We start from the raw sequence: 115,343 nt of genomic DNA, 5'->3' as shown, positions 1-115,343 counted from the left end.
CTGCGGGTTGCCCGACGATGGCGAGTGTCCCACTCCATTGCTCGCGATCGGCGGACAGCAGGTGAGCGGCCCCGGCCAGACAGGCGAGGTGCAGGTCATGCCCGCAGGCATGCATCACCGGCACCTCGCGGCCGGTGGGATCGGTGGCCACCACCCCACTCGCGTACGGCAGCCGGGTCTCCTCCCTGACCGGCAGCGCGTCGAGTTCGGCGCGGAGAAGGACCGTCGGGCCGACGCCGTTACGCAGGAGGCCCACCACACCGTGGCCTCCGACCCCGGTGGACACGTGATAGCCGTCACGGCGTAGCCACTCGGCGAGCCTGCCTGCCGTCCGTGCTTCCGCGCCCGACAGCTCGGGATGGGCATGCAGGTCGACGTAGAAGCCGGCCGCCTCCCGTAGGGCCGTGCTAGGGCCAGACAGGGGCTCAGGGGCAGATTTCATCCAGAAGTCCTTTTGGTACCGGCGGTTCCCGGGAACGTCGCCGAAAGAAGGTGACCACTTCCGGACCCGTCCGGAAGAAATTTCCCCAGACGAGTCCCGCCATCGGCGGATGAGTGAAATTGCAGTGGTCGATCGGATCTTGCATCGCCGCACGGCGACTGATAACTTTCGGGCATTTCAATATGCTGAGCTGTCGGGGTGGTGAGGTGACCCGGTGAAGGCTGAGGACCACCGACAGGGAAACCGGCCAGAGGGCGCAATCACTGTTGAAGCGGCCAATCTCTACCAATGGATTCTGCATCGCGGCCAGGTATCCAGCGGAGAGCTGGAGGACGCGGCGGTCACCCTTGGGCAGTCCCCGGAGGAGTTGGCCGAGGCATTGGCTTCGCTGCTGGCCCTGCGGCTGCTGCGGCACGCGCCCGAAGAGCCCGACGTACTGACGGCGAACAGCCCGGATGCGGCCGTCGCGGAGCTGGTGGCCCCCCTGGAGTTCGAGGTACGCCAGCGCCAGCGTCGGATGGAGGCGCTGGAGGCGACCCTGCTGGCCTTCAACCCGATCTACTTCAACACCCGTCAGGTCCGCAACCGGCGTGAGGCCATCGACATCATCGACGAGGTCGACCGGGTGCGCGCCACGCTCGCCGGGATCGCCCGACGGTGCTCGGTCGAGGTCTTCAGCGCCCATCCCGGGGTGCTGTCGGACGGCGCGATCGAGGAGTCCCTGCCGAAGGACCTCGAAATGCTGGCACGCGGGATTCGAATAAGAACGGTCCACCAACATCCGGTGCGTGTCCATCCGCGCATGCGCCCTTTCCTCAAAGAGCTCGTCGACGCGGGTTGCGACGTGCGCACCCGAGAAGAGATCACCGACCGGATAATCATCTTCGACCGTGAGATTGCGGTCATTCCGAACATGCTCGCCAGCGGTGCGGTCGTCCTACGGGAGCCGTCCGTGGTGGATTACCTGTACCGCTCGCTGGAGCAGGTCTGGGCCTCGGCCCTGCCGTTCGACGACGAGACCACGCCGAACGGCGGCTACGGGGTGGCCGGCGACGACCTCAAACGGGCGCTGCTGCACCTGCTGGCGGCCGGGCGGAAAGACGAGTTCATCGCTCGCAAGTTGAGCATCTCGGTGCGCACCTGCCGGCGGCACATCGCGGAGATCATGCATGACCTGGGTGCGGAGAGCCGGTTCCAGGCCGGGGTGCTCGCGCGGCAGCGCGGGCTCTTGGACGATCTCACCGAGGAGGGGTGAGGACGGCCGCGCCAGTCAGTCCCAACCCGTGGAGTTCCCGCCGCTGAGGATCCGCATCTCGCTCCCCCTTCCGGTGGCGATCACTGCCGGCCGTGTCACCGGCGTACCCAAATTCTGCAGGGGCCGGGCGGCGGCGAACAGCCGCAGGAAGCTGCGTGACATGTTGTTCCGCCTCCGGTTGCCGCCGGCCAGCCGGTGACCGCCGTAGGTCAGAGGTAGTTGACGCCGGTCAGGTCCGCGGCTGCCGCCCACAGCCGCGTACCGACGGCCGGGTCGGCGGCCTCCGGGCTGAGTCGGGCCTCGGTGACTCTGCCTCGCGTCTCCCAGAGCCCGGACGGGCCGAAGAACTGGCCACCCCGCACACCGGGCTCGGTCGCAGCGCGCAATTGCGGCAGCGCGCCCTGCGCCACCGGTTGGGTTGCCAGCAGGCCGGCCGACGCGATCAGCCGCCCGAGTCGGCCACGGTGTTCCCAGGCACGCGGAGTCAGGTTGGTGCGGGTGAGACCGGGGTGGGCCAGGGCGCTGACGATCGGCGTTCCGGCGGCGCGCAGGCGGCGGTCCAGTTCGACGCCGAAGATCGTGGTGGCGAGCTTGGACCGGCCGTAGGCGGTGGCTGCCCGATAGTCGTGTTCGAACATCAGGTCATTGAAGTCCAGGTGCGCGTTCTTGTGGGTGATCGAGCTGAGACTGACCACGCGGGCCTCCGGCGCCGCGGCCAGGTTGCCGAGCAGCAGGCCGGTCAGTGCGAAGTGGCCCAACATGTTGGTGGCGAGCTGCAGTTCGAATCCGTCGGCGGAGGTGCGACGTGGGCCAAGCAGCACCACGCCGGCGTTGTTGACCAGCAGGTCGATCGCCGGGTGGTCGCGAGCCAGCTTCGCCGCGAAGGTCCGCACGGAGGAGAGGGAGGCCAGGTCCAGTTCGCGTACCTCGACGTCGCCACCGATTCGGCGGGCGGCCTCCTCGCCGGCGGGAGTGTGGCGAACGGCGAGCACGACGTGGGCGCCGTGGCTGGCCAGTTCGGTGGCGGTGACCAGGCCGAGGCCCGAGTTCGCGCCGGTCACGACGGCAACCCGACCGTGCTGGTCGGGGATGTGGTCGGTGGTCCATCCGGTCATCTGCTGCTCCTGGAGGTGTCGGTGCGCTGGCCCCTCGACGTTAGGAGCGATCCCGATGGGTTCAGTCGTACTCGGTTGCCTAGGTCTGAGGGACCTACCTTCGGCGGTCCGGGCCGGTGCACACTTGCGGCATGGACCGCCTTCATCCGTACGCTCGTGAGCTCGGCGACTTCCTCCGCGCTCGGCGTGCTCGGCTGCGTCCGCACGACGTCGGTCTGGCGCCGGGCGGCCGGCGCAAGGTCACCGGGCTACGGCGCGAGGAGCTGGCCCTGCTGGCCGGGCTGAGCACTGACTACTACCAGCGAATCGAACAGGGCCGGGAGGTACGCCCGTCCGACGACGTCCTGGACGCGCTCGCCGGCGCGCTCGGCCTCGACCACAAGGAACGCCGGCACCTGTTCACCCTGGCCCACGCCGCCCGCCGGTCGATGCCCGCCCGGGTGAACCGCGATCCGGAGCGGGTGCCGGAGGGCACACGGCGCCTGCTGCGGGTGATGGACACCCCTGCGGTCATACTCGGCCGGCATCTCGACCTGCTCGACTGGAACCCGATGGCGCAGGCGCTGCTCGGCGACCCGGACGCCTACCCTGCCGACCGGCTCAACATGCTCCTACTGCTGTTCGACGACACGCTGACCGGCGAGCGTAGCTGCCCGGACTGGGAGCGGCAGGCCCTGGACTACATCGGCATGATGCGCGCCGCCGTCGCCACCGACCCCACCCACCCACGTGCCGCCGCGATCGTTGGTGAGCTGAGCATTCGCAGCGCCCAGTTTCGGCGGTTGTGGGCCCAACACGACGTACGTGAGTCGGTCAGCGGTACCAAGACCTTCCGGACTCCCGGAGTAGGCGACATCACCCTGGACTGGGACACCTACCCCCTACCGGGAAACCCCGGCTCCGTCATGCTCGTCTTCACCGCCGAGCCAGGCAGCGCCGACGCGGACCGGCTGCAGCTCCTGGCATCGTTGCACGCGACCCCCTCAGCGCTCACCAACAAGCACCCCTCCCAGACGGCCTGGACCACCGCCGGCCCCACCCCGAGCGGGACTTCATGATCGGGTGCACGCTCATGCCGCTGACGGGGCCCCACGCCCCCTGACGAGGCGTGTTCGGTTGAATGCGGAGCGTGCCGAGGGGAGTGCTCAGGTGCGATGGCGAAGGCGCAGATCCGTGACACGTTGTGCGGTCGGCTCCATGTGCGTACAGCGCCCCACCAGCCTGGGCCGTGGCCGCTGCGGACGCTGACCGAGGGGGAAAGCAAGCGGCACTCCATGCCGCTGACTCGGGTATGCGGCACGGCGGTGCCGCGACCGGCAAGAATCTGGCGGGCTCCAGAGTCGGGGCGGACGTACTGCACGTCCCAGAGCGCGGTGTCTGGAAGGTCAAGCGGCAGGGCGGGCGGCTGCGGCTCAGGGCGTCGACGAACCTACCGCAGGACCGAGTCGGCCCACGTACCGTGGCGACCCGCTGCCAGGATGGACATCGCAGGCCGACCGCGAGTTCAGGGAGGCGCAGGTGGTTCTGGAGGCACTGGCCGCAGGTGTGCAGTTGGCGACCTCGTCGATCGAGATCGTCGACCGTATGCGGTTGTTCAGACCGACGGACGTGAGGCTCGGTCGGCTCGGGCCCACTGCTGGCTCTTGGGATGGCACACACGCCGCATTCAAACTTCGGCTCGACACCAGCGTGCCCTACGACCGGACTCGCATGCCAAGCGTGCTCGTCATCATGCGTGGTGGTCCGCGAGGTCTCGTTGACGATCCACCGACGTGGTCCACGCGGGTCCGACTCGGTGGTCGGTACCTATTCCACGTTCCACCGGGATCGTATGCGGTCGCCGCCTTCTACATCGCGGCGCACGTTCACTCGCACACGGTGCCGGATCTGTTGGCAGTCGGCGACGTCCCCCTAACGGAGTTGGTCATAGGCGACCTTCCCACTATCCCGGTACGGGGGCGTAAGCCGAACCATGATCACGTGGCCGCACTGCGTAGGGCACCAGAAACGCAGAAGGTGTTCCGTGTCCGACCATCCATCGCCCCCGCACCGGCCAGTAAGCAGCCCACTGCAGGGATCAGCCAGTCTGGTTCCCTCCTCCAGTGCCGGGCGAGGGTTACTGGAGCAGCGAACAACCGCTGCGTCGAGACCAGCCGAGGTCAGGCGGTGTGTGTCTGGCATCAAGGAGCGAACCCGATCGACTTCGAGACCGGCAACCCGCTCGCCTGAGCTCCCACTCCTGATCAGTCGGATCACCAGGCACAACACACCAATGGTCGACCGTCATCGTGCGTGACGATCTGTCAGATGCGTTCCGGCAGGGCCGCGGTAGCTCGGCCCGCGGCTGACTCGTACCCAGGTTGGCGAGGGCGGGTCCAACTGGGCGCCGGACCCACCCTCCACGCGTTCAGGCGACGCGGTTGGCGGTCCAGCGGTGGCTGGGTTGCGTGGTCGAGCAGGTCGCCAGGACCAGCACAGTGTCGGACGTGGTGCCGTTGTTCTGCGAGCCGATACAGGTGCCGGCGGCCGTGCGGATCTGGTACGTCATACCGCTGAGCACGGTGAAGGTCCACCGTTGGGCCGCCGTGCCGTTGCAGGTGACCTGCACGATCGGCGTGCCGGCCGTGGTCGCGCCGCCGAGAGGGCTGAGGCACTTGTCGGTGACCGCGCTGGTCACCGTGTAGGTGCCGCCCGTCGCCGTGGTGAGCTTCCAGCGCTGGTTCAGCGAGGAATTGTAGAACCACTGCTTGATCGGGGCGTTGTCGTTGGGGTCGAAGGCGAAGAGGTCCATCGCCAGGTTGCGGCCGTCCGAGTGCACCAGGTCATTGTTGAACACCATGGTGGCGCCCGTTTCGACCACGCCGGCTGTCGCCGAGGTGCTGTTGGTGGTCACCGACATGGCGACCGAGTTCGCCGAGGTGCGGGTCACTCCGTTGTAGGTGAGGCGGCTGCGGACCGCGTAGGACGCGGTGCTGTTCGTTGCCAGGCCGGTGACCCGGCCGCTGGTCTTCCAGCCGGGCACGGTGGTCACCACGGTTCCGTTGCGCAGGATCTGGTACTCCAGCGACCAGTTGCTGCCGATCGGGTTGACCGTGGGGGTCCAGGAGAAGGCGATCGACGTGCCCTCGACGTCGACGGCACGCAGCAGTTGGGGTTGCAGCGCGGGGATCGTGGTCTGCGTCGTCGTCGCGGAGCCGGCGGCCAGATAGAGGCTGTCGTAGGCCACGTTCCAGTGGGTCGGCAGCCAGCTGCCCTGCGGGTGGATGCCGAAGTAGTCGTCCCGGTTGCAGTCGAGCAGGCGTTCGGCCATCGGATCGGGGCATGCCCAGCTGGTTCCGTTCTCGCCGCAGAGGGTCTCGAACCCGTCGCTGCAGTGCCAGTCGCCGTCCCAGTTCGGCATTCCCTGCCGCATGCCGCGGACCGAGTGGGCGAACTCGTGCGTGACGGTGTGTCCGCCGTAGCAACCGGGCGAGATGGAGGTCCACATCGCGTAGTTGTTGTTGAGGTTGGACGGGCCGGGGCTCATGTCGTGCGGCACGTCGACGACGTCGGTGTACGCGCAGCTGGTCAGGTTCTCGGCGAAGACAACGTAGTTGCGGTTGTTCGCGGTCAGCCCGAAGCTCTGGAGCGTGGCGCGCCAGAGACGGAAGTCCGCGTTGGTGCTGCCGGCGGGCACCTGGATGGTGATGATGTTGACCTGGCAGCCGGTGGCGCCAGTGACGAACTTCAGCCACCGCTGCGCGCCTTCGCGCCGGGCGCTGTCGTTGACGTTCTGCTGGGCCACCCAGGCGGCGAGCCGAATGTGCGGCTCGCGCTCGGCGAACCTGTTGGGAGTGCCCGCCTCGTAGGCGTAGACCATCTGGAGCCGGTTGCCGTCGGTGCCCGTACCGACGCACTGCACCGGCGGCGCGGCGGCGACCGGGCCCGGGTCGGCGGCGGCCGGAGCGGCAGGAACCACTGCGATCGCGCCGGCCGCCAGTGCTGCGACCGCGAGGCCGCGCAGCCATCTTTTCCTGGTCGTGTCTACGGATGTCATCCCTGCGATCCTTCCCCGCGACTCACCCGGGCGCACACGCACGCCACGTCGCCGGATCGGCGACGGCGTCCGCTGATGACGTTGGATAGTTGCGCCCGTGCGGCAGTCGCTTGTGGACTACCAACGGCAAGAGATCCCCCGTTGGATCGAGGGGCGTAACTGTATCAGTTGCTCACCGAGGCGGAGTACCGCTTGCTGGCCGCGCTGCTGACGGATCATCCGGCGGCTTCGCGACGTAGGTCGGTGCACAGCGAAGACTCGACCAGGTGTAGCTGGCGGACTAGGGCCTGTGTCAAAGCCCTCGGTCGAGCCGAGGCGGAGTCCAGGCGGCGATCCGGCAAGGCGGAGATTGGCCCGGATACCGGTGTTGTATCCGGGCCAATCTCCAACGCGGCCGGTCGTCGTCTGGGCCCGCCGCAGGCCGGCCAGGGGCTTTGACACAGGCCCTAGGAGTCCTCTATCCGCAGGCAACCTGCGCGGCCGTCGGCAGAGAGAAACGCGAGCGCCACCGGAGCGGCGCCGAGGTTGAGATGGAACGGCGTCCAGTTCGTCGCCAGACGCAGAAGGGGCCGCCACGGTCCACCCGCAGGCCAGTCGTCCGGGTCGAGCGGCAGGGCCGTACCGCCGATCTTGTCGTAGTCGATCGCCTGGATGTAGCGGTCCCGATCTTCGGACGACAGCGCCAGGTAGGCGTCGGACAACAGGGGTTCGGGATCCTCGTCGCGGGCCAGGTCGACAGTGTATTCCGCAGGTGACCCGTCGTCGTGGTAGAGCGTCGGGCCGCTGGCCAGCGGGACGGTTGGCCCGGCGAAGGTACCGGGCTGGACGACCACGGCGTTCTCACCCCCGTCAGCGAAGATGACGTCCGGGTCGAACTCGTCGGCGTCGCGTCCGTGACCCCCGTGAGTGACGAAGACGTAGGCGAGCCGTCCCGGGTCGTCGCCGACGAGTTCGGGTTCGAGCACTATCTGGCAGAGGAAGCGCATCGGCGTGCCCCAGGCCGCGCTGACTGGCCACTGCGGTGGCCCGAGCCAGGTGGGCTGGCCGCCGAACTTGGTGATCGGCTCGGTCACGGGTGTCTCGGCGCGCCGGTAGTCCACGATTCGCCATGCGGCAACCATGGCGCGGACCGTAGCAGGGGTCCGGCCTGGGTGGCGGGCCCAGGTCAGAAGAGGACGGTCTAGTTGTGGCGTCGGTGTCCGTCGCGGACCACCGCCAACCCGCCGACCCGGGTCGTGATGCCCGCCGGCCCGCTTCGGGCCGAAGCGAGCACGCTGGCCGGTCGGCCGAGGGTGTCACCCTGTTCCACCTCGATGACGATGGTCTGTCCCCCTGTCGTGTCGAGCAGGTGGGCGGCCAGACAGCCGGTGCTGTTGGCGTTGGCGACGTCCTCGTCGACGCCGATCGCCGGCGCGAACATCCGCGCCGCACCCGGTTGGTCGCCCACCGGCGGTACGTACACGAAACAGCCCAGGAGCCCGTACCGCCGGCACGCCGCTGTCAGTCTCCCGAGGTGTGGGCGGACTCGGAACAGCGCCGTCCGGTCGTGGACCGGTACCAGCATGCGTGGTGCGCCGGGGGCGGCGATCCGTGGCGCGTCGGTCGGATGCGGGTCGTCCGCGCCAAGCCCGATCGCGGCGACGATCGCGGCGCGCTCGTCCGGTGCCGGGTGACGCAGCGCGACCAAACCCTGATCGAACCACACCTCGATGCCGGCGGGGCGGCGGATCGCGACGGTGTCGAACGTGCGACCGCCGGTGTGTTGGCGGTCGTTCAACTCGCCCAGCGGGGTGCGGGTCAACCGGACGGCCTGCGCGGCAACGGTGCCGTGGCCGCAGCCGGACAGTTCGGCGGTGGCGGTGAAGAAGCGGACCGGCCAGCCACCATCCGACGTGCGCCCCGGGCCGAGGAACGCCGCGTGCGAGGTGCCGGCCGCAGCAGCGACCGCACGCCGGTCCGCGTCCGTCGCCGCCGGGTCGTCGTCGGTGACCGCGGTGGGGCTGCCGCCCCGGCCGTCGCGCCGCACGCACGCATCAACCACCGTGACATCCGGCCAGGACCTGGGCCCGACCACCGCGTTCACCTCCACGGCGGGTGGAGACGGGCAGGCCAGCGGTAGTCCGTCCGGGTGATCACCGTTCATCCGCCGCGGCCGGTGCGATCTGGTCGAGGTGTGCGCCGACGGTGGCCCTTGCGGTTGCGTTCGAGGTTCGGCCGGGGCGTAGGAGGGCGTGCAGGATCACGCCGTCGACGAGGGCGTAGAGACGCTCTGCCTCGACCTTCTGATCCAGCCCGGGCCGGAGCGCACCGGCGTCGGCCAGTCGCCGGATCATGGTGGTGAAGGCGTCGGTGAGGCGTTTGTCGATGTCCTTGCGCAGGCCGGCCAGGGTCGGTTCCACGACGGCGCGTGCCGTGAACGCGAGCCACACCTCGCACTCGCCGCGCCGTGGCCGGTCCAGCGGCAGCATCTCGTCGATCATCGACCGGACCACCGTACGCGGGTCGCCCGTGGTGTCCACGGCCTGGATTCGCTCCTCGATCCGTTCCCCCACCAACCGCAGGGCGAATCCGAGGAGTTCGGACTGGGTGGTGAAGAAGTGGCGCAACGAACCCATGGAGAGGCCGGCCTCGCGCGCCACGTTTCGCACCGATGCCTGCTCCAGCCCGTCGCGCAGCACGACTCGCCAGACCGCTTCGGCGAGCTCGGTCCGTCGGGCCTGCGCATCCACCAGCTTCGGCATTCCCCTTTATAACACAGTCGTGCTAGCTTCTTGTTGCTAACACAACTGTGCTAGATAAGCGGGGGTATCTGTGTCACGTCGAGAAAACGCCTGGCTCACGGCAGCGGTGGTCGGCTGGATCGCACTCAACGGCGCGGTACTGCTCCTCGCGCCCGGCGACGCCCCCTTCGACTGGCCGGCGCAGCACGACCCGCCATCCGGGCCCGGCCAGGTGATCGCCGCTCAGGCCGCCCTCGTCGAGGTGGCACTGCTCGCCGCCATCGGATACGCGCTCACCCGTGGTCGACCCGCACCGATGATCGCCGAGCGCGCACCGACGCTTTCCACCGCTCGCCGGGAAACAGGGCTCGTCCTGGCGTACGGCGTCCTCGCCCAACTCGGTGGTCTGCTCATCGGCCAGGGGCTCGGCTGGCGCCCGATCGGCTTCCACCTGGCCGGCACGCTCGTCGGTGCCGCCGATCCGGTGGGGCCCGCCGAGGCGGTCGGCTGGGCCACGTACAACGTCGTGGTCTATGCGCTGTTGCCACTCCTGTGGTTCCGGCGGCGTTACACCGCCCACCAGATGTGTCTGCGCTCGACGGATCGGCGCGGCGACGCCATCCTCATCCTCGCCGTGCTGGTCCTCGAAACGCTCGCGCAGTGGGCGGTGCTCGGCCACGCGTTCGCCGGCCTGGCCCCGGGTCAGCTCGCCGTCGGAGTGCCACTGACATTCCTGCTGTACCTGGCTGGCACGGTGCTGCCCACAGTCATCTTCGTGCAGAGCGTCCTCGTCCCCCGATACGCCCGTCTGACCGGCTCCACCACCGCGACAGTCGTGCTCGGCGGCCTGACGTACGCGGCACTGCACGTGTTCGAGGGCTGGGGCAGGTTCGGGTCGCCGCGTGAGGCCACGCTGACCATCCTGTTCGTGCTTCTCATCTACACGCTGCCCGGCGCGTTCAAGACCTGGCTCACCGTCCGGACCGGCAACGCCTGGGTGCACGCGTGGGCGTACCACGCCTTCGCGCCGCACACGATGCACGACACCGGGTTGATAGTTCGGATCTTCCGCCTCTGACATGTGCGGCTCCGCCACCGGCCCGCCGCGATATCGCCGAACCGTGCGACACATCCTTCCTGCGCGCCTGAGCGTGGTCGCCGGCGGTGGTGGCGCTGCTCGCAACGTAGGTAGCGGGCCGGCACAGTATGGGCAGCGGCTACCGATGTCACCGCGGGCGTCGGGGGCCAGGGTGGGCGTATGGCCTTTTCGCCGTCGTTCGCCCTCACCCGGGCCGAGGACCAACTCGTGTTGCAGGTGTCGGTCAGCAACCTGCAGCCGCAGCTGCGCCCCGGCCCACCGACCGGATACGACCTGACGCTGGTTGCCGGCGCCGCACAGGGGCACCTGTGGGTGCGGTTCCCCCCGCAGCAACTCCTGGAGAACGCCGCCCGGGGCGCCAGCCCGCGACTGGTGCAGACCAAGCCGATCTTCACACCTCCCAGCGACGTGGTGCTCGTGGTGCGCCCGTCGGACGGCCCGATCGACCTGTCCGTCGCCGGTGTCCTGGCCGCGATCTCCCGGCTGGAGATCGTCCCCGGTGAACAGGGCGGCGCGGTCGACCCGCTCGACGCCCGGCCACCCCGCCCGGCCACCTCGGCGTACCACCTGGTCGCGGCCGCGATGGCCGCGCAGGTCGGCCGGCCCGTGGACCCGGCCGCGGCGGAGGACCGGCGCCAGGACCGCGTGGCGCGCCGGGCCGCCGTCAGCCCACCACGATCCGGCGGTACGTCCAGCGCCCGCGCCGCCGACGCCGCGCTGGTGCCCGCCCCGCCGCCGGGCTTTCCGCAGGCGTCCCAGTTCCGCCTGCCCTACCTGCTCAACCTTCAGTCTCCCGGTGGCCACGTCCGGCTGCGGCACGCCGCCGCAGCCCGGGTGAACGCCGGCCGCACCGCCCTGTGGAGCACCCGGCTGGAAGTCACCTCGGCGGACTTCTCGGCCAGCGCCGAAGTGCCACTGGCGGCGCGCTTCACCCACACCCCGCAGAGCGGTGCGCCGCAGCCGGGGTGGGCCGACGACGTCGACGACGCGCGGCTCAAGAACACCCTCCGGGCCGACCTGTGCGTCGAGATCTCCGAGCAGTCACGCACCGTCGCGCCGGCCACCGTGCGGCGGCTCGCACTGAGCAGCCTCGGCGGCTGGCTCAGCGTGCGGGGTGACTGGCCCGACCCGCCGCCGGGCTCCACGCCCGAGCAGATCGCCGCCACCGTGGCGCAGTGGCGCCACGACACGTCGATGGGCCGCGACCAGGCGCAACGGATCGTCGTGGTGGGCCGGCTCTACCCGTTCGGCCACCGGGCGATCTTCACCGAGGAGACGGTTCGGCGCTTCGAGAGCGGCAACACCCGGGTGGCCGCGCTGCGCACCGCGGCGACCATCCTGGTCACCGATCCGCAGATGCCGTTCGTGTCGCCCGCCACGTCGGTTGGCGACGTCGGCGGCGACGCTCATCGGCGCTGGCCGTTCACCCGCGTCGACGTCGTCACCACGGTGACCCCGCCGCTGGAGGCCGTCCAGCCGCCCGGTGGGATGACCGGCTCACGGGTGCTGCGGCTGGACGCCGCCACACCATTCGCCTACCAGCTGATCGGCTACGACCACGAGGGCAACCCGGTGCCGTTCGCGCTGCCGCTGCTCTTCGTGCCCAACACCGCCTCCGATGCGCAGGCCCGCGCCTTGTGGGACACCCTCGGCGGCGGAGTACAGGTGCCCGACAACGTCTTCCGGACCATCCAGGCCGGTGGGCAGCCGCTGGCGGTCGCCCCGATGCCGGAGCCCGGATCAGCAGCGACCCGGTCGGCGACCGACCTGGAGGTGCCCACCCCGGAGCAGGCCACGACGGTGCTCGCCCGCAAGGTCGACCTGGTGCTGGACGCCGCCACCGGGCTGCCGGTCGCCCAACAGATCATCGGGCGCGTCGCCGCGCTGGACCGCTACGCGCCCGGGGCGAAAGAGGCGGTGTTGCAGTACGCCGCGCCGTACACCCAGGCGCTCTTCGACGGGGCGAACGCCCAGGGACAGGTCTTCCTGAAGCTGGTCGGCGAATCGCCGGCGGTCGGCCTGGCGCAGCAGGCCACCGGCGGGCTGGCCGCCCTCGGCCTGAGCACCTCGGCGATCTCCCGGCAGTTCGGGGCGCTGGCGGGTGCGGACCTGACCACCCTGGCCGCCGGGGCGGTGGACCTGTCGTTCCTCAAGGACGCCGACAAGCTGCTGGGTCTGGCCAGGATCAAGGATCTGCTGCCCACCGACGAGGGCATCGTCCGGGAGCTGGGCAAGGCCTACAAGATGGTCAGCGACCTGGTCGACGGCGTCGCCTCGCAGGTGTTGACCTGGGACACCAAGCTCTTCGGCGACAAGCCGCAGGCCCGCTTCCACCAGGGCTTCGTGGTGTTGCGGCCACTGCGGGTAAACCCCGGTGACGCCAACCAGGCCAACCTGCGGATCACCCAGACCACCGAGGTGGACACCGCCCGGCTGGAGACCCGGTCCACAAGCGAGTGCCTGGTCGAGCAGGTGGAGTTGCAGATCCACTCCACCACCACGCCCGCCTTCGACACCGTGCCGCTGCTCAGCGTGCCGATCAGGAGCATCCGGTTCACCAGCAGGGACGCCGGCAAGCCCGACGTCGACATCAAGCTGGGTGCGCTGCGCTACGGCCAGGTGCTCGCCTTCATCGCCACCCTGGCCGAGTTGGTCGACCAGGAGGGCTTCTCCGACCCGCCGGCGCTGACCGTGACCCCGACCGGGGTGCGGTCCGGCTTCAGCTTCCCGGTGCCGTCGCTGGCGATCGGCGTCTTCGCGCTGGAGAACATCGCCATCACCGCCGGCGCGGAACTGAACTTCACAGGCGACCCGTACCCGCTCTCCTTCGATCTTGGCTTCTCCACCCCGGACAACCCGTTCCGGCTGACGATCGCCGCGCTCGGCGGGGGTGGGCACCTCGCCATCGGCGTGGCCACCACCGGTTTGATCAAGCTGGTCGGTGCCCTGGAGTTCGGCGCCTCGCTCTCGGTCGACCTGTTCGTGGCGCGCGGGTCGGTGGAGGCGATGGGCGGTGTGCTCTTCGACATCGACGCCAGCTTGGACATCGCCCGAATCGGCGGCTACTTCCGCATCCGCGGGGAGGTCGAGGTCCTGAGCATCATCAGCGTCTCGATCACCCTGACGCTCACCCTCGACTACGACCTCGACTCCAACGAGCTGTTCGGCTACGCCGAGATCGCCGTGGAGATCAAGGTGTTGTTCTTCAGCGAGTCGGTGGTGGTGCCCATGGAGCGCCGTTTCGCCGGCCCCAGCGCCGATCCGACCTTCGCCCAGCTGATGGCGCCGACCGGGCGGCCCGGTCCGCGCCCGTGGGACACCTACTGCGCCGCGTTCGCACAGGAGTAGACGATGACGTACAGCGTGCTCTGGACTGTTCTGCCGGCCGGCTTCGCCGACGGCAGGGCGCAGCTCAGCCTGGTCGCCGCCCCGCGCGGCCAGGGCATCACCACGATCGGCGGTACGCCGCTGGCGAACTGGCCGGCGGTGGTCAACGCCCTCGGGCCGCTCTTCCTGGCCGACACCGGTGGCGGTGAGCCGCAGCCGCTGACCCGGCGCGGCGGCCCGGCGTCGTCGCCGCTGTGGACTGCGCTCTTCGGCCCGGCCACCCGGGTACTCACCAAGGCCGGCGGGCGCCGTGCGTTGGGAGCCGCCCGACCGGGGCCCGCCTTCGCCGCCACCGCGACGGCTCTGGAGCAGATGTACGGCAGCGTCAACGACACCAACCCCACCGGCTCGCTGGGCGCCGACCATGTCGTGCGACGGGCGATCGCCGCACTCGCCACGGTGGACAGCGACCCCCGGGTGGCTCGGGCGATGGGCCGGGAGGCCGGCGCCGCCCTGCTCGCCCCGGCGGCGACGTCGAGCGCGGCGCTGGCCACCGCGGTGCGGCGGCTGCGCGAGGAGGGCCACGAGGATCTGGCGATGGCGCTGCCGATCGCCGCCTACGCCCGGTGGCTACGCCGCGCGGGCGGCCCCCGCCGGGCACCCGGCCCGGACGGGCGGGCCGCCGGTGGGCCGCTGACCGGGGTCAACTCGGTCGCCCAGGCCGACTTCCACCAGGTCTGCACCCTGCTGATGGCGCACCCCGCACTCTCCGTACCCCTGGGTCTCCGCGTTGATCTTGAGATGGCGCCGTTCGACGGCGCGCGCACCGTCCGGGTGGTGGACGCGGCCGGTCAGCCGCTGAACGGCCCGGTGCCCCGCTCCCAGCCGTTCAGCGCGATGGTCAGCGACCTGTCCGCGCGCCGGTTCACCATGGCCACCGAGCCGGACGCCCGCGCCGAAATCGTCGGCGGGGTGCTCAACCTGCGCAACCCAGCCACCACCTACGTGTTGACAAGTGTGGATGTGGCCAGCCTGAGCGGTCAGTTGGCGGCGGCGTCGACCGCGTCGGCGCGCTCCGGCGAGCCGCTGCCGGTCCGGCTGCCGGTGCGTCGCGACGTCGGTCTGACCCTCGGCCAGCAGGCCCGCGCCGAGGCGGTGGTCAGTCACGCCACCAGTCGCACCGACGCGATCGCCTCGGCTGGCGCGCAGGCCCCGGCGGTGCTGTTCGCCGACGACGTGACCACCGGCTACCGGCTGGACGTGGCCACCGACGGCGGGCCGTTCCGGTCGCTCATGCGTCGCCGGGTGCGCTACACGGTGGGGGAGTCGACAGTCGACGCCGACGACGAGGGCCGCACCGAAGCGGTGGTCGCCGCACAGCAGGATGACGAGTTCGGCGTCACCCGGCTCGTCGTCGGCGAGGAGATCGCCGGGTGGGACGGCTGGGGCCTGTCGGTCGGCAAACCGGGGCCGAAGGTGGGCGGCGACGGCCGTAACAGCCCGGAGGTGGAGGAGATCGACAGCGTCCTCGCGCCCGGCTATCCGCTGCGCGCGGAGATCACCACCGCGCCGGGCACGCTACCGAGGCTGCGCTACGGACGCAGCTACCAGCTCCGGGCCCGGGCGGTGGACATCGCCGGCACCGCGATCGACCCGGACGTCTGCGACCCCACCCAGGTGCTGCCCGCGGTGCGCTACCTCCGCCACGAGGCGGCCGGCTCGCCCACCCTGGTGCCGACCAGGCGCTTCACCGAGGGCGAGTCGCTGCTGCGGCTGGTGGTGCGCAGCGACGGCCAGGGCACCCTGCTGGGCACCTGCGAGCGGCACGTCGCCGCACCGGACAGCCCGCAGATGCTGGCCGAGCGGCACGGCATGTTCGACGCGGCCTTCGGGCCGCAGGCCACCCCGGCGGTCCGTGAGCGGATGTTCGCCGTCGCCCGCCGGGAGGAGGGCTCGTTCCTCGACCCGATGGTGCCCGGCCCGAACGGTGCGATGGTGCCCCAACCGGGCCTGCAGCTGGTCACCAGCGACCCGACCAGGCCGGTCAAGGGCACTCTGCCGGTGCCGCGTGGTCGGGCGCTGCCCAACGGCGCCTACGTGGTGATCGACGCGCCGGCCGCCCTGCTGCCCTACCTGCCGGACCCGGCCGTCGCGGGCGTGGCCATCGGCGGTGTGCCGGGTGCGTCGCCGGTGGTGAGCATGGAGTACGGGGGCAGCTGGCCGGATCTGCCGCCGGCGAAGCTGGTGGTCCGCCCCATGTCGGCCGGCTCCAGCATGGTGCAGGTCTCGGTGAAGCAGTCCGATGGCCGATCCGTGCTGATCATCGAGGTTCCTCCCGGCGTGGAGCAGACCTTCGAGCTGTCCAGCACGCTGCACCCCGACCGGCTGGACCACCTCGCCACCGGTGCCGCCGACCCGCAGGACGTCCTCGACGGTCAGGTGCTGGGCCTGTCCTCCCGGCAACCGGTCACCGTGGTGCACGCGGTGCAGAAGCCACTTGTGGCGCCGGCCCTGACCGGGCCGCCCACGGTCACCGCGGCCGGCCTGACCGGGCAGGTCACCGTCACCGCACAGGTGCAGGCGCACCGCCCGACCACCGGCCGGGTGCACCTGGCGGCGTCCTGGCTCGAAGCGGTGGACGCCGGCACCGGCAGCGTCGACCCGCAGCCGCGCACCGCCACACTCGCCCCGGTCGACCTGGAACGCACCGGTGGACCGGCGACGCTGACCGCGTCGCAGTTCTTCGGTGACACCCGGCACCGGGCGGTCACCTACCGACCGGTCGGGTCCACCCGGTTCCGGGAGTACTTCCCTCCCGTGCCGGACGGTGACCAGAGCCAACTGCGCGAGGGCACCGAGATGCTGGTGCACGTGCCCAACCGGGCCGTGCCGCCACCACCGGACGTGCACTCGGTGGTGCCGTCGTTCCGCTTCAGCAGGGGCATGGAGTTCGGCGAGTGGACCAGCACCCGGGAGACGATGGGTGTGCGGGTGTGGCTCAACCGCCGCTGGAACCGCACCGGCGAGGGCGAACTGCTCGGCGTGGTGCTCTTCGCCAACCCGGCCGACGGTGACGCCGAGGAGGGCCGGGCGCTGTCCGGCCTGGTCACCCGCTGGGGCAGCGACCCGATCGAGGAGATCGGCCTCGGCGACCAGGAGCACCTCGTCGCCGGCGACTTCGACACCCCGGGTCAGGTCACGAGCACCGTCACGCTGCTGGACCCGGCCGCGGGCGGCCGGCAGGTCACCGTCATCGGGCACCCGGTGCACTTCGACGCCGAGCGGGACCTGTGGTTCGCCGACATCGACGTGGACGTCGACCTCGCGGTGTGGCCGTTCCTGCGGCTGGGGCTGGTGCGCTTCCAGCCGCACTCACTGCCCGGCCGCGCGGTGTCCCGGGTGGTCACCACCGACCTGGTCCAGCTACCCCCGCACCGACAGATCAAGGTGAAGAAGTTCGGGACCACCGGAGTGCGGGTCAACGTCTTCGGCAAACCCGCCACCGCCAGCGAGTTCACGATGCGGCACGAGCGCCGGATGCCCGACCCCTTCCTGGCCAGCTCCGACATCGGCTCCGACATCGGCGTCCGGGCACAGGAGGGCGCCACCGGCACGCCCGGTGACGGCTGGCGGGTCACCGCCCTGCCCGCACCGGCCGGTGGCATCGCCGCGATGCGCCTGGAGTGGTTGGCCGCCGAGGCGCCACCGGATCAGCTCATGCGCGAGCTGCGCGCCGGCCGGGTCGTGGTGCAGGAGCGCCAGCGCGGCTGGGCGGTCACCGGTCCGGGCGAGGCCCTCCGGACGGTCTACACCGAGGTCTTCGACCGCGCGGTGATCGACCCCAACCCGCCGGCCACCACCGCCGCGACCGAGGAGAGCTGAGCACCGTGGACGTTTTCCGACTGCACATCCGTGACGAGGTTCGCATCGATCAGGCGCTCGTCGACGGTCTGCCGCAATCGACCATCGTCGGTGGTCGGCCACTGACCTTCATCGGCCGCCGGGTGGTGCTGCTCGGCGCGGTGATCCGCGGCTCTCGCGATGTCGTCATCGTCGGTGACGAGGTGGTCGGCGGCGGCCCGGCCGGTACGCCCTCCCTGGCTCTGGAGGTGCCCGGCACCCCGGCGCAGGGCGAGGAGGGCCTCGCCGGCCGCCAACTGGTGATCCACGCCCGCAGGTTGACGGACGTCTCCGCCACCAGCACCGGGCAGCGGGGCGGCAAGGGTGCGACAGGCGACCCCGGCCCACCGGTCAACGACCCGAACATCTCGCGGACCACGGCGCTGCCGCCGCTGCCGCCACCGCCCCCGCCGCCGACCGGCGGAAATCCCGGTCTGCGCGGTCACCCGGGCGGCCCCGGCGGGGCCGGAGGCCCGGTGCACGTCTACTTCGTCGAGGCCTCCGGCACCAACACCTTCACCGGCGTCGGCGGCCAGGGTGGCACGGGCGGTGATGGTGGACCAGGCGGGCCAGGCATTCCGAACGAACCGGAGAACCAGGGCCCGCAGGGGCCGCCGGGGGAGCCGGGGGTGCCGGGCCCCGCCCGCGCCGCCGAGGTGCTGGCCCGCACCCCCGAGCAGTACGACGAGGAGCTACGCCCGCTGCTCTCCGGCCGCGGTGGCGACCGCTGGGCCGAACAGCGCGGCAAGCAGGCGTGGTACGAGTTCCGCTCCGGCAACCTGGTGGAGGCCGAACGGGAGTACGCCGCCGTCGAGTGGCTTCGCCCGGGCACCATGGCAGCACAGTTGCGCGCCCTCATGGCCGATCACCGCACCGAGATCGGCGTGGAGCGCGACCTGGAGCTGGACCTGGTGCCGGCTGTCGACTTCTACGCCGGGCAGTGGCGCACGGCGGCGGACACCCTCCGGGCCGCGCTGTTCGCGCCCGAAGACGGCCCGCTGCTGCTCGCCGGCGACCACCAACGGCTGCTGCGGGCCCGGGAGGCGATCCGCACCCAGTTGACCGCGCTGCTGGGCGAGCAGGGGCCGCTGGAGGAGACCATCGGGGAGAGCGCCCGGCGCCGACGGGCAGCCGCCGAGCAGGCCCAGCAGGCCTCCGGGCAGCTGATCGGCCACAGTGTGCAGCGCATCCAGGAACGGCTCGGCGACCTGACCGCCGCCGAGGCGCTGATCTCGTACGGCTCCGGCGCTATCTCCGGGTCCGACCTGGTCACGACGATCGCCCAGGTGCTCGGCGCGCCCGACCCCACCCAGCCACCGGGCGCTGCGGGGCTGCTGTTACCGGCGGACACCAACCTGCTTGTCGACGCCGGCACCGCGGCCGGCGGCCCCTACCTCGCCGGGCGGCCCGCCACCACCGAGCTGGCCGCGGCCGGTGTGGGCCTGGCCGCGCACGGTCAGTGGGCCCAGCTCGGCACCCCCGGCTCCGGGCGGGTCGTGCACCTGCGCCGGGTCGCCGCCGACCTGCGCGCAGCCCAGGGTGACGGGCCCCTGCGGGACCTGCTGATCGAGCTGACCGAGGCCTGCCACAGCTGGCGGTTGGCGACGCTGCGGCTGCGGCAGATCGCCGGCACGACGGCGGCCATCGACGACCTGAAACGGCGCGCCCGGGAGGCGATCCGGGACCTGGACTCGGTGGACACCGACGACCGGCCGGCCAAGTCGCCGGTGTCCCGACTGCTGCGCGGCCTGCTCTGCCTCTTCGACGCACTGGACCACTGGAGCCAGCGGGCCCAGCGGGCGTTGAAGCTCTACATCCTGGACCGGGGCAACCCGGGCAGCATCTCGGGACAGACCGCGGCACTGGCCTACCCGGACCTGGATCTGGACCTGGACGAGAAGCTCACGCCCGAATTCCCGGTGGGCACCTACGACCTGATGATGAACGCCATCTTCACCCGGGACCCGGTGGCCGAGCGCGACCGGCACCGGGCCAAGGGGCGGTCACTGGTGGTCCAGGATGGCACCCAGGTCATCCACAACGCGTTCTCCGTCGGCGTGCACACCGCCGCGATCAACCGGTTCGTCAACGCCAAGTCGCTGTGGTTCGACCTGCCGCTGGCCGAACTGCCGCCCGGGCTGGCCGAGATGAAGGTGGTCGGGGTCACCGTCAACCTGCGGGGGATGGCCGGCAACGACAACAGCCTGCCGATGACGATCACGCATGCCGGCTTCTCCCAACAGCGCGACCTTGCTCTCGGCGTGCACGACCTGACCGGTCCACCGGCCACCCAGGAGCTGGTGTTGCGCTTCGACCCGGCCACCCAGGTGTGGACCGGCGACACGGCCGCCGTCGCCGGTCAGGAGCACCTGTTCAGCCTGTACGGGCGTGGCCTCACCGGTGGCTGGACGCTGGCCTACGACTCGGTGACCGTCCCGTTCACCGGTCTGCACCAGGTCGACGTCAACATCCAGTACGAGGCGCTGGAGTCCCTCGACTCGGTGTCGCTCAGGCGGGTGGAGCACGCCCGTACCGGGCTCTTCGTCGGGTCCCGGGCAACCGGCCGGGTGCTGCTCACCGGCCCGGCACCGGCCGGCGGCAAGCGGGTCACCCTGCACAGCGACCGCCCCGATCTGGTCCGCGTCCCCAGTGGAGTGGACGTCGTCGCGGGAGCGTCCACGGCCGACTTCGCGATCGACGTGCTGGCGCCCACCGGTCCGCTGCCGATCGACATCTCGGCCAGCATGGCCGGCGTCCGGCGTGCGGCGATCGTGTACGTACCGCCACCGGTGCCGGCGGCGCCACTGGTGACGACGGTGCCCCTGGGTGGACCGGGCGCCGTCGCGGCGGTGGCGGTGGCCCGCGACGGTGCCGGCGGCCGGGTCTTCGCCACCCACTCACCTTCCGACCGGCCCGACGACGACGGCACCCTGACCAGCTGGGACCTGGCACTGACCCAGGCACGGACGGCCGCCGTGGGTCACGGGCCGCGCGCGCTCACCATCCAGCCGCAGGGCACCCACGGATTCGTGGTCAACGGCGGCCACCACGACTTCGCCGTGCAGCGCTTCGAGGTGACCGACGGCCTGCCACAACCCGGGATCAGTAAGCAGCTCGGGCTGGGCGTGGTCGACGTGGCGCTCGACGCGGCCGCCCAGCGGCTCTACGTGGTGCACCAGGGCGGTGCGCCGCCGGTGGGGGTCGACATGCACGTGCGGGTGCTCGCCCCGACCGACCTCAGTGAACTCGACGTGGTGGGTGACGAGGACGGCTTCGCCGGGATCATCGCCGCCGCGGTGGACAGCACCGCGGCACGCGTCTACGTCGCCCGGACCTACCGTGCCGGCGTACCGCAGACGGCGGCCATCTCGGTGATCACCCGGCGCGCGGACGGCCGGCACGCGATCACCGGCACGATCGACCTGGAGGATGTGCTGCTACAGCCGGTCGACGTGGCGGTCGACGTACCGGCCGGGTTGGTCTTCGTGTCCTGTCTCGGCGGCAGCACCACCCACCCCGCGGTCGTGGTGCTCGACCAGGGCGACTTTCCCACCGACGGCGGCACCCGACCGGTGCCGGCCGGCGCGGTGCTGCCGGTGCCCGGCGGTGGTCGGGCGGTGGCCACCCGACCGGGGACCGGCATCGGCTACGTCGCGACCTCGGCCGGTCTGCTGATGGTGGACGGCCGCTCCCGGGCCCTGCGGGTGGCGGTCAAGCTGGGCAACGCGCCGTGCTCGGTGGCGGTCGACCCGGTCACCGGCGTGGCCTACGTCGGTGACTTCGTCGCCGGCACCCTGAGCCGGGTGCTCACGCCGGCCGACGTGGCGCCTCGGGCGTGGCGCTAGCCGGGCCGATGCCCCGGGCGCGGGCGGCAGCCGCGGCCTCCTGCCGGGTGCGCACCCCCAGCTTGTCGAAGATCGCCGCGACGTGATGGTCCACGGTGCGCACCGACAGCACCAGGTCGGCAGCGATCTCGGCGTTGGTCCTCCCGGCGCTGAGCTGGCCGAGCACCAGCAGTTGCCGCTCGGTGAGGTGGGCCGGGTTGGCCCGGGTGCCGCGGCGCGCGCCCCGCGGGACCCGGGCACCCCGACCGCGCAGCCGGCCCCGGACCAGGTCGGCCGCCGCCACCGCGCCGAGCCCGTCGAGCATCCGCAGACCCTCGGCCACCGTGGCGGCGTCCGGGGATTCGGCCAGCTCCAGAGCCTGCTCGTACGGGTCGCCGTGGGTCGCCCACCGCGCCGCCGCGGTGGCCCAGTCACCACGGGCACCTGCCGCGTACGCCTGGGTCACCACCAGATCGGACGCCTGCGTGCCCACCAGATCGGACGCCTGCGTGCCCGCCGCATCGGTCACCGGGCTGCCGACCGGGTCGACAGTGACGCCCAGGCGGACCAGGTAGCGCACCGCCTCGGCCCGGAACGGCGCGGCACCCGGGTGCGCGAGGCGGGGCAGCAACTCGGCGGCGACCTCCTCCGCGCGCTGACGGTCGTCGGTGAGCCAGGCCCACTCCAGGTAGGCGAGGCCGGCGTACGCCGTGCCCAGCAACAGTCGGCCGCGACGGGCCCGATCCCACGCCTGCGCCAGCAGCGGCGCGGCGGCCGGGTCACCCCGGCGGGCGCGTAGCCGGGCGTACCAGGGGACGCTGTAGACGTACAGCATGTCCGGGTGGTTCTGGCGCTGCGCCAGCGCGCGCAGCCCCGGCTCGGCCTGGTCCCAGCCGCCGCGGCGCAGCTCGACGAGCAGGTCGTGCACCCGCATGTTGTAGGCGTGCGACCAGAAGCCGTGCTCCTCGGCGAAGGCCAGCCCGGCGCGCACGCACCCGGCCGCCTCGGCCAGGGCGCCCATCCGGAAGAGCATCTCGCCGAGGTTGGTGTAGCCGCGCGCGACATACTCCAGCAGGCCGTCCTCGCGGGCCGTGTCCACGCTCTGGCGCAGCATGGCCAGCCCACCGGCGTCACCCACCTCGATCCGCGCGATGCCGAGATAGTTGAGGCACAGGGTGTCCAGGTCGCTGCGGCCGGCCTGACCGGCCCGCTTGCGGGCCGACTCCAGGGCGGTGACCGCCCGCGTGAAGTCGTCGGTCAACGCCAGGATGGCGCCCTGATAGAGCAGCGCGTGTGCCGCCGCCGCGTCGTCGGCCCGGTTGTCGAGGATCCGCACGGCCTCGCCCGCGGTCCGCTCGGCGGCGTCGGTCTCGCCGGCCATGAACTGGTGTCGGGAGACGCGGATCAGGCAGCGCCCCCGGGCCGGCTCGTCGCCGAGCGCGGCGTACTCCCGGGCGGCCTGCTCGCCGACCCGCACCGCCTCGTGGAACCGGTGCGCGTTGTAGAGCTCCCAGCCGTACTCGTCCAACAGCGCGGCGCTCTCCGCGCCGCCCAACCGGTCGCGGTAGGGCAGCACCGACTCGAGGAGCACCAGTGCCTGCCGGTGCGAACCCGCCGCCGCCGCGGCTCGCGCCGCGCTCGGGCCGACCGCGACCACTGTCGCCGGATCGTCCCCGGCGACCGCGTGGTGCACCAGGCGTCCCCGGTCCGGCGACGACTCAGCCCGCAGCGCCGCCAGCACCCGGCGGTGCAGCAGGCGCCGACGCAGCTCAGGCAGGTCGGCCTCGATCGCCCGTCGGGCCAGCTCGTGTCGGAAGGCCAGACCGTCCGGCCGTACCTCGATCACCCCGTTCTGCTCCGCCTCGGCCAGCGCGGCCAGCGCCTGCGGCCCGAGCAGGACGGCGGCCAGGTCCACCCCGACCGCCCGCGGGACCACGCTGAGCTGCGCCAACGCCTCCTGACAAGCGGGTGCGAGGCGGCGGCACCGGGCGCGGACCGCGTCGCGCACCGCCCCCGAGGCGGCCGAGCCGTCGGACGCCAGCGACTCACTGACGAAGAACGGGTTGCCGCCGGTCAGGGCGTGCAGCGCGACGCCGTCGTGGCCGGTGCCGGCCGCCATCCGGGCCACCGCGGTCGCCGACAGTGGAGCCAGCGGGACGCGGACCACCGGCACCGTGGTCAACGATCCCAGCAGGCGGTGGACGGGGTGCGCATCGTCCACGTCGTCCCGCATGGTCAGCAGCAGAACCGCCGGCAGCGGCCCGATCCGCCGGGCGGTGTAGATCAACACGTCGATTGTCGCCTCATCCGCCCAGTGGATGTCCTCCACCACCAGGAGCGTCGCGGGGGCGCCGCGCAGCTCGGCCAGAATCGCGGGCAGCACCGCCACCAACGGGTACGTGGCCGCGCCGCTCGGCGCGGCCGGTAGGTGCGGCGCGGCCAGGGCGGCCGCCAGCGGTCCCCCGTGATTCGCCACCGCCTCGCGCAACGGCGCCAGGGGAGCGGGGGCGATCAGATCGTCGCAGCCGCCGGAGAGTGCCCGCACCGCCGGATCGACCTCGGCGAGCAGTTGGCGCACGACGCTGGTCTTGCCGATCCCCGCCTCACCGGTGAGCAGGGCCACCGAGCCGGCGCCGCCCAGCGCGGCGTCGACGGCGGCCCGCAGTGTGGTCAGCGCGGACCGGCGCTCGAGGAGCTTGGCGGGCATTCCTCGATGGTGCCACCCGCACCGGGGGCGAGTCCGGTTGAGACGGCTTGCTGACCGTGCTGTCCGACGCCGGTGCCCTCGAGCCGGACGCGCCGACGCCGACGCAATCAGGTCGTCGAACCTGCAGCCGAAGCGTGAGCAATTTCGCCCGAGCAAGTGGTAGCCGCAAACAGCTGGGTGAAATGCCGGTAAGACGCGGGAAGCGCCAGATCTGGACCTGGTGGATCGAGATGACACACACCTGGGTATGAAGTGGAGGTTTACGATTCGACTGTGTCCGAAGACACCAGACAGAGCTTCACCGTGGAGCCGGCGCGGCGGCGGTTTGTCGTCTGTGGGGGCGGTGCGGTGGCTCGCCGTCTGGTCCTCGAACTGGCAGACCGCTACGGTGTCGCGGTCACCGTGGTCCTACCGTCGTCGAGCGACCACCACGTACCCGACCTTGCCGACCTCGCCTCGGAATTCAGCGTGGCGGAGGGGCAGCCGGAGATCATCATCGCCCGCCGTCTGACCGGGGAGGTGCTCGATCAGGCTGGCGTCCGGGAGGCCGCGGCCGTGGCGTTCGTCGGTGTCGACGACGTGACGAATGTGGATGCTGCCATGATCACCAGGGAGTTGGCTCCCGACGTTCGGATCGTGGTCAGACTGTTCAACCCGGTGCTCGGCGAGGGCGTTGCCACGATGCTCGGGGACTGCGCCGTGCTCTCGGGATCCGAGATCGCCGCACCGGCGTTCGTCGCCGCCACGCTCGGGGACGCGACGCCGACGTACCTGCGGCTGCCCGACGGTGAGCTCCTGCGTAGCGCGATGCGCGGTGCCGTCGACCTGGCCGGTGCGGATGTGGTTTGCGGCCTGGCCGACACGACCGGCACCGAGCCGGTCGTCCTTCCAGCGGACCAGGACTCGGCGGACCTGGTGCTCGTCCGCGCCTACGGACAGCCCCGCATGGACCCGCCGCGTCGAAGACCGCGCCTGCTTCGGGCCCTCGGCCTGGTGTTCAGCCGCAATCTGCGACTGGCGTTGGCCGGCACGGCCGCGATACTCGCCGTGGCCAGCGTCCTGCTGGCGTACACCCGTGGTGTGAACCTCGGGGAGGCCTCCTACCTGACACTGCTGACGGCGATGGGAGTCGCCGAGGTCGACTCCGCCGCACCGCTCGCCGAGAAGGTGGCCGCGGTGGTGCTGGTGGCCACCGGGGCGGCGCTGCTCCCCACCGTCACGGCCCTGGTGGTGGACTCACTGGTGCGAGCCCGGCTGGCGGTCGCTGCCGGCGGCATGACCGAGCCGATCGACGACCATGTCGTCCTGGTGGGGCTCGGCAACATCGGCACCAGGGTCCTGGAAGAACTGCACTCCGTCGGCATCTCCGTCGTCGCGGTCGACCGCACGGAGTCGGCACGAGGCATCGGTGTCGCCCGTGAACTGGGTCTGCCGGTGATCGTGGGTGACGCGACCCGCCCCGAGACACTGCGAGCCGCGTCCGTACACACCTGCCGGGCGCTTGTGGTGTTGACCGACGACGACGTCACCAACCTGGAGACCGCCCTGTCCGGGCGGTCCTCGCACGAGGCGCACCGAGCGCGGTCGCCAACGGTGAGGCCCCCGTTGCGGGTGGTGTTACGGCTGTTCGACGACGGCTTCGCGGAGCGTACGCAGCGCATCCTCAGCATTGACGAGTCACGGAGCGTCTCATCCTTGGCGGCGCCGGCGTTCGCTGCCGCCATGATGGGCCAGCAGGTCATCGACACCATCTCGGTCGGCCGCCGGGTGTTGCTGGTGGCCGAGTTGCCCGTTGGCGCCGGGTCCGCACTCGAGGGACGGTACTGCCACGACGTCAACCAGCCGGGCGCGGTGTGGGTGATCGCGGTGCGGACCGGTCGGACGGGACAGACCATCTGGTCGTTGCCGCAACGTCGTCCACTGGTCCGCACCGACCGGTTGATCGTGCTGGCCACCCGAGCCGGTCTCGCCGCGCTGTTGCCGCGCACCGTACCCAGCCCCGACGCCGAACCACTGGCCGACGTCGCGCCCTTGCGGCTGCTCGCGCCGCGCGATGGTGGGTGAACGCTCCGAGTGGCCCGATCGTCCGCGGTACGAGGCGTCCCGCAGTGTTCGCCTGACCGACGACTCGGCGTGACGTCTCAGCCAGCTCCGTCTATCCCTATATATCCATGACTGGACATCACCCACACCACTGCCAGCACGACCACGGACCCGACGACGAGGTGCCGTACGGCCAGGTCGAGGTCCCCGCGGGCTTCGGCCGACGGGCGCTCCTGGCCGGTGCCGGCGGCACGCTGATGTTGGCCGCGCTGCCGGGTGCGGCCCGGGCGGCCAACACGAGGATGGCCGGTGCCCCGACCGCGGCGGTTGGCGCCGGCCGGTCGTCCCTGATCACCCAGGGCACGACGTTGGTCCATGCGGACATGCACAACCACACGGTCATGTCGGATGGTGACGGCAGCGCCGAGGCCGCGTTCGCCTCGATGCGCGAGGCCGGACTGGACGTCGCCGCGCTGACCGATCATGCGACGCTCTTCTCCATCGACGGGCTCAGCTCGTCCGAGTGGCGGGCCACCGGTGACCTGGCCAACGCGGCCAACGACCCGGGTCGGTTCACCGCGATCCGCGGGTTCGAGTGGTCGCATCCGCTGCAGGGGCACATCAACGTCTGGAACACCTCCGACTTTGCCGACCTGTTGCGGGCCGGCAGCCCCGGCAGCCTGTACAACTGGCTCGCCGGCCGGCCCGGGGGTCTGGCGAGCTTCAACCACCCCGGTCGGGAGGCGGGCCGGTTCGACAACTTCTCCTTCAACGCCTCGGCCCGCGACCAGCTCGTGGGGTTGGAGATGTTCAACCGCACCGACGACTTCCTCTTCGAGGGCTGGTCGTCGGGTGCGACGTCACCGCTTGTGGCTTGCCTGAACGCCGGTTGGCGGCCGGCGCTGACCGGCGTCACCGACGAGCACGGCACCACCTGGGGCTTCCACGAGGGTAAGGGCCGCAGCGGCCTGTGGGTCGCCGAGAACACCCGCGCCGCGGTGTTCGAGGCGATGGCGGCCCGCCGATCCTTCGCCACGCGCGTCTCGGGGCTGCGGGTGGACGCCACGGCCAATGGCGTACGCATGGGTGGGGTACTGAACGTGACCTCCGGCGACGTTCGGTTCCTCCTCGATCTGGACCGCGGCTCAGCCTGGGACGGCAAGCCCCTGCGGATCCAGGTCCTCCGTCCCGGCACCTCGGCGCCGACAGTCGTCGACGTCATCGACACCGTCAACGGTCAGGTCACCGACTTCACCGTGCCGCTCAACGTCGGCGACGGCGACTGGGTGGTGCTGCGGATCTCCGACCCGTCCCTGGCCAACGGCACTCCCGGCCCCGCCGGTCACCCCTGTAACGACTTCGCGGTCGCCTACACCAGCCCCTGGTGGCTTCGGCCCTGACCGTCGAGGTGCCGGTCCCGGCACGGCGGGCCAGCCGCGGGTGGCTGCGTCGGTCGTCCGGGACCGGCATTCGGTGTCGGGAGGCGACGGTTTCGTGTCCATCGCCTCCTGTCTCTGCTCAGGCCGTGTTGTCGCTACGGATGTGAACGGTCCCACCGCCGCTGCGCAGTTCCTCCGTGACCTGCTTCTCGGTCAGGGCGACCAGGTGCGAGTCGATGCTCGCTTCGTCCTTGAGGCGCTGGTGCGTCCCGTGGACGAGGGCGGAGATCTCGCTCTCGTCAGCGTCCGGGAAACGTTGTTTCAGCGTCTCGACCTGGCGTTGCAGGGCGATCTCCGGGTCAACGAGACCGCCACTGGCTGCGGGTTCGGTCATCACACACCTCGCACGTCGTCTCCAGTGTCTGCACGAGTGGTGCCCCGAACATCCACTCGACACTCATTCGTTCGCGCAAAGTTCACCTGCGGACGCCGGCTTTCCCGCTCGGTCGGTGCGACGTTCAAGGAGGCGAGTCCCTTTGACGTTTGGTCAGCCCATGATCATCATCGTGGTCCTCACGCTAACGCTGTTCGGCGCGACGACGTGGACGGCGCTGCAGCAACCGCTCGCCAGTAGCCCGGAGTTCCACCACCGCCTTACCGGAGCGCTGCTGGCGCTGAGTCTGGCGGTGGCCGCCGCGCTGATCATGACCGTGCTCGTGGCCGATCCGTAACCTGACGACATTCTCACCACCGCTCGACCGCCCGCCTCATCGTCGTAACCCTGATGGCTCGGGAGACATCAGGCGACGGAACGCGGCGGAATGATCGGCGCCACGGTGCAAGTCGTCGAGACGACGAGGGATCGTCATCGCTACCTGCGGTAACTGCGGACGCGCCATTGCTTGGGGTGCGGACCTCCGGGTGGATGTCGGAGCGCTGGTTCCGGACCGCGGCGACCAGCACCACCGGGGCGGCGAGCGTCGCTCAGGAGTTTTGCTGACACGAGGGTGCCCCGACGATGCGCATCGTCGGGGCACCCGTTCAAGGGGCAACTACTTTATCGACCCGACCTCCGCAACCTCTGAACAAGCATCCAAAGGCCATCAAAGACATAAATGCCGATAAGTAGTTGCGCTACATAGAATGGCAACTTCCACAAGCCGGGTGCCCAATGGTCAGGGCGCCACTCTTCCAGTACATAGAAGATGCTGATCGCGCCGATGGCTCGCAGCAGCTCAGGTGCTCTTGGGGGAGAGTCTTTCTTGGGCTCCGACATGCTCCGCTACCACCCTCGCTCTAGGCGATACCTGTTGCCCATTCCGACCACGCAGCCACCCACAGCCCACCAGCCGAATGCCCGGAAGTTGAATTTACGCCACTCCTTCTTGGCTCCCGTGTCGAAGAACTTGCCTAGCTGCGCCAACCCGGACCCTCCCAGACACGACCGTGTGTACCTGTGGTTCCAGAATTTGCGTGCCGGGCGCGATATGTAGCGCTGCTTCCAGCGGTTGGCCTTATCTCCGATCCGGTGAGCAGTGCAGTCCCAGCAATATTTCGAACGCCCCTTTCCGGTGCTGTATCCCCAACACCACTTGAAGACGCACCTGCGCTTGCCATCAAGGTCGGTGCTGTTGGCCGGGTCTGCGCACGTGTACTCGTATCGGTTGCAGCTGCCGCCGGGGACGGGGTCGGTCTGGAGGAAACGGCCGGTGATCGTGTTGTAGAGACGAACGCCCATGAGAATGATGCCTGATGGCGTGTCAGCTGCTCGCTGCTTAGCGCCGAGCCAGCCGTAGCGCTGCGTTCCGACGTCGTCCGGGTTACGGGGGGTGCCGTACTCGTTGGCTTCGCTGGTGCGAGACAGGCCCTCGTCGTCGGCGTGGATCGTCGCGACCAAGTCGCCGTGCAGGTTGGTGATATGCCAGTCGACCTGTGCGCTTTCGCTGTCGAAGATGCCAGCCATCGCCGACAAGCCCGACACCGGTCGGGTGAACTGATCAGCGGTCTCCTGCGTCCACGACGGGCTGTCCTCGTCCCCGTCGTAGTGGTGCACCGACTGGATGGCGATCCCGCTGGCGTTGTCGGTCCAAGAACGGACTCGCTCACCGGTCACGTCCAGGACGTAATCCGTCGTCCGTCCGCCCTGGGTGATCGTGTCCACCAGGTCCGTCGAGTGGTACGTGAGGGTCGCGTTCCCCCCCGACGTGACGGCGGTGTCGATCGCGGGCACCGTCGTCGTGCGGCCCAACGTGTCGTAAAGGTAACCGGCGGTGTTGACCCGGTCTGCCGTGTCGTACGTCCAGGTTCGCGACGATGCCAGCGTCGACGTCTGGCACACACCGTCGGTGCCCGAGCTGTACGCGCTCGCCGAGGTGCGGTTCGACGAGGTGCTGAACCCGTGCGCGCGGGTGGTGCACTGCCCACCGATGGTGTCGCGGAGGGTCGTCAGCCGGCCGGTCTGGTCGTAGGTGTAGCTCTGGTTGGACAGCGTCGAGGCGTGATCGCGCCACTGCCCATGCGTCGATTCCACGACAGACTCCGTGTAGAGGGTGCAGTCGCTCGCCGAACAACCGGGCTTGACGTAGGTCATACCAACCTGGGTGCCCGTCTCGTCGGTATCCATGGTGACCTGCACGCCGTTTGGCCAAGTCTCGGATTTCATCTTGCCATCGGCGTCGTAGCTGCCGGAAAAGGTGCCGGCCTGCGTGTCGTTTACCGAGGTGAGCAGGCCACGTCGCTCGGCGCCGCCGTCATAGGTGTAGGTCCGGGTGGCCTTGCCGTCGTTGCTGCTCGCCACTCGCCCGAGTAGGTCGTGGGTGGTGGTCGAGAGGACTCCGTCGGTATCGATGTAGGAGGTCTGCCGGCCCAGGCCGTCGTAGCCCTTCTCTACCTGCGCCGTGGCCAGCCCGCCGACCACCGACTGCACGCGCTGCAACCGCCCGGTCGCCGCCTCATACACGTTACGGCTGATCGGCACCGCCGTGCCGATCCCAGAGGCGGCCACGCTTGTCTCGTACGCGCGGCCCGCGTTGTCGTAGGTCGTGGTGGTGGTCCGCAACGTGCCGGCGCTGGTCTTCTCGCTGACGACCCTTGGCTGGTTGAGCATGTCGTAGGTGGTGGTCTTGGCTGGCAGTTCTGGCCCGCTGGCGGCCTGGCCGCCGGGCTGTACCCGGCAGGGCAGGTTGGACCACTCGGGCTTCAGGTCACACTCGGTGTAGCCGGAACCGGAGGTCGCCCGGTAGTAGATGGTTGCCTGGGTGGCGGGCGTGTTGGTGGTGGCGCCGCCTGCCGGAGCCGTGGTCGAGGTGGTCAGGGCGGTGATCGGGTCGTAGGTCGTGCGGGTGCTGTGGGCCAACCCGGCCGGGTCGACCGTCACCACGGTCGGCTGGCGCAGGGCCCAGTCGTACGCGGTGGTGGTGGTTCTCTGGTCGGTGTCGCTCTCCACGCCGTTGGCGTCCCAGATCCGGGCGGCGACGACCTGGGTGGTTACCAGGTTGTATGGGCCACCGGTGGTCGGCGCGCCCTGGTCGTAGGTGTTCATGGTGTGCTTGCGCCCACGCACCGTGGTGCCGTTTGGCAGCATCACGTCGTGCTCGGGCTCCTGCGTGCTGGTCAGCCGCTGTCCGTCGGAGGAGTAGAGGTTGAGGGTGGAGTAGCGGCGGGCGAGCATGCTTTCCGCTGCCGCGTCGTCTGACGAACCGGTGTTGAGGGCGCGTGCCCGGTTGCCGGCGCTCAGCGTGCGGACGGTGTTGCCCCACTGGTCGTACCAGGTGGCACCGATGTGCCCTCCCGGTGTGGCGGTGTTCACCTCCCGGGCGTTGGCGTCGAGGTAGGTCACCGTCGCCCGTTCGTACGACGACGGCAGGGTGCCTGCCGCCGGGTTACCGTTCGGAACCTGGTTGGCCGGGAAGACCGCCGCGGCGTCGGTCGGCGCTTCGGTCTGGGCCCACCGGGTGGTCTGTCCCGGTGAGAGGTCGTAGGGTGCGCCGGTGCCGGAGACCGGGACCTTGTAGACCACCGTCTGTGTGGCGGTTCCGGCGGTGAGCGCCGAGCGGGTCACCTTGTGCAGCCGGCCCAGCCCGGGGTCACCCGGGATGGTGGTGTAGCTGAGTTGCCACGGCTCTTGGGCGACCGGCTTGACGACGCTGAGGATTCCCTGCGCCGTGTAGTCGTAGGTGTCCCAGAGGTGGCGGGTGGTTCCGGCGTCGTTCCAGTCCAGGCGCGGGTCCCAGCTGGCCCGGAGCTTCCCGGCGTTGTCGTAGGCGTACCGGGCCATCGGCACGGTGCGCATCGCGGGAGTGGCCAGGTCCGGGTCCCAGGCGGTGAAGGAGATTTCCTTCACGCGGCCCACGTGGTCGCCCCAGGATGCCTCCACCGTGCCGGTCGCGGTGGTGGCCGTCGCGTAGGTGAAGGTGAGGGCGCGGCAGCCGCGGGTCAGGGTGGCGCAGTTGACCCCGTCTGGCACCGGTGCCAGCATGCGGGTGGGTCGAACGACCTCCTTGCTGTTGATCGTCACCTTCTCCCAGCCCAGGGTGCTGGTCTGGTTGCTGCCCGGCGCGGTGACCGAGGTCGGGAAGTACTTTCCGGCCGCGGTGCCGGTGACCCGGGTAAACAGCACGGTGTTGCCATCGTTGTCGGTGAGGGTGTACTTGTCGCCGGTACCGTCGTAGGTCAGTTTCAGTGACTCCATCCCGACCTCAGGGTCGAAGGCGGCGGCGGTGCGTTTGGTGAATCCGATTGTGTCGCCTTCGGGCAGCCCGACCTGGATGAGTGAGCCGTAGACGGTCAGCGCCGTGTAGGGCGCGTTGGTTTCTTCGATCACGGTGCCGGAGACCCAGCCGGGGCCGAACATGTTCGCCTCGTCGGTGTCGTTCGCCCGGCGGGTGTTGTAGGAGCGGGTGACCGTCAGGTCACTGCCGTACGAGTCCACGGACACATCGCTGTCGGACAGGCTGTAGTTACCCGTGATCAGGTTGACTGAGCCAGGCCCGATCTCCTCGGACGCGGCGGACGCCTGGGTCCGATCGAAGGTGATCTTCACCGGGCTGGACGTGCCGCCGGTGCCGCCGGTGAAGCTGCCCCGCAGTTGCAGCGGACCATCCCGGGGGATCGACTCCGCGTCTGCGGCGGTGAGCGTCGCTTCCACGTCCCAGTTCAGCTTCGGGAAGGCTCCGCCGCCGCTGGTGGCCAGCGGCCAGGTGACCGCCGCGCCGCCCGCGGCCACGCTCACGTGAGCGGCCGGGATGTCCACCCATGCGTCGGCGTCACCACGTCGCCATTGGTAGCTGACACCGGTGGCCGAGGACTGCCCGACACCCGTGATCGCGGTTTTCGCCGCAGTGATGTCACCCTCCTTAGGGGAGGTGATCGCCCCGGACCCCACGTTGAAGGTGTACGTCGTAATCGCCGACTGGTTGCCGGCCCGGTCGCGGGTCCGGACGTAGAGGGTCTGCGGACCGTCGGCGGTCGGGGTGATCGACGCGCTGGCGTTCACGCCCAGGCTCGGCGCGTTCACCGTCTGGTTCGGCGGGTTGGTGTTCAACCCGTACTCGTACGCGACCACGTCGGTGACCCCGGAAGCGGCGAAGGTGAAGCTACCGGCCGTACCGGCCGCTCCTGCCCACTGACCGGCTGGGTAGGCGGTCGAAGAGACAGTTGGCGCCGCCGAGGGAGCCGTGGAGTCGATGATGAGCGCGCAGGCGCCGCTCCACGGGCCGTTGGCGACGCCGTCATGACCGCGAACCCGCCAGGAGTAGCTGCCCCCCTCGGCGAACGCGCCCGCCGGGGCGGACGCCGCCAGCCAGGAGCCGGACGCACCGGGCCCGACCGTGGTGCCGCCGATCCGGGTGCCGCCGCTGGTCAACCACTCGAATTCGGCCTGGACCTGCGAGCCCTCGGCGTCATTAATCTGCGCGCGCAGTTGCGGCGTCTTGGTGTTGATGTAAGGAGTGGCCGAACCGGTCGCGCATGGCGTGGAGGGCACGGTGGCGCGCGCGTTGACGGTCGGCGGCGACTGGTACGTCAGCGTGACGTACGGGTCGTTTGCCCCCTCCATCGAGTGGAACCGCTTCCACCCCAGGTTGTCGGTCTCCGAGGTCGCCCGCAGCCCGATGTTCGCGGTGGACCACCCGTTTCCTGCGGTCACCGAGAACACGCCCGTGACCGGGACATTCACCCAGCCGCCGGTGCAGGTGGAGTTGTAGCCCTTGGTCGTCGAGGTGTAGCCCACCCGCTCGCGCCAGACCGGCTGGTTGTTCCATCGGGTGATCGTGCCGACCGCGTCGACCCGCCACGCCTCCCACTGCCGCGCCACGCACGACCACGAATAGTGGTTGTACAGGTAGAGCTTGGCGTCCTGCACCTGCTTGCCGGCCAACCAGGTCATGCCGCTGAAGTTGAGGAACGAGCGCGCCACCCGGACGGTGCCTCCATCGGAGGTGCCCAGCTTCAGCTCAGTGGCCGCCGACTGATCCGAGACGTAGTCGGTCTGCACGAACGCGTCGTAGTTCGGCTTCAGCGTCACCGCCGGATCAATGGTGACCGGGAAAACCGTCTTCGGGTCACTCAGCCACTGCTCATCCGGCGTCAGAGTCAACGCAAGCCGACCGGCCTTCGCCGCACCGACCTTCTTACCGACCTTCGCCTTACGCAACCGCTCACCCGACTCAGGCTGCACCTGCGCATCCCACATGACCGGCTCCGGTGACACGCCCACCGTCTCGCCCGAGGCGTGCTTGATCTCGAAGCCGCCGCGCGTGTCATCAACGAGAGTCAACCCCTTGCCGGTCAGCGGCAACGCCAAGCTCCGCACCTGAGCCACCGCGGCCCGATTTTTCACGATCAGGAACTGCTCGAACCCCGTCCGAGTCGACTCCACCACCAGGTCAACGCCCGGACGCACCTCCACGTACGTCGCCCGATTGCCCTCCACGGACGGAGTGGGCAGAGCACCTGTCCAGCCGAGCGAGACGCTCTCGCCCTCGCGGCCCACGGTCACCAGATCGTGCTCACCGGAGCCAGCCGCTCCCGACAACCGTAAACCTGCCGGGTGCGCCACCGCCGCGACCGAACCATCGAGTTGCGTAGCAAGCGAAAAATCAACCCGCTTCCACGCGCCACTCTGGTCCCGCATCCGCACCGGACCGGCGTGAACCTCCGCTTCCACCCGACCATCCGGCAACGCCCAAAACTCCGACGTCTCCGACGTCATCCCGGCAATCCGGACCTTCTTCTTCGTCAGCCGCGCGGTGACGAGGGCCGCCGCCTCGTCCGGCCGCTCCCACACCTGAGGTGCCACTGGCGTCGGTTGCGCCGAGGGCTTCGGCGCCGCCGTGGCCGGTGACGCGGTAACCCAGTCCGCCATCGTCGCCGCCAACACCACCGACAGACCGACGGCAAGCACCCGCCCACCCCGACTGTGTGCCATGCGTCTGGCCCGGGAAACCGGACCCCGCACGCTTCTTCGACCTGACACGGATCCTCCAAAAGCTCTCACAGGGAGCGATCAGAGAACTACTGCCAAGGCAAGCTAAGCATCAATCTTTCAGTTCGGCTGAGCGAACGTTCAGGTATTGCCAACTGCAATTTATTCCGATATGCAGTTCGTTGCGCCGCAGGCCAGAGGCGTGCGCCGCTGTGAACGACGATCCACAAGTTCTCTGCTGTGATCAAAAGCACAAAAGGTAGTCGATATTTGTTCACCGCTTATGCAGGCGTCAGACGACTCTCGGATGCCTCTTGGCAATGGATTGTTCACCAGCCATCGAGGAGCTGGATAAATTGTGGGTTCCCGAGTCGGTCAATCATGTTTCAATCGGTGGAGTTGTCCATTCCATTGACGCTGTAGGTGCTTCCCGTCGTCGGTCTGCCCGTGCATCGACCGCTGGCGCGCCGGTTGTTCGCCGGGTGCGGCTGCGGCTGCGGCGCGTCGTCGGCCCTGCGGTGGCGGCGCCGCGATGGGTGCGCAACCGGGACAGGCGCCCATCTGTCGGCTAGCTCGGCGCGAGTTGGTGGCTCGCCCGCTGGAGGAGGTCCCCCGTCGACGTTCAGGTCCATACCGACCCTGTCGGCCAGCGAAGTGACCAACGGTTCCGCCGGGTCAAGCAACCCCAACAGCAGATGCGGTACGTCGAGCCGGGTCACCCCGGCCGGCCGCGCCGACCGGTCGGCCCGAGTGAGTGCCGCGCGGACCCGGTCGGACCACGGCGGCGAACCTCCCTGTGCGGCCTCGGGGTTGGCCCGAAGCACCCATCAGCGAACCTCTCGTAGCGTTGGGGCGTACCCGCTGCCCAAGACCAGCCCGGCTGCTTTAGTGACATCCGATGTCTCCTGGCGTGGCATCGTCGCCTGGGCCTCGGCGACCTACGGGCCCAGAACGGCGCGGGTCCGGTCGTCGTTGCGTGCCGCCGCCACCAGCAGGTGACCAGGCTCCACCACTCGATGGCCGTCGACAGGCATGTAGTAGTAGGCAGGCCGAAGGACGTCGGCGACCTGTTCACCGACTTCGACCAGCCGGGTCAGCGTCCCTTGTCATCATGAGAATTTGCCCTTTGGCATGCAGCGCCACTCTGTCACCGCGCCAAGGACGAACTCGGCCACAAACGCCACCGTCCTGCCCGTATAGCTGCCAATCCGAGCGTTGCTTACGAGACTTAAAAGGCGTGGCCGCGCTTGACCCGCTCGTTGGAGTCGGACACCTTGGCCTTACCCACCGTCTACCAGAACGCGCGCTCGTACGAACATGGAAGAGTGCCGGCGGCGACTGCCGTTCGGTACTTGGGTGGGCGAGAAATGCCGTGGCTTCGGTGGGCGTCTCCGGTTGACCCAGCGCACCCGGCGGCGCCAACCTCCACAACATCGTCCTCGCCGGCTGAACACCGACCGGCGCGGGGCAACGACTTGCCCCAATTCGGAAACATCCCGACGCATAGATCACCGACCGCGACCAGCAGTCGGGCGATGGCGAGGTCCAGACCGACCCCTGCCGGTCAGCGCGGCAACCAGCGGTTCGAGCAGGTCCAGTAGCAGGGGAGGACCTTCTTGGGTTCTGGCAGCCCCTCAGCCACCCCGATCAATCAAGACACCCGAGGGCTTGCGGACACTGAATTCGCAAGCCCCCGAGTTCAGTTAATTACCGTTCCGTCCGCTGGTAGGGCTGGTAGTAGGACCGCCGTTCGGTGCCCGACCGGCGAACTGCGGCGGAGTCACCTACAACCGTGCCGTCATCGAGTTCGATCGCTGCGCCGCGCCGCCGGCCCGCATCAACCACCGTCACCCGCCCGTCGATACATGCGGCGATCACCTTTTCGATGAGGGGCAGTCCTCGTCGCCCGGCCCGAATTCTAGACGAGAGCCGAGCGCGAAACCGACAACGACCTCATGTGCACTCCAGGCCACGTTGAATGGGCAGGGTCCAGTGTTTATCGGCTTTACAAATAGCGTCGAAACCCCATCTCGATCGATGTTCCACCTCATGGTGGCCGAGTCATTAATGTCGTCGATCACGTCTTTCAAGAACTTTTCCATGATGGACCTCAAAGATCGGCGTAGTCGCTGTCTGTCCATCCGGACGACCGTCACGGATGGTCGCCAGTTGCCGCTCGACGCGACGAGCCGGAGCAAATCCGCCCCGCGTACGCGGCGGTGGGCCCGCAGCCCCGTTTGGCGACCATCGAGCCTGCCTGCCAGCCTGAGAAGAGATCCGCTCAGGGCCGCCCTCAGTTGGGTGGCAGTGGTGCGGCTGGGCGTACCGCCGTGAAGTCGGCGTGCCCGTACCGGGTGGCGGAGAGCAGGAGCAGCCACTCGTCACAGCCCTGCCAGGGGAACAGGTCGGCGGCGCCGCCGCGCACGGTCCGGGGACCGTCGCCGATCCGTGGTCGCGCGTCTGACGGTGCGCCGTCGAACCCGGGGATCCACACGTCGGCGCAGATTTCGTTCGCCGACCCCATGGCCGCCAAGCCGAACGCGTTCTCGCTGGCGGCGGTCCGCATCTCGTCGCCGAAGTCGTCGAGCAGTTGGTCCTCGTCGGGCTTCCCGTCGCCGCGGGAGGTCAGCGTGGTGGTGCCGGCTCGCGCCGCGTATTCCCACTGCGCCTCGCTGGGTAGCTGGAACGGCAACAGCTTGAGCAGGTCGTGCAGGTCGCCTTCGAGCCTAGCCGTGCCGGTGTCCGCATCGGCGTAGTCGTCTTCGTACTCGGGCAGCCAGTGCTGGACCTGCGCCACGGTCAGCGGGTGCCGGGCGAGCAGGAACGGCTCGACCCGCACGTCGCGTACCGGTTGGGCGTCCCGGGCACTGGCGAGGAACGGCTCGATGGTGTCCTCGACACCGCCGCTGCGCTCGATGGCGCGTACCGCGTCCAACTCCGCCTCGGACAGTCCCATCCGGAACGTGCCGCCCGGAACCTCCCGGAACACGACTCCCGACGGGACATGCCGCCAGGCCGGGCGCCCGGCCACGAATTCCTCGGTCCACATGGCGGCGAACGCTAGCAGTCGAGCCGCCCGGCGGTCGCTCCCGATGCCCCGCAACCTGCGCACGGATCAACTGCTCGGTGCAGGCTCCTTACCCAGCCGGCTCGGGCCGGCCGCCGGCCGCCGGCCATCGATTCGATGACCGGCTCACTGAGACGACCGCGCTGCGCGCCGATGGTGAGACCAAGCGGTCGGGCCCAGCAGCGCGGTCGCACTCGCAGCGGCAGGGTCATGCGGAATTGCGCCACTTTCGGCCGTTCCGGCCGATGAGCCGATCGGCGTCGGTCGGACCCCAGGAGGCGGCCTCGTAGGTGGGGATCGGCGAGTTGTCCTTCTCCCAGTTGTCGATGATCGGGTCGACGATCCGCCAGCACTGCTGCACCTCGTCACTGCGGATGAACAGCGACGCGTCACCGATCAGCGCGTCCAGGAGCAGACGCTCGTACGCCTCCGGGGACTCCTCGACGAACGTCTGGTCGTAGGAGAACTCCATCGTGGCGGTGCGGACCCGGAAGGAGTGGCCCGGTACCTTGGCACCGAAGCGCAGCGAGATGCCCTCGTTCGGCTGGATCCGCAGGATCAGCGCGTCGGCATCGAGGCCGGTGAGCTGGTCGGTCGGGATCGGCAGGTGCGGCGGCCGCTGGAACTGCAGTGCCACCTCGGTGAGCCGGGCCGGCAGGCGCTTGCCGGTGCGGACGTAGAACGGCACCCCGGCCCAGCGCCAGTTGTCCACGTTGAGCCGCATGGCGGCATAGGTCTCGGTCCGGGACAGGGGGTCGACGCCGGTCTCCTCGCGGTAGCCGGCCATCAGCTCCTCACGGGTGCCACCCCGGGTGTACTGGCCGCGGACCGCGGCCTCGGCGATGTCCCGGTCGGTGGGGAGCCGGATCGCCTGCAGCAGCTTCACCTTCTCGTTGCGCAGGCCCTCAGACTCGAATGAGGCCGGTGGCTCCATCAGTGCCAGCGCGAGGACCTGGAGCACGTGGTTCTGCACGATGTCCCGCATCGCGCCGGCGTCCTCGTAGAAGCCGCCGCGGCTGCCGACGCCGAGGGTCTCGGCGACGGTGATCTGCACGTGGTCGACCCAGGAACGATCCCAGATGGGCTGGAAGATCGAGTTCGCGAAGCGCAGCGCCAGCACGTTCTGGACGGTGTCCTTGCCCAGATAGTGATCGATACGAAAGACCTGGTGCTCGTCGAACGCGCTGTGCACGACGCCGTCGAGATCGCGGGCCGTGACCAGGTCGCGCCCGTACGGCTTCTCGATGACCAGGCGGGAGAAGGAACCCTCGCGTGGCTGGTTGAGCCCGACGCCGGCCAGTCCCTTGATCACCGGCTCGAAGGCCCCGGCCGGGGTGGACAGGTAGAAGAGCCGGTTGCCGGACGTGCCCCGCTGTGCGTCCAACTCGTCGAGGGTCTTCACGAGCCGCTCGTAGGTCTCCGGGTCGTCGTAGCCGCCGGCGACGTACCGCACGCCGCCCTGGACCTGACGCTTGCTGGCGAGCGTGCGTTCGCCGAGGGCGCTCTCGGCGAACTGCTCGTCGGTCATCGGCGTGCGCGCGACACCAACCAGCGCGAACTGGTCCGGGAGCCGCTCGTGCCGAGCCAGGCTCTCGACTGCGGGCAGCAGCTTACGCCGGGTCAGGTCGCCGGAGGCACCGAAGATCACCAGCGTGGCCGGCGGGGCACTCCGCTCCTGGATGAGCTGAGATGCGTGGTCCATGGTCTGCGTTCCTCCAGGGCACAATGGGTGGGGATGCTGTCCTGCCGGGAATTGCGCGGCTATCACGGTAGTGGCCGGGGGCCACGCGGCGTGGCCCGTTGGTCGCGGACCTTGAGCGTCGCATGCCGAGCCGGCGGGTGGGCGACTCGGTGGCGGTTCGGTGCGGACTGTCGGCGTAACGAGGTGGTGGTACGTGTGATCGTGCCCAGGCAGACTGCGAAGAGGACATCACCTGTCGAGCGCGTCGGCCAGGCGCCGCGCCTCGGTGACGAGCCGGCTCGACCCCCCGCGCGCGGCGACGTCGGCCAGCCCGGGCACGTCGGCCCGGGTGCCGGTCGAGCCCGCTGCCTCCGCCGCCAGGGTCAACAGGTCCGGGGTGCCGCGCGGGGCCTTCGGCGCCGCGAGCAGCGCGGGCAACGCGGCGGCGAGCAGACGCCAGGTGCTGAGCGGGGCACCGGCGGCGGACGCGTCACGCAGCGGCTGCAGGGTACGGGTCAGCGTGAGGTCACCGACGGCGGCGAGGGCGCCGAGGTGGGCCCCGACCTGGGGCGCGTCCAGGTCGCCGGTGGCGGCCAGCATCAGCAGCGCGTCCACGGCGGCGACCCGGTCAGACTCGTGCCGGGCACCCAGGCCGTACGCGAGCGCGATGTCGACGGCCGGACCACCGTCGCCACCGCACTCGGCGAGCAGCGGCAGGATCGCGGCACCGCCGGACACGTCCGGCACCACTGGCGATGTCCGGCAGCGCGTACGCCGCGACGAGCCCCCGGTAGCCGGGCAGCACGGCCGGCCAGAGCAGGGCCGCGTCGCCGACGTAGCTGTCCACGGATCCGGCCGGCACGGTGAGCAGACCGAACGGGTCGTCCACGCCCTCCGACGGGCTGATCCGCACGTGCGTCCGCTGCTGCGGCAGCTCGTCGTACCCCCAGTCGTGTCCCTGTCGGCGCTCCCGGCGGCGCAGCGTGACCACCTGCTGGTCCGGGGTCGGCAGGCCGCCGGCACGCAGCCAGCCGGCCAGGCGGTCACCGGCAGGCGTGCCGAGCGCCGCCGCCTTGGCCGCGAGGGGTTCGTCGACCCGCGCGGGCAGCCGCAGCAGGGCCTGCGTCAGGTCCACCTCCCACGCGCCGCGCTCACCGAGCCGGGTCAGGCGGTCGTACAGCGTCTCCGGGTCGACGGCACCGTTTGCCATGGTCGGAGCCGCGAGCAGACCGGGGTGCTGGGGCGGGCCGACGCGGTCACCGATCTCGGCCAGCCGCGCCCGCAGCAGCCGGTGCGGCGGGGGGACCCGTGGATCGAGGGACGGCCCGCCCGGCGTGCGGCGTCGCAGCGCCGCCCGCATCGCGGCCCACCGTCCCCGCCGGACGCTGCCCTCTGCCGGGTCGGCCGCCGCGTGCAGCACCCCGCCGAGGAGACCGCACAGGCAGCACGGATCCCACGGGTGTTCCTCGGCGTTGGCGCGGTGCCGCCGCAGCACCGGCACCAGGGCGTCCTTCAGTCGGGCGCGGTCGCCACCGGCGAGCCGGACCACCGCGTCGAGAACCCGTTCCAGACCAGACGCCCTCGTGGGGCCGCCGAGCAGGGAAGCGACCTCCTCCGCCAGCTCGTCCGGGTCGGTGATGGCCGGGGGTGCGGGCAGCGGGCCGGCCGGTGGCGGCAGGTCGTCGCCCACCGTGGCGACGACGACCCGCGGGGAGACCACGCACCCATGTCGGGCGGCCAGCGTGCCGGCCCGGTCGCGGATGTCCGCCGCCGGGTGGTCGACAGCTGTCGCGATGACCTCGGCGATATCCGCCGCCCGGTCGGTGTGCTGGCGGGCGAGCTGGTCCAGCCAGCCGAGCTGCGCGCGAACCAGCGCCTTGTCGGGCCGGACGAGCACAGCCCGCGAAGCGTCGAGCAGCCCCGCGACCTCCAGGCCGTCGAGAGCCCGCAGCGTCCTCTGCGCCATCGACGCCACGGACCCGGGAGCGTCGGCGAGCAGGCGCAGGTAGTCTCCGCGATGCCTGTCGACCTCACCGGCGGTGGGCTCAAGCAGGGCGTGCAGGGTGACGAACGCCCGCAACGCGGCCGGCCGGTCGCCGCGCAACAGCCGGCTCAGGCAACCGTCGAGCAGCGTCCTGCGGTCCAGACTGCCTTCGCCGGCCAGCCGCGTCAGCGCGCGCGGCAGCGCGAACGTCTCGTCGGTCATGAACTCGTCGAAGGACATCCGCGTGCCGACGCCGTCCACCTCGAACAGGCGCGGCACCAGGGCGGCGAGGAACACGTCCGCCCGGAGCCGGTCCACCAGCGGGATCGGTCGCTGCGACTCCGGCGGCCACGCCAGCTGGGCGAGCCACCCGTCCACGAACTGGTCACCGGTGGGTGTCGCCGCCTTCTCGGCGGTGACCAGCTCGGCGACGAATTCCCAGCCGTCCGTCGGGTCGTCCCGGCGGAGCCGGTCGGCCAGCCGGTGTGCCAGCTCGCCCAGCCAGGGCACCCCGCGCGCCCGTCCGACCTGGACCACCAGCCCGGTGTCGACGCCCCGCAGCGACACGTTGCGCCGGCCGAGCAGCTCGGCCGCCGCGGCGGCGGTGGGCAGGCATCCGATCGCGGCCACCGCCAGGGCCGTCGCCTCCTTGTTCCACCACCAGTTGTCGCGCCGGCGGCGCACGTGGGCCACCAGCCCGTCGGCGAACGACCGCCGCCCCTGCTCGTCGAGGCCGGTGACCGCGTCGACGGCCGCGCCGACGTCACCCCGGACCAGGAAATCGAACGGATCGGTCACGCCCCGACCTCCACCGCAGCGCCCACCATCGTCGTGGCGAGCGCGTGCTTGCAGGGGCCGCGCTGGCCGCGGTGCCGCGCCCACCAGGGGCAGGAGCAGGTGTACGACCCGTCCGTCCGGCGGCGGACCCGGTAGACCTCGTCGCCGTGGCGTACGGTCGCCGCCTCGCCGTCGCGCGTGACCGCGCCCGCCTCGACAAGCGCCCGCGCCCCGACCAGCCGGGGATTGTCCCGCTCGGCCCGGCCGGCGTCGTACGGCAGCACCCGGTGGAAGTAGCCCGCCTCGGCGACGTCGAAGCCGACCCGGCCGGCGGTGCCCAACTGGGCCAGCGCGGCCCGGACCCGGTCCGCCGAGATCCCCGCCGAGGCGGCCAACGCGTGGATGTCGATCGTCGGGTCCCAGGACAGCAGCGCGGCGACCAGCGCGGCGTCGTCGGCGACGTCGTCCGTGGCGAGCGCGCTCAGCGCGGCACCCTCACCGGAGAAACCCCGGTAGGGCTCCGGCGACAGGGTCAGCGACAGCCGCAGCGCGCCGGAGTCGAGCTCCCACACGCTCGGCAGCGGCGGCGACCCGGCCGACGTCGGTGGCCCGTACACCCGCAGGGTCTTCGCGAACCGGAGTAGCCCACGCAGCGTGGCGAGCCGTCCCGCGCCGGCCAGGCACACCGCGCCGGGCACCGGGCGTGAGGTCAGCCGCAGCGAGCGCCCGGCCGGCACCACCCAGAGCACCGAACGGTCGTTGCCCGCCGGCAGTCGGCGCAGGAAGGCGACCGCCTCCGTCGCCGGGATCTCCGCCCGCGGTTCCATGGCCGCGGCGAGCAGGTGGACCTCGGCGAACCCCCGTAGCCAACGCCCGGGCAACGGCACCTTCTTCTCCACCACCGGACCATCGAGCGTGGACACGGTCAGGTCGTCCGGCCCCACCGACAGGTGCAGGGGGTCGATGCCGCCCACGCGGGCCAGCGCCTCCCGCAGCGGCGCGTTCACGTCGACGTTCGTGGTGCCGTGCTCGACGACGTCGCCGTCGAACCCGGCGGGCACGACGTCCAGCCGGGCGTACACGCCACAGCAGCCGGAGAACGACTCGAAGCGCAGCCGGTCCCGGCTGCCGGTGACCACGGGATCGAGGCTCGCCGGGCTGACCGGCTGGTGATACCGGGTCCGGGCGACCTCGGCGACCGCCAGCAGCCCGGCGGCCGCCGCCTGTGGAGTCGTCAGAAAGCCGACGAAGAACCGCGGGTTTCTCGCAGGCCCGCCACTGGTCTGCAGCGCCAAATCACCCCGGTGCAGTGTGGAGGGTCGAAGGTAGCGGTACGTCTGAAGGGCGCTCACGGCCGCAGAACCTACGACCAACCCCCGACAGCGCGCCGCGACGTGCCTGGGATCTCAGCGGCGGTGATCGACTCGGTTTTGGTGAAACCGGGGTGTCCGAGCCGCTGGGACACCGCGAGTTCGCCAAACCCGAGTCGATCTTGGGTACGCGCGCTCCTGCCGGGTGCGGCGCGGGACGCCGCTCACTCCCGGAGCAGGACGGCGGTCTTGCCGCGGGCGTGGCCGGTGTCGATCCGGCGGTGCGCGTCGGCGATCCGGTCCAGGGGAAACGTCTCCGAGACGGTCACTGTCAGCCGGCCGGCGCGGTACAGGTCGGTGATCGCCTGGAGCCGCTGGGCTGAGCGCTGGCTGCGCAGGGGGCGTACGCCGAGCTTGTCCGCCCGGGCGAAGTCCACGAGGGTGCCGATCCGGTCCCGGTCGGCGACCAGTTCGAGGCAGGCGTCCAGGGCCGCGCCGCCCGCGGCGTCCAGGGCGACGTCGACACCGCCCGGCGCCAAGGCTCGCACGCGGTCGGTCAGCCCGTCGCCGTAGCTGGTCGGTGTGGCGCCCAGCGAGCGCAGGTAGGCATGGTTCGCCGGGCTGGCCGTGCCGATCACTGTCGCACCCGCGGCCAGGGCCAGCTGCACCGCGACGGTGCCGACGCCGCCGGAGGCGCCCTGGATCAGCAGGGTGTCGCCGGCGCCGACCGTCAGCTCCTCCAACGCGGTGTGCGCGGTCTGCGCCGACGCCGACAGGGCGCCCGCCTGCGGCCAGGACATCCCGGCCGGCTTGGCCACGACCTGCCCGGCGGGGACGACGACGTACTCGGCGCAGCTGGCGAGCACGGCCCAGCCGAGCACCTCGTCGCCTGTCCGAAAGTCAGTGACGCCGGTGCCGGTCTGGTCGACGACACCGGCGAAGTCGTTGCCGACGATCTGCGGGAACCGCACAGTCTGGCCCGGCGGTGTCCAGCCGGACCGGACCGCCGAGTCGTAGGCCTGCACACCCGCGGCCTCCACTCGGACCCGAACCTCTCCCGGCCCGGCCACCGGCGTGGCCACCTCGACAACCCGCAGCACCTCCGGACCACCGAAGGTATGGAACGCCGCTGCCCTCATGGATCTCCTCTCGGGTGGCACTTCACCGCCGGCCCAGCAGGCCGGGGAACGTCAGGGCCCAGCCTGCAAGTTCAAGTGCGCTTGAGGTCAAGCTCCCCACGGGGCGACCGGTGCACGGCTGGTCGTCGTGCTCGACGCGCCGTCCTCGCGGTCCAGCACGCGATCATCCAGAACCTGAAGGGGAGACCCCGGTTGGCTCCGTCGACCCCAGCATCAGCCCCAGAGAGGCGCCGCCGACCCCAGATTCACCCCCTGCCTCGGCGGCGGGCTCTGCCCGCGCCGATCGCGCGTTCCTACCCTGACCTGAGACCTGACTCTCGCCGTCGAGGAGGATCTGGTGACCACGCTTTCCGCACCGGGAACCGTCATGCCGGGCCCGCGGCCCGCAGCCGTGGCCACTGCTGCTCGGTCCAGGCCCGCAACAGCCACTCCATCGGCCCGTACCGGAACCGGGCCATCCACGCCGCGCTGAGGGCGACCTGAACCCCATAGATCGCGACCGCGATGAGGACGACGACCGGGGGTGCGACGGTACCGGCGAGACCCAGCCCGACGCCGGTGAAGACCAGCACGCAGAGCACCGACTGACCCAGGTAGTTCGACAGGGACATCCGACCCGCCGGCGCGAGCACGGCGACGACCCGGCGCCCCCGGTCGGTCTGGAAGAACTGGAGCAGGGTGGCGGCGTACGCGGCCGCGAGCAGCGGCGCGGTGAGCACGCCCGCCGTCACGCCGGTCAGGTTGGCGGTGCCGCCGCCCGATGCGAAGATCACCCCACCGGCCAGGCCGACCGGGTAGCCCACCCGCTGTACCCGACGCAGGAGCTGCCGGTTCCCGGCGACGTTGGTGAGGAGCCGCCGCCGTCCGGCCGCGTAACCGAAGAGGAAGGCCGAGAGGGCGAGCGGCCCCTGCACGAGGAGTGCGCCGAACATCGCCGGCAGCTGACGTACGTGCTCGGCGATCACGGAGCCCAGCCCGCCCTGTAGCGCCTCGGTGGACCGCTGCCCCGCCGCGAGTGCGGTCGCCGGATCGGTCACCAACTGGGTCCCGGCCGTGGCGGCGAGTGCGAGGACGAAACCGATCCCACAGGTCACCAGCACGGCGGTGCGCAGTGCGGTCCCGACGCTGACTCGCCGCATGGCGAGCAGGACCAGGCCGAGCAACGCGTACGTGGTCAGGATGTCGCCCTGGAACAGCAGCACCGCGTGCAGGATGCCGAGCACGAAGAGCCCGGCCAGCCGTCGCCGGAACCGTGGGGCGAAGTCGACGCCGCGCCGCGCGGCGGAGTCGAGCTGGAGCGTGAAGCTGTAGCCGAACAGAAAGGAGAAGAGCAGGTACGCCTTCATCGCGAGGAACATCTCGACCAGCCACCGGACCGAGTGGTCGCTCCACGAGTCGTGTGCGGGATCCGGAATGAGCTGGAAGGAATAGCCGGAGGCGAAGTAGGCGATGTTGACGATCAGGATGAATAGCAGCGCCACCGCGCGCAGGGCGTCGACGTCGACGATCCGGGAGAGCGTCCCGGGGCCTCGAATCTCGACGGTCGGCTCTTCGATGGAAGGACTCACGGGACTACCTCCGGAACGGGCAGGAGTAGCGTTCGACAACTCTCCTGTGACCCTAGGAAGCGGCCTGTCCGGATGACATCCAGTGAGCGGGAAGGTCGCCGGTGGGGTAGGCCCTACCCCGGCTTTCGCGAGGTGGCTGTCCGCTCGTCCCAGCGATACTGGACCTCGGTCAGTCGATGCCTTCGACGATGCGGAAGTCGCGCTCGACGCCGTCGGAGAGGGCGACCAGCGCCTCCTGGTAGGCCGCACTCTCGTATGTCGCGACGGCCTGTTCGAAGCTGTCGAACTCGACCAGGACGGTACGCTCGGCGATCCCGGCGTCGTATGCCGCGACCCGACCGCCACGGACGAGGGTCCGCCCGCCCCCGGCCCTGGCGGCCGGACCGGCCAGCCTGTTGTAGGCGGCCAGCTTCTCCGGGTCGGAAATGGTGCGGTAGACGCTGACCCAGTAGCCCTTGGGCATGGAACCTCCAGTGTGGGGATGAGTGTATGTGACTCACGGTTCTCGGGCTCCGATTGTATTGGCGCGGCGAGAATGGATGGTCGTTCGGTTAGGCGTGCGTGACGTGACGCAGATCGGCGTCTGTTCGTGAAGGATTGTCGGTGACACGTATCCGTTGTCCGTGGAGCGCCGGCCGTCAGGTCGATCCCCCGGGGAGGTCACCCACCGCTAACCTCTGGGCATGAGCGGGCCGGCGTGGCTGGAGTTCGCCGATCACCTCGGCTCCATCGTCGGGGCCGCGGCAGGCGTACTCAGCGTGGTCCTCGTCCTTCTGCGCGCCCGGACGGCGTCGCCCAGGCGCAGCTCGGTCGCCGCACCGTCGCGCTGGCTGTGGGTCAGCGTTGTCTCCGGGCTGCTCGCGCTCCTCGTCGCCGCGCTCCACTTCCTCGGGGGCAGGACGTTCGGGCTCGTGGTGCCGATGTCCGTGGCGGCGCTGGCCCTCGGCGCCGCTTCCACGGCGATGTATCTCGCCGACCGCCGCCGGCCACTGCTCGCCGATCAGCATCCGCTGCGTGCGCTCCTGACCGCGCAGTGGGAGGACGCGGCAACGCACAGGTACCAGTTCTTCTCCGGCCACGCACCGGCCCTGCCGAAGATCTACGTCGAGCAGCGGGCAATGACGCCGGCCGACCTCACCGGCGAGGCGCAGCCCGTGGTGCTGACCGTTCCGCAGCTGCTCGACCGCTTCGACAACGCCCTGGTGGTGGCCGAGCCGGGCATGGGTAAGTCCACGATGGTGGCTCTGATTCAGCACCTGCAGTCGCGGTGGTGGCTCGACGCCAAGCGCGGTACCCGGCTCAGCCGCGCGCCGTTCGGGCCGGTAGTGCCGATCGCGGTGCCGGCCACCGCTCTGGTCGACCGACGCCTTCCCGACGCCCTGGCGAAGGCCCACCGGCAGGGGAGCCGACTCGACGTCGACGCCGTGAACTTCACGTTGCCCCCGCTGCCCGGCACCCGGTGGTTGATCCTCATCGACGGGGTCGACGAGGTGCTGAGCGGCAACGACCGTTCGGACGTGGTCATTCGAATCGCGGGCTGGTTGCACCAGTCAGATCCGGCACAACGGTTCCTGGTGGCCACCCGTCCGCTGCTCTTCGGCGAGTTGGCCGAGGTCAAGGGCCGGTCCGTGGCGGAGTTCGCGCTGCGCCGCTTCGATTCCACCGACCTGGCGACGTTTGCCGGGAGATGGTTCGCGGCGCGGACCGGGAGCGGTGACGGCGCTGCGGTCGCGCAACAGTATCTCCGCGCGATCGCGGCGGCCCGGCTCGGCGCCGTCGTCGAGGTGCCGCTCCTGGCCACCATCGCGGCGCTGGTCTTCGAGCATGACCAGCAACGACCGCTGCCGAGCAACCGCACCGAGCTGTACGCGGAGTTCGTCAGGCATCTGCTCGCCGGCAGGCCGGCGGCCGTCGAACAGCGCGACCGGATCCGCTCCGAATTCGAGCGCTACGGCGATCCCGGCCGGCAGTTCTGGGCCTGGCTCGACAGGAATCTGAAGAACCTGGTCGAGAACCTCGCCGACGCGCAGGTGACCAACGACGCGCTGTCGCTCGTCGAACAGGCCCGTACCTGGGTGCGTGACCACGCGCCGCCGGACACGCTCGACGCGGTTCCCGACTGGGACCGGCACGTCCGCGCGATGTTGACCAGCACGTCCGTGCTCGTCGAGCGCGGCGCGGGTCTCGCCTTCACCCACCGCAGCCTGGCGGAGTTCCTCGCTGCCGGTGAACGGGCGAGACACTTCGACGAAGCCGCGTGGCTGGCTGACGTGCGGGCCCCCAACCGGCGTAATCTGGCGTTGTTCGTGCTCGGTCGTCGGCAGTACGTGCCGGCGGACCCGCTCGTCGAGACGCTCCTGAACAGTCAGGACACCGACGTCGCCATCGCCGGCGAGATCCTCGTCGAGGGCATCGACGTCGCCGGGCCACTGCGTCGCAGGGTCATCGATGCCCTGCTCGCCCAGCTCGCGGCCGAGGACCCGACCGCACCCGAGGCGCTGCGGGTACTGATCGCGCTGTGCCGTGACGACGATGTCGTCGCCGCGCTGCGCGCGATCGTCGCGGACACCGCCGCGCGGCCCTGGGTGCGGTTGCTGATCGCGGACGCACTCGACGAGGCAGCCGTGACCTCGGGCGGCGTCCAGTTGCTCGTCGCGGACCCGTCGTTGCCCGGCAGCGTCCGCCACTGGGCGCAGCGGGCCACGCCGGAGCGAGCCGGCTCGCGTTCCACGGACGCCGAGGCGACCTCGGCGCCGAGCCACCTCCAGGCGTTCGCGTACCGCCGGGCCCTCAACGAAGGCCACAGCGAGCCGGGATACCGGCTGGCGGTCGCACTCGAACTCGCCGATGCGGGCGACCCGTCGGGAATCACGGCGCTCCGCGGCTGCTGCGTCGACAGTGCCCTGCGGGTCGACCTGCGGTTGCAGGCGGCCCGTGCCCTGCTTCGGGTCGCCGCCGCCGAGCACCTCGATTGGTTACGCGGGCTGTCCGCCGACGAAGACCGTGAACTCGACTCGCGGGCGGCGGCGGTGACGGCGCTGCTCGAACTCGACGACAACGACGCCGAGCCGCTGGTCCGTCAGCTGTTCGCGATGGACGACACGCTCGCCAGCCGGCTGCCGGCAATGCGCATCGCGCTCGACCCGGCGGCCAGGCCCGGCCGGAGCGGTCGCGACCGTATCGACGAGGTGTCGTTCGTCGTCGCGGGAAGAAGCCTTCTGCACGGCGACGCCCGCCGGGGTGAGGAGACGACGGGATCCGGCCAGATCATCACCTTCTACTCGTACAAGGGTGGCACCGGGCGGACGATGGCACTGGCGAACGTCGCCTGGATCCTCGCGAGCAACGGCTACCGCGTCGCCGTGCTCGACTGGGATCTGGAGGCGCCCAGCCTGCACCGGTACTACCGACCGCTCCTGCCCGATCGGGAGTTGAGGACGTCGCCCGGCCTGATCGACATGCTTCGAACGTTCGCCGCGACAAGGATGGAGACGGATGACGACCTCGCCGAGGTGGCGGAGGCGTCAGCCGACGTCAGTGCCTACGCCCTCCGGCTCGGCTGGGCCTTTCCGGGCAACGGCCTGATCGACCTCATCCCACCCGGGCAGCAGGACAAGTCGTATTCGAGATCGGTGGCCGCGTTCGACTGGAGCTCCTTCTACGAACGGCTCAACGGGTACGCCCTCTTCGACGCGCTCCGGGCGAACCTGCGCCGCAACTACGACTTCGTGCTGCTGGACAGCCGGACGGGTCTGAGCGACGTTGCCGGTGTCGCCACCATCCAGCTCCCCGACGCGGTGGTCAACTGCTTCACGATCAGTGAGACGAGCATTGATGGCGCTGTCGCCGTCGCCCGGTCGATCAGCCAGCAACGGCCAGGCAATCCGGTGCGGATGTTCCCGGTGGCGATGCGCGTGGACGACGGCGAGCACGCGAAGGTCCAGGCTGGCCGTGCGTACGCCCGAGCGCGATTCGAACCGATGCTCACGTCGTCGGGCCGCGCCGACCTTGGCCGATACTGGGCAGCGGTGGAGATTCCCTACCGGCCGTTCTACGCCTACGAGGAGATCCTGGCGGTCTTCGGCGACCGGCCCGGGGTGGAAAGCTCGCTGCTCGCGGCGTACGAGCGGCTCACCAGCGAGATAACCGGCATCCGCCTGAAGCTTCCGCCGATGGATGACCGGGATCGCGTCCGCTGGCTGACCGAATTCACCCGCGACCCGATGCGATCCGCATCGACCTCGCTGACGATCAGCTACGCGGCGCCCGACCGGATGTGGGCCGAGTGGATAGGCGCCGAGTTGGAGTCGGCGGGCCAGCCCAACACACTGTTCGAGGTCCGCGACTGGATGGCGGCGATGAATGGCGCCGACCGGATGGTCGTGGTGTTGACACGCGACTACCTGGAGACGGCGGAAGCTGCCGACGTCGGGCGCGTCGGAGGCGAGCGACCGCCGCACGGCCCCGCCCCGTTCCTGCTGCCCATCCGGGTCGGCGAGATCCGATTACCTCGCGCCTTCGCCGCCGTTCCCTCCATTGACCTGGTCGGCATGTCCGAAGGCCCGGCACGTGAGGCGCTGTTCGCCGCGCTGCAGCCGCCGTACCCGGTTCGTCGAGTCCCGGGAGCCTTGCCCCGGATGCCCGCCGTTGCGCCGGAGGTGTGGCAGGTACCGCCGCGCAACCTCGAATTCGTCGGCCGAGGCACCGTTCTGGAGGCGCTGTACGAACGATTGGCCGAGCACGGCACCACGGTGGTCCAGGGCATGGCCGGCACCGGCAAGACCGAACTGGCGAAGGAGTACGTCCATCGCTTCGCCTCCGCGTACCGGCTCGTCTGGTGGGTGTCGACCGACGATTCCCGATCCATCCCGGCTCAGCTCGCGCAGCTCGAAGCGGCGCTCGGCCTCACGGGCAACCTTCTGGATCACCTCGGGCGGACTGACCACTGGCTCGTCGTATTCGACAACGTGGACGACCCGGAGACCCTGCGACAGTTCCTGCCCCGTGGCCCCGGCAGCGTGCTGATCACCTCGCGCAGCGCGGCCTGGCGGGACGAAGCCGACGTCCTGGACCTCGCCGGATTCGACCGGGTCGAGTCCGTCACACTGATCACGCGCCAAATGCCTGGCCTCGCGCCGAGCGACGCCGCGACGATCGCCGAACGCCTCGGCGACCATCCGCTTGCGGTGAGCCTTGCCGGGTCGTTGCTCGCCACCACGGCCACGCCGGTGCCGGAGTTTCTGGAGCGCCTCGACAGCATGCCGACCCTCCACGGGGCCTCGTCCACGTTGGGGCTGACGGCCCAGCGCCTTCGTGCGCAGCGGCCGGCCGCCTACCGACTGTTGGAACTCATCGCCTGCTTCGAGCAGGAGACGATTCCCATTCGCGCGCTGTCGTCGCCGGTGTTCCTGGACGAACTCGACAGGTACGAACCCGACCTCGAAGGCTCCACCGCGGCGTTGATTCGCGACATCGCCCGGCTCGGCCTGGTGCGGATCGACACCGACGCCGCCACGGTCAGCACACATCAACTCGTGCGGCGTGTCATCCAGGAGATGATGCCCGACGAGCAGCTTGCCGCCACCCGAGCCATCGTCGGACGGCTGTCCGCCGAAGGCGCGCGGCTGTCCGCCGAAGGCGCGCCGGAGGACCGCCCCGACCTGTCGGGCGACTTCCAGCGCGCCGTGCAGGTGGCGCGCGACACGTGGGAGGAACGCCTGTCGACCGGCGGGGCCAACGATCCGCAGACCCTTGCGGCCAGCCACGACCTGGCGGTAGCTCTGCTGCTCCTCGGCGAGCACACCGAGGCCACCGAGAGGGACTGGGACACCTACGGCCGCAGACTGCGTAGCCTCGGTCCGCGCCACGCGGCGACACTGCTGAGCGAGGACAGCTACGGTCGCGACCTGCGCGAGCTCGGCGACTACGACGGTTCACGCAGCCAACTCTCCCGGACCCTGGAGATCGCGAGCAGCGAGTTCGGCGCCGACCATCCGCTGAGCCTGCGCGTCGCCAGGAACCTCGCGCTGAGCCTGCGGCGTCTGGGAGACCTCGAACAGGCCCACTCCCTGGTCACACACGCGCACGACCGCTGGGCGGCGACACTGGGTCGGCAACACCCCGAGACGGCCGCCTGCGAGGCGGAACTGGCCTGCATCTGCTCTGCCCTGGGCGACAGCCACCAGGCGAAGCGCCATGCCACTGCCGCGGTCGCGGCGTACCGCAACACGTACGGAAAGGACCATCCGCTCACGCAGGTGGTCGTGAACACGCTGGGTGTCGTCCTGATCGGTTCCGGGGACCGCACGGGTGCCCGCGGGGTGTTGGAGGAATGCGTAGGGCGCCTCCGCGAACGGCTCGACGAGCGCCATCCGTACGTGTTGGCCGCGGAACTGAACTACGCCACCACCCTGGGTGACAGTGGCCAGGCGAGACGCCTCGACCAACAGGCCCACGCCCTGCTGGCCGCCCGCTACGGCCCGCACCACCCGCTGACCGCGGCGGCCGCGACCAACGTCGCAGGTGGAGCGGCTGACGGGGCGAGGCTCACTGTCGACCTCGAACCACTTGTCATCGGCATGGCAGCGGGTCCCGGGACCGATGGGGACGGTCGTCGTCGCGGATGAGCTACCTGCCGTTCCGGATGGATACCCGTGCTGAACGCCCCGGGTGGCGACCGGGCCGATGACGGCTCCGGCGTCGCGGCAATGCTGGTACCGGGTCTGGGCGAACCCGCCGGCCGGCCGCGCCACAGTCTTGACAGCGCCGTGGGAGCGCCAAATAATTCAGCCGCTGAACAAATATGGCCGGTGATCGACACCCCCGGGGAGGAACGGTGCCACTCGTCGCCGGGGTCGACTCGTCGACCCAGTCGTGCAAGGTCGTCATCCGCGACGCCGAGACGGGGGAGTTGGTGCGCGAGGGCCGCGCACCGCACCCGCACGGCACCGCTGTGCCGCCGGCCGCGTGGGAGGCCGCGCTGTCCGATGCGGTCGCACAGGCTGGGGGCCTGGACGACGTGGCGGCCGTCTCGGTAGCCGGGCAGCAGCAAGGCATGGTGTGCCTGGACGCCGAAGGCGCCGTGGTCCGGGACGCGTTGCTGTGGAACGACACCCGCTCGGCCGGCGCCGCCACCGACCTGATCTCGGATCTCGGCGGCGGCGAGGCCGGGCGGCGAGCCTGGGCGGAGGCGGTCGGCCTGGTGCCGGTGGCCAGCTTCACCGTCAGCAAACTGCGCTGGCTGGCCTCGGTCGAGCCCGAGAACGCCGCCCGTACGGCAGCGGTGTGTCTGCCGCACGACTGGCTGACCTGGCGTCTGGCCGGCGCGCCGGGGCTGGATGCTCTGTGCACCGACCGCAGCGACGCCAGCGGGACCGGGTACTGGTCGGCCGCGGCCGGTGCGTACCGGTCGGACCTGATCCGGTTGGCGTTCGGTAGGGATGGCCTGCTGCTGCCGCGGGTGCTCGGGCCGACCGGCCGGGCCGGGCACCTGCGCACCGGCGCGCCGCTGGGTCCCGGCGCGGGCGACTGCGCCGCGGCGGCGCTGGGTGTCGGTGCCGAGTCGGGCGACATCATCGTGTCGATTGGCACCTCCGGCATCGTGTCCACCGTTTCTGATGTGCCAGCCGCCGACGCGAGCGGGATCGTGGCCGGGTTCGCCGACACCACCGGCCGTTTCCTTCCGGTGGTGTGCACGCTCAACGCCGCCCGGGTGCTGGACGCGGCCGCCACCATGCTGCGGGTGGACCACGCGGAGCTGTCCGCGCTGGCGCTGTCCGCCCAGCCGGGCGCTGACGGGCTGGTCCTGGTGCCCTACCTGGAGGGCGAGCGCACACCAAACCGTCCGCACGCCACCGGAGCCGTACACGGCCTGACCCTGCGGACCTCGACCCCCGCGCACCTGGCACGTGCGGCGGTGGAGGGAATTCTGTGCGCACTCGCCGACGGGCTGGATGCGATGATCGCGCAGGGCACGTCGGTCAACCGGGTCATCCTGGTCGGCGGCGGCGCCCGCTCGGAGGCGGTCCGCCGGATCGCGCCCACGGTCTTCGGCTGCCCCGTGCTCGTCCCCCCACCGCTGGGGGAGTACGTCGCGGACGGCGCCGCCCGCCAGGCGGCCTGGGTACTGTCGGGCGACCAGCGGCCGCCGGCGTGGACGATCGGGCAGGTCGAGGTGTACGACGCGGACGCCGTGCCGGCAGTCCGTGAACGGTACGCCGCCGCCCGCGCGAACGTCTCCGACCACGCTGACTGACGGCTGCGACACCCGGGGCCCGCATCGACGTGAGCCGGGGACGGCCGCGCCGATGCGGCCGTCCCCGGGGTATCACGGACGTGCAGGGGCCGCCGGAGGCTCAGCCGTTTGCCGTCGCGCCGCCGGAGGCTGGCTGGACCCGCTCGAACCGCACCCGACTCAGCCACCCCGGGAGGTCACTGAGCACGTACAACTCGCCGCGCACGTCGGTGGCGATCGCGGTCGGCTGGATGGGGAAGTTGCCGATCGTGGCGGACTCGTAGCCGCCCGTGGACTTGGGGCGTACGGCGAAGGCGAGCGTCGAGCAGTAGTCGCTCGCGACGTAGGTCCCCCACGCCTCCGGGGTTTCGGACCCTCGGTACACCACGCCGCCGGTCACCGAGCAGTTTTCCGTGAGGTAGTGCTCGTACTCGAAGACCGGGTCGGTCAGCCGCACGCCCGGGCGGCACTGCGTCTGATCGAAGACGGGGGTGCCCTCCCGGCAGGACCAGCCGAGGTTCGCCCCACGCTGCGACGGGCGGATGTGGTTGATCTCCTCGACCAGACCCTGGCCGACATCACCGATCCACAGTGAGCCGTCGACCGGGTCGACGGAGAACCGCCACGGGTTGCGCAGCCCGTAGACCCAGATCTCCGGCCGCGCGCCCGGCGTGCGGACGAACGGGTTGTCGGAGGGTACGCAGTAGCGCTTCCCCCCGCAGCTGCGGTTGACGTCGATCCGCAGGATCTTGCCGAGCAGGGTGCCGAGGTTCTGACCGCTCTTGAACGGGTCGTTCGCGTGGCCGCCGTCGCCGAGGGACCAGTACAGGTAACCGTCGCGGCCGAACGCTACCTGTCCGCCGTTGTGGTTGCCGTACTCCGCGTGCTCCTGGGTGAGCAGGACCTGCAACCGCTCGGGAGCGCCGATGGGCACCCGCGCCAGGGTCAACGCGCCGGCCGGCAGGCTCGTGTAGGCCACGTAGAGGATCCCGTTCCGCGCGAAGCTCGGCGAGGGCGTGATGCCGAGAAGCCCACGCTCGTTGTCCGACGTGTCGATCCGGGCGCTCAGGTCGAGCACCGGCTCGGCCGCCAGGCCGGTGTCGGGGTGGTAGGCGCGGACGGTGCCGTTCTTCTCCGCGATCAGCATCCGGCCGTCGGGCAGCCCGGTGAGCGCGATGGGACGCTGCAGACCGTAGGCCACCTGTTCGGATGTCACGGTCAGTTCGGTGAGTGGCGCAGCGCGGGTATGGGATGGCCCGGCCGAGGCGGTGCCGGCCGCCGGCGACGGTGGCAGGAGAGACACGGACAGGGCCAGAGCGAGCAGCCCGGCCAGAACGGTGGCCGGGCGATAGCGCCGTCGCGACATGGGTGGGCTCCTCAAGCAGGTGGAATGGTGGTGGCAATCTGGGAGCGTTCCCAAGATACATCGACTCCCGCGAATGGCAAACCTGCCGTGCCGCTGCCTTCCGGTCCACCGGGGACCTGCTCGTCCCCGTGGTCGTGCTGCTTGCGGCACCGACAGCGCGGTCACCGACGGTCCGCCCCGGGCCGTCTCGCGGCCGGCCATGCTCGGTCGATGATCAATTGGTGGGGTGCGCGGTCCCGCTTGGTGGAGTTACCCCTGCTGGTGTCGAGAACGGCCCACGCTGACGCTCGTCGATGTTGCCAGAACGGATCCAAACGTGTTGGAATGGCTCACATCGCCGCAGCGCGGGGGCAACCGCGCTGAGAACGGCCAGCACGGGAGCATCGCAGTGTCGGCAGCGCGCCGCTTCGGCAGGCGCTCGCCTTGCCGCATCGCCGGGCCATCTCCATGGCCACGGGCATGTCCCGGGGAGGCGGCCCTGGTCGCCGTGCGTAGCCCTCGGCCGGCGGCCCACGCGCTCGACGTCTGACCTGCCGGGGACGTCCGATCCGGTCTGCCAGCCACCAGTACCGGCGACGAGGTGAGAAGTAGTCATGATTTCCCGAGAGAGTTTCGCGGGTTGGTACCGGAACCGCTTCGTGTGGGTGGCGGTGATCCTGCTCGTGGTGTCGGTCGGAGCTGTCGTCCTGCTCAACCGGGCCGACCCGGCGGCGGAGCCGGCGGATCTGCAGGGGCAGATCACGGCCCGGATGCGTACCACGCTCGAACAGGCGGACCCCGGGCAGCACAACCACGCCGGGCACAGCGCCCAGCAGGCGGCCGCCGCGGAGGTGAAGCCGCAGGTGATCTGCGGGGTCCGCGTCTACGGCTACGAGCCGGCCGAGGTGACCGCGCTCGCCGACGTGCGGACGGTGTACGGCTTCCACCTCTGCGGGGTCGCCGAGCAGAAGCGGCCCTGGGACGTGGCGGTCAAGCTGGCCGGCCCGGTGATCATGGACATGTCCACCGACCCTCCGGGCATCCAGGTGGTCGAGGCGACCGCCGAGGTCAGGTTCGTCGACCGGCTGCGGGAGATGTTCCCGGACAAGTACGAGGAGCTGGCGCTCAAGGAGGCGTTGACCGAGTCGGAGATGGCCGACCAGCGCCGCCGGTACGACGCCGCAGCTGGGATGTGACCGCGCCGGACGGTCGGGCCTGGCGGTCGTGCCCGGCGAGGCCAGAGGCTGGACAGCCCGCGCGCCGGCCCCGCCGGTAGGTGTGGACCGCCCGCGTGCCGCGGTGGGCGCCGTTGCGGGCGATCCGGTCACCTCGATCCACATCAGACCATAAATAGATCAGTATTGATATCTAGGCCCATAGATGTAACAGTTGCTTTGGGAGCGTTCCCATTGTGATCTCTAGTACCGAAGAGCGGAGGATGAACAGTGCGTTCACACACGTCCGATCTATCCGGCGGGCGAACCCGGTCAACCGTCCGCCGGCCCCTCCAGGTGGTAGTCCTGCTGGTCGCCATGGTGGTCGGCACGCTGCCCTTCACCGGGGCGGCCCAGGCCCACGGCACCATCATCAACCCGGCGAGTCGTGCCTATCAGTGTTGGAAGACCTGGGGCAGTCAGCACATGAACCCGGCCATGCAGCAGCAGGACCCCATGTGCTGGCAGGCGTTCCAGGCCAACCCCGACACCATGTGGAACTGGATGAGCCAACTGCGGGACGGCCTCGCCGGCCAGTACCAGGCTCGCACCCCGGACGGGCAACTGTGCAGCAACGGCCTGACCAGGAACAACAGCGTGAACCAGCCCGGTGCGTGGAAGAGGACGAACGTCAGCCGCAACCTCACGGTCCAGCTGTACGACCAGGCCAGCCACGGCGCTGACTACTTCCAGGTCTACGTCACCAAGCAGGGGTTCAACCCCGCCACCCAGCAACTCGGGTGGGGCAACCTCGACCTGCTCACGACGACCGGGCGCTACGCGCCGGCGCAGAACATCTCGTTCAACGTCTCGCTCCCGTCACGCAGTGGGAACCACATCCTCTTCGTGATCTGGAGGGCGTCGCACCTGGACCAGACCTACATGTGGTGCAGCGACATCAACGTCACCTGATCGGCAAGACCGAGAGCCGCGACACCCGGTCCGGCCCAGGGCGTTGGCGTCCTGGGCCGGACCGCGGCCGTCCTCCGCACGGAGACAAGCTCTGCCGGGGCACCACTAACGGCTGAGGGCGGTTACCGTCGCGGAGACCGCCGCTTCGAACACCGCCTCGTCCGGCGGCTCCGCGATGGCGGTCAGTTGCACCACCACGAGGTTGTGACCGAGCCGGACCAGGCCATACAGGGTGGTACCGGTGATCTTGCTCGAGCCACTGCCGCTCGCGAGGTCGTACCGGATTCGCCAGGACTCCTCTCCCACCTGAGGCGCCGGCTGGGCGCTCACGGTGAACCGCACCGGTGAGCCACCGGGGGCGGTGGCGGTGAACCGGGTGCACGCGGCGCGGGCGGCCTCGGCCTCGCCGAGGAGAGTGTCGGGCACGGGGTGGGCGTACGAGGTGACGATCACGAGAATTGTCGATCCGCTGATGCTGTTCGGTGACTTCCTGGTGGCGAAGCCGCGAATCTCGTCGACCCGTTGGTCCGGCTTGATCCGGCGCAGAAAGTCGTCCCTGGCCAACTGCCGGCAGGCCGCCGGCTCGACAACGCTCCGGGACTCACCGGTGTCCTTCTGCTGCGGCTCCGGCTTCCAGAACGCCGGCAGTCTCGCCCGGACCGCGCCGGCGGCGGCGCCAGCCTCCGCGACGGTGAGCACCCGGCCAGGATCCGCACCGGCCGGCGAGGCGTTGGCGCTCGGAGCGACGGTGGTCGGTGACGGCACCCCCACGGCCGCCGGGGCAGTGGTCGCCGGTGTCGCGGTGGGCAGCGGCACCGGCCCACCGGGCAGGCCGACAAGGGCCGCGGCCCCGACCAGGAGCGCTGCCGTGACCGGAGCGAGCACCTGCCACACCCGTGCTCGCGGGCCATCCCGGCGGGCCGGCTGTCCGATCCGGCCGGGTCGTTGGCCGAGCCGTCCGGCGAGAGCGGAGAGCCCGATCAGGATGGGCGTCGTGAGCACCGCGAGGTAGAACCACCAGATCACCGGCACACCGACATAGAGCCGGAGCAGTGTCGCGTCCACGGTACGAACGGAGAGCACCTGGTGCACGAACTGCGAGGTACCGGTCAGTGCCGCGACGCCCGCCCCGGCGACGAGGGCCCTCCCCACGCCGGGGTCACCGCGCCCGGCGGCGAGCACCACGAGTGCCGCCCACCCGGCCAGGGCGCAGATCCATCCTCGCTGCTGGAGGAGGGCGACCGCGGCGTCCAATGTGGCCGGTGGATGCGTGAGCGCCTGCGCCGATGCGAGGCTCGCACCGATCAGCCCGGTCACCGCCACGACGGAGAGGACGGCGCGGGTGGCGAGGCGACGCCAGCCGATCAGGGCCACGACCGCCGTCGGCAGGGCCAGGCCCAGCCACGGCCACGGCGCGTCGGGCAGCGCGTAGACCAGCCAGGTGCGTATCGGCGCCGGCCATTCCAGGCCGGCGGCGAGTCTCGGCAACGGCCAGCAGATCGCCGTGACGGTCGCGGCGGCCGCCAGGTAGGTGAGCCCCCGCCGGAGGCGGGTGAACCGGTCCGGGCCCCGGCGGGCCGCCAGCCCGGCCAGCACGGTGCAGGCGGTGCCGGCGACCATGCCGGCGAGTGCGGCCAGGATCGCGCCCCACAGGCTGACGCCCAGGCTGGCGGTGCCGGTGGGGAACGACGTACTGGCGCCGGCCGGTCCGGTGGGGAAGACGAATCCGCCCACGGCGAGGCCGGCGGCGGCTGCGACGATCGGGAGCCAACGCCGTGACGGCGCACCGGTGAGTGCCCGGCGGTGCAGCGCGGGGGTCAGCCCGAACCCGAGCAGCACACCGACCAGCGCGGCCGACAGTACGGAGAGGTCGCGGTCGAAGGCCAACGTGAGCGCCGCATGGGCCGCCGCTCCCGCGACGATCGCCGTCACCGCCCCGGTCACCGCGGCCTGCATCGGGCCATCCACCGACACCTGCTGCCCGGCACGCAGCGCGGCGGCCCGCCGTTGGGGCGTCGGGTGCCGGGCGAACAGTCGGCGCAGCCGCCCGGGGTGCTGCGGTCGGGTCGCGGCGGCGGCCTCCAGCAGCCGGATCAGTGCGGTGGCGTCACCGGTCCGGCTGACCTGCTGATCCGCCTCGTGTTCGCGCAGTCGCAGCACCAGCGCCCGCAGGAGGGCGCTCACCAGCACCAGCACCAGCGCCCGGCCAGCCGTGACGAGCGGGAACGCAGGCAGCCCTACCGCGCGGATCTCGGAGACACTGGCCACTGCCACCGCCGGTACGACAAGCCACAGCAGACCACGTACGGCGGAGACCCACCGGACGTCCCGACCCCGCACGTGCGCCAGCTCGTGCTGGACGACCGGGTCGAAGCGCGCCGGATCCCGGTAGGCCACCGCCACCGCGGCCGGCAGCACCACGAGTGGTCGGCCGCCGGGCCGGACGGTGGTGAACGCCTGCCGCACCGATGGTCCCGCCACGAACAGTTCGGGCCGGTGCCGGCCGTGCAGCCCCTGCCGGTCACAGAGCTCGGCAAACCGCTGCTCGGCACCGGCGACGGGGCTCGCGAGTCGGGGGGGGGGGGGGGGGCCCCCCCCCCCCCCCCCCGGGGGGGCGGGGGGGGGGGCGGGGCCCCCGGCCCCCCCCCCCCCCCCCCCCGGCCGCCCCCCCCCTCTCATCGAGCGCGCCCCCCCCGGGGTGGGGGGCCGGGGGGGGGGGCGGGGGGGGGGGGGGGGGGGGGGGGGGGGCCCCCCCCCCCCCCCCCCTCGACCACCGGGGTCAGTGCGACGATCAGGGCGAGCCCGGCTACCAGCAGGACGCCACCGGTGAGCATCACCAACCCGAGTACCCGGGCCGGGTCGTACATGCAGGTCAAGTACTGCATCGTCTGGGTGGCATCGAACTCGGCGGGTTTGCTCAGGTCGACGTCATAGGCCCTGGTGCAGCGGAGCGCCGCCTCCCGGTAGGGCTGCGCCAGGGGACGGTTGCCGTAGAAGAACACGGTGCCCACCACGACACCGACGCCACCCACCAATCCGACGACCTGCAGATAGAGCCAGAGCAGGGGAGTGGGCGGCCCGGCGGGCCCCCGGGTCACCGGAGCAGCCGGCGGCTGCCCGTCGGTGCGGGTCACCTCGGCGCGGAAACGCGGTCGTGCGGGCGGCGCCCGCCGCGCCACCAACCGGCACCGGCCGCGCTCGCCTCGGCCGGAAGAACGTCGCCCGGACCCGACCTGACGGCCTGCGGCGCGAGCCGGGTCACCCCGGCACGAGCGGCGGCCTCGACGAGCTCGGGCATCCGCGTGTACGTGTCGACCATGCCACCCCTCCCGAGAGTAGGCATCAGGATACGCAACGTCCGCCAACCCGTCGGTGACGAGAGTGGACTGTCGGCTCGGCCGCCTACAGGCCGAAGTTGCTGCGGGCCTCCAGCTCGGCGAGGGTGGAGTCCAACATGGTGGGGAGGTCCCTGCGTGGATCGTCGGTCACGGTCAGATAGGAGCTGGTGACCAGACCCATGACCGCGCCCACCAGGGTCCGCACGGTGATGTCGTCCCTGTCGCGTCCGACGCGCTCCGCGAGGACCTCGGTGATCGCGCCGAATGCCTCCGCGAAGTCGTCGAGGATCCGTGCCCGAAGCTCGGGAACGGAGAGGATCAACGCGTGCCGCTCTCGTGCCAGCACCATCATTCCCGACCGGTCCTGCTGGTACGCCTCGTCCTGGTCGTCCTCGTACAGAGTCCGGATCGCCGCGCGAAGCGCGCTGATCGAGTTCACGTCCTCCGGCTGACTGCGCAGGGCGTCGATGAACAGCGGCGCCAGATCGTCGTGCAGGACGACGTCTTCCTTTGTGGGGAAATATCTGAAGAAGGTGGTGTGTGAGATCTCCGCGGCCTCGGAGATCTGACCGACGGTCGTTGCGTGATAGCCCTGCTCCAGGAACAGGCGGATCGCGTGCTCCCGGATCGTGGCGCGGGTCTTCGCCTTCTTCCGCTCGCGCAAACCCGGTGTGGACGGGGTCCCCTGTGAAGTCACGACGGACGATCCCTTTCTCGGCACCGTATCGGGGGCGATGTCCGTGGGGTGGGGTTCGGGCACGCCACGTGGACCGTCGTGGTGCTGGTCCGACAGCGTAGGTCGACCCGCTTGGGCTGGCCGGGCTGATCTGGTCAGGTCACGTTACCCCGCTGGCGCTGTGTCAATTCGAGCCGGTTGCCTCGTCTTGCGAGGGCGTGCGGCAACCAGGGTGGGCGGGGTGGAGACCAAAAACGTTATCGACTATCAATTGATAGTAGCTAACTAAAGTTAGTAGACTCTCCCCTGGGTGAGCCACGCAGGTCTGATCGGAGGGTCGTCATGGGAGCACTGCTCTACCGGTTGGGCCGCCTGTCGTTCCGGCGGCGAGGGCTCGTGCTGTCACTGTGGCTCGCCCTGCTTGTCGCGTCCGGCGCAGCCGCCGCCGCACTGTCGCAGGAGTCCACCGCGGTGGGTTCCTCCATCCTTCCCGGCACCGAGTCGCAGCAGGCGCTCGACCTGCTCAAGGAGCGCTTTCCCGAGCAACCCGTCGACGGCGCCAGCGCTCGGGTCGTCTTCGTCGCTCCCGACGGCGGGACGCTGCGGGACCCGGGGCCCGCCGCCACGCTCCAGAAGGTGATCGAGGCGCTGCGGGCGGCGCTGCAGGTGGCGCACGTCGTCGAGCCGATCGAGTCCGGCGTCCTGTCGCAGGATCGTCGAGTGGCCTACTCCGAAGTCACCTACCGCGTGTCCGGTGACAAGGTGACCGACGAGGCACGGACCGCGCTGACCGAGGCGGCCGACCTGGGCCGCGAGGGCGGGCTGCGAGTCGAGGTCGGCGGCGACGCCCTGGAGCCACAGCCCGAGACCGGCCTCCTTGAGGTCGTCGGTGTCGCCTTCGCCGGGCTCGTGCTGATCGTCGCGCTGGGCTCGCTGGTCGCGGCGACGCTGCCGCTGCTGACGGCCTTCGTGGGGGTCGGGATCAGCCTGCTGACCATCACCGCCGTGGGCGGCGTCATCAGCCTGAACCGCGACGCGGCCGTCCTGGCCCTCATGCTCGGCCTGGCGGTCTCCATCGACTACGCGCTCTTCATCGTCATGCGTTACCGCAACGAGCTGGTCGCCGGCCGTGAGCCGGAGGACGCCGCAGGGCGCGCGACGAGCACGGCCGGGTCGGCGGTGGTCTTCGCCGGCCTGACAGTGATCATCGCCCTGGCCGGGCTGGCGGTGCTCGGCATTCCGCTGCTGACGGAGGACGGTCTCGCCGCGGCGGGCGCCATCGCGGTCGTGGTGCTCGTGGCGCTGACGCTGATGCCCGCGATCCTCGGCTTCGCCGGCCGGCGAGTTCAGGGACGTGGGGGCCGGTTCCTCGGGATCTTCCGCGGACCCGATGCCGGCAGCGGATCCGCCCGGACGCTCGGCCAGCGATGGGCTGAGTTGGTGACCCGTCGACCGGTGGCGATGGTGCTGATCGCCGTGGCCGCGCTCGTGGTGATCGCGGTGCCCGCCACGGATCTCCGGCTGGGCATCCCCGACGACAGCACGGCCGCCGAGCACAGCACCCAGCGCAAGGCGTACGACCTGATCGCCGACAACTTCGGCGCCGGTGTCAACGGCCCGCTCATCGCGGTCGTCGACGCGGCCGGAGGCGGCGGCGCGCAGAGTGCCGCCGATCAGGCCAGGGCGGTGATCCTGGACCTGCCCGACGTCGCCGACGTCGCGCCGGCGGCGGTCAACGGTCGCGGGGACACGGCACTGCTGCAGATCGTGCCCAACAGCGGCCCGGCCAGCGAGGCCACCGAGAACCTGGTCGCGGACATCCGTGCGCAGACCGACCAGGTGGAGGCGAAGACCGGCGTCAACCTCTACGTCACGGGCCAGACGGCCATGAACATCGACTCCTCCGACCGGATGGGGCAGGCCCTGCTGCCGTACCTGACGATCATCGTCGGGCTCGCGTTGGTGCTGCTGCTGCTCGCGTTCCGATCGGTGCTCGTCCCCATCAAGGCCGCGATCGGCTACCTCCTGACGGTCGCCGCGACCTCTGGTGCGGTCGTCGCGATCTTCCAGTGGGGCTGGCTGTCCGACATCACGGGCATCGAGGACACGGCGCCGATCTACAGCCTGATGCCCATCCTGCTCGTCGGCATGTCCTTCGGGCTGGCCATGGACTACCAGGTCTTCCTCGTCAGCCGGATGCGGGAGGAGTACGCGCACGGGGCGGAGCCCACGGCCGCGATCGTCGCCGGCTTCCGGTACAGCGCGCGGGTGGTGACCGCCGCGGCGATCATCATGATCAGCGTCTTCCTGGGGTTCTTCCTCTCCGAGGACCTCTCGCTCAGGCTCTTCGGGTTCACACTGGCCGCTGCCGTCCTGTTCGACGCCTTCCTGGTGCGGATGACGCTCATGCCGGCAGCCATGGCACTCCTCGGCCGGAGGGTGTGGTGGCTGCCGCGCTGGCTGGACCGCGTGCTGCCGAACGCGAACCTCGAGGGCGGAGACGAACGGTCCGAGACGACGACGCCGCGGGCCGCCGCGGCGGTCAGCTCAACGTGAAGGACACGTCGTCCACGTCGAAGGCCGTGACGCCGTTGCCGGCCGTCTCGCTGGCGAGGAAGCTGGCCGTCGCGGTGCGCTCGGTCGTCGCCGTCCCGGTCGACATCCCATATTGCCGCCACTGCGCCCCGCCGTCGAAGGCCAGCGAGAACCTCGTCTTCGGCGGTACCCCGGTGACCGCCAGCCCGACGTTCAGGTAGTCACCGCGGCGGGTCTCCGTGGTGATGGTCCGGACCCAGAAGCGGACCGTCAGGTCGCAACCGGCCGGCACCGTGACGCTGGTGCGCAGCAGGTCGCCACGCGTCACGTCCAGCCCCGCGAAGGCGGCGTACGCCTGACCGGTGTGTGCGGGCCGGGTCGCGTCGCCGAACACGACGAGGCGAGGGCCGGCGGTCCAGCCGGTGGTGCCGAGCTCGAACCCTGGGTTGGCGTGGATCTGTCCGGTGCAGGGCGTGTCGGCCGCCTGCCGGTCGGAGGATCCACCGCCCGACGGCACGAGCAGCAGGACCGCGGCCGAGACAGCGGAGACGAAGGCTTTCATCAACCCTCCCCAAGGTCAATGCATTCAAGGCAGTCGATTCAAGTTGACAATGCGTGATGGACGTCGGTGCGTCAAGCACGTCCCAACGTTCGCTCGGTGCGGGCGGCTGACCGGACTGCCCCCGCGCTACCGGCGGCGCCGGGCGTCGGCCTCGGTGTCGAGCAGGTCGTTGAGCGTCAGCGCCGAGTTGATCAACGAGAGGTGGCTGAATGCCTGGGGGTAGTTGCCGATCTGCTCCCCGGTCGCGGCGATCTCCTCGGCGTAGAGGCCGAGGTGGTTGCTGAAGGTGAACATCTTCTCGAACGTGAGACGGGCGTCGTCGAGGCGTCCGGAACGGGCCAGCGCCTCGACGTACCAGAAGGTGCACATGTTGAAGGTGCCCTCGTGGCCGGGGAGACCGTCGGGGGAGTGGACCGGGTCGTACCGGTGGACCAGGCTGTCGGACACCAGTTCGCGCTCGATCGCCGTCAGTGTGGACTGCCACAGCGGGTCGCTCGGCGTGACGAAGCCGACCGCCGGCATGGCGAGCAGCGCCGCGTCCAGCACGGTCTCGCCGTACGCCTGCACGAAGGTGCCGCGGCCCCGGTCGTAACCGCGGTCCATGACCTGGTCGTAGATGCGGTTGCGTTGCTCGGTCCAGCGGGTCATGTCCCCGGGGCGACCGGTGCGGGTGGCCAGCCGGATGGCCCGGTCCAGCGCGACCCAGGACATCACCCGGCCGAAGGTGTAGTTGCGGGGGTGGTGGCGGCTCTCCCAGATGCCGGCGTCGGGCTGGTCCCAGTGCTGGCAGAGCCAGTCGACGAGCCGCACGGTGCTCTTCCACACCTGGTGCGAGACGCGGATGCCCTGCTCGTCGGCGAGGTGCATGGCGTAGAGCGCCTCGCCGTGGATGTCGAGCTGGAGTTGGTCGGCGGCGCCGTTGCCGATCCGCACCGGTCGTGAGCCGCGGTAGCCCTCCAGGTGATCGAGAACCTCCTCGTGCAGGTCGGACGAGCCGTCCACCCGGTACATGATCTTCAGTGGATCCTGGAGGTCGCCGGCCTCACGGATCCGCTCGTCCAGCCAGTCCATGTACCGGCTGACCTCTTCGGTGAAGCCCAGGCCGAGCAGCGCGTGCACCGAGAACGACGTGTCCCGTACCCAGGTGTAGCGGTAGTCCCAGTTGCGGGTGCCGCCCACCAGCTCGGGCAGCGCGGCGGTGGGCGCGGCGATCATCGCACCGGTCGGTGCGTACGTCATGAGTTTCAGCGTGATGGCGGAGCGCTCGACCATCTCCCGCCAGCGGCCGGTGTAGCGCGAGCGTTCGACCCAGCGCCGCCAGTAGTCCCGGGTCCACTCGAACATGCCCTGGATCTCTTCGGCCGCGATGATGCGCGGCTCGGTGCCGCCGGTCTCCAGGACCACCCCGCCGGTGTCGCCCTCGTTGAGGGTGCCGTACGCGACGAGGTCGTCACCCTCGAAACGGATGTCGCCGTGATCGGAGATCAACCGCCGCGTGGGGTCGACCGGGTTGAACGTCAGCGACGCCGACCGGCCGCGGAAGACGTAGCCGTTGGGGTGGCGCTCCAGTTGGTGCCCCTCGCGGGCGTAGTCGAACCGTGGCCGGCACTCCACCTGGAAGCGCATGCTGCCGCGGACCATGGTGACGATGCGGACCAGGCGGTGCGCGTCGGTGGCCCGCTCACCGGTGACCGGCATGAAGTCCATCACCTCGGCCACGCCGTCGGCGCTGATGAACCGGGTGATCAGGATGGGGGTGCCGGGGAGGTAGAGCTGTTTGGTCACGTACCGCACGTCGTGTGGCGCGATACGGAAGTAGCCGCCCTTCTCCTTGTCCAGGAGCGCGGCGAAGATGCTCGGCGAGTCGAAGCGCGGCGCGCAGAACCAGTCGACGGTCCCGTCGCACGTCACGAGCGCGGCGGTCTGCAGGTCGCCGATAAGTCCGTGATCTTCGATCGCCGGATAGCTGTCCACGTCTCTCCCCGGTTCGGCGGCGTCCTGCGCATCGAACCTAAGGGGTGAATTGTCGAGTTAGGCGAGATTCACGTTTCAGCCACCCTGTTGCGTGCCCCAAGGTGCCCCGACCTGGTCGGCGGAGCCCGCCGGTCGCCTGACCCGTGCTGGCCAGCCGGCTGGAGGTCGGGCATGGTGGGCGGATGCGACAGGTCACGGCGACCACGGTGGGCCACGGCTGCCGGGCCGCGGTGGCCGCCGCGCAGCTGGAGTTCGCCGGTGCGGTGCTGGCGGCCGAGGAGGGCCTCACCGTCATCCTCGGGGCGGCAGGTCGCTGACCGCCCCCTCGGCGCGGTGTGCACGAGCGCCCGTCATCGATATTGCTGGATCGGCCGCGGGTGTGCTGGAATGGCTCACATCGCCGCGGCACGGGGGCAACCGTGCCGGCAACGGGCAGCACGGGAGCATCGCAGTGCCGGCAGCGCGCCACTTCGGCGGACGCGCGCCGCATCGCCGGGCCATCTCCACGACGACGGGCCGGTGCCCGCCGTACGTGCCCCGACTCCGCATTTCCACGACACCGAGACGATCGCCCTCGCGCTGCGAAGGCGTCCACATCGTGATGTCCGGGAAAATACTCAAGGCCCCGCCCCCGCGGTGGGCGCCCCACGTCATGGAGGATGACCATGCGCCGTTCCCTCGCGGTGATCACCGCCGCCCTGCTGCTCGGCACCACGGCCGGCAGCGTCCCGGCCGCCGCGTCGGGTGCCCCCCACCGCTCGTGCACCCGTGGCCTGCTGTTCTGTGAGGACTTCGAGCGGCTGCCACCGGGCGGTGCCAGCACGTTGGACTGGGGCGTCGACACCCGCAACGGCACGCTCACCGTCGAGCGCGCCCGGCACGGCAACCAGGTGCTGCACGTCCACACGGTGGACAACGGGCGTGCCTTCCTGCGCGTCGACGACTTCGCCGCACCGGGCAACCGCTTCTACGGCCGGATGCGACTGCGTGTCGATGCCTTCCCCACCGCCCCCGACTGGGCGCACTTCACGTTGGTGGAGGCGACCGGCACCGGGAGCCCGGAGGTCGTCCGTCCGGTCGGCGGCCAGTACGCGCCCACCGTCCCCGGGACCTTCTGGGGTGTGGGCGCCGACGGTGGCCCGACCGGCGACTGGACCAACTGGCGGGAGTCCGCCCCGGTCACCGAGGACACCTGGCAGTGCTTCGAGTGGAAACTCGACCCCGCGGACAACCGCGTCACCGTGTGGATCGACGGCGTGGCCAACCCGGAACTGACCGCTTCCACGACCGAGCACGGCGGCAACGACGTGCCCTTCATCCTGCCGGCGGTGAACACCGTGAAGGTCGGCTGGCAGCTCTACCAGGGTGGCACCACGCCGGGCGAGTTCGACCTCTGGATCGACGACATCGCTCTCTCCACCAAGAGACTCGGCTGCTGACGGATCGCACACCCGACCGCCCGGCCCGCGCTGGGGGCGTGTTGCGCAAGCGTTTGTCGAGCCGACACCTGCGCGACACGCCCCATCAGTGCCGCGGACCGAGCTGGCTGATCTCGTACCCGTCGGGGTAGCTCCTGGCGGTGATCCCGTCGGCGAACATCGCCGTCGTCCGTGGCGCCCCGAACCAGCGTTGCAGCCGCGAGCGCGTCCGCAACGCCAGGTGCAGGCCAGCCCGGACCGGCCACGCCGGCTCGTCGACCTGCGTGGCGCGCCGCAGCGGGGCGTCGTACATGGCGCTGACCAGCGCGTTTCCCAGCGGTGCGAGCACCCGCGGGATCCGGGTGAGCATCAGCATCCGGGTGGCCCGCTCGATCGCCGCCGCGTCGTCGTTGGGCCGCAGGTGAGCCGCGTCGTGCGCGGTGAACCAGGTCTCGAACTCGTCGTACGACCCGGGAATGTCCGTGATGCCCATCCGCCGGCCGAGCTCCCGGTAGAACAGGTACGTGGCCTGCCGCTCGTGGCAGCAGGGCGGGCGCCACCCGTACTCCTGCAACCAGCGCGTCGGGATCACGACCAGGCAGCCGAGGACGTAGAGGAAGTCGTCGTTGCCGATGTCGTACGGGCGGTGGATCTGGTTGACACGCCGCAACGCGTCCCGGCCACGAGGATTCTCGAACCCGTTGAGCACCATCTCGTACATCAGCAGGCCGGTGTCGTCGATCCGCTTCTGGGTGCGCTCGGTCAGCTCGCCGGTGGCCGTGTGCACGGCGGCGATGGCGGGGATGGAGAAGGACCTGTTGAATGCCAGGTTGAGCCCGAGCTTCATGTCCCACGGAAACTCGTAACGCAGCATGGTCTGGTAGATGTCCAGGTAGTCGCGCTCCGGCAGCAGAGCACGGGTCCGGGTCAGGTTCGCGTAGCGGCCTCTCATCGGCGGGTGTCTCCAGCAGTGGGATGCGGGGCGCTCTCGGCGGTGTGCTCGCCGCTGGCGGCGAGTGTCTGCGCCACCACCGGTGAGCGGGCGTAGGCGTCGGTGACGAGCGTCAGCCACGCGACCTCGCCAGCGTAGCCACCGTCCGGGCGGTGCAGCTCGTCCGCGGGCTGCGGGACCGCGGCCACGAGACCTGCGCCATGCCGACGCAGCGCGCAGGCCAGGTGGGCGGCCTCGACAGCCGCCTGCCGCTCCTCCGTGGTCAGCGCGGCCCGCTCGGCGAACTGCTCGGCCAGCGCCGTCACGCCGACGTCGGTGTAGGGGCGGAGCGCCAGGCGGCCGTCGCGGATCTCGGCCACCCGGCGGGTCAACGCGTAGTCGATGTCGCCCAGCGCCGCGAGAGTGCGGCGCAGGGCGGGATCGAGTTCGAGTTCGGGAAGGGCCGCGATCAGGTCGCTCCAGAGCGGTTCGAGTCTTCGGTAGGAGTGGAAGTCCTCCCATCGCCGGCTGATCTTGAGGGTGGGCCCCCACGCCGGCATGGTGAGCCCGGTGGTGATCAGCAACGCGCCGATGGTCACCAGGACCGCGGCGATCTGCCGCTCGCCGGTCGGTTGGTGGCCGGCCCAGTAGGCGATGAGATACACGATCTTGTTCGTGCTGTAGAGCAGCGCGAAGGCCGCGCCAACGGCGGTGATGCGAAGGCCGCGGCGCAGCCAGGGCCGCCCGCAGATCTTCGCGAAGCTCCAGCACAGCCGGGTGATGTCGAAGCAGTAGGCGAAGAAGCCGAGCAACAGGAAGATCAGCAGGTAGGCGGTCACGACGGGGTCGGTCGCGTACTCGACAGTCAGCAGCACCGGGTCGTCGTAGGTCAGGGTGTACGCGAAGAGACCGGCCATGACGAGGAAGGCGAACCCGGTGACCCACACCCACACGCGGGCGCGAGCGGCGGCCTTCGCCGGAGGAAGCGCGAAGTGCAGGAGCATGATCTCGGCGTTCGCCGAGATGGTCAGTGCGCAGCCGTGGGAGATGACCTTGGCCAGGTTGGGTAGGCCGGACGCCTGGTCGATCGCGGCCGCGATCGGCGGGATGGCGGCGGTGATCCCGGCGGCGAACGCGCCAAGGCCCAGACAGATCGCACGGCGGGCCTGGCTCGGGTGCCGGCGTTGAAGGCGCACCATGTACGCGACGGCGATCCAGCCGGCGACGGCACAGACGGTGTACAGGACGGTGTCCATCGCCGCGCTACCAGTGGGGGCGTTCGAGTGAGTGCCGCAGCCGGCCGTACACCTCGGCGTCCTGGCCGTCCAACGGTTCGTCGTCTCCGTCGCCGAGCCCGCCGCGGAGCCGCCGGAGGAGGAGCGAGCCGATCATCTCGGCCTCGCGTTCCTCGGCCGCGGCGTAGTTGCTGCGGCCGAGGCTGCGCCGGACCAGCTGCGGGTCGAGATCCGGCAGCAACAGCCGGGAGGCGTCCGCGTCCAGCACCTCGGTCGCCTGGTGGCCGGCGAGCAGGTGACCCAGCTCGTGGCCGATGATCAGCTGTTGGTGCAGCGGCGAGGTGTCCTGCTCGAAGAAGATGGCGTCGAAGTCGCCGGTGGGCACGCACATACCGCACACGGTCTGCGCCGGCAGCTTGATCGGCACCAGGTGGATGGGCCGCCCGCGGCGTTCACCGAGGGTGCCGCACAGCGTCTGGATGTCGAACGGTGTCGGCACCTCAAGCTCGGCGACGATCCGCTCGCAGCGCTTGCGTAATCGGTACAACCTCACGTCAGCGTTCCCCTGCTCGTCGACGTACTCCCACCGGAGGATGTGCACGGCTATTTGCGTTCGTCAGGCGTGGAACTGGTCGCACCAGCCTCGGCCACGGCCCGCAGGCGGACCACCATCTGCTCGATGAGCTGGGTGTCGGTCGCGGAGAGGCCGTTGTCGGCGAGCACCTGGCGCAGCGCCACCTGCTTGACGTCCATCCGACGCAGCTCGCTGAGCAGCGTGATCTGGTCCTGTATCCGCCGTGCCGCCGCGTCGTCGACGAAGTAGCCCGAGTTGACCCCGAAGGCGGTGGCCAGGGCGCGGACGTGTGAGGTGCGGGGGTCACTTGCCACACCACGGCGTAACTCTCCGATGTAGGCCGCGCTGATCGTGACGCCTGTCTCGGCCGCCGCATGGTTGATCTTGTCGGCGATTTCCCTGTTGGTGTACTTGCGCCCAGGCTCGTCGGAGTCGCCGAGCTCGTCTGGGGTGGGTCGGATTTCGTCGAACAAATATTCGAGCCTTGCCGCCAGCGTGTCGAGGGGTGGTAACTCCTGCTCCGTGTGCCGATCCACCATGATCCTTCACCCTCCAGCGACCGAAACGACAGTGTCGCAGATGCGTGCCGCAGTGAAACAGACGTTGACACGTGAACCGAACGTGAGCGTATGCTCGCTCCTGTTTGGAGCAACGGGCGTTGAGCCGGAAGCCAATCTGCTCAACACCTGTTGTGCGGCGGATGGGGTCGAGGTCCGACCACCCAAACCGAAGGTGCCGTGGGAGGGGTCAGCTCCGCAAGGAGCACCAACGGGGGGACTCCTCCTGCAGCACTGGTCGACGTACTGGCGGTCTTCCAGTCGCCGTCGCCGTACAGGGCGGTGCCGACCATGGCACCCAACGCGGCGGACAGATCACCGCGGTCGAGCGCGGCGTCTACCTTGGTCGGTGTCGACGGCGGCGGATTCTGGAAGACGTGATGCTCATGGCGCACCGGGACATCCTCCCGCACCGGGCGGGGCCGAGGTGGCGCCCGGCGGGTGGGTCGTGGACAGGTGGCCCGTGACAGCGCAGCTCGCCGCCATCGTGCAGCCCTGGGTTGATGAGCCCATCGATGTCGAGTCGGACTCCTGGTTCGTCAGCTCTGCGCACGTCACTGCTCGACGCGAGTCGTTGGGTCATCGGAGCCAGATGACGGCGGCGATGAGGGCGAGGTTGGACCGGTGGGCGGATGCGCGTTTGGCGTATCGGGTGGCCAGGTCGCACCACTGCTTGAGGCACGTCGAGATGTCTGGAGAACCGTCCCGTTCTGCATGACGACGCAGTCCGGGCTGCTGGCCGGACTGCGTCGTAACGCCACGAGGTCTGCCGCTGGTCAGCGTCTGCGTAGTCGGGGGCCGCCGGCCGCCCACAGTAGTGTGGCAATGACGATGGTGAGCAGCGCGCCCAGCACGAGGATGGCCCGCACCCAGGTGTCGGTGATCGCGGCGAAGACGAAGAACCTGCCGACGAGCTGGACGCCGAGCAGCACGGTCAACAACACCCGGTGCCAGCGTCGGCCAGTGTGTAGCCGGAGCGCCAACCAGGCGTACGCGATCCCGAAGCTGAGGTGAAACGCGTGCGGAATCCCGAGTTCATAGGGCGGGGTCACCAGCGCGTACACGTGCTCGACCACCAGTGTCCAGGTCAGCGCGATCGCCGTCCGTAACCGGGCCGAGCGCCCCTCGCGCCCGGGTGAACGCCGCGCGTCTGGGCCGGCTGTCCGGTCGATCGCAGTAGCCCCACTCGTCGCATCTGGCACCACAGCTCCTCCGATAGGATCGATCGAGAAATTCTCGATCGAGCCTAACTGGTGACGGCCCTATGATCCAGACATGAGTGCTGCACGATCCCCGGCCGACGCCTCGCGGCTCACCTTCCTGCCGGCCGACGTCATCACGGCCATGCAGATCAGCACCATTCACCGGCGCAGTCAGAAGATCTTCAATGAGGCGCTGCGGCCACTGGGATTCGAGGAACGCCACTTCGCGGTCTTGGCCGTCCTCGACGGCCGTGGCCCGCTCACCCAACGCCAGCTTGCCCACCTGCTTGATCTCGACAAGTCGGCACTGGGCCGGATCGTCGACGATCTTGAGCGGCAGCGGTTGGCCGAACGCCGAGCGGTGCCGACCGACCGTCGTGCCCACACCATCCATCTCACCGACCTTGGCCGCCAGCGCATCGACGAGGCGCAGCGGATCGCCGGCAACGTGGGCCGGCAACTCTTTGCGCACCTTCCCCCGAGTACTCGGCGGGCGTTCGACCAAGCCCTGCGACAACTGCTGGACGGCGCCGAGGCCGACCCCTCCAGCCCAACCAAGGAGGGCCAGCCGTAAGCGGCCCGCCGCCGGGCGCGGATACGGCGCTGGCGCCACGGCCGGCGGCTCGGACAGTCTCGGCGTAGTGCGTGGACTTGGGCACCTTCGACGAGCTGTTGCGTCGCAGGGCTGGCGGAGTCGACGCCTGGTCTTCTTTGTAACCAAGGCAGCGAGGACCGCCTAACTGCCGAGGAACGGAAATGCCCGCCGCACCTCCGTCAGGAACTCGGCCCGCCGAGCGGCGTAGGTGGTGACCGCTGCCCAGAGCGCTTCCAGCGCCGCCTGCAACGGATCGGGCTCGCCAGCGGCAGTGAGCGCCGGCACCGCCATCGCGACCGCATTCACCGGGGCGTCGAGAAGCGCACCGAGCGGATCGGCCGGGGCCCAACCCGCGGCGCGCAGCGAGACCGTGGCGAACGTGACGGCCGGCTCACCCCGGATCCGTGCCCACAGCGCCATCGGGTCGGCGAATTCGGCGGGTAGCGGCTCGCCCCGATCCAGCGCCGTCCACGCCGGCCTCATCCAGTCGAGGTCCGCGACGCCGGCGACGGTGAACGCCTGCCGCGCCGCCCAGACCGCGATCTGCCGCTGACTGACGGCATCGGCATCGGCCACCCTGTCGACCAGGTCTCGGTCGAGCTGCACGATCGCCTGGATGTTGCCGCTGACGCGCCGGAGCCGCTCACTCGGCAGGCGTCCGCCCCAGCGCCGTCGCTCCTCCCGCATGCGGTACGCCTGGTCGCGGCGTTCCCGTTCCAACCGCGTGAGCATCTCGGCCTCGACCTGCTCCCACAGGGTGGGCGGGGGTGGCAGTGCGCGGGCCCACGCGTGCCAGTAGGCGGCGGCGCCGCTGGTCTGGCGCAGGATCGCGTCGGAGCGCGTCCCACCGGCACTCGGGTCGCCGGCCGTACCACCGGCACTCGGGTCGCCGCCCGTTTCGGCTTCCGGCCACAGGCACAGCAGGTAGCGGTCCGGCCGCCGATCCAGGTAGGTGTCGTCATCCTCGTCAAGCTCGTCCGGGTCGAGCCCGCCGAACGGGTCGCTTCCCTCGGCCATGCCCGTGGCGCAGTACCGGACGCGGTAGACCGGCAGCCGCCCGGTGTCCTGCCCCTCGGGGATCAGCGGCAGCCGGGCGAGTGCCCCGTCCCCCCACGGAACCAGGTCGACGACCCCGGCCCTCAGCAGGAACGGCGCCTCCACCACCTCCTCCCACATCTCCGCCGCGGCTGGCGGCTCATCGTCGTGCACCTCGATCGTGAAACGGACCCGCCCGGTGTGGGTGCCGGTCATGAGGAACAACGTGCCCGGCTGACCGGCCCCGCAGAGGCCGTTCACCTGCCCGGCGAACGCCCTGTCCATGTTCGGCAGCTCACTACTCGTCACGTAGATCTGCCCGTAGGCGACAGGTGCCTCGCCGTCGAAGAGAACGCGCATCGGCCGATCCTGTCATCGACAGGCGGCCGCCCGCCGCCCGCTGTCCGTACGTCGTGCGGGCGGCCGTCTCCAATGGACCGCCGTCGGGCCCCGGTTCGCCGTGTGCGGCGCAGGCGGGGTCAGGCGCTGACGGGCAGGTGGTGGGGTCAGGAACGGCGGCGGGCTCTGACGACCACGTCGTGGACCGAGGCTTCCTGGCCGCGGTGCCCCGTCACGACCCGGTGCGACTCCCGAGCGGTCACGACCTCCCAGACGTGCGGGTCGAGGCGTGCGGTGATGTCGGCGGCTGTCACCGAGGCCGAGGCGGGCGGTTCGGTCGCGCCGTGCCCGTGTCCGGTGCTGGCGGCGTGGTCCTCGTGGTGGAGGTGGCCGACGATGAGCAGGGTGCCCGCCGGGGCGACCCAGGACGCGATGCGGTCGTAGAAGTCCAACTGCGGCATCGCGGGATGCGCGTAGTGGGTGGTGACCAGGTCGTACCGCGCGTCCGGCTGCCACGTGGACAGGTCCGCCCGCACCCACCGCACCCGTGCGGCGACGCCGCTGGCGGCGGCGCGCTCGGCCGCGCGGGCGAGCGCGGCGGGGGCGATGTCCGCCGCGGTGACCTGCCAGCCACCGGTGGCGAGCCAGACGGCCTCGGCTCCGGCGCCGCAGCCGGCGTCGAGGGCCGTCGCGGGCGTCAGGTCACCGACCTCCCGCATCAGGTGCGGGTTGGGTTCGGTGGCGGCCATGGCTCCGGCACGATCGCCGTCCCAGATCTGGTCCCAGTAGTCCCTGTCGAACGAGTGCGTCATCGTGCGTCTCCGTTGGTGGTGGGGGCGGGGCCAACGCGGCCACGGCGGCTCAACGGTGACCAGTAGCGGACGGATCCGCAAAACTTTTTGCCAAATGGCAAACTGGGGGTCATGGACGATCCGACCGACCGCACCCTCGACGCCGTCGGGCCGCGGCTCAAGCAGCTGCGGCAGCGCCGCGACATCACCCTCACCGACCTCGCCACGGAGACCGGCATCTCCACCAGCACCCTCTCCCGGCTCGAGGCCGGCCTCCGGCGTCCCACCCTGGAACAGTTGTTACCCCTGGCCCGCTTCTACGGCGTCACGCTGGACGAGCTCGTCGACGCGCCGCCGACCGGCGACCCCCGCATCAACATGCGCCCGCTGCCCACCAGCGACGGCTCCACGGTCCTGCCCCTGACCCGCCGGCCCGGAGGCATCCAGGCCTACAAGTTCGTCCTCCCGACCGGGCGCGACGACGCCCGACCCGACCTTCGCACCCATGAGGGCTACGACTGGGCCTTCGTCCTCAACGGCCGACTCCGTCTCGTGCTCGGCGAGCACGACCTCATCCTCGAACCGGGCGAGGTCGCCGAGTTCGACACCCGCACCCCGCACTGGTTCGGTGCGACCAGCTCGGGGCCCGTGGAGTTCCTCAGCCTCGTCGGCAAGCAGGGTGAACGCGCGCACATCCGCGCCAGCCCCCAGCAGCACGAATCGAGTTAGGGGCGTGTCCGCAGGCGGGCAACGGCCTGGCGGAGCGTGCAGACTGCCGTTGGCGATCTCCACGGTGGTGCCGGTGGGTTGGTCGATGCCCGTGCCCGCCGGCCAGCAGGGGTCGGCTGAGCCTCCACCGTCCGGACCGCCGCACACGCACCGCATGCCGTTTCGGGCGGCGTCGTGGACGTTCCGCGCGGCAAACCCCGGTGTCACGCGTCGCGGCGCCGGAACGCCACAGCGGCGAGCGTGAGGGCGCAGAGTGTCCACGCGACCGATGCGGCGGCGCCGTGCGACGGGTCGAGGGCGGCGGTGTCCGGCAGGTACGCGGCGCTGGCGCTGGACCGGGCCCGCAGCAGCGGGCCGGCGACGAAGTACAGACCGAGCAGCAGGATCGCGGCGGGCACCGCGCGGCGGACGACGCTGGCGACCGCTGCCGCCAGCAGTGTGGTGAGCGTCAGGTACGCGGTCGCGGCGGGTGTCCAGGTCGCCCCGTCGGCCGGCAGGGTGCTGGTGGCCGCCGTCGCGGCGGCCACCGGGAGCGTCAGCGCGGCGAGCGCGAGGGCCTTCGCGCCCAGCAGGGGCAGGCGTCGGGGCATCGCGAGCAGGGTGGCTCGGATCTGGTCGCCCTCCTCGTACTCGGACGTGGCCGCCAGCACGCCGAGCACCAGGAATCCCGCCTGGGCGTAGCCGAGCGGGGCCAGGGCGGGGTTGTCGCTGAGCGGCTCACCGCGGGACTCGGCGGACGCGTACGCGTACGTCAGCAGGAGGTTGGCGGCCCAGGTCAGCAGCACGGTCCGGCGCAGCGACGGCAGGGTCAGCAGCTTGCGCAGTTCGGCGCGGGCCGTGTTCACGCGTCGCGCCGCTGGAACAGGACGGCGCCGACCGCGAGCAACCCGACGATCCAGGCCGTCATCACCAGCCCGGCGGTCACCGGGGCGATCTCGACGGGGAAGTCCCCGCCGCGGATGAACATCTGCGCTCCGACGATGTCCGGCAGGTAGGAGGCGAGGTCGGTGACCTTTGTCAGCAGGTACGACACGGACACCACGGTGCTGTTGATGATCAGCAGGGTCAGCGGCACGATGCCGTTGCGGGTGATCAGCGTGATCGCGTACGCGAGGAGTGCGGTCAGCGTCCAGTAGAGGATCGCGGCGGCGACTCGCGCCGGGGCGGGTGCCGGCGCGTGGTCGCCGTGCAGCACCCGGGTGAGGGTGAGCGTGGCGGCGGTGGTGACCGTTGCCTGTGCCGCGACGACAAGCACCAGCGCGGTGGTCTTCGCCGCGAGCAGACGCAGCCGGTTGGGCACCGCGGCGAGCGTGGCGGTGAGCTGGCGGGCGCCGGGAGCGTCCCGGCCGGTGGACGTGTACTCGCTGCTCACCACGATGACGCCGAGGACCATCGGACCGATCAGGCCGACACCCAGGTCGCGCAGGCCCAGGTCGGACGTGTCGGTGAGGGTGCCGGCGGCGATCGCACGCCGGGTGTTCGGCGCGTTGAGCAGCACGATCACCGGTGCCACCAACGTGCCCAGCACCAGGCCGACCCAGGCGGTGGGCAGGCCGAGCAGCTTACGGAGTTCGGCGCGGACGGCGTTCACCACGCGCCACCCGCCTCGGTGGTGGTCAGCGCGAAGAAGGCGTCCTCCAGGGTGGGGTGACCACCGGTGACGTCGGCGAGTCCGCCCTGGATCACGATCCGGCCCCGGTCGATGATGACGACGTCGTCGGCGATCTCGGCCAGTTCGCCCATCAGGTGGCTGGACAGCAGGACCGTGCGGCCCTGTGTGGCGCTGTCGCGCAGGAATCCGCGCATCCAGCGGATGCCGGCCGGGTCGAGGCCGTTGACCGGCTCGTCCAGGACCAGCACCTCGGGGTCGCCGAGCAGTGCGGTGGCGAGCCCGAGCCGGCGGCTCATGCCGAGGGAGAACCGCCCGGCGCGCTTGCGCGCGTCGGCGGTCAGGCCGACGAGGTCGAGGACCTCGTCGGCGCGGGAGTCCGGCAGGCCGTTGCTGGCGGCCACCCACCGCAGGTGGGCGCGGGCCGTGCGGGCCCGGTGCGCGCCGCTGCCGTCGAGGAGCGCGCCGACGGTCGTCAGCGGGCGGGCCAGGTTCCGGTACGGGCGCCCGCAGACCAGTGCGGTCCCGCTCTGCGGGCTGTCCAGGCCGAGCAGGATCCGTAGCGTGGACGTCTTGCCGGCTCCGTTCGGCCCGAGGAAGCCGGTGACGCGGCCGGGTCGGGCCTCGAAGGTGACGTCGGACAGGATCCGCGTCCCGCTCCTGATCTTACTGACGTGATCGATCGTGATCATGAGTCGAGTCAACAGGTGCTTCGGCGCGCACACATCGGACCGTTCTCGCAACCGGGCGGCCGGGTCGGTCCACGGACCGTCAGACCCTGGTCTGAGAACTACAGTCGGGGTGGTGAACGCCCATCCGCGCCCCTCCGGACGGTCCAGGGTCGTGCCGGTGGTCGCCGTGGTGATCAGCGTGCTGGTGATGGCCATGTGCACGGTCGGCACGCAGGGCCCGCTCGCGGTCGTACTGCCGCCGTTGCTGGTCGGCGGCGCGGTCACGACGGCGCTGTGGGCGGTGCGGCGGTCCCGCGCCGACCGCGCCGCCTACGAATCGAGGCTGACGGCGTGGGCCGCGTCCGAGGCGGTGCTCGCCGAACGGTTGCACATCGCCCGCGACCTGCACGACATCGTCTCGCACGGCCTGGGTCTGATCACGGTCCGCGCGGCGGCCACCCGGCACCTGCCCAAGCCGGCCGAGGTGGCGGTGGCGCTCACCGACATCGAGGACGCGAGCCGGCATGCGACAGCCGAGCTGCGCCGCATGCTCACCGTCCTGCGTGAGCCGTCGGCCGAGAGCAGCCGTGCGCCGATGGACAACCTCGACGACCTCCCCGACATCGTGCACGGCGCGTCGCTGGCCGGGATCCGAGCTGGGCTGACGGTCGAGCCGCTGGGCCCGGTGTCGCAGGGGGCACAGGTCGCCGTCTGCAAGACCGTGCGGGAGGCGCTCAGCAACGCGGCGCGGCACGCCGGCCCGACGGACGTGCGGGTGCGGGTGTACCGGGACGGGACGTACGTGGTGGTCACGGTCGCCGACACCGGCCCGTCGGTCGACGGATGGCGAGCGTCGCCGGGCGCCGGACACGGGCTGGCCGGGCTGCGGGAGCGGGTCGGCAGTCTCGGCGGCACCCTGTCGGCCGAGCGCGTCGACGCGGGCTTCCGCCTCACCGCGCGGATCCGGGACGAGGCGGCGTGAGCGACATCCGCGTGCTGCTGGTGGACGACCAGGCGCTGCTCCGACACAGCCTCGCCATGATCATCGACAACGAGCCGGACCTGACCGTCGTCGGCGAGGCCGGCGACGGTGCCCGGGCCGTGGCGTGCGCCCGTGCCGCCCGGCCCGACGTCGTCCTGATGGACGTCCGGATGCCGCATCTGGACGGCCTGCAGGCCACCCGGCGCATCTGCGCCGACCCGGCCCTGTCCACCGCCCGCGTCCTGGTCCTGAGCATGTTCGAGCTGGACGAGTACGTCTACGAGGCGTTGCAGGCGGGAGCGTCCGGTTTCCTGCTCAAGGACGCCCGCCCCGAGGAGCTGATCGACGCGATCCGCCGTACCCACCACGGTGAGTCGCTGTTCGCGCCGTCGATCCTCACCCGGCTCGTCGCGCACTACGTCACGGCGCCCCGACCGGAACGGCCGACTCCGGCGCTGCGGCGGCTGACCTCCCGTGAGGTGCAGGTGCTGACGCTGATCGGCGGCGGCCTGTCGAACGACGAGATCGCCACCGCCCTGGTGATCTCGGTGAAGACGGTGAAGACGCACATCACGCACCTGATGGCGAAGCTCGCCGTGCGAGATCGGGCGCAGCTCGTGATCGCGGCGTTCGACGCGGGCCTGGTGCGGCCACGCCGCTGAACCCGACGGGTGCTGCGTCAGTCACGCCGGCGGTGTGAGGATCAGCTGTCCGAGTTCCTGGGTGCATCGGGTGAGCGCGACGTAGAGGCCGTTCCAGCCGCGCGGTTCGGCGGCGATGCCCTGCGGGTCGACGAGGAGCGTCGCGTCCCATTCCAAACCCTTGGCCTGGGCCGCGGTGAGCACCGGCACGTCGCTCAGCACGGCCAGGAGTCCGGCGGCACGGTCGGCGGGGGCGATGACGCCGACCGTGCCGCCACGCCACCGTCGCCGAAGCTGTCGCACCGCCTGGGCGGCGGCCCCGGCAAGCTCGGCGGGTGTGGTGGTGAGTTCCCAGGGAGCGATGCCGGAGGAGCGCACCGCCCGTGGTGGCGCGTTGTGGCTGCCGGCTCTCCTCAACACCGGCCCGGTGAGATCCATGACCTCACGCGGGGTCCGGTAGCAGATGGTCAGCTCCGCTGCGGTCCAACGGTCTCCGAAAACAGCCCGCACCGCGTCTGCCCAACTGCGGTGCCGGTGCGCCGCCTCCGCCTGGTCGATGTCACCGACCGCCGTGATGGAGCGACTGGGACAGCGCCGTACGACCATCTGCCACTGCATCTCGGACAGCTCCTGCGCCTCGTCGATCACGACGTGGCCGTACACCCAGCCGCGCTGCCGGCGGGCGCGGTCGGCGACGAACTCGCCCTGCGGCTGCGGGGCTTCGACCTCACCCAGCAGGTCGGCGAGGGCGTCGAGCAGGGCGATGTCGCTCGATGCCCACGGGGCGGGCTCGGCCGCGACGGCGGCGATTTCTTCCGGGGACAGCTCCGGGGCGAACCGGGCCAGCAGGGTGCGGTCGGTCAGGAGAGCACCCAGCAGGGTCTCGGCGTCCAGGGTGGGCCACCACGCCTCGACGAACCGGGCGATGCTGGCGCTTCCGGCGATCCGAGAACGAAGATCCTCCACCTCCTCCTCGGAGAGCACGCCGTCGACGTCACTGCCGGTGGCGGCCCTGCCGAGGTGGTGCTCGCGCGTCAGGTCCCGGTCGATGCGGGCGAGGATGTCCTCGAAGCCCTCCTCCATCTCCTTCATCAGCGTCTCGCGCTGTTCGACGACGGCGTCGGCGAGGAGGTGGTGCAGCTGCTCGGCGAAGACCGCGCGGGCGCGATGGTACGGCCGGCCCTGCACCGCCGAGGCGAGCGCCTGCGCCACCGTCGCGGCGGCGATGGCGTAGAACTCGCCCTCCCAGCGCAGCCTCAACTCCCGGGGCCGGGGGTACAGCGACGTGACGTAGTTTTCCAGCGCGGGTTGCCAGAGGGCGCGGCCCTTGATTTCGGCGAGCTGCCGGCTCTCGTCGCGGCCCACCCGGATCCCCGGCAGCAGGGTGTCGCAGGTCGCCGAGACGACGGCGGTCTCGCCGAGCGCGGGCAGTACCTGGGCGATGTACTGGAGGAACCGTGGCGAGGGGCCGAGGACCAGGACCGCCTGGTCGGCAATCGCCCGGCGGGCGAACAGCAGGTACGCGACGCGGTGCAGGGCGACCACGGTCTTGCCGGTGCCGGGGCCACCCTGAACGATGAGCGGGCCGGTCGCCTCGGCCCGGATGATGTCGTCCTGCTCGCGTTGCAACGTGGCGATCGCCGTTGACATGTGGCCGGTGCGTCGCTGGTCGAGGGCTGCCAGGAGAGCGCCCTCACCGACGAGTTCCGCCGACAGGGTCCCGTCCAGTGGCTCGTCGTCGACGCCGACGACTGTCGATCCGGTCGTACGGATGTGCCGGCGCCGTGCCTGGCCCTGCGGGTCGACAGCCGTCGCGGTGTAGAACGGCCGGGCCGCGGCGGCACGCCAGTCCACCAGCAGGGGCTCACTGTCCTCGCGGTCGTCGCGCAGACCGATGCGGCCGACGTGTCGCACGGTGCCGTCGAGGCCGTCGAGGCGGCCGAAGACCAGCCCGTCCTGTGCCCGCCGTAGCTCTTCGTACTGCTGGCGGAGCATGCGTTGCCGAGCCTGTTCCACCGGGTCCAGGGCGTCTGTGGAAAGCTCCACCCGGAGGTGGTCGGCCAACCTGTCGCGCCGGGCCGTGGCCAGGTCGAGAAATGCCTGTTCCTCGGCGACCGCGGATCGGCGTGCGACGTCCTCCGCGGCGGCGGTCGGCGGCGCGCCGGCGGGTGTCCCCTCGCTGACGCCAGCGGTGCCGTTGTGCAGAGCAGAGTCCTGGCGCATTCGCAATCCCCGTGCTGGTGGTCCCCCGGGCCGCGGATGAGCCGCAGCCTATTCCGGGGCGAGCATAGAGCTCTTTCTCCTCGTCGCCCAGGAATTCTGTCGCCAGAGACAGGAATCTCAACTTCTTGCGAATCCGGTCCGCCGGTGGCCTCATTCAATCCGTATTCGCTCATTGACAACTCGTCCATTACCTGATCTGAACGCGGACACTCCTCTTGGCCGGTCGGCCCCGCGCTGACCGGGGGCACCTGCCGGTCGATCGATACGACTAGCATCCCCGGAGTGATCGAGGAGCTGATCGAGAAGGCGGCCGTCGAGGACGAGGAGGCCATCGAGGAGTTGTCCGCGATCGCCAACGCGGACCCGGGGCGGCTGACTCCGTACCTCGGAAACCTGCTCGATCGGGACGTGCTGTGGCCGGCGAAACTGTACCGAGCTGCGGAGGTCGACCTGGTCCGCCGGATCATCGAGCGGATCGACGACGGCCGGACACCGGACGACCTCAATGGGCTCCTCGTCATCCTGGCGCACACCGCTCACCCGCTGGCCGAGAGCGCCCTGCGTCGCTGGACGACGCAACCGCCGCCGGGCGCCGAGGAGTTGCACGTCAGTGCGCTGCGCTACGCCGAAGAGGGCGGTTGGACGATCGGCCCGGACGGCAGCCGCCGGGATCTGTGCGGCGGCATCGCGTACCGGTGGATCATGCGCGAGACACCGCGGCGCGCGGACGCCGCCTCCTGTCCGTGGTGCGCGTCGCCGCTGTGGACCGCCGCGGACCTCGACACCGCGGACCCGGCCGTCCGCGCCGCGCTGGCCCACACGGGCTGGTCCGGCCGGCTGATCATCGAAACCTGCCATTTCTGCTCCTGCTACGCGACGCTGTACAGCCAGGTCACGCCGGCCGGCACCACCACGTGGTGGCCCGGCAACACCCGCCCGAGCTACCTCGGGTCCACCGAACCCGAGGACCCGCCGACGCTGGCGCCGGTCCTGGGCCCGGCCCGGCAGAGCCCCTACCAGGCCAGCGCATGGGATCGGGGCGGTTCGACGCTGGGCGGCCGGCCCGACTGGATCCAGGACGCCGAGCACGCCGACTGCCCCGGTTGCGGCCAGCCGATGGACTACGTGGGCCTGGTCGGCGGCGCGGACCTGGACGAATACGGCGAGGGTGCCTACTACCTGCACCTGCACCAACCGTGCGGGTTCGCTGCCGTGAACTACCAGCAGAGCTGACACCGTGCGCTGACCGACGCGAACGGGTGACCGTCGCCCGGGCGGGCCCGGCGTTGCGATAGTCTCCAGGCGCCCACACCGGGGTCGAGCAATCCGCGCCCGTCGGCTGTCGATGTCGAGAGGGCGCCCCAGATCCAGGGAGAAACCGATGCCGGAGCCTGAGCCCGTTCACGACGACCACGAGGCGGATGCCGAGACCACGGCCGAGGCCGAGGCTGACCAGCCCGCCGCGCCCGCGAACCGGGCTGCCCGACGCGCGAAGGGCAAGGTCGCCTCACCCCAGCCGCATGGGAAGGGTCAGCACTTCGGCGGCCGGGGTGGCTCCGTCCAGGGCCCACGGCAGTGGGGTAACCGGCGAAGCGGCTGATCCGCTGGTGACCCAACAGTTGCCAGCTGGGCGGATCATCGTCGATCACATCAGATGCCGAAGACGTAGCAGCCGCGCAGGATGCTGACGTCGTCGTCCGACTCGGGCCAGGCGATCAACGGCTGACCCTGGACGTGCAGGTCGGTGGGCCATCCGGTCCACACCGGGTCGATGCTCAGCTCGGCCGCGACCTGCGGCGCCCCGCATTCGGCGACGAAGTCCCACAATTCGTCGGTGTCGAGGCGTTCCGGTGCCCCGCTGAGACCGAGGCGGGCCAGGGCGCGCTGTTCGACAGGCAGGGGCTCACCCGTCGACGTCTCCGGCTTGTTGCTGCTGTAGCGGCGGACGATCCGCCCGCGTGAGCCGACCAGCCAGGCGTCGCCGTCGCCCTGGCTGCCGTAGAAGTAGGCCTGCGCGTCGCCGTGGCGGGAACTCAGCTCTCGGACCCACCCCTCAACCTGAGGTTCGTCTTCGGGATCGCAACTCGGGCCGTAGACCACTGTCCACCCGTTGAGCAGCGGTGAGATGAGGACGTGCCGCCACGTACGCGAATCGTCGGGCCCGCCGTGGCCGAGGTGGGCGACGAGCGTCTCGCCCAGTTCGTACGTGGTGGGCGCGGACCTGCTCAACCCGAGCACCCGCATGATGTCCTGCTGGTCACCGCCGCGGACGGCCAGCCACGCGTTGAAGCAGCCATCAATCGAGAACGGTCGATCAGCGGGGCGCTTGATCTCGATGAGCCGCCGCAGCACGGCCAGGTCGGCGGGGTCGAGCGCCTGCTCGCCGCCGAGGTGCAGCAGGGCGAGCAGCGCGGCCCGCCGAGCCCGTGCGGGGCCGTCGCGGCGGATCGCGCGCAGCTCCGGCAGCAGGGAGGCGTCCAGGCCGCCGAAGCCCTTGTCCGCCGCGTCGATCACCAGGTCCGCGAGATTCACGTCGGCAACGTTAACCCCGGGGTGTGACGGGCCGTCTGGTCCGTCGCTGTCGAACGCGCAAACCGTGTTGCCCGGCCGATCTCCTCGTCACGGGCCCGCTGCTCGCGGGCGTGGAGTTGCCGGTAGCGGTCGAGGAGGTGGGGCTGCCCGCTGTGCTCGGCGGCGGCGATGGCGGCGTCAAGCACGCCGTCCATCCAGGTCTCGTCGGGGAGTCCGCAACAGGCGGGCTCGGTCATCCGGCACCGGCCCAGTCTCTCGCTCCCGGTCCCACCGGGACCAGCGGGGGAGCCCGGTCGTCGGCAAGCAGCAGATGTCAACGATCGAACGCACGGTATCGTCTCGATCGCTGATCGTGTCACCATCTGTGGACAGGCGTGGAGCGCTGACCCCTGGGAGGTTCGATTGGCAGACACCCGGCGGATCGACGAGTTGCAGAACAACGCCCGTTCCCTGCTCCTCTTCCGGGCCATCGCGGTGGCGCACAGTTACACGCAACGCGCCCAGACGGTCAGTCTGCTCGTGTCCCTTGTCGTCGCGAGCCTCGGCGTCATGGCCAAGGTGGCGCAACCCGCGCTGCAGCCCGCCGCCTCGATCATCGGTGCGCTGTGGGCCGGCGTCTACGCCGTCATCCTGGCCCCCCAGATCGGTCGTCACCTGCACACCAGCGCGACGTTGCAGGAGATGCTGGACACTGATCTGTTCGGTTTGCCGTGGAACGCGGTCCTGGTCGGTGAGCGACCGTCCGAGGACGAGCTGAGCCGCCTCAGCCGACGCTTCCGCGGCGACGACGCGCGGCTGCGGGACTACTACCTGGTCGCGACAGTCGCCGCCCCGTACGACGTGCTCTTCTGTCTGGAGCAGAACCTGGCGTGGGGTTCGCGGGTCCGGCGACGCTTCGCCGCCGGCCTGCTCGGTGTCGTCGCGGTCTGGTGCGCGGTGGGCGTCGCCGTGGGCCTACTGACCGAGAGTACGGTCGCGAGCCTGGTCAGCGCGTGGTTCGTACCATCGTTGGGTCTGCTGTTGGCCTGCTCCGACATGGCCCGCGCGCAGATCCTGACCACTCAGGACCGCACCCGGGTGCTCGGCCTGGTACGCGCGCAGATGGAGGAGTCGTCTCGCGCGACCGCCGACGACCAGGCGTTCGCGGTGTTCGCCCGGCAGGTGCAGGATGTGCTGTTCGTCGCCCGCCGGCAGCAGCCGCGGATGCCACAGTGGTTCTTCCGCCTCTTCCACGACGATGATCTGGCCGACTTCCGCTACAAGATGCAGGCGCTTGAGCAGCGGGTGGGCGTCACCTCCTAGCGTGCGTCGGCGCTCGCGGGCCGTTGCGCCTGTCGATAGGGTGACCAGGGTGCCCGCCGATGGAAAGGTCCTCCTCGCGACAGTTGTCGGCACCGAGGCCGCCGACGTCATGGAGACCGGTCACGCCATCTCGACTCGGTCGGCGGTCTCGGTGCGCTAGCCCGCCCACCTCGGTCAGTAGGGGTAACCGGGGACGTTGAGCCGCACACTGTAGAGGCTGGAGTCGCCCCGTGGGCCCGAGGTGATGTAGAGGGTCTGCCGGTCGGCGCCACCGAAGGCCACGTTCGTCGTGCCGGTGTTGCCCGGCCGGATCGTGCCGAGCTGGGCGCCGGTGGGGGAGTAGACGTGGACCAGGGAGTCGAAGCCCGACGTCCAGTACACGTTGCCGGCGCAGTCGATCGTCCCGCCGTCCGGACCGCCGATGTAGTTCACGAAGACACTGCGGGAGCCGATGCTGCCGTCGGGCTGGACGGCGTACTTGTAGATCTTGTTCTCGCCGTAGGCGCCCACGTACAGGGCGCTCCCGTCGGGTGCGAGCGAGATGCCGTTGGGCTGGCGCAGTCGGTCGTCCACAAGTGACACCTGACCGCCGGAGACGCGGAAGACGCTGGTACGGCCGTTCATCTGGTCCGGGCGGTTGCCGCGCTGGAAGTTGGGGTCGGTGAAGTAGACGACGCCGTCGGAGCGGACCGCGACGTCGTTGGGCGAGTTGAACGCGCGACCCTGGTAGTTCGCCGCGACGGTGCTGCGGGCCCGGTCGCCCAGTCGGTACGCGGAGACGCTGCGCTGGTCGTGGGTGGCCGCGACGATCTGCTGGCCGTCGGCGCTGAGGGCCAGGCCGTTGCTGCCGGCGTTGGCGATGAACGTGTCGAAGGTCGCCGGTGGGGTGAACCGGCGGATCGTGGACGGCTGGACGTTGTACGGGCCGCTGCCGGGGGCCATGTCGGACATCAGCAGGTAGCCGCCGTCGGCGACCCAGACCGGCCCTTCGAGGAACGAGAACCCGCCCTGGATCCTCGTGGCCGACAGGGAGCTGGCTGGCAGCGGTGGGCCGTACCCGACCCCCTCCGGGCAGACTCCGGGTGGCGCACCGGGCGGACCGGCGAGCGCGGAGTGAGCGCTGACATGAGCGGTGTCGACGGCTGTCGAGGGTGCCGCGGCGGCACCGGTGGCGAACGGTGCGGCGGTGGCCGCGAGGCACAGCCCGGCCAGTGCGGCAATGGTTGGACGCCAGGTCATCGAATACTCCAATCGACGTCGGCCGTTGCGAGGCCGGCGGTAGGAGGTCGCGGCGGCCGGCACGGAGCGGGTGCGGTCCGTCGATGTGTCACCAGGCAGCCTAGGTGACGAACGAGAGAGTCGCATCGGTTTCGTGCCGGTTGATTCGTCCAAGATTACAAAGACGCTGGTCAATGGGTAAAGCTTTCGTAAAATGTTCTCCCGGTCCTACCGCGGTCCAGATCGTTTGAACCGCCCCGGACCGTGGGTACGCTCCCACCCGCTGATCCCTCGATCGACGGAGAGCTATCGTGATCATGGCTTTGCTGCTCGACCTCGCCAACATCGTCGGCGGCTTCCTGCTCGCCGTCGCGGTGCTGCGGCTGCTGCCCCGGGTCGGCGACGACCTGGGTCGCCTCGCCGGTCGGGCCGCCCCGATCGCGTGGGTGGTCGGCCTCGTGGCGCTGGTGACCGGCGGCTACTACCTCATCGTGCACCTGGTGTCCGGACCGCGGGTGTTCCACTTCGAGGTGGTGGGCATCGGCGTCGGGGTCGCCCTGTTGTGGGACCGGCTGACCGGGCGGCCGGCGCCCCGCGACGAGCAGGCGACCGGAGCGACCGGGGTCCGCCTGTTGCTCGCGATCTTCGGTCTCATCGCGATCGTCGTCGGCATCCAGGGGCTCTTCACCCCGGACGGCTGACCGCGCCGCCGCTACCGGTGCCACCGCGCCGGCCTCGACGATCGTGGTCTGCGTCCGGGCTGGCGTCGGTGGGATCAGCCCGCGTCGTCGTCGGTCGTGGCCTCTCCGGTGGCCGGCCGCTGGGAGGGCCGGCGGAACGCCTCCTCCCGGCCCGGTGCCGCCTGCTGGCCCCGATCGGCCGACCGCGCCGCGGGCTGCGACGGCATCCGGGGCGACTCGCCGGTCTCGGTGACCAGGCGCTCGGTCTCCTGCACCAGATAGTGCGGTCGGCGCTTGGTCTCGTAGTAGATCCGGCCGATGTACTCGCCGATCACACCCAGGATGGTCATCTGGATGCCACCGAGCCCGATCACGCTGACGATGATGGTGGTGTAACCGGGGACGTCGATGCCCTTCTCGATGGCGTCCGCGACCACCCAGGCCATGTAGACAAGTGCGATGAGGGTGAGGAACATGCCGCCGTAGATCGCCAGCCGCAGGGGTCGGTTGTTGAACGACAGCAGGCCGTCGAACGCGTAGTTGAACAGCTTGCCGAACGTCCACCTGCTCCGCCCCGTCTGCCGGGCCTCGTTGCGGTGGGCCACCACCACGGTGCGGAAGCCGATCCAGGAGAACAGCCCCTTGGAGAACCTGTTGTATTCCGGCATCGACAGGATGGCGTCCACCGCGAGGCGGGACAGCAGTCGGAAGTCACCTGCCCCGTCCTGCAGGCGTACGTCGATCCACCAGTTGATCATCCGGTAGAAGGACCGCGAGGCGACCATGCGCACGAACCGGTCACCGCGCCGGTCCCGGCGGGCGATCACCTGGTCGAAGCCCTGCCGGTACAGCGCCACCATCTCGGGCAGCAGCCGTGGCGGGTGTTGCAGGTCGGCGTCCATGATGACGACCGCGTCGCCGGTGGCCCGTTGCAGGCCGGCGAGCATCGCCGCCTCCTTGCCGAAGTTGCGGCTCAGCGACGTGTAGCAGACCGCCGGGTCGGCGGCGGCGAGCCGGCGCAGCGCCTCGAGGGTGCCGTCCTCGCTGCCGTCGTCGACGTACACCACCTCGACATCCAGGTCCGACAGGTCGGCGAGCGTGGCCGTGACGGTCTCGTGCAACCGCTCCACAGACGATTCCTCGTTGAAGCAGGGCACCACGATGGACAACCGCATCCTGCTCACCCCGCCCGACCCGGACCCGGGCGGCCACCGTCGGCGCCCGCGTCGCGTGCCCGCTCAGAGGCGGTAGAGCAGCGTGCCATCGAGATCCTCCCGGGTGATGCCCAGCCCGTCGATGGGCCGGGCCGCGATGCCATCCCACGGCGTGCCCGCGGTCCGGTCCGGCAGGGCGACCACCGACCGCACGCCGATCCCCCGCAGGTACGCCACGCTGCCCTGGTCGGGGAACGATGCCACCGCCGCCCGGGTCTGTGCCTGGCTGACCGGCTCGAACCCGGCCAGCCCGTTGGTCACCCGGGGGAACCCGTCGGTCGTCCACAACATGTACGTCAGGTCGCCCACACCGCCGGCGGGCAGCACCAGGATCGGGTCCTGCGCGGCCCCCATCGCGGCCGGTGGCGGGGTCACGGTCGGATGGGGTGTGCGGTTGACGCCCTCCAGGGTCACCAGGGCCAGCGGCACCAGCAGGACCAGCGGCATGACGACACGCGTCAAGCGGCGGGCCGAGGCCTGGCCCGCCGACTCGGCCAGCGCCGTCACCGCTCCGGCGGCCAGCAGCGCCAGCAGCAGGCTGGTCCAGTGCATCATCCGGCCCGGCGTGCGCAGCGCGTCCCAGCCCGGCAGGAGCGTGGACAGCGTCAGATAGCCCGGTTCGCCGTCGCCACCGAGGGTCGAGCCCAGGCCCAGCAGCACCGTGCCGAGCACGCCGATGCCCAGCGCGACCCGGTGCCGGCCCGCGTACACCGAGACGAACAGGCCCGCCGCGGCCAGAGCGATCACCGTCAGCCCCGGCAGCAGCGCCATCTCCGGTGGCCAGGACAACTGCTCGCGTGCGGCGGCGTGCCGCTCACCCCACAACCACGAGTCCGCTGGTGCGGTCACGAACCCGATCAGCGGAGGGGAGAACATCCTGGTCCACTCCAGCCCCCGCTCGGCCTGGGGATTGATGTCGACGACGCGCAGGTAGACCAGGCCCAGCAGCAACGTCACCGCACCGAACGCGGCCCCACCGGCCAGATCGGTGAGCAGCAACCGCCGACCGAACGGCGGGCGCTCCCGCTTGCGCCACCAGGACCACCCGTAGCAGCCCGCCGCCACCAGCACCGCGGCCAGCAGGAAGTACACGAGTGGCAGCCCGATGCCGAAACCCAGCGTGACCTGCCAGGCGGCGACGAGCCACCCGGCCAACGCCCAGCCGGGCCGCCGTCGCTCCGGCCGGTAACCGTGGCGCAGCGACCAGCCATGACCACGGGCCAGCATCGCCAGGGACAGCGCGATCCCCCCGCTGGACAGGATGTTGAGATGACCGGCGTGGGCCAACCGCCAGGGGGCGAACGCCCAGGCGATCCCGGCGACCGCGCCACCCCACCGGTTCGCGCCGAGTTGCCGCGCCAGCACGTACGCCCCGAAGGCCGCCAGCGCGTGCAGCAGCACGTACAGCACGTTGTAGCGGATCAGGGCGGCCTCGAAGCCGGAACCGATCATCCCGACCGGGGCGTACCCGAGCAGGGTGTCGCTGTAGGCGTAGGTGTACTTCTCGGGGAAGAACGTGTTCGAGTCCCAGAGGCCGGCCGGATCGCTCAGGAGAGCATGCCCGGACCAGGCGACCTGCCACGCCTGCAACGTCGGGTCACCGATGTCGTTGGGGATCGTGCTGGCCGGATGCCGCATCGTCGGCCAGGTCAGCAGCACCGACAGCAGGAGGCTGCCCAGTGCGGCCAGGATCCATTCGGGGCGGGCCCAGCGCCACCGATCCCATCCGGTCGGCGTCCGGTCGTCGGACGTCTGGTCGGGGATCGCGTTCTCGGCGGTTGGTGCGGCGCCGGTGGACCGGGTATTCACGGGACAGATCCTCTCCGAGGACCTGGGCATTGTCCATCAGTTGTCCGAAGCGTGGTTCCGCGTGGCGACGTGGCCCGCCCATCGTTACCAACGCAATCGGGGCGGCGCACGACGTGCTCGGGCCGGCCGGGCGTTGCCTGCCGGTCGACGCTGGTGCGGTCTGCACGGTGGTCGGCCCATTCAACACGACATCCGGCAATGGCTGGCGGGCAGCCCGCACATGGCCTAATCTACTAGCCATCTAGTAGATTGAGGTGGCGAGGTGATCGAGTTTCACCTGGACCTGCGATCCGGAGTCGCGCCGTACATGCAGCTCATCCGGCAGGTACGGCACGCGCTCCGGCTCGGTGTCCTGAACGAAGGCGACAAGCTGCCCACCATCAAGGAGGTGGTGGCCCAGGTTGCGATCAACCCGAACACGGTGTCCAAGGCGTACCGCGAGTTGGAGTACGAGGGCCTGGTCCAGGCCCGGCCAGGGCTGGGCACGTTCGTCACCCGCACGCTGGGCAGCGACTCGCTGAGCAAGCACGAACCGCTGCGGCAGGACCTGACGCGCTGGCTGACCGAGGCTCGGGAGGCGGGCCTGGACGACGAGAGCATCGAGGCGCTCTTCCTGAGCAGTTTTCGTGCGTTTTCGGAGGCCCGAGCATGACTAGCGCGCTGATCACGGGCGGTCTGACCAAGCGGTACGGACGGCGTACCGCACTCAAGGACTGCACCCTGGACATCCCGGCTGGCCACGTCGTGGGCCTGGTCGGGCCGAACGGCGCCGGTAAGTCCACGCTGCTGCAGTTGGCCTGCGGGCTGCTCGATCCGACCGCGGGGCGGATCGAGGTGCTCGGTGCGCGGCCGGTCAGCGGGTCGCCGCGGGTCGGGTTCGTCGCGCAGGACACCCCGATCTATCCCAGTCTGACCGTCGCGGACCACCTGCTGATGGGCGCGCACCTCAACCCGTCCTGGGACAGTGCGCTCGCCGGGCAACGAATCGCCCAGGTCGGCCTGGACCCGGCGCAGAAGGCCGGCAAACTCTCCGGCGGCCAGCGCGCCCAACTGGCCCTGACCGTCGCCGCGGCGAAGCGGCCCGATCTCCTGTTGCTCGACGAGCCGGTGGCGGCGCTCGACCCGCTCGCCCGGCGCAACTTCCTGCAGGGGCTGATGGAGCTGACCGCCGAGCAGAGCATGAGCGTCGTCATGTCCTCGCACCTGGTCGCCGACCTGGAGCGGGTCTGCGACTACCTGATCGTGCTGGTCGAATCTCGGGTACGGGTGGCCGGCGACGTGGACGACCTGCTCGCCACCCACCACCGCCTGGTCGGCCAGCGGCGCGACACCACCGACCTGGGCGCCGGGCGAGCCCTGGTGGAGCAGAGCCACACCGACGTGCAGTCGACCCTGGTGGTACGCAGTACCGCGCCGATCGACGATCCGTCCTGGCAGGTCGACCGACTCGACCTGGAGGACATCGTGCTGGCGTACATGAGCGGAGCCGCCGGCAACGGGCCGGACCGGGTGCTGGAGGGACAGCGATGATCTGGATGACCTGGCGACAGTTCCGGACCCCGGCGCTGGCCACCGGCGCCCTGTTGGTGGTGGTCCTGGGCGGCCTGGCGCTGACCTGGTCGGAGGTGACGGAACTAGCCTCGCGGACCGGATACACCGGCTGTCAGGGCGATGCCTGCCGCGCCGCAGGCGAAGCCTTCCTCCAGGCGCTGCAACCGGGGTGGGCGAGCGAGTTCCACATCGCAGCCATCGCAGCCCTGTATCTGCTGCCCGCCCTCGTGGGCATTTTCTGGGGGGCGCCGCTGGTGGCCCGGGAGTTGGAGTCCGGCACGTACCGAATGGTCTTCAGCCAGTCCGTCAGCCGTGGCCGCTGGCTGCTGGTCAAGCTGGCGGTGGGCGGCGGGGCCGCCGCGCTCGGCGCGGGCCTGCTCAGCCTGATGCTGAGCAGGTGGGCGCAGCCGATCGACGGAGCCACGGCCGACCGGATGAACCCGTTGGTGTTCGCGGCCCGAGGAATCGTGCCGGTCGGCTACGCGGCGCTGGCGTTCACAGTGGGTGTCACGATCGGGCTGCTGCTGCGGCGGACCCTCGCCGCGATGGCGGTGACCCTACTGGTCATCGTCAGCCTCCAGATCGCCGCGCCGTTCGTGGTGCGCCCCTGGCTGGCGCAGCCGAGCACCATCGTCACCCCGCTGCAGGTGGACGGGGAATACGGATTGTCGATGAGCCCCGACACCGGGGAGATGACAGTCCATCTCGAGCCCGACCGCAGAGGCGACTGGGTCCTGTCGAGCACCACGATCACCGCGACCGGAGCGGAGTTCCGGGGTCCGGCGGACATGACCCAGTGCGGCCCGTTGGCCCCCCGGGACCGCGAGACGTGCCCGAGGTGGCTGGAGAAGCAGAACCTCAGACAGGAGGTGGTCTACGTGCCCGGCTCGAAGTTCTGGATCCTGCAATGGCGCGAGTTCGGCGTGCTGTTCGCGCTGACCGCCGCACTGTCGCTGTTCTCCCTCTGGTGGATCAGGCGCCGGCTCGTCTGACGGGTTTGTGGAACCGCCGGCGGCTCACCGGGGCAGCACGAATCCGCTTACGTCACGTGAGCCCAGGGCGCGGTGCGGCGGTCACTCCTGAAAGACGAGGACCCAATCGGCGACACAGGCAGGTTTGGTCGCGCCCTCGATCTCCACCCGCATCTGCACGACGACGCGGCCCCCGGCAGCCATGCGGCGGGCCTCCAGGAGGGTCGCGACGCCGCGTACCCGTGAGCCGACCGGAACCGGAGCGCGCAGGCGCACCTTGTTGAGCCCGGCGTTGATGACCAGGCCGACGCCGTCGACCTCGACCAGTTCGGACAGGAAGGTGGCGCAGAGTGAGAGCGTGAGCATGCCGTGCGCAATCGTGGTCTGGAACGGGCTCTCCGCCGCCGCCCGCTCCTCGTCGACGTGTATCCACTGGTGATCGCCTGTGGCATCGGCGAACGCGTTGATCCGGGCCTGGTCGACGAGGTGCCATTCGGTTGTGCCGAGCAACTGGCCGACGCGCTCGAACAGGGCGTCGATGCTGTCGTATCGGCTCACTGCGTCCATCTCCCGCACCCTCCGCCAGCGCTGACCTTCATCGGTGAACGGGGCATCGCCGCTCAGGCGGTGGTGCTGCCCAGCTCGGCCGACGAGTAACGAACCTACCCCTGCCAGGATGTGGTTACGGCTGGGCGAGGTAGCAATACTTCGAGTCATGAACGCGAGAGGACAGCTCGGCGACTTTCTCCAGGCCCGACGCTCCCAGCTGAGGCCGGAGGACGCGGGCGTGGTGACGTACGGCGACCGGCGTCGCGTGCGGGGGTTGCGCCGGGAGGAACTGGCCCTGCTGGCCGGAGTGAGCGCTTCGTATTATTCCCGGTTGGAGCAGGGTCAGGCCGTCAACGCGTCACCCGAGGTCCTGGAGGCCCTCGCCCGGGCACTACAGCTCGACGAGGCCGAACGTCGCCACCTGAACGAGCTGGCCGCCGGGACCCGCCGTCGGCCCTCGGTCCGGCGTCCGCCGCCGGAGCGGGTGAGCCCGGCGGTACGCCAGCTCGTCGCGACACTCGGTGACGTACCCGTGGTGGTGCTCGGTCGTCGTGCCGACGTACTGGCCTGGAACGTCGGGGGTCATGCCCTGTTCGCCGGCCACCTGGACGACACGCTCCCCGAGCGGCCCGACCAGGGCCCGAACATGGCCCGGCTGGTGTTCCTGGACTCGCACACCCGCGACCTGTACGTGGACTGGCCCGCCAAGGCGCGCGCGGTGGTGGCGACGCTGCGGATGGTCTCCGGGCAGCATCCGAACGACCCGTCGCTGGCCGCGCTGGTGGGGGAGCTGACGGTACGGAGCCCGGAGTTCGGTGCCATGTGGGCCGACCACCGGGTCAAGGCCGGCGGCGGCAGCGTCTACGAGATGCGCCACCCGCTGGTCGGCACGATGGCCGTGACCCAGCAGGCCCTGCAGACCGAGGACGGTCAGACGGTCGTCGTCGCCACCACCGAACCCGGTTCGGCGTCGCACGCCGCGATGACACTGCTCCTGCACGGCGCCGTCACCTCCCGCGCCGACATTCGGCAGTCGCCGGCCATGCGCGAATAGCGTCCTTTTCCCATCGGCTCGAAACGAGGTGCTCCGCAAGGAGCGCCGGACCCTTCGCGCCCGCATCAGCCGAATTCCATCGGTTTTCAGAAAGGAACAGAAATGCGCAGGAGAATGATGACTCTCGCCGTGGCTCTCGCGGCGGTCGGGGTCGGCGTCGTGACGGTCGGACCGTTGGGCGTCGCCCAGGCCGGGATCGCACGGGCCACCGCCGTCGGACCGGCCGGGTCGTCGGCCGCGCCGCTGCCCTCGCGGATCGCGGTTCACTTCGATCTGGCGAACGGGCAGATGCCGGAGAACATCGCGCTGGCCCCGGACGGCACCGCGTACGTCACCTTCGCGGCCGCCCGTCAGGTTGCCGCCGTCACCCCGTCCGGTGCCACGCGGATCCTGGCGACCATGCCCGCACCGGCCGACGGCGGCGTCAACACGCCGGTGCTGAAGTTCGCGCTGACCACCGGCATCGTCCGGATGACCGACGGCACCCTCTACTTCCTCTACGCCAGCGGCGACGCCGCCACCACCGGCCTGTACCGGCTGCGCCCCGGCAAGGCCCCGCAGCGCATCGCCGCCCTGCCGGCCGCCGGACTGCCCAACGGCCTGGCGTTCGACGCGGTGGCGAGCCGGTTCTACCTCACCGACTCGGTGCTCGGCACGATCTCGACGGTCCCCCTGGGAGGCGGCCGCGCCGAGGTCTGGTCCTCGGCACCCGAACTCGCCTCGACCGGCTTCCTCGGCGCCAACGGCATCAAGGTGCGCACCGACGCGATCTGGGCGAGCAACCTCGACCAGGGAACGTTGCTGCGCGTCCGCTGCGGCACGGCCGTCCCGGAGGTGTCCGGGTGGTGGCGACCGGCCTCGTCGGTATCGACGACTTCACCTTCGTCGGCACCGGCGACCACCAGGTCGTCGCCGCCCTCAACGGGCCGAACACGGTGGTGGGCATCGACGCCGCCGGCCGTTCGCGAACGCTGCTGGGCGCCGCCGACGGGCTGCAGAACCCGACCTCGGTGGCCGTGCGTGGCCGCACCCTCTACGTGCTCAGTGCCGCGTACAGCACCGGCGCCGACCCCAACCTGGCGCTGGCCACCCTGCCGCGCCGCTGACCCGTCACCCTCCAGGAGATCCCCTTGCTCGAGATCAAGATCGGTGACGTCAGTGTCACCCGCGTCGAGGAGACGCACGGCCCGATCATGCCGACCGGTGCCTTCTTTCCCACCATCCCGACCGATGCCTGGCGTACGGACCGGGACCTGTTGACCCCGGACCACCTCGGCGTGGACGACGACCTCGTGCACGTCGCCATGCAGAGCTGGCTGCTGCGCAGTGCGGGCCGCACCATCCTCGTCGACACCGGCGTCGGCAACGACAAGAACCGGCCCGCCGTCGAGCCCTGGCACCAGCAGCGGGTGGACTACCTGGCTCGGCTCGCCGAGGCGGGAGTCCGGCCCGAGGACGTCGACCTGGTGGTCAACACCCACCTGCACGTCGACCACGTCGGCTGGAACACCCGGCTCGTCGACGGCCAGTGGCTGCCGACGTTCCCGAACGCCACCTACCTGATGCCGGCGGTCGACTTCCACCACTGGAACCCCGCGAACAACCCCGGCATCGCCGGCAGCGTCAACGAGTACGCGTACGACGACAGCATCGCCCCCGTCCACGCCAACGGTCAGGTCCACCTGTGGGAGGACGCGTACCTGATCGACGAGAACCTGCGGCTGGAAGCCGCGCCGGGGCACACACCCGGCCACGCCGTGATCACGTTGCGGTCGGCCGGCGAGCGGGCGCTGTTCGCCGGCGACATCCTGCACACTCCGCTGCAGTTGCACCAGCACGACCACAGCAGCTGCTTCTGCGAGGACCCGACGCAGGCCGCGTTGACCCGACGACGCCTGCTCGACTGGGCGGCCGACACCAACGCACTGGTGTTGCCGGCGCACTTCAGCGGTCACTCCGCCCTCGAGATCGAACGGCGTGGTGGGTCGTACACCGTCAAGCAGTGGGGTCAGTTCCCCCGTTACTGAACGCCCGCGTTGCCCGCCGCCGTCGCACGACGGCGGCGGGCGCTCGTGCGCCGGGGCCTTTCCGTCATCGGGTCGGGTTGGTGGTCGCGGGGCGCCAGGCCAGCCAGCCACGGCAGAGCACGTAGGCCGTCGCGACGACGGCGACCAGCCCGAGGTCGATGAAGGCCGACAGGCGTGCCTCGGGGACGTCTCCGATCGCCATGCCGAACACCACGAGGGCGGTCTTGCCGGCGAGCAGGATCTCCCAGACGCCCGGCGACCGGCGCGGCCTGAACGCGAGCAGGGCGAAGAGCGCGGCGAAGATGGCGAAGCTGGAGACTCGCCAGCCCTCGATGAACAGGCGGTCGTCGGGAGCGTCGAGGGTCAGCAGGAGGCCGTTGACGAACGCCACGACGGTGGCGAGCGCGGCGACGGCCGCGAACCCGCGACCGATGCGGTCGGCGAGCCGGGCGGTGGCGGTGGTGTCGATGCGGGAAGCGGTCACGGTGGTCATGAGAACTCCATCTCTGCGCTCGCGAATTTGAACTTACATGCGTTAACTTACGCACTTACCTAACGCTTGTAAAGTCACGGGTGATGGCGAGGGGAAGTCGTCGGCCATACGCTGGCACCGGTAGAAGGACGTGGAGCTGCGCACCTCATCGGCGCGGGGCGATCCGTTCCGTCGCGACTCTCAGGGCTGGGCAGTGCATGCGCGTCATTCCGGGCAGGACTCCGAAGTACATGGTCATCCGCGACGACCTGATCAGGCGGATCGGCAGTGGTGAGTTCGCTCCCGGCGACGCCCTGCCCGGCCAGCGACACCTGAGCGAGGAGTACGGCGTCAGCCTCATGACGTTGCGGCAGGCTCTGGACGAGCTCTGCGGTCGGGGAGTGGTCGAGCAGCTTCCCGGCAAGGGCACCTACGTCCGGGCGACGCCCGTCCCGTACTCGATGGGCAACCTGCGCAGCCTCGCCGACGACCTGCGCGCGCACGGCATCGAGGTGCTGACCCGGGTGCTCGGCCGCGAGATCGTCGCGGTGTCGGACGAGATCGCCGCGCGGTTGGGGGTTCCCGCGGGCGACAAGGTGCTCCGGCTGGAGCGGGTCCGGGTCGTCCGGGGCGCGCCGCTGATCCACCAGCTGTCCTATGTGCCGCAGCCCTTCGGTGACCTGGTCAAGGGCGTCGACTTCGAGAGGCACGAGCTGTACGCCGTGCTCGCCGAACGGGCCGGCGCGGTGGCCGTGCAGGCCGAGGAGACGATCTCGCCGGTGCTCATGCCCGAGCGCATCGGCGCCCTGCTCGGCCTGCCGGCCGGCGAGCCGGCGATGCGCAGCGAGCGGATCACCCGCGACGCCGACCGGCGCACGCTGGTTGTCGACGTCGCCATCCTCGCGGGAAACAGTGTCGTGATCATGAACATTCGCGAGGCCGGCGGCCAGCAGGTCAGCTACGCGGTCGGCGGCACCCCTCCGGTCTGACGTCACCCCGGGGGTACGCCTCGGAGGGGTGCGCCGAAACTGTTCTAGAACTATCTCGTCACAGATCTAGAACTCCACTCGCTGGCCCTGCTATAAAGACGGTGTCGTTCTAGAACTGTTAGGGGATGTGTCGTGGACCAGCTCTTACGCTCCACCCGCCCGGGCGCCCAGGCCGACCCCCGCCGACCCTCGGGGCTGGGCAGGTTCGGCGAGTACGGCGGACGCTTCGTCCCGGAGTCGCTCGTGCCGGCCTGTGCCGACGTCGAGCGGGCCTTCACGCAGGCCTGGGAGGATCCGCAGTTCCGGGGCGAACTGAACCGCCTGCTCTCCGTCTACGTCGGCCGGCCGACGCCACTGACTCCGGCGGCGCGACTCTCCGCGGAGTTGGGCATCGACCTGCTGCTCAAGCGGGAGGACCTCACCCACACCGGCTCCCACAAAATCAACAATGTGTTGGGTCAGGCGCTGCTGGCGCGGCGGATGGGCAAACGGCGACTGATCGCCGAGACCGGCGCGGGCCAACACGGCGTGGCCACCGCCACCGCCGGAGCGCTGCTCGGCATGCCGACCACCGTCCTGATGGGCGAGAAGGACACCGAACGGCAGCGGCTCAACGTCTTCCGGATGAAGATGCTGGGTGCCGAGGTGGTGCCGGTGACCTCCGGCAGCCGCACCCTCAAGGACGCCTGCAGCGAGGCTCTGCGGCACTGGGTCACCTGTGTCGACGACACGTACTACTGCCTCGGCTCGGTAATGGGCCCGCACCCGTACCCCTGGATGGTCCGCCAGTTCCAGCGGGTCATCGGTGACGAGGCCCGCGCGCAGTGCGCGGCCGACCTCGGCACCGGCACCCCCGACTACGTCGTGGCCTGCGTCGGCGGCGGTTCCAACGCGGCCGGCACGTTCGCCGGCTTCGTCGACACACCGGCCAGGTTGATCGGTGTCGAGGCGGCCGGTGGCGCCGCCATCAGCGCCGGCACCCCCGGTGTGCTGCACGGCTTCCGCTCCCTGGTGCTCCAGGACGAGCACGGGCAGATCCGCGAGGCCCACTCGATTGCCGCGGGCCTGGACTACCCGGGTGTCGGGCCGGAGCACGCGCACCTGGCCGAGTCGGGCCGGGCCAGCTACGTGACAGTGGACGACGCCGAGGTGGTTGCCGCCACCCACCGGCTGGCCCGCGCCGAGGGCATCCTCTGCGCGCTGGAATCCGCGCACGCGGTCGCCTGGGTGATCCGCGCCGCCGGCGATGGCACGATCCCCCCGGGTTCGACGGTGCTGCTCACCCTCTCCGGCCGGGGCGACAAGGACATGGCGACCCTGATGGAGCTGTCGTGAACGCACTGGAAACCCGGGCCCGCGCGGCCAGGTCCGCCGGCCGCAAACTGCTCGTGCCGTACGTGACCGGCGGGGTCACCGGCACCTGGACCGACCTGTTGCGGGCCGCCGTGGACGCGGGTGCCGACGCCATCGAGATCGGCCTCCCGTTCTCCGACCCCACCCTGGACGGACCCGTCGTGCAGGAGTCGTCGTACCGGGCCCTGCAGCGGGGCACCACCACCCGGCGGATCCTCGACGAGGTCGCCCGGCTGGCGCTGCCCGTGCCGCTTGTCGCGTTCACCTATGCCAACCTGGTCCTGCACGACGACGCCGACCGGTTCTGCGCCGCGCTCGCCGATGCCGGGATGGGCGGCCTGATCGTGCCGGACCTGCCCGTCGACGAGGTGGAGCCGGTCGCCGCCGCGGCGGGCACCCTGCTCGACCTCGTGTTGCTCGCCTCCCCGGTGACCGCGCCGCGGCGCCGCGACGAGATCGCCAGGCGCAGCCGGGGCTTCGTCTACGCGGTGAGTGTCATGGCGACCACCGGCGAGCAGTCGACGGTGGGTGAGGCCGCCGAGCGGTTGGTGACGTCGCTGCGCCAGGCCACGGATCTGCCCGTGGTCCTCGGCTTCGGGATCTCCGGTCCGCAGCAGGCGGCCGAGGCCGCCGGGTACGCCGACGGGGTCGTGGTGGGCTCGGCGCTCATGCGTCGCGTGCTCGACGGGGCCTCGGCGGTGGAGGTCGGTGGCTTCCTGGCCCACGTCCGGACGGCACTGGACGCAACCGCCCACTGACGGCCGGCCACGACACCGAGCCTGAACGTGTCGCCGTACATCCGATGTATGTGTCGCCGGAGCGGCGTCCCCCGGCGCCCGGCTCCGCCAGAGCGTGCCGACCCACTGCCGGCTCGCTGTCGATGATCCTTGGCGGCAGTGCCTGGCGGTGCGGATTGTACCCGTCAATCGATCGTTGCCTATTGCGTGGCACCGGAGTAACCTTCGCGAAACACATCAGATGTCTGGCTGACTCGGGCTTGGCACTGGCCTGCTCCACAAGGTCCTGATCGGCCCGCGAGGCGGACCCATCTCGGTTACCACAGTTGTCACGCATCGGGGTGGCCGGATCGGTCACCGTTTGGAGGATCGATGTCAGACCTGACCCGACGCCAAGCCCTCAAGATCGGTGCGGCCGGTGCGGGCGGTGCCCTCTTGCCACTGCCCTGGACGGCCGTAGCGAAAGCGGGCTCGGTGGCGCCGCCGCAGGTGCTGGCCGCCAACGACCTCGCGCTCTGGTACGACGAGGGTGCCGGCACCGACTGGCTGCGGGCGTTGCCGATCGGCAACGGCCGGCTCGGCGCCATGGTCTTCGGCAACGTCGACACGGAACGACTCCAGCTCAACGAGGACACCGTCTGGGCCGGTGGGCCGCACGACCCCAGCAACCCCAGAGGCGCGGGAGCGCTTGCGGAGATCCGGCGGCTGGTCAACGCGAACCAGTGGACCCAGGCCCAGGATCTGATCAACCAGACCATGATGGGCAACCCCGGCGGCCAACTGGCCTACCAGACCGTCGGCAACCTGCGGCTCGCCTTCGGGTCGGCCAGTGGAGCGTCCCAGCACAACCGGACGCTGGACCTCACCACCGCCACCGCCACGACGACGTACGTGCTCAACGGCGTCCGGCACCAGCGGGAGGTGTTCGCCAGCGCACCGGACCAGGTCATCGCGATCCGGCTGACCGCCGACCGGACCGGCTCGATCAGCTTCACCGCCACCTTCGACAGCCCGCAGCGCACCACGGTGTCCAGCCCGGACGGCACCACGATCGGCCTCGACGGCATCTCCGGAAACATGGAGGGCGTCACCGGCCAGGTCCGCTTCCTCGCGCTGGCCAACGCGACGGTCACCGGCGGCAGCGTGTCCAGCTCCGGCGGCACCCTGCGGGTGACGGGCGCCAACAGCGTCACCCTGCTGGTCTCCATCGGCACCAGCTACGTCAACTACCGCAACGTCGGCGGCGACTACCAGGGCATCGCCCGGCAGCGCCTCACCGCCGCGCGGGCCAGCAGCTACGACCAACTGCGCAGCCGGCACGTGGCCGACTACCAGGCGCTGTTCGGCCGGGTCAGCCTGGACCTGGGCCGCACCTCAGCGGCCGACCAGACGACGGATGTCCGGATCGCCCAGCACAACAGCGTCAACGACCCGCAGTTCTCCGCGCTGCTGTTCCAGTTCGGGCGGTACCTGCTGATCTCGTCCTCGCGGCCCGGCACGCAGCCGGCCAACCTCCAGGGCATCTGGAACGACTCGCTGGCCCCCTCCTGGGACTCGAAGTACACCATCAACGCCAACCTGCCGATGAACTACTGGCCGGCCAACACCACGAACCTGGCCGAGTGCCACAACCCGGTCTTCGACCTGGTCAGAGACCTCGCCGTCACCGGCACGCGGACCGCCCAGGTCCAGTACGGCGCCGCCAGTGGCTGGGTCACCCACCACAACACCGACGCGTGGCGGGCCACCGCGGTGGTGGACGGCGCGTTCTGGGGCATGTGGCAGACCGGTGGCGCCTGGCTGTCCACGTTGATCTGGGACCACTACCTGTTCAACGGCGACATCGAGTTCCTGCGGACGAACTACCCGGCCATGAAGGGCGCGGCGCAGTTCTTCCTCAACACCCTGGTGACCGAACCGACCCTCGGTTACCTGGTGACCAACCCGTCGAACTCGCCGGAGCTCAGCCACCACGCGAACGCCAGCGTGTGCGCCGGCCCCACGATGGACAACCAGATCCTGCGGGACCTGTTCGACGCGTGCGCCCGCGCGAGCGAGATCCTCGACGTGGACAGCACCTTCCGGGCCCAGGTTCGCGCCACCCGGGACCGCCTCCCACCCATGAAGATCGGCTCGCGCGGCAACATCATGGAGTGGCTCTACGACTGGGTGGAGACCGAGCCCAACCACCGGCACATCTCGCACCTGTACGGGCTGGCCCCCAGCAACCAGATCACCAAGCGCGGCACCCCGCAGCTGTTCGAGGCCGCCCGGCGGACCCTGGCGCTGCGCGGTGACGACGGGACGGGCTGGTCGCTGGCCTGGAAAATCAACTTCTGGGCGCGGATGGAGGAGGGCAAGCGGGCGCACGACCTGATCCGCTACCTCGCCACCACCGCACGGCTCGCGCCCAACATGTTCGACCTGCACCCGCCGTTCCAGATCGACGGCAACTTCGGCGCCACCGCCGGCATCGCCGAGATGCTGTTGCAGAGCCACGCCGGCGAGCTGCACCTCCTGCCCGCGCTGCCGCCGGCCTGGCCCAGTGGGCGGGTGGCCGGTCTGCGGGGTCGGGGCGGGCACACGGTCGACATCACCTGGGCGAGCGGCCAGGCCACCGAGATCCTCGTCCGCCCGGACCGCGCCGGCACCGTCCGCCTGCGCGCCCGGATCCTCACCGGCACCGTCACCGTCGTCGACACCGCCGACGGTACGGCGGCCCGGGTCACCCGGATCGAGTCCGACCTGATCGAGGTCACCGTGCAGGCCGGGCGCACCTACCGGGTCACCAGCACGGGCGTCGCCCTGCCGACGCTGGAGCAGAGCTTCAGCAACGTCGGCATCAGCAGCGACAGCAACACCAACGTCGCGAACTTCGACGGTGGCGGGGCGTCGCTCTCGGCGCAGGCCCTGGCCGCGGCCGGTGCCAGCCCGGGTGGCACGGTGAGCCGCAACGGGGTCACCTTCCGGTGGCCCAACGTCAGCTCCGGCGTCGCCGACAACGCCATCGCCTCCGGGCAGACGATCAGCGTGACCGGCACGGGCCGGACCCTCGGCTTCCTCCTGACCGGCACCTACGGCGCCCCGTCGGGCACCGGCACGGTGGTCTACGCCGACGGCACCCGCCAGACGTTCACGCTGAGCACGCCCGACTGGTACGGCGGGCCCAGTTCGGCGGGCACCGCGGCCATCGTGTCGGCGTACCAGAACCGGCCCAACAACCAGCGGCAGAACACCGCCGCCTGCGTCTACTACGTGGGTGTCGCCTTGCAGAGCAAGGCGGTTGCCTCGGTCGTGTTGCCCAACATCAGCGCCCGGCCGGCGACGAACGTGTCGACCATGCACATCTTCGCCATCGCCATCGGCGGCTGACGGCAACGGATCCTGCTCGGGGGAGCACGACCGGGCCCGTCCCCACTGGGACGGGCCCGGTCGCGTTGGGCGCACTAGCGGATGCGCTCGCCCCGGCTCTCGATCCGGAAGTAGTCGAACGAGACGTCGAGGTCGGTGGAGGTGCCGGCCCGGTTGAAGGCCAGCAGCCCGGCCTTCGTCGTCTCGACGTTCAACGTCGTGGAGCCGATGTAGCGGTAGACGCTCCCGTCGCGGGAGTAGTAGGCGCGGTAGCTGTCGCCGATCTTGGTGAGTCGCAGCCAGATGACGCCGTCGGCCCCGACGATGCGCTGGGCGTCCGCCCCGGTGATCTCCACAGTCGACGTCACGCCGTTCTGTTCGCGCAGCAGGACGAGCCGGGCCTTGTTGATGGCCGCTGTCGCGTTGCCCATCTCCCAGGCGAGCTTCACGTAGTTGTCGTCGTCGGCGTACCCGATGACACCGCCCTGCTCGTTGTTGGTGGCCAGCGGGCGGGAGAAGACGATCCTGGATTCCGCGGTCCAGTCACCGTCGACGTCCTGCAGGGCCAGGTTCTTCGCGGTGTTGGTGCTGCCCTGGAGGTCGCCCTGCTGGGCGGTGATGACAAGGGACCCGTCGGCCAGGCGCCACCGGCTGTCGTCCGGTCGTACCCACTGCCACTGGGAGCCGAGCGCGGCCGAGCCGAACTCGTCGCTGCCGGTGCTCGTGGTGTTCAGGTCCACCGTGTAGACCGACGTCGCCCCGCCGTTCGTGACGGTGACCCGGGCCTGCCCGGTGGCGCTGCCCGCCTGCTCGACCGCGACGGTGGCGGCGGGGTCGGCGGCCCTGGCGGTGACCGTCGGCACGGCCGTGGTGCCGGCCGGCGTGAGGGCGTTGTAGTGCAGCACCGACGGTGCGAAGGAGGTCAGCGGCGCACCGTTGACGTGCAGGCTCGTCAGCGTCGTGTCGGGCACCAGGTTGAAGACGTAGTTCTTCACGAGCGGGCCGAAGAAGCCCTCGGTCGTGACCTTGACGACCGCCTGTCCGGGAACGCTCGCCGCCTGGGAGACGATCTGGTAGCGCGCCTTCCGGTCGGCCGTCCGCACCTTCGTGATGGTGGGGGAGCCCCCGGCGCGAACCGGGATGGTGTACGACGTGTCGGACAGGTTGAAGCCGCCGAACTCCCTGCCGTTTACCACGATCTTGGCCGAGAGGGGCGCGTCGTCGACCGGGATGGCCCGGCCGCTGAACTCCTTCCAGTAGTTCACCGACGTGTCCCGCCAGTCGGCGGCGTCCGTCTCGTGGACGGCCAGCTTGGCGCGGACCTCCGCGAACCGTCGCGCGTCGATGTCGGGCTGGAGCGCCTCCCAGGTCTCCCGCATCCAGGTCACGTACTGCACGCCCATCTGGTAGCGGTAGACCAGCTCGTCCCAGAACGGTCGCCCGTTGTCCATCCGGTGACCCCACGGCACGTGGTGGAACCACATCAGCAGGTTCTCCGGGACCGAGTCGATGTCCCCGTAGCGCCGCTGGAGCCGGGGGAAGTACTGGGCGGCGAGGTTGCTGCCGGTGGGGGAGCGGTCGTAGCCCAGGCCGACGGTGTCGGCCTGGTTGTAGTAGACCGGGCTCCAGTCGTCGCGACCCGCCCAGTCGGCCGGGTCGGGCCGGTAGTGGGCGCCCTCGGCGAACTGGTGGCCGATGCCCAGCGGCGTCTGGTAGCTCACCAGCGCCTCCCACGACCCCATCATCATCTTGCGGATGGTGTCGACGACACGCCTGTCGTTGCTCCAGGTCATCCGGACCCAGTCGGTTGCGATGTCGGTCGAGTCGAGCGTCCAGTTCCATGCCTGCCGGCCGAAGGCGAAGAGGTTCGCCTGGGCGAAGTGGTGCCCGGTCAGGTTGTCGGCGTTGCCGAGATTGGCGACACCGACGATCGCGGTGTCCGCGTGCTGCTGGGCGCTCCCGTCGACGATGTCGCCGACGAGTCGCTTCTTGAGCAGCTTGCCGTTCGCGTCGGTCGCGTACGTGTCGGTCTTGAGGACCTCCTCGTACATGGGCCCGAGGTAGGCCAGCATCCAGTTCTGGCCCGTGTACTCCTGGGTGATCTGGAGTTCCAGGGCCTGGTTGGTGTTCTCCATCCGGCCGAACATCGGGTGGATGGGCTCCCGGGCCTGGAAGTCCAGTGGCCCGTTCTTGGTCTGCAGGAACACGTTGTCGGCGAAGCGCCCTCGGCTGCCGTCGGGTTGGACCTCGTCGTCGATCGGCCCGAACTCCAGGTAGGCCCGCTTGAGTCGGTCGTTGTCGACCTCGGCGTTGTAGACGAACGTCCGCCAGTGCACTGTCATCCCGAGTGGCGCGACAGCCGCGCCGATCGCGTTGGCGCCGTCGCCGTGGTCGTACCCGAAGTCCTGTGGCCCCGGCTGGCCCTCCGAGTTGGCCTTCACGGTGAAGCCCATGAAGTCCGGGATGGCGGCCTGGATCTGCTGCGCCCGGCGCTGCCACCAGCCCCGGAAGTCGGTGCCGTACGGGTCGAGTTGGCTGTTGGTCAGCGTGTCCGGTGCGAACCGGGTGTCCGTGGGTGCGGTGTAGCGGATCGACAGGCCGAGCTTGATGCCGTACGGACGCAGCGCGTCGGCGAGGGCCGCCTCCTGCGCGATCCGGGCGCTCGTCAGGTACGCGTTGTCGGCGTTGACGTTGTTGATGGTGATGCCGTTGATGCCCAGCGACGCCAACGCGCGGGCCACGACGACGTAGCGGTCGAGGATGACGGGCAGGTTCTTGTCGGCGCTCGCCCCGGTCGCCGCGAAGTTGAAGATCGCACCGCTCTCCCCGTTCAACCCGCCCAAGCCGGAGGCGTTGTTGCCGGCGTAGAGGCGTTCGGTCTCCCAGTTGTTCAGCAGTCGATGCTTGATCTTCGGCGACTCCGCGACCCGGAGGTGGTCGATGGGTTTCTGGGTCTGCATCAGTCGCAGGAACGCGTAGGTCCCGTAGAGCGCGCCGAGGTCGGTGTTGCCGGCGATGACGGTGAACCGGTCCCTGCCGCGGGACAGCGAGCGGACGAGGTAGCCCTCGTCGCCGACCCCGGCCAGGTCGCGGGCCGAGACGAGGCGGCGCACCAGCGGCGAGCTGGCCGGCGTGCCCACCACCACCGCGCCATCGGGGACCCGGTCGCCGCTGACCTCCGTCACGGGTGTCGCCCGGTCGAGCAGCCCGCCCAGGCCGCGCACCAGCTCGTCGCGGGCCGCGCCGAGCGTGGTCTCGACCAGCTTCTCGGTGGAGCCGGGGGCCATGGCGAGGTCGGCCGTGTGCCGGTGGACCGGGGTGGCGTCGGCGTTCTCGACCACGATCGACGTGGCGGTGCGGCGGTAGTCGCGCAGCAGCGTCGCGTCGCTGACCGGCACGTATCGCAACCACAGGTCGGAGCCGCCGTAGTCGTCCGGCGACTCGGCCGCGGTGGCGGGTGTGGTGGCGACGGCGAGGGTGGCCGCGACCGTGGCGAGCGCCGTGCCGAGCACGATGAGAACTCGCCGCAGCCGGGGCACCGGACCTCGGTTCATTGCCTTCTCCTCTGTTGTCCGATGGGGACGTCGATCGGGACGGCGTACGGACGCAGTGATGTGGATGAATGGGAGGTGCGCCGATCGTGTCCGGGGTGTCGCGGGCTGGGCAAGGAGTTGTCGTTTCTTGTCGCGCGTGCCCTCACCACAGGTGCGCCGCCGGGTTGGGTGCGGGCCGCTGGCGGACCCAGGGCGACCGGGCCCGACCCGGGCTCGGGTTGCGGGGGGCCGTCGAGTGGCGCACCACGAGGCGTACCGGGAGGACCATCGGTCGACCGGTGTGCCCGGGTGCCCCCTCGATCATCGTGAGCAGGTGTCGGGTCGCGGCCGAGCCCTCCGCGTACAGCGGTGCCGCGACGGTGGTCAGCCCGGGTGTGACGATGTCGGCCGCGACGATGTTGTCGAAACCCACGATGCTGACGTCGCCCGGGATGTCGACGCCCCGCTGACCGAGACCGCGGATGAGGCCGATCGCCATCTGGTCGTTGAAGGCGAGGACCGCGGTTGCCGGGCGGGCGCACAACTCCTCGGCGGCCCGCTCGCCACCGGCGATGGTCGGGCTGAAGGGGCCGATCTGGCGTACCTTGATCTCCAACTCCATGCCGGCTTCGAGCAGCGACCGCCAGCGGATGCCGTTCGGCCAGGACGCCTCCGGCCCGGCGACGTACGTGATGTGGTCGTGACCCAGCTCGCCGAGGTGTTCGACGGCCCGCCGCACACCCCGGGGGTTGTCCGTCACGACGCACGGCACGTCGGCGATGGCGCGGTTGAGGACCACCACCGGCCGCTGCTTGGCGAACATCCGGATGGCCGAGTCGGACATCCGGCTGCTGGCCAGCACGATGCCGTCGACGGTCGACATGGTGCGTTCGATCGCCGCCCGTTCCAGCCGGTCGGACTCCTGGGCGTCGATCAGCACCGTGGTGTATTCGCCGTCCGTCGCCGCCTCCTGCGCACCGCGCACGATCTCGGCGTACACCGGGTTGGTGATGTCGGCGATGACCAGCGCGATCATGTGCGTGCGTGCGGTGCCGAGGGTGCGCGCGAGGGGGTTGGTCCGATAGCCCAGCCGCTCGGCGACCTGCCGGACCCGCTCGGCGGTCTCGGAGTTGACGCGGCTCGGCCTGGAGAACGCGCGGGACACCGTGGACGGTGAGACGTCGGCTTCGCGCGCGACGTCGTAGATCGTGACCCTCTTGTCGGGCGGCCTGGTGTGGTCGGGCATCTGCATGCTCCTCCCGGCTACGCGCCGTGATCATGGTATGACGACGGTGCGGACTCGGCAATGCCCCCGCAACAATCCGGGGCCACGAAGGCATTCGCGCGAGGCAATACATGGCAACCCATTGCCGTCGCGGCACGCCGGCTGCCTGAATCAGCGGGGATGACACTTGGCGGAGGGAACAGCTCATGGGTATGACGCGGCGCGAGGCTCTCCTGGTCACGGCATCGTCGCTCCTCGTGGGCGCGGTCGGGTGCGGCGCACCGGAGGGTCCCGGCAAGTCCACCGGCGACACCACCGGCGAGGTGCCGCAGCGGCCCGGTCGGGCCGTGACGCTCAACGTCCTCGACGTCGCCGGCAACCTGCAGCTGACCCAGGGGATGATCGACGACTTCGTGGCCAAGAACCCCGACGTGATCTCCCGGGTGACCTACTCGAAGGCACCGGCACCGGAGTTGGCCGGCAAGATCAAGGCTCAGCAGGGCGCGAACCGGGTGGACATCGGTCTCGTGCTGACCGGTGTGGACGGGCTGGCGGCGGGCATCGAACAGGGGCTCTGGCTCGACGTGCTGCCGACGTTCCAGGACCGCCTCGGCGGCATGCGCGACTACCTGGCACCGGCCGCCGCCATGCAGCAACTCGCCGGCAACGCCGGCGTCACCGTCACCTACTACCCGTCCGGCCCGCTGCTCGAATACCTGCCGGCGCGCCTGGCCACGCCGCCGACCAACGCGGCGGCCCTGCTCGCCTGGGCCCGGGCCAACCCCAAGAAGTTCCAGTACGCCCGGCCGGCCAACTCCGGCCCCGGTCGCACCTTCCTGATGGGCCTGCCCTACATCCTGGGCGACGCCAATCCCAAGGACCCCAGCGCGGGGTGGGACAAGACCTGGGCCTTCCTCAAGGAGCTGGGCCAGTACGTGGACTACTACCCGTCCGGCACCACCGAGACGATGAAGAACCTCGCCAACGGCACGGCTCACCTGATCGTCAGCACGACCGGCTGGGACATCAACCCCCGGGTGCTCGGCACGGTGCCCAAGGAGGCCAGGATCGCCACGCTCGACGGCTTCCACTGGGTCACCGACGCGCACTACGCCGTGCTGCCCAAGGGCGTCTCGACCGACACCCAGGCGGCGGTGCTGGCCCTGCTGGCGTTCATGCTCACCCCCGAGCAGCAGGCCAAGGCGTACGACGAGGGCTACTTCTACCCGGGCCCGGCGGTGAAGGACGTCGGGCTCACCTCGGCGCCGCAGAAGAGCCAGGACGCGATCCGGGAGTTCGGCCGCCCCGAGTACGAGGCGCTGATCGCCGGCAACCCGACCGAGGTGCCGCTGGACGCGAAGAGCCTCGTGGCGGCGTTCAACCGCTGGGACCGCGAGATCGGCGGCGGGAAGGTCAAGCAGGGATGAGTGCCTTCTCCCAGCTGCGGTTGGACGGGGTGTCCCGTCGGTTCGGCGGTCAGGACGCGCTCACCGAGCTGGACCTGACCATCGAGACGGGCGAGTTCATCGCCCTGCTCGGCCCGTCCGGCTGTGGCAAGTCGACGGCCCTGAACTGCCTGGCCGGGCTCCTGCCGCTGACCCGGGGGAGCATCTGGCAGGACGAGCGGCGCATCGACACCCTGCCACCGGAGCGGCGGGGCTTCGGCATGGTGTTCCAGAGCTACGCCCTCTTCCCGCACCTGACGGTGCGGGCGAACATCGCCTTCGGGCTGCGCATGCGGCGGCTGCCGAAGGAGGAGATCCGCCGACGTACGGCGGAGGCGGTGCGGCTGGTGCGACTGGAGGACCACGTCGACAAGCTGCCCGGTCAACTGTCCGGTGGTCAGCAGCAACGCGTCGCCATCGCCCGTGCCGTGGTGTTCGAGCCGTCGCTGGTGTTGATGGACGAGCCGTTGAGCAACCTCGACGCCAAACTGCGGCTGGAGATGCGGACCGAGATCCGCCGGCTGCACCAGTCGTTGGGGCTCACCACCGTCTACGTCACGCACGACCAGGAGGAGGCGCTCTCCCTGGCCGACCGGCTGGTGGTGCTGCGGGAGGGGCGGGTGCAGCAGATCGGGTCGCCGCGCGAGTTGCACACCCGCCCGGCGAACTGGCACGTCGCCGACTTCATGGGCTACCGCAACCTGTGGCGGGGCCGGGTGGTGCGGCGCGACGGCAGCCGGGCCACCGTCGAGTCGTCCGGTCAGCGCCTGCTCGGCGAGGCCGTCGGCGACCTCGCCGACGGCGCGGAGGTGGTGGTCGCGGTACGCCCCGAGGACATCCGCGTCGACGGGGCCGGGGGGACCTCCAACGCCCTGTCGGCGACGATCGAGGTGGTGGAATACCAGGGCCGCGAGTTGGCGGCCGAGGCGCGCACCGACACCGACCAGTCGCTGCACCTGCGTACCGAGCAGCGGATCGCGCCCGGTGACCAGGTCAAGCTCGCCATCGACCCGCAGCGGCTGCTCGTCTATCCCGCCGGTGCGACAGCCGAACTCTCGGTGGCGACGCGGTGAGCGCGGCCGGGCCCGGCCGGCCGGTGGCGCACTGGCAACACCGGCTCGCCGAACGGGGCATCGACCGCCAACTCCTCCTGCTGGTCCCGGCGCTGGTCTTCGTCATCGCCCTGTTCCTCTACCCGTTCTTCTACGGGTTGACGCTCTCGTTCCAACCGACCAACGGCGGGCCGTTCAGCGACTACGCCCGGTTCTTCTCCGACGCCTACGAGCGGGGCACGATCTGGATCACGCTGCGGATCGCGCTGCCCGCCGCGCTGCTGAACGTCCTCGCCGCCGTGCCGATCGCCTACCGGATGCGCGGCCGGTTCCGGGGCAAGCGGCTGGTCACCACGCTGCTGGTCGTGCCGATCACGCTCGGCACCGTCCTCACCGCCCAGGGGCTGCTCAACTTCCTCGGCCCGACCGGCTGGTTCAACCGGATCCTGCTCGCCACGCACCTCGTCGACGAGCCGGTACGACTGACCCACAACTACTGGGGGGTGTTCTTCTCGCTGGTGATCACCGGCTTCCCGTTCGCGTTCCTGCTGGTGCTGTCCTACCTCTCCGGCATCGATCCCACACTGGAACGGGCGGCCGCGACATTGGGGGCGGACTGGCGTCGCCGGTTCACCCGGATCACCCTTCCGCTGCTGGTGCCCGGCCTCGCCACCACGTTCTGCCTGACCTTCGTGTTGGCGTTCAGCGTGTTCCCGTCGGCAGTCCTGGTCGGCAACCCGGCCGGTGAGACACGGGTCATCTCCCTCGCCGCCTACCAGGCGGCGTACGAGCAGTACGACTACCCGTACGCGTCGGCGATCGCCATGATCATGGGCTTCGTCGAGTTGGTCGTCATCGCGGTGGTCCTGGCCGCGCGCAGTCGTTTCTACACCGGCGCCACCGGAGGCAAGGGCTGATGGCAACGACCACACAGGCCCCACCAGCGCGGCCCCCCGCCACAGGCACCGACAGGCGGCGGCGCATCGCCGCCCGGCCGGCCGCCTGGATCGTGTGGGGCGTCGTCATCTTCTTCTTCGTCAACCTGCTGGGCGTCGTGGCGTCCGTGCTGGTCAGCTCGTTCGGCCAGCGCTGGTTCGACACCTGGCTCCCGGACGGCTACACCACGAGTTGGTACGGCCGGGCCTGGGACGAGTTCGCCCTCCTGCAGGTCATCGTCGTGACGCTGGAGGTCTCCGTACTCGTCGTGGGTCTCGCGCTGCTGATCGGCGTGCCGGCGGCCTACGTCCTCGCGCGGCGGTCCTTCCCCGGCAAGCGGCTGATCTTCCTCGTGTTCCTGCTGCCGATCCTCATGCCCCCGATCACGTACGGAATCCCGCTGGCGACAGTGCTCTACAAGTTCGGGTTGGCCGGGAACATGTCCGGGGTGGTGCTCGCCAACCTCGTACCCTCGGTGCCCTTCGTCATCCTGACCATGACCCCGTTCATCGAGCAGATCGACCCGCGCATCGAGAGCGCCGCGCGGATGTGCGGCGCGGGTCTGCGCACGGTGTTCCTCCGAGTCCTCACGCCGCTGCTCGTGCCGGGCATCCTCGCCTCCGCGATCCTCGTCCTCGTCCGGACCGTCGGCATGTTCGAGCTGACCTTCCTGACCGCCGGGCCCGACTCGCAGACCCTCGTCGTGGCGCTCTACTACTCGATGTCCGCCTCCGGGATCCGGGCGCAGCAGTCGGTCGACGCCATGGCGGTCATCTACACGTCGATGATGCTCGTGCTGCTCGTCGTCGCCCTGCGCTACGTCAACCCGACGCAGCTCGTGGCCCAGGTCAAGGAGGACCCCGAGCACTGACGCCCGGCGACCGGCCCGGTCAGCCGCCCACCACGTCCCGGGCCGCCGTGGTGGCCCGCCAGCCGACGCCCGGCCCGGCCGCCACCTCGTCGAGGATCTCGCCCACCCGGCCCACGACAGTGCGGAGGGCGGGCAGCTTCGCCCGCAGGCCGCGATAGGTCGTGGCAAGGGTCGGGTCGACAGCGACCGGCTCGGCGCGGGCACTCTCGGGACTGAGCCGGGTGACGGCGTCAGTGAGATCGGCGGCCAGGCCGATCGCGAAGAGCCCGAGCGCCGCCGCGCCGAGGGCGGCGTCGTCGTCCTCGGCCGCCACCTGGGTCGGACAGTCCAGGACCGCTGCCATCACCGCACGCCACAGCGGAGACCGGAACGCGCCGCCGGCCAGGCGAACGCTGCTGACCGGCGTCAGCTCGGCCAGGCGGTCCCGGACGCCGCCGAGGTGCAGGCACACACCCTCCACCGCGGCCCGCACCAGGTGACCGCGGGAGTGCTCGCTGCGCAACCCCAGGTAGGCGCCCGGCGGGCCGGGATCCACCGCCGACGCCCGGTCGGCCCGCAGGTAGGGCAGCATCACCAGGCCGTCGCTGCCCGGGGCGACCCGTTCGGCGAGCGCCAGCAGCTCGGGCGCGGCGAGTTGGTCGTCGGACGCCGGGCGAGGATCGGGTTCGAGGGCGCCACCGGCCCACCGCACCACGTTGCCGCCGTTGTTGACAGTCGCGCCGACCACCCACGCGTCCTCGGTCAGCGCGGCGCAGGAGAAGATCTCCGCCGGGTCGATGAGCGGAGCCGCGACGACCGTCCGCAGGGCCCCGGTGGCCGCGAGCGTCAGACCGGCGACGGTGCTGTCGATCGCCGCCATGCCCAGGCTGCTCGACGGACCGTCACCCGCGCCCACCACGACAGGTGTGCCGGACGGCAGGCCGACCGCCTGCCCGGCCGCCGACGAGAGCCGCAACACGCCGGTCGTGGGCAGGACCGGCGGCAGCTGACTGCCGGAAACCCCGACCAGATCGAGTACGCCCGCGCTCCACACCCGTCGGTGCACGTCGAACATGCCGGTGCCGGACGCCGACGACAGCTCGGTCACCAACGTCCCGGTCAGCCGATGGACCAGGTAGTCCTTCAGGCCGACCCACCACCGCGTCGCGGTGCAGAGGTACGGCTCGTGGCGGGCGAACCAGATGAGCTTGCACAGCGGGCTACCCGGGTGCACCGGCGTACCGGTAAGCCGGTGCAGTTCCCGGCTCTGGCCGGAGACCCGCAGGTCGCGGGCCACCTCCGCAGAGCGCGTGTCCCGCCCGGTCAGCAGCGGCGTGATCGGGCTGAGTGTCGCGTCCAGCCCGATCACGCCGTAC

The 115,343-nt window shown here is 70.6% G+C and carries 83 protein-coding genes (1 of these 83 only partly in view); 38 read left to right on the top strand and 45 right to left on the bottom strand.

Annotation, left to right across the window (positions count from 1 at the left end):
• On the bottom strand, positions 1-442 hold the beginning of the coding sequence (locus ACGFIQ_RS26450; RefSeq protein ID WP_393248001.1) for an amidohydrolase. Its footprint begins 821 nt before the window's first position; 442 of the gene's 1,263 nt are visible here — the first part of the coding sequence; the start codon lies at positions 440-442; its stop codon lies beyond the left edge, outside the window.
• Between the two features lie 214 nt (positions 443-656).
• Between ACGFIQ_RS26450 and ACGFIQ_RS26445 the strand changes: the two genes are divergently transcribed.
• On the top strand, positions 657-1,697 hold the full coding sequence (locus ACGFIQ_RS26445; RefSeq protein WP_393247999.1) for a LuxR C-terminal-related transcriptional regulator: 1,041 nt from the start codon (positions 657-659) through the stop codon (positions 1,695-1,697).
• A 209-nt stretch (positions 1,698-1,906) separates the two neighbouring features.
• Here the strand turns inward: ACGFIQ_RS26445 and ACGFIQ_RS26440 are convergent, their stop codons facing one another.
• On the bottom strand, positions 1,907-2,812 hold the full coding sequence (locus ACGFIQ_RS26440) for an oxidoreductase (RefSeq protein WP_393247997.1): 906 nt from the start codon (positions 2,810-2,812) through the stop codon (positions 1,907-1,909).
• A gap of 131 nt (positions 2,813-2,943) precedes the next feature.
• Between ACGFIQ_RS26440 and ACGFIQ_RS26435 the strand changes: the two genes are divergently transcribed.
• Positions 2,944-3,870, top strand: coding sequence for a helix-turn-helix domain-containing protein (locus ACGFIQ_RS26435; RefSeq protein WP_393247995.1), 927 nt, complete (start codon positions 2,944-2,946; stop codon positions 3,868-3,870).
• Positions 3,871-5,219: 1,349 nt separating this feature from the next.
• Here ACGFIQ_RS26435 and ACGFIQ_RS26430 read toward each other — a convergent pair.
• The 4 genes from ACGFIQ_RS26430 to ACGFIQ_RS26415 all read right to left on the bottom strand — a co-directional run bounded on the left by ACGFIQ_RS26430 (position 5,220) and on the right by ACGFIQ_RS26415 (position 9,589).
• Complete coding sequence (locus ACGFIQ_RS26430; RefSeq protein WP_393247993.1) at positions 5,220-6,848, bottom strand: RICIN domain-containing protein; 1,629 nt, start codon at positions 6,846-6,848, stop codon at positions 5,220-5,222.
• A 446-nt stretch (positions 6,849-7,294) separates the two neighbouring features.
• A complete protein-coding gene (locus ACGFIQ_RS26425) occupies positions 7,295-7,969 on the bottom strand; it encodes a hypothetical protein (protein WP_393247991.1) in 675 nt (224 codons plus the stop codon).
• Between the two features lie 59 nt (positions 7,970-8,028).
• Positions 8,029-8,889 (bottom strand): PhzF family phenazine biosynthesis protein, encoded by an 861-nt coding sequence (locus tag ACGFIQ_RS26420; RefSeq protein ID WP_393247989.1) that lies wholly within the window; start codon positions 8,887-8,889, stop codon positions 8,029-8,031.
• A gap of 91 nt (positions 8,890-8,980) precedes the next feature.
• Positions 8,981-9,589, bottom strand: coding sequence for a TetR/AcrR family transcriptional regulator (locus ACGFIQ_RS26415; protein ID WP_393247987.1), 609 nt, complete (start codon positions 9,587-9,589; stop codon positions 8,981-8,983).
• Between the two features lie 70 nt (positions 9,590-9,659).
• Here ACGFIQ_RS26415 and ACGFIQ_RS26410 point away from each other — a divergent pair, with 70 nt between their 5' ends.
• The 4 genes from ACGFIQ_RS26410 to ACGFIQ_RS26395 all read left to right on the top strand — a co-directional run bounded on the left by ACGFIQ_RS26410 (position 9,660) and on the right by ACGFIQ_RS26395 (position 21,739).
• On the top strand, positions 9,660-10,646 hold the full coding sequence (locus ACGFIQ_RS26410) for a hypothetical protein (RefSeq protein WP_393247985.1): 987 nt from the start codon (positions 9,660-9,662) through the stop codon (positions 10,644-10,646).
• A gap of 180 nt (positions 10,647-10,826) precedes the next feature.
• On the top strand, positions 10,827-14,015 hold the full coding sequence (locus tag ACGFIQ_RS26405; RefSeq protein WP_393247983.1) for a hypothetical protein: 3,189 nt from the start codon (positions 10,827-10,829) through the stop codon (positions 14,013-14,015).
• 3 nt (positions 14,016-14,018) lie between these two features.
• Complete coding sequence (locus tag ACGFIQ_RS26400; protein WP_393247981.1) at positions 14,019-17,876, top strand: hypothetical protein; 3,858 nt, start codon at positions 14,019-14,021, stop codon at positions 17,874-17,876.
• 5 nt (positions 17,877-17,881) lie between these two features.
• The gene (locus tag ACGFIQ_RS26395) at positions 17,882-21,739 is read left to right on the top strand and encodes a hypothetical protein (RefSeq protein WP_393247979.1); all 3,858 of its coding nucleotides are present in this window, start codon (positions 17,882-17,884) and stop codon (positions 21,737-21,739) included.
• Here the strand turns inward: ACGFIQ_RS26395 and ACGFIQ_RS26390 are convergent.
• Positions 21,702-24,425, bottom strand: coding sequence for an AAA family ATPase (locus ACGFIQ_RS26390; protein ID WP_393247978.1), 2,724 nt, complete (start codon positions 24,423-24,425; stop codon positions 21,702-21,704). The genes ACGFIQ_RS26395 and ACGFIQ_RS26390 overlap by 38 nt on opposite strands.
• A 273-nt stretch (positions 24,426-24,698) precedes the next feature.
• Here ACGFIQ_RS26390 and ACGFIQ_RS26385 point away from each other — a divergent pair, with 273 nt between their 5' ends.
• Positions 24,699-26,489, top strand: coding sequence for an NAD-binding protein (locus ACGFIQ_RS26385; RefSeq protein ID WP_393247976.1), 1,791 nt, complete (start codon positions 24,699-24,701; stop codon positions 26,487-26,489).
• A gap of 107 nt (positions 26,490-26,596) precedes the next feature.
• Entirely contained in the window at positions 26,597-27,868 is a 1,272-nt protein-coding gene (locus tag ACGFIQ_RS26380) for a CehA/McbA family metallohydrolase (protein WP_393247974.1), read from the top strand.
• Between the two features lie 118 nt (positions 27,869-27,986).
• On the opposite strand, the gene ACGFIQ_RS26375 is transcribed toward ACGFIQ_RS26380, so the two are convergent.
• Positions 27,987-28,241, bottom strand: a complete 255-nt coding sequence (locus tag ACGFIQ_RS26375; RefSeq protein WP_393247972.1) for a three-helix bundle dimerization domain-containing protein — start codon at positions 28,239-28,241, stop codon at positions 27,987-27,989.
• Between the two features lie 160 nt (positions 28,242-28,401).
• Between ACGFIQ_RS26375 and ACGFIQ_RS26370 the strand changes: the two genes are divergently transcribed.
• Positions 28,402-28,578, top strand: a complete 177-nt coding sequence (locus tag ACGFIQ_RS26370) for a hypothetical protein (RefSeq protein WP_393247970.1) — start codon at positions 28,402-28,404, stop codon at positions 28,576-28,578.
• A gap of 551 nt (positions 28,579-29,129) precedes the next feature.
• Here ACGFIQ_RS26370 and ACGFIQ_RS26365 read toward each other — a convergent pair.
• The 9 genes from ACGFIQ_RS26365 to ACGFIQ_RS26325 form a co-directional block, all read right to left on the bottom strand.
• Positions 29,130-35,249 (bottom strand): DNRLRE domain-containing protein, encoded by a 6,120-nt coding sequence (locus ACGFIQ_RS26365; protein ID WP_393247968.1) that lies wholly within the window; start codon positions 35,247-35,249, stop codon positions 29,130-29,132.
• Positions 35,250-37,563: 2,314 nt separating this feature from the next.
• On the bottom strand, positions 37,564-38,319 hold the full coding sequence (locus tag ACGFIQ_RS26360; RefSeq protein ID WP_393247966.1) for a formylglycine-generating enzyme family protein: 756 nt from the start codon (positions 38,317-38,319) through the stop codon (positions 37,564-37,566).
• Between the two features lie 226 nt (positions 38,320-38,545).
• Positions 38,546-40,039, bottom strand: coding sequence for a glucose-6-phosphate dehydrogenase (zwf, locus tag ACGFIQ_RS26355; RefSeq protein ID WP_393247964.1), 1,494 nt, complete (start codon positions 40,037-40,039; stop codon positions 38,546-38,548).
• Between the two features lie 228 nt (positions 40,040-40,267).
• Positions 40,268-40,756 carry a hypothetical protein gene (locus ACGFIQ_RS26350; RefSeq protein WP_393247962.1) on the bottom strand — a complete coding sequence of 163 codons (489 nt, stop codon included), beginning with the start codon at positions 40,754-40,756 and terminating at the stop codon, positions 40,268-40,270.
• Entirely contained in the window at positions 40,647-42,800 is a 2,154-nt protein-coding gene (locus ACGFIQ_RS26345) for a DUF6493 family protein (RefSeq protein WP_393247960.1), read from the bottom strand. Before ACGFIQ_RS26345 ends, ACGFIQ_RS26350 begins: the two co-directional genes overlap by 110 nt.
• Positions 42,797-44,131 (bottom strand): SWIM zinc finger family protein, encoded by a 1,335-nt coding sequence (locus tag ACGFIQ_RS26340; protein ID WP_393247958.1) that lies wholly within the window; start codon positions 44,129-44,131, stop codon positions 42,797-42,799. The genes ACGFIQ_RS26345 and ACGFIQ_RS26340 overlap by 4 nt, the downstream gene beginning before the upstream one ends.
• 182 nt (positions 44,132-44,313) lie before the next feature.
• The gene (locus ACGFIQ_RS26335) at positions 44,314-45,228 is read right to left on the bottom strand and encodes an NADP-dependent oxidoreductase (RefSeq protein WP_393247956.1); all 915 of its coding nucleotides are present in this window, start codon (positions 45,226-45,228) and stop codon (positions 44,314-44,316) included.
• A gap of 365 nt (positions 45,229-45,593) precedes the next feature.
• Positions 45,594-46,796, bottom strand: coding sequence for a DUF418 domain-containing protein (locus tag ACGFIQ_RS26330; RefSeq protein ID WP_393247954.1), 1,203 nt, complete (start codon positions 46,794-46,796; stop codon positions 45,594-45,596).
• Positions 46,797-46,965: 169 nt separating this feature from the next.
• On the bottom strand, positions 46,966-47,259 hold the full coding sequence (locus ACGFIQ_RS26325) for a DUF1330 domain-containing protein (RefSeq protein ID WP_393247952.1): 294 nt from the start codon (positions 47,257-47,259) through the stop codon (positions 46,966-46,968).
• A gap of 220 nt (positions 47,260-47,479) precedes the next feature.
• Here ACGFIQ_RS26325 and ACGFIQ_RS26320 point away from each other — a divergent pair, with 220 nt between their 5' ends.
• On the top strand, positions 47,480-53,422 hold the full coding sequence (locus ACGFIQ_RS26320; RefSeq protein ID WP_393247950.1) for a KGGVGR-motif variant AAA ATPase: 5,943 nt from the start codon (positions 47,480-47,482) through the stop codon (positions 53,420-53,422).
• Between the two features lie 209 nt (positions 53,423-53,631).
• Positions 53,632-55,050, top strand: a complete 1,419-nt coding sequence (locus tag ACGFIQ_RS26315; RefSeq protein WP_393247948.1) for a xylulokinase — start codon at positions 53,632-53,634, stop codon at positions 55,048-55,050.
• A gap of 100 nt (positions 55,051-55,150) precedes the next feature.
• Here the strand turns inward: ACGFIQ_RS26315 and ACGFIQ_RS26310 are convergent, their stop codons facing one another.
• On the bottom strand, positions 55,151-56,395 hold the full coding sequence (locus ACGFIQ_RS26310) for a PQQ-dependent sugar dehydrogenase (RefSeq protein WP_393247946.1): 1,245 nt from the start codon (positions 56,393-56,395) through the stop codon (positions 55,151-55,153).
• A gap of 593 nt (positions 56,396-56,988) precedes the next feature.
• On the opposite strand from ACGFIQ_RS26310, the gene ACGFIQ_RS26305 reads away from it, so the two are divergent.
• Together ACGFIQ_RS26305 and ACGFIQ_RS26300 are read left to right on the top strand one after the other, a co-directional pair.
• Positions 56,989-57,570 (top strand): hypothetical protein, encoded by a 582-nt coding sequence (locus tag ACGFIQ_RS26305; RefSeq protein WP_393247944.1) that lies wholly within the window; start codon positions 56,989-56,991, stop codon positions 57,568-57,570.
• Positions 57,571-57,819: 249 nt separating this feature from the next.
• Entirely contained in the window at positions 57,820-58,500 is a 681-nt protein-coding gene (locus tag ACGFIQ_RS26300; RefSeq protein WP_393247942.1) for a lytic polysaccharide monooxygenase, read from the top strand.
• A gap of 105 nt (positions 58,501-58,605) precedes the next feature.
• Here ACGFIQ_RS26300 and ACGFIQ_RS26295 read toward each other — a convergent pair whose 3' ends face one another.
• From ACGFIQ_RS26295 to ACGFIQ_RS26285, 3 genes are all read right to left on the bottom strand, one after another.
• A complete protein-coding gene (locus ACGFIQ_RS26295; RefSeq protein WP_393247940.1) occupies positions 58,606-61,179 on the bottom strand; it encodes a M48 family metalloprotease in 2,574 nt (857 codons plus the stop codon).
• A gap of 451 nt (positions 61,180-61,630) precedes the next feature.
• Complete coding sequence (locus tag ACGFIQ_RS26290) at positions 61,631-61,819, bottom strand: hypothetical protein (RefSeq protein WP_393247938.1); 189 nt, start codon at positions 61,817-61,819, stop codon at positions 61,631-61,633.
• Positions 61,820-61,902: 83 nt separating this feature from the next.
• Positions 61,903-62,535 carry a TetR family transcriptional regulator gene (locus ACGFIQ_RS26285; RefSeq protein ID WP_393247936.1) on the bottom strand — a complete coding sequence of 211 codons (633 nt, stop codon included), beginning with the start codon at positions 62,533-62,535 and terminating at the stop codon, positions 61,903-61,905.
• 321 nt (positions 62,536-62,856) lie between these two features.
• On the opposite strand from ACGFIQ_RS26285, the gene ACGFIQ_RS26280 reads away from it, so the two are divergent.
• Entirely contained in the window at positions 62,857-65,070 is a 2,214-nt protein-coding gene (locus ACGFIQ_RS26280) for an MMPL family transporter (protein ID WP_393247934.1), read from the top strand.
• Here the strand turns inward: ACGFIQ_RS26280 and ACGFIQ_RS26275 are convergent.
• Positions 65,057-65,611, bottom strand: coding sequence for a hypothetical protein (locus ACGFIQ_RS26275; RefSeq protein WP_393247932.1), 555 nt, complete (start codon positions 65,609-65,611; stop codon positions 65,057-65,059). The two genes, ACGFIQ_RS26280 and ACGFIQ_RS26275, sit on opposite strands and share 14 nt — an antisense overlap.
• A 126-nt stretch (positions 65,612-65,737) precedes the next feature.
• Positions 65,738-67,585 (bottom strand): glycoside hydrolase family 15 protein, encoded by a 1,848-nt coding sequence (locus ACGFIQ_RS26270; protein ID WP_393247930.1) that lies wholly within the window; start codon positions 67,583-67,585, stop codon positions 65,738-65,740.
• A 182-nt stretch (positions 67,586-67,767) separates the two neighbouring features.
• On the opposite strand from ACGFIQ_RS26270, the gene ACGFIQ_RS26265 reads away from it, so the two are divergent.
• Both ACGFIQ_RS26265 and ACGFIQ_RS26260 read left to right on the top strand, forming a co-directional pair.
• A complete protein-coding gene (locus tag ACGFIQ_RS26265) occupies positions 67,768-67,902 on the top strand; it encodes a hypothetical protein (protein WP_393247928.1) in 135 nt (44 codons plus the stop codon).
• Positions 67,903-68,250: 348 nt separating this feature from the next.
• Positions 68,251-69,024 (top strand): hypothetical protein, encoded by a 774-nt coding sequence (locus ACGFIQ_RS26260; RefSeq protein WP_393247926.1) that lies wholly within the window; start codon positions 68,251-68,253, stop codon positions 69,022-69,024.
• 85 nt (positions 69,025-69,109) lie between these two features.
• Here ACGFIQ_RS26260 and ACGFIQ_RS26255 read toward each other — a convergent pair whose 3' ends face one another.
• The 5 genes from ACGFIQ_RS26255 to ACGFIQ_RS26235 form a co-directional block, all read right to left on the bottom strand.
• Positions 69,110-69,955: an oxygenase MpaB family protein gene (locus ACGFIQ_RS26255; RefSeq protein WP_393247924.1), complete on the bottom strand. Its 846-nt coding sequence runs from the start codon at positions 69,953-69,955 to the stop codon at positions 69,110-69,112.
• Complete coding sequence (locus ACGFIQ_RS26250; protein ID WP_393247922.1) at positions 69,952-71,190, bottom strand: MAB_1171c family putative transporter; 1,239 nt, start codon at positions 71,188-71,190, stop codon at positions 69,952-69,954. The genes ACGFIQ_RS26255 and ACGFIQ_RS26250 overlap by 4 nt, the downstream gene beginning before the upstream one ends.
• A gap of 7 nt (positions 71,191-71,197) precedes the next feature.
• Positions 71,198-71,722 carry a hypothetical protein gene (locus ACGFIQ_RS26245; protein ID WP_393247920.1) on the bottom strand — a complete coding sequence of 175 codons (525 nt, stop codon included), beginning with the start codon at positions 71,720-71,722 and terminating at the stop codon, positions 71,198-71,200.
• 50 nt (positions 71,723-71,772) lie between these two features.
• Positions 71,773-72,282, bottom strand: a complete 510-nt coding sequence (locus ACGFIQ_RS26240; protein ID WP_393247918.1) for a hypothetical protein — start codon at positions 72,280-72,282, stop codon at positions 71,773-71,775.
• Between the two features lie 794 nt (positions 72,283-73,076).
• Positions 73,077-73,502 carry a hypothetical protein gene (locus ACGFIQ_RS26235; protein WP_393247916.1) on the bottom strand — a complete coding sequence of 142 codons (426 nt, stop codon included), beginning with the start codon at positions 73,500-73,502 and terminating at the stop codon, positions 73,077-73,079.
• Positions 73,503-73,575: 73 nt separating this feature from the next.
• Between ACGFIQ_RS26235 and ACGFIQ_RS26230 the strand changes: the two genes are divergently transcribed.
• On the top strand, positions 73,576-74,076 hold the full coding sequence (locus tag ACGFIQ_RS26230; protein WP_393247915.1) for a MarR family winged helix-turn-helix transcriptional regulator: 501 nt from the start codon (positions 73,576-73,578) through the stop codon (positions 74,074-74,076).
• A 162-nt stretch (positions 74,077-74,238) separates the two neighbouring features.
• Here ACGFIQ_RS26230 and ACGFIQ_RS26225 read toward each other — a convergent pair whose 3' ends face one another.
• Both ACGFIQ_RS26225 and ACGFIQ_RS26220 read right to left on the bottom strand, forming a co-directional pair.
• A complete protein-coding gene (locus ACGFIQ_RS26225) occupies positions 74,239-75,492 on the bottom strand; it encodes a hypothetical protein (protein WP_393247913.1) in 1,254 nt (417 codons plus the stop codon).
• A gap of 146 nt (positions 75,493-75,638) precedes the next feature.
• Positions 75,639-76,283, bottom strand: coding sequence for a class I SAM-dependent methyltransferase (locus tag ACGFIQ_RS26220; RefSeq protein ID WP_393247911.1), 645 nt, complete (start codon positions 76,281-76,283; stop codon positions 75,639-75,641).
• Positions 76,284-76,394: 111 nt separating this feature from the next.
• Between ACGFIQ_RS26220 and ACGFIQ_RS26215 the strand changes: the two genes are divergently transcribed.
• Entirely contained in the window at positions 76,395-76,991 is a 597-nt protein-coding gene (locus ACGFIQ_RS26215; protein WP_393247909.1) for a helix-turn-helix domain-containing protein, read from the top strand.
• 203 nt (positions 76,992-77,194) lie between these two features.
• Here ACGFIQ_RS26215 and ACGFIQ_RS26210 read toward each other — a convergent pair whose 3' ends face one another.
• From ACGFIQ_RS26210 to ACGFIQ_RS26200, 3 genes are read right to left on the bottom strand one after another with little or no spacing between them, the layout of a single operon-like run.
• On the bottom strand, positions 77,195-77,836 hold the full coding sequence (locus ACGFIQ_RS26210; protein ID WP_393247907.1) for a hypothetical protein: 642 nt from the start codon (positions 77,834-77,836) through the stop codon (positions 77,195-77,197).
• Positions 77,833-78,582 carry a hypothetical protein gene (locus ACGFIQ_RS26205; protein WP_393247905.1) on the bottom strand — a complete coding sequence of 250 codons (750 nt, stop codon included), beginning with the start codon at positions 78,580-78,582 and terminating at the stop codon, positions 77,833-77,835. Before ACGFIQ_RS26205 ends, ACGFIQ_RS26210 begins: the two co-directional genes overlap by 4 nt.
• Positions 78,579-79,292, bottom strand: a complete 714-nt coding sequence (locus ACGFIQ_RS26200) for an ABC transporter ATP-binding protein (protein ID WP_393247903.1) — start codon at positions 79,290-79,292, stop codon at positions 78,579-78,581. Before ACGFIQ_RS26200 ends, ACGFIQ_RS26205 begins: the two co-directional genes overlap by 4 nt.
• A gap of 112 nt (positions 79,293-79,404) precedes the next feature.
• On the opposite strand from ACGFIQ_RS26200, the gene ACGFIQ_RS26195 reads away from it, so the two are divergent.
• Entirely contained in the window at positions 79,405-80,253 is an 849-nt protein-coding gene (locus ACGFIQ_RS26195; RefSeq protein WP_393247901.1) for a sensor histidine kinase, read from the top strand.
• Positions 80,250-80,915 (top strand): response regulator, encoded by a 666-nt coding sequence (locus ACGFIQ_RS26190; protein WP_393247899.1) that lies wholly within the window; start codon positions 80,250-80,252, stop codon positions 80,913-80,915. The genes ACGFIQ_RS26195 and ACGFIQ_RS26190 overlap by 4 nt, the downstream gene beginning before the upstream one ends.
• Before the next feature lie 21 nt (positions 80,916-80,936).
• On the opposite strand, the gene ACGFIQ_RS26185 is transcribed toward ACGFIQ_RS26190, so the two are convergent.
• Positions 80,937-83,117, bottom strand: a complete 2,181-nt coding sequence (locus tag ACGFIQ_RS26185; protein WP_393247897.1) for a HelD family protein — start codon at positions 83,115-83,117, stop codon at positions 80,937-80,939.
• 282 nt (positions 83,118-83,399) lie between these two features.
• Between ACGFIQ_RS26185 and ACGFIQ_RS26180 the strand changes: the two genes are divergently transcribed.
• Together ACGFIQ_RS26180 and ACGFIQ_RS26175 are read left to right on the top strand one after the other, a co-directional pair.
• Positions 83,400-84,350, top strand: a complete 951-nt coding sequence (locus ACGFIQ_RS26180) for a hypothetical protein (RefSeq protein WP_393247895.1) — start codon at positions 83,400-83,402, stop codon at positions 84,348-84,350.
• A 148-nt stretch (positions 84,351-84,498) separates the two neighbouring features.
• Positions 84,499-84,717 (top strand): hypothetical protein, encoded by a 219-nt coding sequence (locus tag ACGFIQ_RS26175; RefSeq protein ID WP_393247893.1) that lies wholly within the window; start codon positions 84,499-84,501, stop codon positions 84,715-84,717.
• Positions 84,718-84,767: 50 nt separating this feature from the next.
• Here the strand turns inward: ACGFIQ_RS26175 and ACGFIQ_RS26170 are convergent, their stop codons facing one another.
• Positions 84,768-85,649 carry a hypothetical protein gene (locus ACGFIQ_RS26170; protein ID WP_393247891.1) on the bottom strand — a complete coding sequence of 294 codons (882 nt, stop codon included), beginning with the start codon at positions 85,647-85,649 and terminating at the stop codon, positions 84,768-84,770.
• Positions 85,646-85,843, bottom strand: coding sequence for a hypothetical protein (locus ACGFIQ_RS26165; protein ID WP_393247889.1), 198 nt, complete (start codon positions 85,841-85,843; stop codon positions 85,646-85,648). The genes ACGFIQ_RS26170 and ACGFIQ_RS26165 overlap by 4 nt, the downstream gene beginning before the upstream one ends.
• A 208-nt stretch (positions 85,844-86,051) precedes the next feature.
• On the opposite strand from ACGFIQ_RS26165, the gene ACGFIQ_RS26160 reads away from it, so the two are divergent.
• Complete coding sequence (locus ACGFIQ_RS26160; protein ID WP_393247887.1) at positions 86,052-86,951, top strand: S-4TM family putative pore-forming effector; 900 nt, start codon at positions 86,052-86,054, stop codon at positions 86,949-86,951.
• A 174-nt stretch (positions 86,952-87,125) separates the two neighbouring features.
• Here the strand turns inward: ACGFIQ_RS26160 and ACGFIQ_RS26155 are convergent, their stop codons facing one another.
• The gene (locus ACGFIQ_RS26155; protein WP_393247885.1) at positions 87,126-88,190 is read right to left on the bottom strand and encodes an SMP-30/gluconolactonase/LRE family protein; all 1,065 of its coding nucleotides are present in this window, start codon (positions 88,188-88,190) and stop codon (positions 87,126-87,128) included.
• Positions 88,191-88,486: 296 nt separating this feature from the next.
• Here ACGFIQ_RS26155 and ACGFIQ_RS26150 point away from each other — a divergent pair, with 296 nt between their 5' ends.
• Entirely contained in the window at positions 88,487-88,870 is a 384-nt protein-coding gene (locus tag ACGFIQ_RS26150; protein ID WP_393248155.1) for a hypothetical protein, read from the top strand.
• A 74-nt stretch (positions 88,871-88,944) separates the two neighbouring features.
• Here ACGFIQ_RS26150 and ACGFIQ_RS26145 read toward each other — a convergent pair whose 3' ends face one another.
• Entirely contained in the window at positions 88,945-90,033 is a 1,089-nt protein-coding gene (locus ACGFIQ_RS26145) for a glycosyltransferase family 2 protein (RefSeq protein WP_393247883.1), read from the bottom strand.
• Positions 90,034-90,087: 54 nt separating this feature from the next.
• Positions 90,088-91,902 carry a hypothetical protein gene (locus ACGFIQ_RS26140; RefSeq protein WP_393247881.1) on the bottom strand — a complete coding sequence of 605 codons (1,815 nt, stop codon included), beginning with the start codon at positions 91,900-91,902 and terminating at the stop codon, positions 90,088-90,090.
• A gap of 232 nt (positions 91,903-92,134) precedes the next feature.
• On the opposite strand from ACGFIQ_RS26140, the gene ACGFIQ_RS26135 reads away from it, so the two are divergent.
• Genes ACGFIQ_RS26135 through ACGFIQ_RS26125 form a run of 3 tightly spaced genes read left to right on the top strand, consistent with a single transcriptional unit; the run spans position 92,135 to position 94,415 of the window.
• On the top strand, positions 92,135-92,524 hold the full coding sequence (locus tag ACGFIQ_RS26135; RefSeq protein WP_393247879.1) for a GntR family transcriptional regulator: 390 nt from the start codon (positions 92,135-92,137) through the stop codon (positions 92,522-92,524).
• Positions 92,521-93,402 (top strand): ABC transporter ATP-binding protein, encoded by an 882-nt coding sequence (locus ACGFIQ_RS26130; RefSeq protein WP_393247877.1) that lies wholly within the window; start codon positions 92,521-92,523, stop codon positions 93,400-93,402. Before ACGFIQ_RS26135 ends, ACGFIQ_RS26130 begins: the two co-directional genes overlap by 4 nt.
• Positions 93,399-94,415: an ABC transporter permease subunit gene (locus tag ACGFIQ_RS26125; RefSeq protein WP_393247875.1), complete on the top strand. Its 1,017-nt coding sequence runs from the start codon at positions 93,399-93,401 to the stop codon at positions 94,413-94,415. The genes ACGFIQ_RS26130 and ACGFIQ_RS26125 overlap by 4 nt, the downstream gene beginning before the upstream one ends.
• Before the next feature lie 81 nt (positions 94,416-94,496).
• Here ACGFIQ_RS26125 and ACGFIQ_RS26120 read toward each other — a convergent pair whose 3' ends face one another.
• Positions 94,497-94,961 (bottom strand): MaoC family dehydratase, encoded by a 465-nt coding sequence (locus ACGFIQ_RS26120; protein WP_393247873.1) that lies wholly within the window; start codon positions 94,959-94,961, stop codon positions 94,497-94,499.
• 148 nt (positions 94,962-95,109) lie between these two features.
• Here ACGFIQ_RS26120 and ACGFIQ_RS26115 point away from each other — a divergent pair, with 148 nt between their 5' ends.
• Positions 95,110-95,997, top strand: coding sequence for a helix-turn-helix transcriptional regulator (locus tag ACGFIQ_RS26115; RefSeq protein WP_393247871.1), 888 nt, complete (start codon positions 95,110-95,112; stop codon positions 95,995-95,997).
• Positions 95,998-96,347: 350 nt separating this feature from the next.
• Here the strand turns inward: ACGFIQ_RS26115 and ACGFIQ_RS26110 are convergent, their stop codons facing one another.
• Positions 96,348-96,482 (bottom strand): hypothetical protein, encoded by a 135-nt coding sequence (locus ACGFIQ_RS26110; RefSeq protein WP_393247869.1) that lies wholly within the window; start codon positions 96,480-96,482, stop codon positions 96,348-96,350.
• Positions 96,483-96,839: 357 nt separating this feature from the next.
• Between ACGFIQ_RS26110 and ACGFIQ_RS26105 the strand changes: the two genes are divergently transcribed.
• Together ACGFIQ_RS26105 and ACGFIQ_RS26100 are read left to right on the top strand one after the other, a co-directional pair.
• The gene (locus tag ACGFIQ_RS26105) at positions 96,840-97,103 is read left to right on the top strand and encodes a hypothetical protein (RefSeq protein WP_393247867.1); all 264 of its coding nucleotides are present in this window, start codon (positions 96,840-96,842) and stop codon (positions 97,101-97,103) included.
• A 24-nt stretch (positions 97,104-97,127) separates the two neighbouring features.
• A complete protein-coding gene (locus ACGFIQ_RS26100; protein ID WP_393247865.1) occupies positions 97,128-98,024 on the top strand; it encodes an MBL fold metallo-hydrolase in 897 nt (298 codons plus the stop codon).
• A gap of 64 nt (positions 98,025-98,088) precedes the next feature.
• On the opposite strand, the gene ACGFIQ_RS26095 is transcribed toward ACGFIQ_RS26100, so the two are convergent.
• Entirely contained in the window at positions 98,089-98,517 is a 429-nt protein-coding gene (locus ACGFIQ_RS26095; protein ID WP_393247863.1) for a hypothetical protein, read from the bottom strand.
• A 197-nt stretch (positions 98,518-98,714) separates the two neighbouring features.
• Between ACGFIQ_RS26095 and ACGFIQ_RS26090 the strand changes: the two genes are divergently transcribed.
• The 4 genes from ACGFIQ_RS26090 to ACGFIQ_RS26075 all read left to right on the top strand — a co-directional run bounded on the left by ACGFIQ_RS26090 (position 98,715) and on the right by ACGFIQ_RS26075 (position 104,947).
• Entirely contained in the window at positions 98,715-99,485 is a 771-nt protein-coding gene (locus ACGFIQ_RS26090) for a GntR family transcriptional regulator (protein ID WP_393247861.1), read from the top strand.
• Positions 99,486-99,617: 132 nt separating this feature from the next.
• On the top strand, positions 99,618-100,820 hold the full coding sequence (trpB, locus tag ACGFIQ_RS26085) for a tryptophan synthase subunit beta (protein ID WP_393247859.1): 1,203 nt from the start codon (positions 99,618-99,620) through the stop codon (positions 100,818-100,820).
• On the top strand, positions 100,817-101,596 hold the full coding sequence (trpA, locus tag ACGFIQ_RS26080) for a tryptophan synthase subunit alpha (protein WP_393247857.1): 780 nt from the start codon (positions 100,817-100,819) through the stop codon (positions 101,594-101,596). Before trpB ends, trpA begins: the two co-directional genes overlap by 4 nt.
• A gap of 351 nt (positions 101,597-101,947) precedes the next feature.
• Positions 101,948-104,947, top strand: coding sequence for a glycoside hydrolase N-terminal domain-containing protein (locus tag ACGFIQ_RS26075; protein ID WP_393247855.1), 3,000 nt, complete (start codon positions 101,948-101,950; stop codon positions 104,945-104,947).
• Positions 104,948-105,021: 74 nt separating this feature from the next.
• Here ACGFIQ_RS26075 and ACGFIQ_RS26070 read toward each other — a convergent pair whose 3' ends face one another.
• Positions 105,022-108,480: an alpha-glucuronidase family glycosyl hydrolase gene (locus ACGFIQ_RS26070; RefSeq protein WP_393247853.1), complete on the bottom strand. Its 3,459-nt coding sequence runs from the start codon at positions 108,478-108,480 to the stop codon at positions 105,022-105,024.
• A 142-nt stretch (positions 108,481-108,622) separates the two neighbouring features.
• The gene (locus ACGFIQ_RS26065) at positions 108,623-109,705 is read right to left on the bottom strand and encodes a LacI family DNA-binding transcriptional regulator (RefSeq protein WP_393247851.1); all 1,083 of its coding nucleotides are present in this window, start codon (positions 109,703-109,705) and stop codon (positions 108,623-108,625) included.
• 185 nt (positions 109,706-109,890) lie between these two features.
• Between ACGFIQ_RS26065 and ACGFIQ_RS26060 the strand changes: the two genes are divergently transcribed.
• The 4 genes from ACGFIQ_RS26060 to ACGFIQ_RS26045 are packed head-to-tail and all read left to right on the top strand — an operon-like array spanning position 109,891 to position 113,988.
• Entirely contained in the window at positions 109,891-111,111 is a 1,221-nt protein-coding gene (locus ACGFIQ_RS26060; protein WP_393247849.1) for an extracellular solute-binding protein, read from the top strand.
• Entirely contained in the window at positions 111,108-112,202 is a 1,095-nt protein-coding gene (locus ACGFIQ_RS26055; protein WP_393247847.1) for an ABC transporter ATP-binding protein, read from the top strand. The genes ACGFIQ_RS26060 and ACGFIQ_RS26055 overlap by 4 nt, the downstream gene beginning before the upstream one ends.
• On the top strand, positions 112,199-113,098 hold the full coding sequence (locus tag ACGFIQ_RS26050) for an ABC transporter permease (RefSeq protein WP_393247845.1): 900 nt from the start codon (positions 112,199-112,201) through the stop codon (positions 113,096-113,098). Before ACGFIQ_RS26055 ends, ACGFIQ_RS26050 begins: the two co-directional genes overlap by 4 nt.
• Entirely contained in the window at positions 113,098-113,988 is an 891-nt protein-coding gene (locus ACGFIQ_RS26045; protein WP_393247843.1) for an ABC transporter permease, read from the top strand. Before ACGFIQ_RS26050 ends, ACGFIQ_RS26045 begins: the two co-directional genes overlap by 1 nt.
• Before the next feature lie 19 nt (positions 113,989-114,007).
• On the opposite strand, the gene ACGFIQ_RS26040 is transcribed toward ACGFIQ_RS26045, so the two are convergent.
• The coding region (locus tag ACGFIQ_RS26040) for an FGGY family carbohydrate kinase (RefSeq protein ID WP_393247842.1) at positions 114,008-115,343 on the bottom strand (1,336 nt) is incomplete at its 5' end.

The sequence above is a fragment of the Micromonospora sp. NPDC048898 genome (assembly GCF_043198035.1).
Lineage (GTDB): Bacteria > Actinomycetota > Actinomycetes > Mycobacteriales > Micromonosporaceae > Micromonospora.
Note: the sequence above shows the minus strand (reverse complement) of the source record. Positions and strands in the feature narration are given on the sequence as shown.

What these genes read in the sequence shown, in the direction of transcription:
- ACGFIQ_RS26405 (WP_393247983.1), top strand. Translation starts at nt 10,827, where the DNA reads ATGGCCTTTTCGCCGTCGTTCGCCCTCACCCGGGCCGAGGACCAACTC.
- ACGFIQ_RS26360 (WP_393247966.1), bottom strand. Translation starts at nt 38,319, where the DNA reads ATGTGGACCGAGGAATTCGTGGCCGGGCGCCCGGCCTGGCGGCATGTC.
- ACGFIQ_RS26380 (WP_393247974.1), top strand. Translation starts at nt 26,597, where the DNA reads ATGACTGGACATCACCCACACCACTGCCAGCACGACCACGGACCCGAC.
- ACGFIQ_RS26390 (WP_393247978.1), bottom strand. Translation starts at nt 24,425, where the DNA reads ATGCCCGCCAAGCTCCTCGAGCGCCGGTCCGCGCTGACCACACTGCGG.
- ACGFIQ_RS26120 (WP_393247873.1), bottom strand. Translation starts at nt 94,961, where the DNA reads ATGGACGCAGTGAGCCGATACGACAGCATCGACGCCCTGTTCGAGCGC.
- ACGFIQ_RS26335 (WP_393247956.1), bottom strand. Translation starts at nt 45,228, where the DNA reads ATGAGGGCAGCGGCGTTCCATACCTTCGGTGGTCCGGAGGTGCTGCGG.
- ACGFIQ_RS26125 (WP_393247875.1), top strand. Translation starts at nt 93,399, where the DNA reads ATGATCTGGATGACCTGGCGACAGTTCCGGACCCCGGCGCTGGCCACC.
- ACGFIQ_RS26255 (WP_393247924.1), bottom strand. Translation starts at nt 69,955, where the DNA reads ATGAGAGGCCGCTACGCGAACCTGACCCGGACCCGTGCTCTGCTGCCG.
- ACGFIQ_RS26325 (WP_393247952.1), bottom strand. Translation starts at nt 47,259, where the DNA reads ATGCCCAAGGGCTACTGGGTCAGCGTCTACCGCACCATTTCCGACCCG.
- ACGFIQ_RS26240 (WP_393247918.1), bottom strand. Translation starts at nt 72,282, where the DNA reads ATGGTGGATCGGCACACGGAGCAGGAGTTACCACCCCTCGACACGCTG.
- ACGFIQ_RS26430 (WP_393247993.1), bottom strand. Translation starts at nt 6,848, where the DNA reads ATGACATCCGTAGACACGACCAGGAAAAGATGGCTGCGCGGCCTCGCG.
- ACGFIQ_RS26310 (WP_393247946.1), bottom strand. Translation starts at nt 56,395, where the DNA reads ATGTCGCGACGGCGCTATCGCCCGGCCACCGTTCTGGCCGGGCTGCTC.
- ACGFIQ_RS26165 (WP_393247889.1), bottom strand. Translation starts at nt 85,843, where the DNA reads ATGGACGGCGTGCTTGACGCCGCCATCGCCGCCGCCGAGCACAGCGGG.
- ACGFIQ_RS26415 (WP_393247987.1), bottom strand. Translation starts at nt 9,589, where the DNA reads ATGCCGAAGCTGGTGGATGCGCAGGCCCGACGGACCGAGCTCGCCGAA.
- ACGFIQ_RS26305 (WP_393247944.1), top strand. Translation starts at nt 56,989, where the DNA reads ATGATTTCCCGAGAGAGTTTCGCGGGTTGGTACCGGAACCGCTTCGTG.
- ACGFIQ_RS26280 (WP_393247934.1), top strand. Translation starts at nt 62,857, where the DNA reads ATGGGAGCACTGCTCTACCGGTTGGGCCGCCTGTCGTTCCGGCGGCGA.
- ACGFIQ_RS26320 (WP_393247950.1), top strand. Translation starts at nt 47,480, where the DNA reads ATGAGCGGGCCGGCGTGGCTGGAGTTCGCCGATCACCTCGGCTCCATC.
- ACGFIQ_RS26295 (WP_393247940.1), bottom strand. Translation starts at nt 61,179, where the DNA reads ATGAGAGGGGGGGGGCGGCCGGGGGGGGGGGGGGGGGGGGCCGGGGGC.
- ACGFIQ_RS26375 (WP_393247972.1), bottom strand. Translation starts at nt 28,241, where the DNA reads ATGACCGAACCCGCAGCCAGTGGCGGTCTCGTTGACCCGGAGATCGCC.
- ACGFIQ_RS26055 (WP_393247847.1), top strand. Translation starts at nt 111,108, where the DNA reads ATGAGTGCCTTCTCCCAGCTGCGGTTGGACGGGGTGTCCCGTCGGTTC.
- ACGFIQ_RS26275 (WP_393247932.1), bottom strand. Translation starts at nt 65,611, where the DNA reads ATGAAAGCCTTCGTCTCCGCTGTCTCGGCCGCGGTCCTGCTGCTCGTG.
- ACGFIQ_RS26435 (WP_393247995.1), top strand. Translation starts at nt 2,944, where the DNA reads ATGGACCGCCTTCATCCGTACGCTCGTGAGCTCGGCGACTTCCTCCGC.
- ACGFIQ_RS26370 (WP_393247970.1), top strand. Translation starts at nt 28,402, where the DNA reads ATGATCATCATCGTGGTCCTCACGCTAACGCTGTTCGGCGCGACGACG.
- zwf (WP_393247964.1), bottom strand. Translation starts at nt 40,039, where the DNA reads ATGGACCACGCATCTCAGCTCATCCAGGAGCGGAGTGCCCCGCCGGCC.
- ACGFIQ_RS26200 (WP_393247903.1), bottom strand. Translation starts at nt 79,292, where the DNA reads ATGATCACGATCGATCACGTCAGTAAGATCAGGAGCGGGACGCGGATC.
- ACGFIQ_RS26185 (WP_393247897.1), bottom strand. Translation starts at nt 83,117, where the DNA reads ATGCGCCAGGACTCTGCTCTGCACAACGGCACCGCTGGCGTCAGCGAG.
- ACGFIQ_RS26075 (WP_393247855.1), top strand. Translation starts at nt 101,948, where the DNA reads ATGTCAGACCTGACCCGACGCCAAGCCCTCAAGATCGGTGCGGCCGGT.
- ACGFIQ_RS26215 (WP_393247909.1), top strand. Translation starts at nt 76,395, where the DNA reads ATGGACGATCCGACCGACCGCACCCTCGACGCCGTCGGGCCGCGGCTC.
- ACGFIQ_RS26250 (WP_393247922.1), bottom strand. Translation starts at nt 71,190, where the DNA reads ATGGACACCGTCCTGTACACCGTCTGTGCCGTCGCCGGCTGGATCGCC.
- ACGFIQ_RS26140 (WP_393247881.1), bottom strand. Translation starts at nt 91,902, where the DNA reads ATGCCCAGGTCCTCGGAGAGGATCTGTCCCGTGAATACCCGGTCCACC.
- ACGFIQ_RS26155 (WP_393247885.1), bottom strand. Translation starts at nt 88,190, where the DNA reads ATGACCTGGCGTCCAACCATTGCCGCACTGGCCGGGCTGTGCCTCGCG.
- ACGFIQ_RS26130 (WP_393247877.1), top strand. Translation starts at nt 92,521, where the DNA reads ATGACTAGCGCGCTGATCACGGGCGGTCTGACCAAGCGGTACGGACGG.
- ACGFIQ_RS26440 (WP_393247997.1), bottom strand. Translation starts at nt 2,812, where the DNA reads ATGACCGGATGGACCACCGACCACATCCCCGACCAGCACGGTCGGGTT.
- ACGFIQ_RS26115 (WP_393247871.1), top strand. Translation starts at nt 95,110, where the DNA reads ATGAACGCGAGAGGACAGCTCGGCGACTTTCTCCAGGCCCGACGCTCC.
- ACGFIQ_RS26425 (WP_393247991.1), bottom strand. Translation starts at nt 7,969, where the DNA reads ATGGTTGCCGCATGGCGAATCGTGGACTACCGGCGCGCCGAGACACCC.
- ACGFIQ_RS26225 (WP_393247913.1), bottom strand. Translation starts at nt 75,492, where the DNA reads ATGCGCGTTCTCTTCGACGGCGAGGCACCTGTCGCCTACGGGCAGATC.
- ACGFIQ_RS26175 (WP_393247893.1), top strand. Translation starts at nt 84,499, where the DNA reads ATGCCGGAGCCTGAGCCCGTTCACGACGACCACGAGGCGGATGCCGAG.
- ACGFIQ_RS26070 (WP_393247853.1), bottom strand. Translation starts at nt 108,480, where the DNA reads ATGAACCGAGGTCCGGTGCCCCGGCTGCGGCGAGTTCTCATCGTGCTC.
- ACGFIQ_RS26150 (WP_393248155.1), top strand. Translation starts at nt 88,487, where the DNA reads ATGGCTTTGCTGCTCGACCTCGCCAACATCGTCGGCGGCTTCCTGCTC.
- ACGFIQ_RS26400 (WP_393247981.1), top strand. Translation starts at nt 14,019, where the DNA reads ATGACGTACAGCGTGCTCTGGACTGTTCTGCCGGCCGGCTTCGCCGAC.
- ACGFIQ_RS26095 (WP_393247863.1), bottom strand. Translation starts at nt 98,517, where the DNA reads ATGACCACCGTGACCGCTTCCCGCATCGACACCACCGCCACCGCCCGG.
- ACGFIQ_RS26090 (WP_393247861.1), top strand. Translation starts at nt 98,715, where the DNA reads ATGCGCGTCATTCCGGGCAGGACTCCGAAGTACATGGTCATCCGCGAC.
- ACGFIQ_RS26060 (WP_393247849.1), top strand. Translation starts at nt 109,891, where the DNA reads ATGGGTATGACGCGGCGCGAGGCTCTCCTGGTCACGGCATCGTCGCTC.
- ACGFIQ_RS26230 (WP_393247915.1), top strand. Translation starts at nt 73,576, where the DNA reads ATGAGTGCTGCACGATCCCCGGCCGACGCCTCGCGGCTCACCTTCCTG.
- ACGFIQ_RS26065 (WP_393247851.1), bottom strand. Translation starts at nt 109,705, where the DNA reads ATGCCCGACCACACCAGGCCGCCCGACAAGAGGGTCACGATCTACGAC.
- ACGFIQ_RS26290 (WP_393247938.1), bottom strand. Translation starts at nt 61,819, where the DNA reads ATGGTCGACACGTACACGCGGATGCCCGAGCTCGTCGAGGCCGCCGCT.
- ACGFIQ_RS26265 (WP_393247928.1), top strand. Translation starts at nt 67,768, where the DNA reads ATGCGACAGGTCACGGCGACCACGGTGGGCCACGGCTGCCGGGCCGCG.
- ACGFIQ_RS26260 (WP_393247926.1), top strand. Translation starts at nt 68,251, where the DNA reads ATGCGCCGTTCCCTCGCGGTGATCACCGCCGCCCTGCTGCTCGGCACC.
- ACGFIQ_RS26220 (WP_393247911.1), bottom strand. Translation starts at nt 76,283, where the DNA reads ATGACGCACTCGTTCGACAGGGACTACTGGGACCAGATCTGGGACGGC.
- ACGFIQ_RS26045 (WP_393247843.1), top strand. Translation starts at nt 113,098, where the DNA reads ATGGCAACGACCACACAGGCCCCACCAGCGCGGCCCCCCGCCACAGGC.